Raw genomic sequence first — 115,343 nt, forward strand, 5'->3', positions numbered from 1 at the left:
TCAATCACAAACTGACATCAACAATAAATTCAATACATGGTTAGGGAATGCAGGTTTTACAGGAGGATGCAATGGTGTATTAACAAATAATGCCGGTGCTGCCCCAGATCATTGTGGTGGAACAGCAAGTGTAACCTTTACAGTTACATCAGATTGCGAAGCACCGAAAACCTGTGTAGCAACATTTACAGTAACGAATGCACCAGCAGTGGTGTTGACATGTCCAAGCAATGTAACCGAAGCAGCTTGTCAATCGCAAGCAACAATTAATACCAAGTTTACAAATTGGTTAGCCACAGCTATGCATAGTGGTGGTTGCAATAGTGTGCGCACCAATAACAATACAGGTGCTCCACCAGCTTGTGGAGGAACAGCAAGTGTAACATTTACCGTAACATCAGATTGCGAAGCACCAAAAACATGTGTAGCAACATTTACAGTAAGCAATGCACCAGCAGTAGTTTTAACCTGTCCGACCAATGCAACAGAGAATGCATGTCAATCACAAACTGACATCAACAATAAATTCAATACATGGCTAGGGAATGCAGGTTTTACTGGCGGATGCAATGGTGTATTAACCAATAATGCCGGTGCTGCTCCCGATCATTGTGGAGGAAGTGCAAGTGTAACATTCACCGTAACCTCAGATTGTGAAGCACCTAAAACATGCGTAGCGACATTTACTGTAACGAATGCACCTCCAGTGGTGCTGACCTGTCCAAGCAATGTAACAGAAGCTGCTTGTCAAACACAAACACAAATCAATACCAAGTTTACGAATTGGTTGGCCACAGCTACAAATAGTGGTGGATGTAATAGTGTACGTACCAATAACAATACAGGTGCTCCCCCAGCCTGCGGTGGAACAGCGAGTGTAACATTTACAGTTACCTCAGATTGTGAAGCACCGGTAACTTGTGTTGCAACATTTACCGTACAGAGTTCACCGGTTATATTGACCTGTGCAAACAACGTAACAGAAAATGCTTGCCAATCACAAGCTGATATCAATACTAAATTCAATAATTGGTTAGCAACTGCAAGCTTCAGTGGTGGTTGTAACGGTGTGTTGACTAATAGCGGAGGGGCTGCACCAGATCATTGTGGTGGAACAACGAATGTAACATTTACCGTTACTTCAGATTGTGAGGCTCCAAAAACTTGTGTTGCAAGTTTTTCAGTCACAGCAGCACCAGGTGTAACGATTACTTGTCCTAATAACGTAACAGAAGCAGCCTGTCAAACTCAGGCTCAAATTGATAATAAATTTACAACATGGTTAACTACTGCAACTTTTGGTGGTGGTTGTAATGGTGTCTTAACAAATAGCGGAGGTGCTGCACCCGATCATTGTGGTGGAACTGCAAGTGTAACATTTACAGTAACCTCAGATTGTGAAGCACCAAAAACATGTGTAGCAACATTTACAGTAATCGATGATACTCCAATTGTATTAAATTGTCCAACGAATGCTACTGAAGTCGCTTGCCAAACACAAACTCAAATCAATAATAAATTTAATGCTTGGTTAGCAACGGCTAGTTTCAGTGGTGGGTGTAATGGAGTATTGACTAATAGCGGAGGTACTGCACCTGATCATTGTGGTGGATCAACTAGTGTAACATTTACAGTTACATCTGATTGTGAAACACCTAAAACATGTGTAGCGACATTTACCGTAATAGATGACGTACCAATTGTATTAACCTGCCCTACTAACGTTACTGAAGCAGACTGTCAAACTCAAAGTCAAATTAATTCTAAGTTTAATGCATGGTTAGCTTCAGCTACTTTTACAGGGGGTTGCAATGGGGTATTGACAAATAATGCAGGAACTGCTCCGGATCACTGTGGTGGTAGCGCAAGCGTCACATTTACTGTAACATCAGATTGTGAAGCACCTAAAACTTGTGTTGCCAGCTTCACTGTTACTGCAGCAACTCCAATTACTTTAACTTGTCCTAACAATGTTACAGAAGCAGCATGTCAAACTCAAGCTGATATCAACACGAAATTTAATAATTGGATTAACTCAGTTACAACAACAGGAGGTTGTAATCCTGTATTAACGAATAATAATATTGGTGCTCCTAACCATTGTGGTGGAGGAACAACAGTTACGTTTACAGTCACTTCAGATTGCGATGCTCCTAAAACTTGTAGTGCTTCTTTTGTTGTTAATGATGCTCCGGTTGTAGTATTGACATGTCCAAATAGTGTAACGGAAGGTCCATGCCAAACCCAAGGACAGATTGATACTAAATTTAATAATTGGTTAAACACAGTTAGTTTTTCAGGAGGTTGCAATGCAAGTATCAATAATAATAATACTGGTGCGCCATTAGCTTGTGGTGGTTCGGCCTCAGTTACTTTTACAGTAACATCAGATTGTGAACCTCAGAAAACGTGTGTAGCTACATTTACTGTAACTGCTGCGCCACCTGTAGTTTTAACTTGCCCAAACAATGTAACAGAAGCAGCTTGTCAATCTCAAACTACAATAAATAGCAAGTTCAATACTTGGATTTCAACTGCAACTGCTACCGGAGGTTGTAATAGCGTGTTTACAAATAACAACAATGGCGCACCTCCTGCATGTGGTGGATCAACTAGTGTAACATTTACTGTAACTTCTGATTGCGAAACGACTAGAACCTGTGTGGCAACATTTACAGTAAGCAGTTCGCCTGTAGTATTAACCTGTGCAAACAATGTAACTGAAACCGCTTGTCAATCACAGGCAGATATCAATACGAAATTTAATACCTGGCTTAACAGCACTACATTTACAGGAGGCTGTAACGGAGTGTTGACTAATAGTGGCGGTTCAGCACCTGATCATTGCGGCGGATCAACCAGCGTGACTTTTACAGTTACCTCAGATTGCGAAGCCCCGAAAACTTGTGTTGCAACATTTGCTGTGACTGCAGCGCCAGGAGTTTCTATTACTTGTCCAAGTAATGTAACAGAAGCTGCATGTCAAACTCAAGCTCAGATTGATACTAAATTTTCTAACTGGTTAACTACTGCAACTTTCGGCGGTGGTTGTAATGGAGTATTGACCAATAGTGGTGGATCAGCTCCAAACCATTGTGGTGGTACAACGAATGTAACCTTTACGGTTACTTCAGATTGTGAAGCTCCTAAAACTTGTGTTGCTACATTTACCGTTTCAAATGCAACTGCAGTGGTTATAAATTGTCCTACCAATGTTACAGAAGCAGCTTGCCAAACACAGAGTGCCATTAATACGAAATTTAATAATTGGTTAGCAACTGCAACTTTTAGCGGTGGTTGTAACGGTGTATTGACAAATAGTGGAGGAACAGCTCCAGATCATTGTGGTGGTTCGACATCAGTTACATTTACCGTTACATCAGATTGCGAGGCACCTAAAACTTGTGTAGCTACATTTACTGTAAGCAATGCATCAGCAGTTGTGCTTACGTGCCCAAGCAATGTAACAGAAAATGCATGTCAAACACAAAGTCAAATTAATTCCAAATTCAATGCATGGCTAGCTACCGTCTCGACAAGTGGCGGTTGCAATCCAATGTTTACTAATAATAATACAGGTGCACCGAATGCTTGTGGTGGTTCAACTACAGTAACATTTACAGTGACCTCTGACTGTGAAGCACCAAAGACGTGTGCAGCAAGCTTTACAGTTACCGCAGCCCCTCCTGTAGTGTTGACTTGTCCAAACAATGTTACTGAAGGTCCATGTCAGACCCAATCACAGATTAATTCCAAATTCAATGCATGGTTGGCTACTGTGTCAACAAGCGGTGGTTGCAATCCTGTATTTACTAATAACAATACCGGTGCACCGAATGCATGTGGTGGTTCTACAACGGTGACTTTTACAGTTACATCAGATTGTGAAGCTCCTAAAACATGTACTGCTTCATTTGCTGTAACTTCTGCACCAGCAGTGATATTGACTTGTCCAAATAATGTGACTGAAGCTCCTTGTCAAACTCAGGCTCAAATAGATTCTAAATTTACAAGCTGGCTAGCTACCGTTTCATTTAGTGGTGGTTGCAATGCAAGTATTGCTAATAATAATAGCGGAGCACCATTGGCCTGTGGAGGATCGAAGACTGTGACATTTACAGTTACTTCTGATTGTGAAGCACCTAAGACTTGTACTGCAACATTTACTGTTACAGCAGCACCTCCGGTTGTTTTAACTTGTCCTAACAATGTTACCGAACCGGCATGTCAAACTCAAAGTCAAATCAATACAAGCTTTACAAATTGGTTGGCTACCGTGAGTTTCAGTGGTGGTTGCAATGCAACTATCTCTAATAATAATGTAGGTGCACCACCTGCATGTGGTGGAGTTGCAACTGTTGTATTTACTGTTACTTCAGATTGTGAAGCACCAAAATCCTGTACGGCAACGTTTACAGTTACTGCTGCAACTGCAGTTGTGTTGACCTGTGCAAACAATGTAACTGAAAATGCATGTCAAACACAAGCTCAAATTGATTCGAAGTTTACAGCTTGGTTAAATACAACAAACTTTACGGGTGGATGTAATGGCGTTTTGAATAATAATAATGCAGGCGCTCCAAATGCATGTGGTGGATCTACCACTGTTACCTTTACAGTGACATCGGATTGTGAAGCTTCTAAAACATGCACTGCATCATTTACTGTTCAGAGTTCACCGGTTGTTTTAACCTGTCCTAATAATGTAACTGAAAATGCATGTCAAACCCAAAGTCAAATTGATTCAAAGTTTGCAGCATGGTTGGGAACTGTAAGTACTTCTGGCGGTTGCAATTCTTTGTTGACAAATAATAACAATGGAGCACCAAATCATTGCGGAGGAACAGCTAGTGTAACTTTTACAGTAACATCAGATTGTGAATCTCCAAAAACCTGTGTTGCTACATTTACTGTATCGAATGCTACTGCTGTTGTTTTAAATTGTCCTTCTAATGTTACAGAAGCAGCTTGTCAAACGCAGAGTGCCATCAATACGAAATTTACTAATTGGTTAGCAACTGCAACTTTTAGCGGTGGTTGTAATGGGGTATTGACAAACAGTGGAGGAACAGCTCCAGATCATTGTGGAGGATCAACTTCAGTTACATTTACCGTTACTTCTGATTGTGAATCACCAAGAACCTGCGTAGCCACATTTACTGTGAGTAATGCAACATCTGTTACACTAACATGTCCGGCAAATGTTACTGAAAATGAATGTCAGACACAAGCTCAAATCAATTCTAAATTTAATGCTTGGTTAGCGACGGTTGCTACAAGTGGAGGTTGTAATCCTATATTAACAAATAATAATACAGGAGCACCTCAAGCCTGTGGTGGATCAACAACGGTAACATTTACGGTAACATCAGATTGTGAAGCACCAAAAACATGTAGTGCTTCATTTACCGTAACTGCTGCGTCTCCAGTAGTGTTGACTTGTCCAAATAACGTAACAGAAGGTTCTTGTCAAACCCAATCACAAATTAATTCCAAATTCAATGCTTGGTTGGCAACGGTGTCAACAAGTGGTGGATGTAATCCTGTATTTACTAATAACAATACAGGGGCACCAAGCGCATGTGGTGGCTCTACAACAGTTACATTTACTGTTACTTCAGATTGTGAAGCACCAAAATCATGTACTGCTTCATTTGCTGTAACTTCAGCACCAGCAGTAGTCTTGACGTGTCCAAATAATGTGACTGAAGCAGCTTGTCAAACACAAGCTCAAATTGATTCTAAATTTACAAGCTGGCTAGCTACCGTTTCATTTAGTGGTGGTTGCAATGCTAGCATTGCAAATAATAATACCGGAGCGCCATTGGCATGTGGTGGATCAAAGACTGTGACATTTACGGTAACTTCTGATTGTGAAGCTCCTAAAACTTGTACTGCAACGTTTGCAGTTACTGCAGCTCCCGTAGTTGTATTAACTTGTCCAAATAATGTAACTGAAGCTGCTTGTCAGTCACAAAGTCAGATAGATACTAAATTCACAAATTGGTTAGCAACTGTTAGTTTCAGTGGTGGTTGTAATGCCAGTATTTCAAACAATAATACTGGTGCACCTCTTGCATGTGGTGGCTCTAAAACAGTCACGTTTACAGTTACCTCAGATTGTGAAGCTCCGAAAACTTGTACTGCAACGTTTACGGTAAATGCTTCGACATCTGTGGTATTGACTTGTGCAAATAATGTAACGGAAAATGCATGTCAAACACAAGCTCAAATTGATTCGAAGTTTACAACTTGGTTAAATACAACAAACTTTACGGGTGGATGTAATGGTGTTTTAACAAATACCAATACAGGTGCTCCAAATGCATGTGGTGGTTCAACCACTGTTACTTTCACAGTGACTTCAGATTGCGAAGCTCCTAAAACTTGCACGGCATCGTTTACTGTTCAGAGTTCACCGGTTGTATTAACTTGTCCAAATAATGTAACTGAAAATGCATGTCAAACACAAAGTCAAATTGATTCGAAGTTTAATGCATGGTTGTCAACTGTTACAACTTCTGGTGGATGTAATTCAGTTTTAACTAACAACAATACCGGTGCTCCGAATAAATGTGGAGGAACTGCTACGGTCACCTTTACGGTTACTTCATCTTGCGAAGCACCTAAAACATGTACAGCAACATTCACCGTATCCAATGCACCAGCAGTTGTATTGAATTGTCCAAATAACGTGACAGAAGCTGCTTGCCAGACTCAATCACAAATAAATACGAAATTCAATAATTGGCTGGCAACTGTAACCACTTCAGGTGGTTGCAATCCTGTATTAACTAATAATAATACGGGTGCTCCTCTTGCATGCGGGGGTACAACTTCCGTTACGTTTTCCGTAACTTCTGATTGTGAAACAACTAAAACATGTGTTGCAAGCTTTACTGTAACTGCAGCTCCTTCGGTTGTTTTGACTTGTCCTAACAATGTTACAGAAGCATCTTGCCAGACTCAAGCTCAAATCGATACCAAATTCAATAATTGGTTAGCGACCGTTTCTACTTCTGGAGGTTGCAATCCTGTTTTCACCAATAACAACACAGGTGCTCCAAATCATTGTGGTGGATCTACAACGGTGACTTTTACAGTTACATCAGATTGTGAAGCTCCTAAAACTTGTACGGCTTCATTTACCGTATCGACTGCTCCAACAGTAATTTTGACTTGTCCATCAAATGTCACCGAAACAAATTGTCAAACTCAGGCTACTATTAATTCAAAGTTCAACGCATGGTTGGCAACCGTTTCAACAAGTGGTGGATGTAATCCTGTATTTTCAAATAACAATACAGGTGCACCGAATGCATGTGGTGGATCTACAACGGTAACTTTTACTGTTACCTCAGATTGTGAAGCTCCAAAAACTTGTACTGCAAGCTTTACTGTGACAGCAGCTCCAACAGTTGTTTTAACTTGTCCAAATAATTTAACCGAAGCAGCCTGTCAAACACAGGCACAGATAGATGGTAAGTTTGCAAATTGGTTAAACACTGTTTCATTTAGTGGCGGATGCAATGCAAGTATTTCTAACAATAATAATGGAGCGCCTCCTGCTTGTGGTGGAAGTAAAACGGTAACTTTTACAGTGACCTCTGATTGTGAAGCACCAAAAACTTGTACGGCAACATTTACTGTTACAGCTGCACCTGCGGTTGTTTTAACTTGCCCTAACAATGTTACCGAACCGGCTTGTCAAACTCAAAGTCAAATCAATACAAGTTTTACAAATTGGTTGGCTACCGTAAGTTTTAGTGGCGGATGTAATGCCAGCATTGCAAATAACAATACAGGTGCACCGAATGCATGTGGTGGTTCAACCACTGTAACATTTACTGTAACTTCAGATTGTGAGGCTCCAAAAACTTGTAGCGCCACTTTTACAGTTACAAATGCTTCTGCTGTTGTGTTAAATTGTGCTTCTAATGCTACTGAAGCTGCATGTCAAACACAAGCACAAATAGATTCTAAATTTAATGCATGGTTGGCAACTGCATCAAGTTCAGGTGGATGCAATAGATCGCTTTCTAATAACAGTACCGGAGCGCCTAATGCTTGCGGTGGATCAACAACAGTAACCTTTACAGTTACTTCAGATTGTGAAGCTCCGAAATCTTGTACTGCGAGTTTCACGGTATTAAGTTCACCTGTTGTGCTGAATTGTCCTAGCAATGTAACAGAAGCTGCTTGTCAAACACAAGCAAGTATCAATACTAAATTTAATAACTGGTTGAATACAGTGAATTTCAGTGGTGGATGCAATGCAAGTATTTCAAACAATAATGTGGGTGCGCCTCAGGCATGCGGAGGTAGTACTACTGTGACTTTTACAGTAACTTCAACATGCGAAAATCCTAAATCATGCACTGCAACATTTACTGTAACTGCGGCACCGGCAGTAGTCTTAACTTGCCCAAATAATGTTACTGAAGCTGCTTGTCAGACCCAATCACAGATCAATACTAAATTTAGTAATTGGTTAGCAACGGTATCAACTTCAGGTGGATGCAATCCTGTTTTGACAAACAACAATACAGGTGCTCCACAAGCATGCGGAGGATCTACAACTGTAACATTTACAGTAACGTCAGATTGCGAATCTGCTAAAACATGTTCTGCTGTTTTTACAGTAACCAATGCCCCTCAGGTTATATTAACCTGTCCTGACAATCAAACTGAAGCCGCTTGTCAAACTACTGCCCAAATAAATCAAAAGTTTGCTGCATGGTTGGCAACAGCATCTGTAGCAGGTGGTTGCAATAGTGTGCTTTCAAACAATAATAATGGGGCACCAAATGCTTGTGGTGGTTCAGTTACCGTAACATTTACCGTCACCTCTGATTGCCAAACTACCGTGACATGCTCTTCCGTATTTGCAGTTACAACCGCACCGGCAGTTTCCATGAGTTGTCCTGTCAATGTAACAGAAGCAGCTTGTCAAACACAAGCCAGCATCAATCAGAAGTTTTCAGATTGGCTAGCCACTTTAAATGTTACAGGAGGTTGCAATACCGTTGTTACAAATAATAATAATGGAGCTCCTGCGGCATGTGGTGGTTCCAAAACTGTTATTTTTACTGCCACCAGCTCATGTGAAAATCCAGTGACTTGCAGCGCCACATTTACTGTCACGGCGCCAGCTCCTTTAACAGTAACTTGTCCAATTGATTTAAACTTAAATGGTTGCAGAACACAATTTGATGTAGATACTGCTTTTGTAAATTGGCTTAACAGCATTAAAACTACTGGAGGTTGCAATGTAACTGTTGCAAATAATAACAGCGGTGCACCAAATGTTTGTGGTGGAACCAAAACAGTTCAATTCACAGTGACAAGTAGTTGTGAATCTCCAAAAACTTGTTCTGCCACATTTGCAGTAATTCCGTTAGCTCAACCTCAGATTACCTGTCCAAATAATATTACTATCAATTGTGATGAATCTACGCTACCAGCAAGAACCGGTAATGCAACCGGTATCGATGGTTGCGGCGATAATGGTACTATAACTTATCAGGATCAAGTCGTGCCAGGAAATTGTTCAGGCAATTACGTAATCAATAGAACCTGGACTATAACGGATCGTTGTGGAGGTACTGATGATTGTGTTCAAACCATTACCCTGATCGATAACAAAGCGCCGACATTTACGATGCCTAATGATATTATAATTTATAACAAGCGTACCAATGCCGGTACTGCAACCTTGGTTAATTATGATTTCAATTTTGGAAATTCTTATATTTCTTTAGCACCAAAACTGTATAGTGGAATTACTTCAATCATGTCAAATTCAGTAAATCCATTTATGCGTACGAATGGTACTCCTTCTGCCGGCTTGGCTTTTGCAAATAATCCAGTTGCTGGAAAAGCATTAACTGTTGCAAATTCCTTCTCATCAGGAGGTAATTGGCAGTTCAATATTTCAGGACGTAATCTTGCGGCCTTTACTAATTTCAAAGTTTATGTTCAGGCATTCCGCAAAGGAACAGGCAGCGCAACCAATTTAATCATGGAAGTGAGTACCGATGCAACAAATTGGACCACCTTCAGCAACACCGCATTGACTACAGGTACCTGGGTTGAATGCACGGCTTCTGTACCTGGAATTTCATATCCGACTCAATTCTATATCAGGATTAGATATTCCGGTGGTTCAAATACAGATCCAAAAGATCTTCATATTGACAATTTCCAAATTCAGGGATATCGCGATGCGAAGCTTTGTGATTTTGATGATGTACCAGATATAACGGGTTATCCTACTAATATCAGCGATGCGTGTGATCAAAATCCTACTGCTACTTACAGTGATTCTGCAGCTATTGCCGATTGTGTTTCGAAAGTTTATAGAACCTGGACCGTTACTGATGAATGTGGCAATGCTAAGGTTGGAAGCACTAAACAGGTTATTACAATTAAAGACACCTTGGGTCCTGTAATTACTTGTCCATCTGGAAGTTCTTTGTCTAGAAAAGCAGATACCACTAAATGTCATTACACGGTTATAAATAATGAATTGGATGCAACAGCAACCGATGACTGTTTTGATCCTTCAACTGTTAGAAATAATTGGAACAACAATAGTACATTATCAGGTGTGCAACTTCCTGTTGGAGTACATACTATTATTTGGACAGCTACAGATAATTGTGGCAATACATCAACTTGTTCATTTGCAATTACAATTTTTGAAATTGAACCTCCAGTGGCACGATGCAAAGGCGATTCGATCCTATTGGATTCCACCGGTAATTACACTATAACCGTTAATAACATCAATGCCGGTTCAACTGATAACTGCGGAATTAAATCGATGAAATTAAATCGCTACGTGTATGGGTGCGATGACATTCCTTCAAGAAAGGTCATTTTAACTGTTACGGATTCTACAGGATTATCTGATACTTGCGAAGCAGATTTAAAAATACGGGATGGTTTAGCACCTAAATTGACTTGTAAAAACATTAGCATTGTATTACCTCCAAGTGGTACCAAAACAATTACAGCAGATAGTGTCCTTTCTTTTGCAAAGGATAATTGTGGTATTACCAAGAAAACTGTAACTCCAAATACTTTCACATGCTCAAGCAGCAAAGTAACCACAGTGACGGTTGAAGCAAGAGATGTTACAGGAAATACGAGTACCTGTACTGCGACTGTAACGATATCCAATACTCAGGATTCTGATTGTGATGGGGTTTGGGATGTATGCGATATCTGTCCAGGAGGTGATGATAAAGTAGACAACGACGGGGATGGAAAGCCCGACTGTAAATTCCCACCGATCTTCCCTAAAGTCAAGAGTACCTGGAAATGCGGTACCAATCCAAATCGCGTGTACATAGCTAAAATTGGCACAAATGGAAAATGTACCACGACCTGTGTAAACTATTTAACCTGGGTTAATAATCCGGGGCCGAATGAATACCTCGGTCCTTGTAAATCGTGTCCGGAAGGATTGCTAGGATATCCGGATGTATTTAAAGGACTTCTTGGTGATACTTCGGATGATTCGGAACGCAATGCAAATGATCCAGAAAACGGCTTGCCTTTCCGCATCGTTCCAAATCCAAATTTTGGTGTATTTGATTTGGTTTTTGATGCCATCGTAGAAGATGGAACGTTGGAAATCTACAATTTAATGGGTGAAAAAGTTTGGATGCAACGGATTACTGGAAATACTGAACGATTATCCATGAACTCCAATGAATTTAAGAATGGAGCCGCGGGTGTTTACCGAATTGTATTGAAGAATAATGCAGGAAAGTCAGTTCAGACTTTATTGATAATGAAATAATGTTCGGAATCAAACCTTGGTTTTTAAAAGGCTGAGGTTTGATTCTTATTGTTAATATGAATACAGGAATTCTTTACTTATTTAAGCAATTTATACTTGTAAGTTTATTATTTACAATAGGTACATTAATATCAAATATTATTTTTTATTCTGTAATTGAAGTTGATCTGCATCGCTGGATTTTTACTGCATCTGGTTTGACAATTTTTTTATTTAGCTTTAAATTTCTTAATTATCGTTCGCATGGATTGGCGTTTGATAATTCTGATTTAAAATTATCATTGATTCCAGAATATCAAAAAATTACTATTAGTAAATTAAAACTTTCTGATTTGATTAATCGTATTAAATATGATTACAAATTTTCTGAAAGTACGGTTTCAATTCAGGAAAATATAATTGATATTGATTTAAAGGAAGATTTTTGGAAGAGTGAACATATTGAAATTAAACAGTTAGATACAACTGATAAGCATGTTACTTATTTAATAAAATCTACTTCAAGACATTGGTGGTTAGCCGGAGGCTTGTTTCTCGGCGACTTTGGTGAAAATAAATGCAATGTAAATTACTTAGAAAAATTAATTATTGCTTAGTGGATTGTGGTATTTTAGGCTTTATATTTAATCGCAAAGCCTGATCGTAAATTATATAATTCCAAAGCCAGTTTATAAACACAATCAGTTTATTTCGTACGCCTATCAGGTAGTAAATATGGACAAAAAGCCAGCCAATCCACGCAATGAATCCACTTAGAAACAAGCTCTTGTATTGTAGTACTGCTTTTGAACGTCCAATGGTAGCCATACTTCCTTTATCCCAATAATTAAAAGCTAGCCGATTTTTTAAATTAGATTTATTTAGTCGTTTGGCCAAATAACTGGCTTGTTGCAATGCAACTGGTGCCAATCCTGGAAGCCCTGAAGGGTATTTAGCCGTTTCCATATAGGCAATATCACCAAGCGCATATACATCCTTCCATATTGGAACTTCACAATATTGATTTACTGATATTTTTCTACCGGGAGCATTGTGAGCAACTTCAAGTCCTTTGATGGCAGTTCCGACAACACCGGCAGCCCAAATAATTTTTTGACTTTTTAAGAACAAGCCATTTGAAAGTTCCAGTTGATCCTCTTTAATATCTGTAACCTTTGTATTCAAATGAATGCATACACCCATTTTAGTTAATTCTTCATAAGCTTTTAGGGATGCTTTTTCAGTCATTGTATCAAGTAATCTGGAACTTGCCTGGATTAAATGGATCTGCATTTTAGAAGCGTCAAGATCCGGGTAATCCTTTGGCAAGATATGTTTTTTCATTTCAGAAAGTGCCCCAGCCAGTTCCACCCCGGTTGGACCTCCCCCAATAATTATGATATTCATCAATCGTTCTTGAGCACTGGCATCATTGCTTAAAACAGCTTGCTCTAAATCATTTAAAATGCAATTTCTCAGATACAGAGCTTCTGATACTGATTTTAAAGGAATTGTATACTTTTCAAAATTCAGATTTCCGTAATAGTTAGTTTGAGAACCCGTTGCTATTATTAATACATCATATACCAGGGATCCAGTATCAGTATAAATAACTTTATGAATCGGATCAATTTCAGCAATATCAAGCGTACGAATGAATATGTCCTTTTTATTTCTGAAATTTTTTCTCAATGGAAAACAGATTGAGCTTGGCTCAATTCCAGACATTGCAACCTGATAAAAAAGGGGTTGAAATTGGAAATAATTATTTTTATCAATGAGCACAATTTGATAAATTTTACTATCAATTCGATTAGCAAATTTAAATCCAGCAAAACCGCCTCCAATTATCACAATTCTAGGTTTATTAGAATTTGGAATGTTAAAGGGCATTGTTAAAGTTTGATTATTTTTACACCTTAATATCAGTTTCACTTAAAATAACAATTAATCCGCATTTATGTTTTTTACTGAATTCGTGGACACCGCTAAACGTTTTATCAGATATGCAATGATTGATACACAATCAGATCCTGCTTCATTGGAGTATCCATCAACCAAAAAGCAATTTGATTTATTGAAACTTCTTTATAATGAACTTAAAGAAGCTGGAATTGAGCAGGTTGAGCTAGATGATTACGGATATGTTTTTGCCACGATTCCTTCAAATAGTGATAAAAACCTACCTACCATTTGCTTTTGTGCCCATGTTGACACTGCACCTGATTGTAGTGGAAGCAATGTAAAACCCTTGCTGCATAAAAACTATTCCGGGCAAAACATAGTTCTTCCAGATGATCCTTCAATTGTAATTACTCCAAATGACTACCCTCTTTTAAATTCAAAGACAGGTGAAAACATAATTACTGCCAGTGGACTCACCTTATTGGGATCAGATGATAAAGCAGGCGTTACCGCCATTATGGAAGCAGCCTTGTATCTAAAAAATCATCCTGAGATCAAACACGGACCGATAAGAATACTTTTTACACCTGATGAAGAAATTGGAAAAGGTGTAGCTTACCTCGACATGAAAAAATTAAATGCAGATTATGGCTATACTTTAGATGGAGGCCCGCTCGGGGATTTAGAAGACGAAACATTTTCTGCTGATGCAGTCCATATAACGATTGAAGGGGTTTCTACTCATCCCGGTTATGCTAAAGGCAAAATGGAAAATGCAATTAAAATTGCATCTGAAATTATTTCATCCCTGCCCAAAGAATATTTAGCTCCGGAGGTTACAGAAGGTAGGCAAGGTTTTGTCCACCCGGTTAAATTAGAAGCCGAATTGGAAAAAGCTAAAATCTATTTGATTATTAGAGATTTTGATACAAAGAAACTTAAAGAACATGAAGATGTCTTGGAGCAAATTGTAAAGCAGGTTTTATTAACATACCCTGGTAGTAATTATACTTTTTCAGTTTCAGAACAATACAGAAACATGAAAGAGATATTAATTGACCACCCTCAGGTTACTCAATATGCTGAATTGGCAATGATTGAAGCTGGAATTAAACCCAACAAAGGCTTGATTCGAGGCGGGACCGATGGTAGTAAATTAAGTTTTATGGGACTTCCTTGTCCAAATTTATTTGCGGGCGAACAAGCGATCCACTCAAAAAAAGAATGGGTTAGTGAACAAGACATGCAAAAAGCAGCGGAAGTAATAGTAAGAATTTGTCAAATTTGGGAACGCAATGGATAAAGTTCTTAAAATTCCAGTATTTCCACTTCCTGTAGTGGTCTTTCCAGATGAAGAAATCAGACTTCATATTTTCGAACAACGTTATAAGCAATTAATACAAGATTGCTCTGATACAGGTCTTGTTTTTGCTATCCTTCCAATAGTTGATGATAGAATTCAGGAATACGGGACACTGGTTAGACTAAAAGAAATTGTAAAAACCTATGAGGATGGACGATTTGATATACGTCTGGAAGCCATTGGTCAAGTTAAAAATGTTGCATTGCACAATCGTTGGTCAGGAAAACTATATGGAGCCATAGATGCCCAGGCAATAGATGATATCAGTATAGGTGACCAAGAATTATTAGATAAAATTAAACAGCAATTTGGGGTTCTATGTGAAATCAATCAAGCACAACCCTATCATTCCATTCTTTGGGAACAATTTAGAAGTTATAAATTAGGCCATTATGTTGGTTTTACTTTAAAGGAGGAATATCAATTTAGTACTCTTAAAACTGAAAATGAACGACTTCAAAAATTACTAAATCAATTGGAACTCATGATTGCTCAAAGCACAACACGAAAAGAATGGTTAAAAAACATGAATATGAATGGCGAGTTTCGCAATTTTGGAAAAGAATCTATAAAGGGAATCAGCTGAAATTTCTAAAATAGAATTAATAAGATTCCAACTCAAATAAATAGAGCATTAAATACTCAAATCTAAAAATCAAGATTTAGTGAAAAAAAATGTGAATACAATCCAATACCTGCATTGCCAATATTAGTCATTGCGTAATCAATTGTAATTTTTGCAACTTTAATGCCTAATCCGGCTGTAGGATAAAATGATAATTCTTTTGAGCCACTTCCGTCAACCGCCAACGTTCGTTGAAAATTTCCTGCTCCAAGTCTTAAAAACATTCGCTTATTGTAATCCAACTCAATTCCAATTTTGGGGTCTACATTAAAATGATTGGATGAAATTAAAGAGGCTTCAGTTCCATTTGTTGACCATTCTAAATCAACAGCAGTCAACAATCCGATTTTATCAATCAACTTAAAATTATATGCAATGCCACTTACGATTTTAGGTAAGGTATATTCAACAGAATTAGAGGGTATAGAATTATTGGTTTGCTGAAGCACTGCTTTTTCCTCTGTACTAAAAGAAAATGAATACGCATTGAAGCTGGTTGTTATATCTCTTCCCATTAAAGCAAGGCTCCATTTATTTTTCCTATACTGAACGCCTGCATCAAATCCAAATCCCCAGGATTTTGCAAACGAGCCAAATCCTCTATGGATTATTTTAGTATTTATCCCGACAGACCATGGACTGTTATTCAATTTTCTTCCATAAGAAACCAATAGTGCATAATCAGCTACACTAAATTCTTCAATCCGACTATAATCAATACTTCCGTCTGGTCCTCGCAATCGAAGTGTATTTGGAATTTGATCGATAGACATTCTGATTAAACTTATACTGCCATAACTTAAAGACTGATCGTCTAAGGTTTTTCCAAAACCAACGTAATCATAATTTCCTATACCCGAAAACCATTCAGCATGCTGGGCACTAACTTGAAATTTTGAACTGATATTAATTAATCCCGCTGGATTCCAATAGGCTGCTTGTACTGAATTTAAAGATGCTGAAACGGCTCCTGACAATGCCATTCCACGGGCTCCTACCCCAATATTCAGAAAATCATTGCTAAATTTAGGGGCTTGGGCACAAAGTGAAAGCGGGAACAAAATCAGCCAAATGACACTTTTTAAAGTCATAGTATGGATTTCAAATGCAAATATATAACAAATATTTATAATATATTAATAGCTACAATATAAACGCTCAAATCGCCTACAAATTGTTTGCTTTTACCTCTTATGGCAGTTAATCGTAACGGTTGCTGACTCACCGGCATCGTCCATTATGTAAATCTGGTGTTTTCCGATTTTCGGGTTTATAGCCCACTCATGTTGGTTTGCTTCAGTAGAGCCCAAATAAACACCATCAATAAACCAGTGAATATGTGCTTGATGCTCTTTATGAGTTGCTTTTAAAACAATTTTTTGTGTATTGTCTGTTAAATCAACTGGAATAAAAACTTCGGTTCCTTTATCCGGATATACAAACTCCATTTTATTGATGGGTTGATCCTGAAATGATTTGCAATCATTTCTAACAGGCGGAATGGAGACATATCCCGGGTTATTTATTTTATAATATAATTCCATAACCGGAGGAAGTACAAAATAATTTTTCAAATGACCCTTCAAATCACAATCATTAAAAATTCTGAATTTCTCAGATTCATCAACATAATACGAATGATGATAAGGACAAACATCCAATTCATTAATTTCAACCGGATTCCATATAGTATCTATTTCTACACATGCTGGAGAAGGAAGATACCCACTGGTTTTACAAACCGCAATAGGATGCATTTCACCATAAGGTATGGGCCAGGACGATGAACAATTAAGTTGTCCAAATAATTCAAATAAAAGCGGCGCGGCTGTATGCAGCCCAATTAATCCGGGCCTTCCCAATCCACTTGAATTACCTACCCAAACCACCACGGTGTATTCAGGACATAATCCAACACACCAGGCGTCCTTAAATCCAAAAGAGGTGCCTGTCTTCCAAGCAATTTTATTGCTTTTAGAATTATAATAATTTGAATTTTGCTCATTTGACATCTCCGTCCCCATCATGGTCTGAATCATCAATGAAATTGCACCCAGAGAAAGCACTGAAGGGGAAGATTTAGAAATTGAACTATTAGCAATTTCCGATTTCACTGATTCTGAATCCTGCAACAATAAATGCATGTTCCAATTACGAGCTGATAAATCATTTGATTTTTGAAAAACCATCAACTGATTTGCTAAATTTCCATAGGCATTTGCTAAATCCCAAAGCTTTATTTCTGCCCCACCGAGAACCAATGCTAAACCATAGTCGCTGGCAGGTCTAAACAGACTTGTAAATCCTAATGCTTTTAATTTATCATAAAATAAAGGAACTCCATATTGCTGAAGCAATCGGACAGCAGGAACGTTTAAGGATTGTTGAATGCATTGGTCGGCAGGTACGCAACCCTGAAACATCCGTGAGTAATTTTCTGGTCTAAAGCCTGAAATCAAAGTGGGAATATCTGCTAGAAGCTGCTTCGTGCTAATGATTCCTCTATCTAATGCAGCGGCAAACAATAAAGGTTTCAATACACTGCCTGAACTCCTTAAGGAATGAATATTATTAACTTTGTTATTACGAAGTGATTTTGAAGTATCCGAACTATTGGCCAAATAACTCAATACCTCTCCCGTTTGATTAGAAATTAATAAAATGGCCAGATTATGAATTTCATTTTGCTTAAATGCTTTCGTATACTTTATGCTTATTTCTGAAAACTTAGTTTGAATTGATGCATCAATCGTAGAATTGAATTGATGTTTTTGAGGGTATTTTGAAATTAAATACGACAATAACAAATTTGAAACCTGAGGCATATTAAATATTTTATCAGGGATCTCTTCTAATATGGATAATTCATAGAGTGATTTGTCAAGGAATCCTTTAGAAAAAAGTACGGAGAGCAAACGGTTGCGTTTTAAATATAATAATTTTCTATTTTTTTCCAGGTGTATGTAAGATGGCTGATTAGGCAACACACTTAATAAAGCTGCCTCAGCCCAACTCAATTCGACCTCATCTCTTTGAAAATATCGCCAAAGCGCAGCCTTTAATCCCACTACATTACCTCCGTAAGGTGCTAATGAAGTATACCAATTCAATATTTCACTTTTGTTGAAATTAAATTCAATGCCAATAGCAAGCAACGACTCTTTAATCTTATTGAAAATACTTCTTTTTGGATTCCCTAAAAGCAGACGAGCCAATTGCATGGTAATAGTTGAACCACCTGATTTTATTTCACCGGTTTTAAAATTTTGATAAAGTGCACGCAAGACTGAAATAGGGTCAATGCCAATATGAGTATAAAATCGCTTATCCTCATAATTCACTATGCATTGAGCATAGTTTTCAGGAATTGATTGGGTAGCTGGAAACCTCCATTGACCATCCTTACTGATTTGGGCACCAAGTAATTTATGCTCCCGACTGTATAAAACTTTTGAAAATTCCAAATCCCTAAAAAAATAAGGAGCAGCAATAACAATAGCTATAAACAATCCAAATAGAACCGTCAATACACCATAAATAATTCTCAATACAAATTATTTTCGAGGAACAATAGTATAATTCCCAGCTCTGAATTTTGAATAAATTGAAGGATCATACATGGCTTCGCAATAGAATGAAGGTGCAATGTATTTTCCAGGATATGCTGCAGTTAAATAAAAACGCAACTCAATGCTTTGATTAGAATTCAGATCAAAATAACTCAAAACCCTGTCGTCACGGATATCCTGATAGTCCACTTGACTTTTCGTGTCATTCAATCCTGCAACCCTTCTGTTTTCAATTTCAAAACCTGAAGGAAACACCGTTGTTAAGGCAATATTTGAAATGCGGCCAATAACAGAACTGTTGGTTATGCTTACTATTACTTCCAATTCGTCACCAATTTGTAAAACATTGCCTTTGGCAGGCATTACAACATTCATTTTTATGCCTTTAGAGCTATTTTGGTCAGTTACTACAACATCTTTACCATACTGAATGATTTTAACCGCTACAGGACGAGGTGAATTGTTTTTAAATGAAAATACTTGCTTTGAAGCTGGTTCAAATATAACATCATATAGCTCTTTTTCAGATTGAATCTGAGCTTTGGCAGCATTCCAACTGTATTCAAAATCCATTTTACCCAACTTGCTTTTACCGCTTAATGTAGCAATTGCTATTAACATCATGGATTGCTCCTGGGTCGAGTAATAATCACTTTTTGTACGTTTAATTAACTTATTTAGAAGCATTAATGCTTCTTGGTTTTTATCTAAGATAGCTAACACTTGTGCAATCATCGCCTCATCCCGAATATCGGAACCGTAATTGTAATAATCGTCCCGATATGTTTTAAGTTCATAGGATCCCTGATTCAATAAGGTCTCTGCAATGTCTCTTTTACCTGAAATGGCATAAGCACCAGCAAGTAATATTTTTGAAAAATAATTGTCCGTCTTGGCTGTATATAGCTGATTCATGCCGCTCCAATCAGGTTTACCTAATAAAGCCATTGTGTATAAACGATATGCAAAATTAGTAGGATACCAATACTCCGTATTTTTTTGAATTTTTAAAGATTGATTTGATTTTGATTTTTGAAATTTATACCAATTTTGTAATAGATCTTCGGGCACCCTGAAACCAGCTTTTTTAGCTTCTATCATAAAATGACCTGTATATGAAGTACCCCAATCTGAGTAATTTGGTGAGCCTGGCCAATAGCTAAACGATCCATCTGCAAGTTGAAACAATCTCAATTTTTCAATCGCTTTTTGCACATTGTAATTTGCTTCTTCTTTTTGCTTGGGATTTAAATCAAATAAATTATTAAGTAGAATTTGAGGAAACGCTGCAGAAATGGTTTGCTCAATGCACCCATGTGGATAGTTTAACAATTTATCAATCATATTTCTTATAGACAATCCAGGAATTCCGGATACTTCCATTTTTACATCCCGGGTTCCATTCATTCCAAATGGAGGAATCTGCTCCTGAATACTCTTTCCGGCCTCAACCCAGAATTCTTTTACTTCATGGCTTACAGGATTTGGATTGTCAACATATAGTGAAACCTGTGATTTAGAACTATATTTACCTGCGCTTGCAGTTGCAGTAATCGTGGCATTTCCTATTTCGCCAATTCCTTTGATTGTAAAATAAACTGTCTGGTCTCCCGTAGTTTTAAACTGCATTGATTTTATAGCTGGTGACTTCAATGCTGCCTTACCATTTATTTCAAATTTAAGATTAACATCCTTAATTGCTGCATCCCGAGCAAATACAGTCACTGGAATTTCTAGCTCATCATTAAATGCAAACACTCTGGGTGCTGTTAATTGAACCATCAACTCATTTTTGACCTGGACAGATTTATCAGTTGAACCAAAAGCAGTATTTGAATTACAAAGTACCATAACTCGAACTGCACCAAAATAGTTGGTTATTGTAAATGTATGCTTTTGCTTTTCCCCTTTTGCCAAATAACTTGGAGCACTTCGCAATATGATTGGTTTAAATCGTTTGTTTTTATCTTCTTCTGGAACTTTTTGCAAGGCTTCATCTCCACCAACACTAAATATTTTCAATAATTCACCATCCATTGCGCCAATTACTTCGTTAAAATTATCCCATGTCAAAATAGACAATGCTTCTTTTGACATAATATCATTATATGGATTCGGTGTTTTAAAACGAGTCAGATTCAATAAGCCTTCATCAACTATAAACAATTGATAAGCCATATCTTTATTGTTTTGTTCAGATACTTCAATCGTAAATGGTTCATCAGTACGAAGCGATTCATTCATTTTAATTACAGGGCTCAATTTCTTACCTGAATCCTCAATTTTTACCGGTATCACGCCATACATCCTTAAAGGCAAATCATTCTTTTTGGAAGTTCTTCCTTGAACATAACTAATGTCCACATAAATATTCGGAGCCATTTCACTGGTAATGTCAAAGCTATAGTTGGTTTTGACTTTTGTAGCATTTACCGATTTGCAGCTTAGAATTTTGGAACCTCTTAATAAACTTATAATATAATATCCCTGATTTGCACCGGGTAACTCCACGTTTACTTTCTCCCCAGTTTGATATTGTTCTTTATCCGTTTTAAAAGAAAGGATATTTACAAATTCTTTCTGATCTGCATTATAACCATAACCCGTATAAAAATAATCACCGGTTAAATATCCGCTAGCCATGTTTTTTGCACGGATATAATAGCGATCGTAATCATCCAATTTCAATTTCAAGCTAGCCTGTCCGTTATTGTCAGTTGTTACGGTAGATTGCAAAACACGTTCTTTAAAGTTGCAATTTTGATATTCACCAGTACTTCCATTTCTTAATTCATACCACCATTGATATTCAACTTTAAATAATTCAATACTAATCTTTCGATTGGCAATTGGTTTTCCTTCTGAATCCACTGCTACCAATCGAACTTCTTGCTCTGTGCCGATTTCTAAATGTTTAAACTGCCCATCTGAAGGGAGTTTAATTCCAACTAATTCTTTAAATGGAGAAACATTGGTCTCGTAATAATCTGTACTGATTTCGCCGGTGTTATCACTAATTTTAGAAATCAAATTAATTTTAAGTTTTCCGGTGTTACTACTAAATTTCCAATTCGGTATTTTTATTTCAGCTAAACCGCTTTCATTTAAGTTTGAATTGAAAAGCTCCAATTCGCCCGAAATACGTGCAGATACCGGATCTATAAATTCGTATTCTTTAAATTTTGAAAAGGCAGGAGCGACTAATTGATACTTCCACTTAATATTAGCTAAAGCCCTATTGGCAGGTGCTCCATGCAGCCAGGAGGCACGAATAGTTGTTTTATCTGTTAAATTTTCAAGACCTTTTGATTCAATTCCAGGCCATTCCACTTTATATCGGTTGGGCTTAATTGTTTCAATTAATAAGTTTTTTTCAAATATTGAAGGACCTGCCTTTACAGTAGCTGCATACAAGCCTGTTATCGCATTAGATTGAATGGGAATAACAAATGCATAAAGTCCGAGTAAATGATTTGATTTGGTCTCAGAATATACTTTTTGACCATTTGGATTTCTGATGGTAAGTTCTATAGGAAATTGTTCTGGTAATCCCATTTGGATATTATGCAGCACTGCATTCAAATACACTGTATCCCCAGGCCTCCATACTCCTCTTTCTGTATAAAGGGATGCTTTTAATCCTTCCTGAACACTGGTGCCACTTATATCAAATTCACTTTGAGATAAGGATCTGCTTTCACTAATTTTTAAATACGCATAGTGATCTTTGTATTTAGCCATTACAAATGATGGCAAACTCGCAATAGCAGAGATTGCTAAACCATTTCCATCTGTAATCGTATGGCTAACTTCCTGTAGTTGTGCGTCAAAATATTGTATTTCAGCCCCTTTAACAGGAGTTCCGTCAATTACATCAAAAACGAAAGCTGAAGTCTGTCCGGGATCATTTCCAGCCTTAACTGAAAGCGCAATATTAGATGCAAAAAATGAAGCACTTGCAAAGTGTTCTTTGCTATAATATTCAATATTGCATGGGTTGTCTACATCATAAGCATTTTCATCTTCATCGGCATTATAGTGCCAATACGGATAGTCCCGCCATAAGGATTTAATATTGGGATCACCGGTTTCAGTCTGGTAAAAATCCTCAGGAATTTCAGGCTTTTCTTTTTCACAGGTATAGTTACTATAAGACGGTTTAAATGTGATGCGAACTTGATAATAGGCCCCAGGTTCACTTTCAATTAATTCACTCAAATCCAAACCATATCGCTTCCAGTCTTTTTCATTGCTTCCTGGTGCCAGATTAGCAAGATTAAACACTTTTTGTTTAATTACTTTGCCTAGTCTTACCAGGTTATCCGAACTATACTCATTATCAATCCCAAGGTGAAAACTGTACAATACATTATTTGTAAATGTTTTAAATACTTCAACTTCTATAGTATGTAAATTGATAGCTTCAAATGGCAAAATAATATTTTTTGTGTAGGGTAAAATACTTCCCTTTGAAACAAATCGGACCTGCGGTGCATTTGGTTTTACCAAAAAATGAAATTCAAAGTCTGCTTTTAATTCTTTATTATTATCAGATTTAACTGCTCGATTAACAACTAATACGCCTTCCGTTTTTTGCCAATAATCTGGAAAACGAATTTGAATAAAATCTTTTTCTTTGTTTATTTCTAAGTTGGTAGAATCGTCTTTAAAACGAAGCAAACCTCGAACATCTTGACTTGCATTTAAAATATTAGAAAAATAGATTGTCAATAAATTATCATCAACTAATGCTTCATCAACTCCTGTAACTTCAAAATCGTCAATACCTGGAATTCTAATTTTAGTGCTGGTAATGGATGAATTTTCTTGACCAAATGATTCATCCCACTCTAAATTCAATTCAGTTGATTGGGTCGATTTAGGAATATGACGAATGATAATGTCGTATTTAAATGGATTGGATGGGTTGGTAGAAATTTCTGGTTTCAACTCCAGGTGATCAGGTCCAACATGGGCTTTGACAGCTTCTATAAGCTTTGAAGGATCAATATGATCATTGGTTTCTATAGTGCCGGACAGATACATCGCATTATTTTCTACGGGTTCAGGTCTTGGAAATAACCAGGAATAGTTTAGACTTATTGGCACATAACTAAATCCAATTGATATATTTTTAATCGATTTGTCAATCTCCGGAAACAAATAACTTAAATCCAAATTAAATTCATAATCCCGATTAGCTTTAAGGTCTGTTTTGTCAGGAATAAACTCTAATGAATTTATGGAAGTCCAATTACAGCTTCCCTTTAATGCTGGGGTAATATTAAACCACGAAGGGTCGACCGCTTGATTTACTTTATCAATTGCAATTACAGGTTTTGAAAATTCAATTCTAAACTGTTCATTTCGCTTAAGCAATCCAGATGAATAAGCCAAAATGTAATTTTTATATGCCTCAGGATTATTCTGAATGGAAAGTGATGATTTCTTTGCACATTGTGAAGTCAATAAAAATGTTAAAATTAGTAGACTCCATTTTATATTAAATCTCATCATAAATTAATTAAGTTGGTTAAAGTTTAATGCAATTTCAATATACAAATCTTTTTCTGTTGTAGATTGATTGTATAATCCCTTTGATTTTAAATCATATTCATTTAAAAAATCGATAACCTCTTCTATTTGAGTTAACGAATACTTTGAAGCTGCTTCTCTATAATCTTTCACAAAATTCTTAAATGGAAGTTTTAACAATTTGCTTAATTCATCATCAGATTTATTAAAATTCAATTTAGTTAGCCAAATTCGATTGAAATGATTAAAAAGAGATGCAATAGTTGCGATAATTGGATTTGACTTTGAATGAATAGCCAAATTATGAAAAATTCGAAAACTTTTAGCATGATCTTTAGCGTTTAATGATTTCTGTAATTCAAATACGTTAAATTCTTTACTAACCCCAATATACTTTTCGATCTCTAATTTGCCAATAGTTGTTCCTTTTACAACATTCAATTTTAATTTTTCCAATTCATTTGCCAGGGTCGATAAATCATTTCCAACATATTCCAGTAAAAGTGCCAATGCCTGCTCCTCAAATTTTAATTGCATTTCCTTGGACAACTCAATTAAAAAAGCAGGCAGCTGGTAATCAGATAAAGATTTCCATTCATGCCAATAGCCTGTTTCTTTTGCGAATTTTACCCAGGACGCTCTCCCATCTGGTTTCTTAGTAAATAATGCAAAGAGTATTGTAGATGGATTGGGCTTCTTTAAGTACGCAGTTAACAAATCCCAATCCTTTATGTCCTGAGCATCTCTTACTAAAATGATTTTGCGATCACCTAAAAAAGGAAACTCCCTGGCTAGGTCTAATACATTTTTAATGTTTGTTTCCTTCCCATACAAGGAGGACAAGTTAAAATCAAGTTGTTCCTTGGGCAACAAATTATTTGTGACCAAATGGATTAGTTTATCCATAAAATAGAGCTCATCGGAACTGATCAAATAAACTGGTTTTAATTGATTTCCAGCTATTTCCTTTAATACTTCTTTGAATTCCATTCCTATAATTCTATCTGTAAAGTTAATGGACGGCAGCATTAAATTTACCTTATAGGGTGTAATTTTCTAAATTCTGAAATGCTTTAAAATCGCTTCTTATCTTTAAGCCCGATTCGCATGTTATGAAAGCTAAAAAATTGATCCTAGTAACCAATGATGATGGTATTTTTGCTCCTGGCTTGATATCGCTTGCCAAATCTGCTTCCAAATTCGGTGATGTTGTTATCGTGGCTCCCAACAGTCCTCAATCCGGGATGGGACATGCAATTACTATAAATCAACCAATCCGTTTGAATAAAATTCATACCTTTCAAGACATGGATGCTTACGAATGTTCAGGAACACCTGTGGATTGTGTTAAATTGGCTAAGAATGTAATTCTCAAGGACAGGCCTATATCTATTTGTCTTTCAGGAATAAATCATGGATCAAATGCTTCTATTAATATTATTTATTCAGGAACTATGTCCGCAGCAATGGAAGCATCATTAGAAAACATACCTTCTATCGGATTTTCATTATTGGATTATTCATTTGAAGCAGATTTTGAGGCCTCTTCCGAATATGTATGTGCTATCATAGAACGAGCGTTAACAGAGGGAATTCAAAATTGTAATTTGTTGAATGTAAATATCCCCAAATTAAAAAGGGACGAAATCAAAGGAATCAAGGTTTGTAAACAAGCAGAAGGCAGATGGGATGAAGAATTTAAGGAAGCCAAAGATCCCAGAAATGAGCCCTATTATTGGTTAACAGGTAAATTTGTATCTTCGGATTTAGGAACAGATTCTGATATCTGGGCTTTAGAAAATGGCTACATCAGCATGGTACCTTCAGGACATGATTTGACCGTTTATAAAGCAATTGAAGCAAATAAATCTTTTGAAAACCTCTAATTAACTTACAATATTAAATTTGAAATCGAATTATATACAATAACTATGACAATTAATAGAAATTACAATAAGGTAATCTTTGGAATTATCATCGGACTGTGTGTTCCATTTGCATCTTATGGGATCTTATTAGTAATTTATGATCAATTAGATCATTGGGGAATTTTTAATCCCTTGGGAATGAGTTCTAATTTCCGGGAACGCACTATTGCATTGATCGCTATAATTTGCAATGTAATTCCACTTCAGCTATTTAATCGCAATCTATTTCTTGAAGCCATGCGGGGAATTGTCTTCCCTACTCTTATTTATGTAATATTATGGATGTACTTCTATGGTTTTGATTTGTTGCAATGAGTCGAGATTTTAAAATTTATATTATAGCAGGAGAAGCATCCGGAGATTTACATGGAGCTGAATTGGTTAAAAGATTTAAAGAAGTAAATCCTGGTATTTCAGTTAGAGGTTGGGGAGGAGACCGATTGGTTGATGCGGGTGCACACATAGATATACGATATGAAAAAACCAATTTTATGGGATTTTCAGAAGTATTTAAAAATATATTCAAAATTCTTGGCTTTTTCAGGACTACTAAAAAAATTATACATGATTGGAAACCGGATTGCCTTCTTTTAATCGATTATCCAGGATTTAATTTAAGAATGGCCGCTTGGGCGTTTGATCATAACATTCCTGTATATTATTACATTGCTCCGCAAGTATGGGCCTGGAAAGAAAGTCGGGTTAAGAAATTAAAAAAATATTTAAGGAATCTCTACGTAATCCTTCCTTTTGAAAAAGAATATTTTAAAAAACATGGAATGGTTGTGCATTATTATGGCCATCCTTTAGTTGAAAGAATAAGGAATTTTAAATTTAACCCTGACTTCAGACGAATAAACAACTTAAGCAATCAATCCATTATTGCTTTGTTGCCCGGAAGCAGAAAACAAGAAATCAATTCAATGTTACCTGTATTTCTTGAATCGCTAAAAGATGAATCCGGTTTTCAAATCGTGGTAGCAGGTCTTAAACAACATAAATTAGTGTATGAATCTCATTTAAGAAAATCTGAAGTTAAAGCCACAGTAGTTTATGATGATGCATACAATTTATTGTACCAAAGTCATCATGCTCTCGTAACATCAGGTACCGCAACACTGGAAACTGCCCTATTTAATGTACCTGAAATTGTCTGCTATAAAGGCAATCAATTATCATATTGTCTTGCGAAGAAACTCATTAAAGTGAATTACATCAGCTTGGTTAACCTTATCGTGAATCGAAAGATAGTCCCCGAAATGATTCAGCAAAATTGCAACGCACAAAGCATTAGAAAGGAACTCAATTATTTAAAAGATCCCAAAGTGAGGCTTGGAATGAAAACTGATTTAATGCAACTTGCCTCACTATTAGATGGAAAAGGATGTTATAACCAAGTGGCTGAGCATATTATAGATGACCTGGAACAATTTAAGCATGAGAATTATAAATAAATTATTTGGTAATGAAAAAGAACGGAGTGCTGCTTTTCAAGTGCTTGCAAATCAATTAAATTTAAAGTACGAGTCTCAAAATGACTTCGGATTAATCAAACAGTTAAGTGATTTTGGACTCTTTAAATATGGAAGTTCGCAGAAAATTTCAAACCTACTAACAGAAAAGGCCTTTGATTCTGAAAATTATTTATTTGATTATCAATATGTAGTTTCTACAGGAAAATCTGCAGTGCGGTTTGAGCAAACAGTTTTTTTCGTAAATTCAAAGCAGCTTTCTTTGCCCCAATTTGTACAAAAACCTGAATCTTTTTTTACGAATTTAATGGCTTTTCTAGGTTTTGATGATATTGATTTCGCAAAATTTCCAGAATATTCTGATAAATTTCATTTGAAAGGAGAATACGAAGAAGTCATTCGGTTTTATTTTTCTGAAGAACTATTACAGTTGCTTTTGGATCAAAACTCTTTTAATATGGAGGCTATGAATTATTATTTTATATTATACCATCAAAATAAATTGATTCATACATCTGAATTAAAAGCATTTAGAAATTTAGGAATGATGTTATTTAATTTATTTCTTATTCAAAGTAAAAAAAGTGATAATTTTCTTCAACCCTAATCACTGAATTCACTTGATTTAATGAATTCCCAAAAAATGCCATACTACAATTCCAGCCGCCACACTTACATTTAAACTATGTTTTGTTCCAAATTGTGGAATTTCAATACATGTATCTACTAAATTTAAAATAGTTTGACTAATTCCATTTACTTCATTTCCAAATATCAAAACATACTTAGCATTTAAATCTATTTTGAATTTTTCAAGCGATTGGCTTTGATCAGTTTGTTCGATTCCGATTAATTGATAGCCTTTACTTTGTAAATCTTTAAGACAAATTATAGAATCAGTTACAGCTTCCCAAGCAACACTATTTGTGCTTCCTATAGCAGACTTTTCAATTTCAGGGTGCGGTGGTTTGACGCAATATTCACTTAAATAAATAGAATCCAATAAAAAAGAATCTGCAATTCGAAATAGCGAACCAATGTTATGACCCGATCGTATTTGGTCTGCAAAGAGAATGATAGGACGTTTTGGAATTGCACGAAAGTCCTCTAACTCCAATCTGTTTAGGTCGAGCAGCGATTTTTTCTTCAAAACATTAATTACGTCCAGTTTTATAAAGGATGCACGCTTTTATAAACCCAACAAATAATGGGTGCGGCAACTCTACTCTGCTTTTTAATTCGGGATGAAATTGAACACCAACAAACCATGGGTGTTCTTTTAGCTCAATTATTTCAGTCAATTGATTGTCTGGATTAATTCCTGTAGCGATCATGCCATTTTTTTGCAAAATATCCAGGTATTTATTGTTAAATTCATACCGATGCCTGTGGCGCTCTGAAATAAAATCCGATTTATAGCATTTCCGGGCTAATGATTTCTCTTTTAGCATGCAAGGATATGCTCCTAATCGCATGGTTCCACCTTTCGTTTTAATTTTTCGTTGATCTTCCATCAAATCAATTACTGGATTTTTTGTACCCGGGTTTACTTCAGTAGAAGATGCATCCTTTATTTTTAATACATTTCTACAAAACTCAACTACAGCGCACTGCATACCAAGACAGATGCCAAAAAATGGCAATTTTTTAGTGCGTGCAAATTCAATAGCGCGTATCTTTCCATCAATGCCCCGTTCACCAAAGCCAGGAGCAACCAAAATCCCATCCAGATCTTTCAATAATTTACGGATATCTGTTTCTTCTTCAATATCTTCAGCATGAATTGGAACAACTTCCACATCGCATTCATTTGCTGCACCCGCATGAACAAATGCTTCATGGATAGATTTATATGCATCCGGCAATTCATTGTATTTACCAATTAAACCTATTCGGACAGATTCACTTGGATTTTTAAGGTGGCCTAAAAACTTCTTCCAGTTCTTTAAGTCAGGTTCCATTTTAGTATGAATCCCCAATTTTTCAAGTACCCGAACGTCCAAACGCTCTTTAAGCATTAATAGAGGCACATCGTAAATTGTATCTGCATCCAATGCTTCTATAACATTTTCTGCTTTTAAGTTACAAAACAAGGCCAATTTGGCTTTAATTTCATCTGTAACAGGCCTTTCCGTGCGACAAACAAGAATGTCTGGCTGAATACCGGCTTCCAATAATTCCTTTACTGAATGCTGTGTGGGTTTGGTTTTGAGCTCCTTTGCGGCCGACAAATAAGGCAATAAGGTTAAGTGTATGGTTACCACGTTTTCTGGCCCAATGTCCATCCTAAATTGACGTAAAGCTTCCAGGTAAGGCAAAGATTCAATATCACCAACTGTCCCACCTAATTCTGTGATAATCATATCAAAACCTAAATCCCCAAGCAATGAAATTCGTCGCTTGATTTCATCAGTAATGTGTGGAATTACCTGGACTGTTTTACCTAAATAATCACCGGCCCGTTCTTTATTAATAACTGTTTGGTATATTTTTCCGGTAGTAATATTATTAGCCTGAGAAGTGGGCTTATTCAAAAATCGTTCGTAATGCCCAAGGTCTAAATCTGTTTCCGCGCCATCATCCGTTACATAGCACTCACCATGCTCATAAGGATTCAAGGTGCCGGGATCCACATTGATGTAAGGGTCAAATTTTTGAATGGTAGCATTAAATCCACGCGCCTGAAGCAATTTAGCCAATGAGGCAGAAATAATTCCCTTTCCTAAGGATGATGTTACACCTCCCGTAACAAAAATGTATTTTGCCATAAGATTGTATTTAGTTTACTTTGTTACGGGTCGTAAAATTAGGCTATTTTTTGAATTTATGGCAGAATACTTCTCTGATCTATTATACATATATCCAGTTAAATCAATTGCAGGAATTCCGGTTAAAGCTTTAAAACTAAATGATCGAGGTCTTGAATTTGATAGATTTTGGATGTTGGTGAATGAAAACTATCAAATGCTAAGCCAAAGAGATTTTCCAAAACTTAATTTGTTAAAGATATTTGAAGAAGAAAATTCCTTTAAAATCCTGGACCCCTCTATACCCGAAAGTTATGTTAAAATTTCAAAAAAAATAAATACAATCAAACAGGTTGAAGCCTCAATATGGAATCAAAACGTGCAGGCAGCTCTGGTGGATTTTGAAGCTTCTGACTGGTTTTCGGAGTTTTTAAATTTTAAAGTATTTCTAATAGCCAATGCCCGTAGATTAAAATTCAAACAATTAAATGAAAAAAATCACGAGCTCCAGCTAAACTTTCAGGATGGTTATCCTGTACATTTAATCAATTTAAAATCGGTTTCAGATCTAAGTCAGAGGTGTAATTTATATATTGAACCCGAACGGTTCAGAGCTAATATTTACATAGATTTGCCTGAGCCTTATTATGAGGATCAATTGAAATACATACGAATTAATGGCATTGAATTTGAATTTTTAAAACCATGTGAACGGTGCATCATGATCAACTTAAAATCAAAAAGTGCTTCATTTACACCAGAACCTTTAAAAACCCTTTCAACCTACCGCATGTATTCAAATAAAATTCATTTTGGAAGTTATATTAAACCAATCTAATTGCTCAATTCTTAACGAGTTTCGAATAAAACAATTTCCCTTTTGAATTTATACATTTAAGTACATAACTACCGGAACTCAAGCCATTAGCTTGCAATTCATTCCATTCAGGACGCAAGCTACCCTCATCTACAACGACGCCCACAGTATTTACAAGCATATAATGTAATTCCCCATAAGTTGGGTCAACATAAACTTTAAATGACTTTTGAAATGGATTAGGCGCAACAAATAATGTTGCGATTGGCTCATCTTTCGCTTTTACTGCTTCTTTGAAAATTTTTATGTTATCAAGTATAACAAGGTCAGAGCTCGTATCAATCTGTGAACTTAAACTGTCAATAACTCCATTTAATGTAATGCATGTTACTTCAATAGTAATTGCCTCTCCATTTATTGGGATATCCTGCTCATAGTATTGATTTAAAGCTTCTCTCGAAGCCGATTGAATATAATTTGGCATACCAATCAATCCACCTGTTTCATTTCTAAATTGTACTCTGATACCTGCCGCAAAACTCTTGCTGTTTAAAATAGAATCATACGAAAAAGATCCTAATTTTTGAATATAATCAAATGATAATTTTGCTTTGCTTAAATCCTTCGTGTCAACACACAAATAAAGTGTACTCGTATATTTTGGATTACTAGAAATAAAATCTGCTAAATTCGAACCATTTGTAGGAATAAATTTATTAGCATTAAAGATCTTGCCCCCGGTAAAAACGATTGATTCTGAATTAATAAAATCAGATTGAATTTTAACATTTTGAAATGAATCAATCTTTAATCCTAATAAAGTGGAATCAAATTGATTGCCGGAAAATGATTCTAAATAACCGAATCCCACATTATTGATGTAAACTGCATTAAAATATGCTGCATTATTGGTATCCACAGTATCTTTTGCATAATCCAATTCACCTAATATTTTTTTATACCCGCTAAATACCCGGTCCAAATTAAAAAACGGAGATTGATATTGATTACCGGGAAAAATAGTAGTTGTTGTATTAAATGTCCTGGTAATTACCTGATTGTCATACTTTAAATTTAACTGCAATTCTGTGCCTTTTGGAACAGGTGAACAACCTGTGTAATTTGAAGTAACCCGTGCCCGCAAAAATCCATTCTCACACGAAGACCCATTTATTTGTATTTGTACAGATCTAAAATCATGATCACTATTTGCATTTTTTGTGATTGCCATCGTAATTCGATTATTTGAAGTATCTGCATCATTTGCAATAGATGCTTCCACAGTGATACTTATATTTCGGTCTATTCTTGCAGGATTGATAAACGCATACACAAACGAACCACCTGGCAAGATATCCTCTGTAGTGGTATAATTTTCAATAATCTTATTTTTTTGTGGAACGCTGATAGTAAACACCATATCGGTCCCTTTCGGAATACTGTTGTTGCAACTTAAATTTACAATTCTGATTTCTACCGGAAAAAGTCCTTCTTTACAGGCAATTTGAGGTATTTTATTATTTACAAGCTGCAAGTCGTTTTCATTAAGGCCCTTTCCAACTCCAACAGCTTTCCAGGCTTCAGCAATGTTTAAGTATTCTTTAGAGCATTTGCCATAATTCTTTTCTGCTATTAAAAGAGTTGCTTCACGAACATCAAAATAATAACTTGTAGATGTAAGATAATTATCCATTGCATCATACAAAATATTAAGAGTAGGAATCATTCCAAGTTTTTCTACAACATAGGTTTGACCAGCCTCATTTGTGCCTGATTCTCCAACGGATAAAATATAAAACCAATAATTAATTACACCGCTGTTTGTATGTACACCTCCATTATCTGAAGAATTATTGATCCAATATTTGCCTTTATATAATTTTGGATTTCGATAATGATTGGGATCTGCCATGTTTCTAAAAGCAGTATCTTTTTTTACAAATGGTTTACTTCCCAATAACCAATTAAATCCGGCTGGATCGTATTCTTGTTCAATAGTTTTTCCAAAAATATCGCTTAAGCCCTCATTAATTGCACCGGATTCGTATAAGTATTCCAATCCGCATGTAAATTGAGTTACACCATGGGTTAATTCATGTCCAACAATATCAATTGAGGTTATTGGCCCCGTGTTTATGGAATCACCTATTCCAAACAAAGTACCGGTGCTATTCCAGTATGCATTCACTAAATAGACACTATCCCGAAGCTTGTTTATTAATTTAAGATTTTTACCATCTATTCCATCCCTATCAAAATACTTTTTGTAAAAGTCGATAGTCTTTTGGGATCCGAATTGAATGTCCAGGGCGCCTCTTCGTTGCGCAAAAGATCCTTTTTCCCAATAATTATCCTGGTCTTTATAAGTTCTACCAGATTCTGATATAGTTTGAATCCCATTTCCTCTTGAATTGTCTGTAAGTTGAAATTCAGAATCAATTAATTCTAAATCCATTTCCTGATCCCCATGATACAATGTTTGTGCAATTCCCTTTCCTCCAACGCAACTTTGGATTAAATCATAGCTCAATATCATTTCACCGGAAACTGCGTCTATATAAAATCTTCTATTTACAAATAAATCATGGTTATCATAATCCAATTTAAAAGCTAGTTTAAATTCTCCGGACCTATTTGGATACTGTGCATCCATAATTAATAATTCTGCATTTGTAAAATGTTGCACAGGATTGGGATCCTGAGTAAAAAATTGCGGATATTTTTGCAAACAAATCAAAGGCAATTCTGAAACTTCAATGTCTGGAATTGTATTTAAATCTCTTATATCTTCTCTGCGACCATTTAAACTCTCAACCTGTCCATTATATTCATGTACTAAAAAGCTTGCACCAAGAACTTTTACGCCATTATAATATTGCTGAAACTTAGTATGAATCCACTGATCTTTAGCAATTTTACTTGACAACACCTGAAATGAATTGCTTTCTGACAAATTTAAGTAACTATTGAAATTACTTGTAAGCTGATCTATATTTAACTTGCTTTCAGAAATTGCTGGAATATACCAATTTTGATTTGCTCCATGCCTTGGCAATTCAATTGCACCAACTGACTTTACTTGAGAATAAATATTAATACAGAACAGAAAAGCAGCAATTGCTGCAATTACTTTATACATAGAGTTTAGATTAGATTTTAATAAAGCGAATTATATCGAAAAATGAATTTCCAAGTAGCTTAATATAAATTACTCCAGATGGAAAATCCTTAATGTTTAAATCAAAATTCTGAGAAGAATTCAGACTGCCTTTTCCCAATAAATTACCATTTGAATCAAAAAGTAAATAATTAATATCCTTGGGAAGCTGCCTTTTAAAATAAATGGTCACCCGATCATTGGCAGGATTTGGAACTAAAAGAAGTCCATTAAAATTATCTACACCATTGGTTGAAACTGGCAGGCAATCAATTTCTCCAGATTTTGTAATACTGCATCCAAATGAATCCACCATTTGAACTGAATATGAATCCAGATGTCGCAAAGTGTCTCCATCCCGATTTCCTAGGATTTTTATACCCCCTGCATAGCTTGTAGAGTTCACATGCAATATTGCATGACCACTTCGATTTCCATTGGAATCAACTACACACTCATAGTTAACAAGTAAGTTAGGTCTCGCATAGGCACATGAATCAAAATTGCATTTGATTTCACCTTCTACTTTGACACTACATCCAGCTTCATCTTCCGCTTGTACTGAATATTTTTCTCCCTGGCTCAATTGGTCACCTGTACGATTGCCAGTCAAACTTAAAGTACCTAAATTACCAGAGGCAGAAATGGTTAATATCGCTTTTAATAAGGTGTCAACACAGGTATAATCAGCTGTAATACTTAATTTAGACTGCGAACAATCAAAAGGCGGACAATTAATTCGTCCTTCTTCAATTACATAACAACTATCACTATCAATTATAATAATTTGGTAGGTATCTCCATGGCTCAGTTTACTGCCATTTGGAGTCCCATATAAGTAATATGCACCGGAGCCACCTTTTCCATTTATGTGCAAAATTACTTCGCCAGTTTGTCTGCCTATTTGGTCTACTAAACATTCGGAAACGATTTCCAGATCGAGGGTTGAATTTTTACAGCGCGCGGGAGCTTGACAATCAACAGAAGTTTTAACAAAATCCCGACATCCGGATTCATCTTCAACAAACGCTTCTATCTGGGTTCCCGGATACAAAATTTCATTTGCTCCAGGACCCGTATAGGTATGATTGCCTTTCCCTCCACTAACAGTATAACTTACTTGGCCTAACACACCATGCAAACAATCAATTTGCAAATTTAAATCAATAGGTATAAAAGGAGTGGCTTTGCTGAGTTCATCAATTCGCACACAAATGTCACCTTCAATAGCTTTCAAAGGATTGACTGCTGCCAAAATTTGCAAATAATACGTTTTTCCAGCTTCCAAACCATTGATAACAATCGGGCCTGCGCAGGGATCTGGTGTTTTGCCACAAGCGATCTCAGTTAAATTAGTACAATTTCCAGAATAAATTCCATAATGAAAAAGAAAACCTGCCTGGATATCCAAAGAAATACTTTTTTCTACAGGAGCAACGAAACTATACCAAACATCAGGAGCATTATAAACAACACAACTTGGCTTAATAGTACTTTTCAAACTATTGATTGTGGTACTAGTTTGACATGCTGTATTTAATAGTATGGCTTTTGAAGTTATACAATCTTCATTTGTGGGCTTATTTGTTGAATGATCCTTTACTTCCATGCACAAATGACCTTCAATACTTGAAAAATATCCTGAAACTTGAATAAAGTAATCCGTATTTATTGTCGGGCTTTCTAATAATAATTTACCACCTAAATCTTCACATTTAACCTCTACAAGTTGTGTACATGTACCTTTGAACACTGTTAAAACATCTGCAAAATCTGCATGTGAAATAATTTCTAAATCTTTAGTTGAACTTGTTCTAAAATAATACCAAACATCAGCTCTTGATTTATCATTTAAACTGGGAACAGGATTATCAAATCCAGCAGCGATATTTGTTTCAGAAATACAATTTGAATTTATTGTAATTAACTTTTTTGAATCACACAAATCATGAGGCGGATAAACAGGATCCTGTTTCTTAATTCCTACACATAGATCTCCAATGTCTTCTCTTCCATAATAACCAATTTGCTTAGCTACCCGAATAAAGTATGATTTTCCTGCTTCAACATCCAAATAATTGGTTTCACCCTCAAAACCATATTCATCTTTATTGAAACATTTAAGATCTTTTAGATTCATGCAGGAACCTTCAAAAACACTCACAGCATCGTTGTAGCTTGCCTTTGTTTCAATCTTTAATTTTCCAGAAAATGTGCTTTGATATTTATACCAAAGACCTTGGGTATAATTACCGGCACATTGTGCAGTTGGACCCGTTATAAATGCACCAGTACTATTGCCTCCTAAACAATTCTTATCTAATTCGATAGATACAGCTCTGGCACAATCATCATTATCAGGTCCGGCTAAACTTAAATTATCAATAATAACCAGAGAGTTAAAATCTATACCTGATGTCTGGTATTCAAAAATAAATTTTGCTTTTTTACTTGAATTTGTTGAATTAAAACTTACCGACTGATTCACGACAACCAAACCATTTTGAATTATATCTTTTGTATATGTCTGTACAACTTGTTGATTTCCATCAATTACTGCATAAACAGTTAATTTATTATTTGTATTTGTATTGACAAACCTCAATCCAAAGTTTAAAACATATTGATCATATGCATATAAATCAAACTCTTTTGTTGTAATTGAAAATTTTTTATCACCTCCATTAGTTGATGATGTTTGGTTGTAAACAATACTGCAGGTGGCATCCGAAGAAGGAAATAAATTGCTTTTAACAATAGAAAAACCACTCGTACCTTTTTCAATTAATAGGTTCCAATTAGTTGGAAGACTGCATGCGCTAAATTGCTCATAAGCAATTTGATTTTGAGCACTGATAAATTGTATACTTACAAATACGAAAAATATAATTTTTTTCATAGCCTTCCTATTTTAAAAAATATTAAATCTTCTTGACAAAGTCTTACCAGCACTATCGAGTTGATAAATATACTCGCCTGGCGGAATTTTATATTTTACTGGGTCAAATGGAATTGCATAAGATCCTTTGGTTGTAAACCCTTCATGCAATACAGCAAGTGTTTTTCCATTTATTGATTTGATCTGCAATTTAACTTCATTGGATTGCAATTGCGAAAATTTTACTTCAATGATTTTACTATTTAATTCATTTGGATTGTGTCCTAAAAGCAAGGTATTGAAATTAGAGCCGTAGCTTTTTCCATTGCAAGGATTATCAAACAGATTTAAACGAGGATACGATTTTCCTAAAGTGTAATTGACCAGTTCGGTGTCAAGGCATAAATGTTGTTCCATCACACTGGAATACATGGATCTAAAATCAATGCAACTTTGATTTTCGAAATAAACCCTTGTGTCTCCTGCTTTTAGTGTTGCATCATTTAAATTCATTGGATTGCCTGTAAATCCGCCCTTTACGGCATCTCCAAACAACATCATCGGAGACATGTTACCATGATCGGTACCGGCAGAACCATTTTCGCGAATTGTTCTTCCAAATTCAGAAAAACTCATCAAACACACATTCTTATCAAAATTGTCTGCTTGCAAATCTGCAAAAAAAGCAGATACTGAATCAGCTATATGTCCAAGTAATTTTGCATGGTAGGTTTTTTGATCAGCATGCGTATCAAAACCATCCATATAAACCATAAAAATTCGAGTACCTAATTTTCCTTTAATAAGTCTGGATACAATTTTTAATTGTTCAGCCAGTCTGGATGTAGTATTTGCAGGATAGCTAACTTTATTTAATGTTGAATTGTATGCTTGGGTAACAGATTGAGAATAGCGCAATGAGTTATTGGTCAATTGTCTTAAAAACTCAATTTCCTGACCTTGGGGACAATCACTTAATCCATCAGTAGGATATAATTTTCCATATTGGGCCAATCTGTAGAATTCATTCGGATCGTTAAAGACCAATTCATATTGTTGATTATTAGCAGACTTAAATACTAAGTCAGCACTATAGCCTATTCTCAAAGCAGGAGGAACCGTGGGAGGGGTTTCACTAAACGAAGGAAAATCCTGCTCCAGAAATCGACCCATATACCCTGAATTGTATCGTTTATCATAAACGTTATCAGCAGCACTGGACCAATTATCAATCGATGAAAAATGCGAATAATCCTGATTTGGATAACCCACATTATGAATAATATTCATTTTTCCCGATTGCCACATCGGCATTAAGGACTGCATCGTTGATGGCAACGCAAAATCTGAACCTCCAAATCCAGATAAAACCGTATTGTCGTTATAATCTGTACCAAATTTATGGCTCAAACCAGGTCTTAAATTAATATATTCAGCTTTCCCTGCATTGTCTGAATGAGGAAATACCATATTCAGTCCATCATTTCCTCCAAACAATTTGAGTAAAACAAGTATTGAATCGCCGCCAGCTGCAAGTGGTGTTGCAAAAGCATTTGATAAAATAGGATTTACTGGAATCCCACTCAATAACATGGTACCTAATCCTGCAATCCCTCCGGTCATTAAAAATTGCCTCCGATTCCAGGTTAAGTGATCTTCATTGTGTTTTTCTCCAAGATCTGAGCGAAACAGGTTTTTGTCAAAATTTTGATCGTTGCACATATAATAGATTTTGGAGTTTACAATAATTGATATTCAGGTAATGTTACCAGATAGTTCATCAGGTTAATCAATTGATTAGGAACTGTAACATAATCAAGACTCCATGTTCCATCCAGATAATAATTAGAAGGTACAGAAGCTTTAAAAATTCCAATGGCTGTTTGAATGTATTGTTCATCCAAATCAACTGTCATAAAATAATTAATTACATTTCTAACAATTAAATCCGGATCCTTGGAATTATTACTAATATCCTTTAAAAAATTTCGATATTTAGTTTTCGTTGAATCATATTGCAAATAATAACTCATTTGATCCCGGTTATATTTCCATCGGTTAACCAGTGTAAATTCATTCAACCAGGATCTATAACCCGGCCACCCTGCAACGTTTATCGGATTAAATAAAGTTTGACCGAGATTATTGTTTGCATTATAAAGAAAACTTAAAGTATCTCTATTCAAAGTATTAGGAAAATTAACAGGGTCTGTGACTTCAGCCTGAAACGAATTATTTATCCATTTGTATTTAAAATAATCCTTTCCAGGTTCTAGATCCAAACTTCTGCAATAATGAATTTGATTGTCTATATGACTCTTTATTATCAGTCCCATTGCTTCATCCTCATAAAAATGTTCGCTTTTAAATAAGGTCTTTAAAACGGAAGCTATGTTAAAATTGCTATTAATAAAAACAGTTGCTAATCCATCAACAATATCCTGAGGAGGATCATTGTATAGATAATATTTATATAATTTCTTACAAATGAATTTTGCAACTTCGTTTTTCTTGGCTTTAAATATTACCTCATCGTGTAATTTATCATACTCATTTTTTGCTTTTGTCAACGCTTCTGCGTCAGTAGACGGCACCACCCCACCATTGTTCCCAACCTGTTGACCAAAAATCACTTTCCCTTTCCAATCGTGATTATATCTGTAAAAAACAAATTCATTCTCTTTGAGTGGACCAATATAGTACTGTCCACTCCCTGCAGGCGATTCATAATATCTAATATTCCAACCTGTTAATGCACGTGCTACTTCTGCTACATCTTTTTGCGTATAATTTCCAACACCCATTGTGAATAATTCCAATAACTCCCGGGCATAATTTTCATTTGGTCGGCCGTTTACATTAGCATTTCCATTTAAATACAAGATCATTGCCGGAGTTAATCCGATGGCTTTTACAAATTCCCGAAAATCACCTAAAGCATACTTATGAAGTAAATAATAATATTGAAAAACCCAGGTAGGTCTATTTCCGGTGACATCTGCTGTGGCGACAAAATGGTTTGACCAAAAAAGCACCAATTTGTGTCTCACCCCTTCTGTAATCATCCCATTAAACCACATATGGACCAACTCGAGGTATTTGTAATATGCATTTGGATCCTCAGCTATGGATTGCTCTTTCCAGGCATAGGTATAGTCATAGGTTTTAACACCCACTTTCTTTTCTCCCGGAAGAGGATGTGCAATGGCTGTGCTGATGAGATAATCAACCAGAACAGAGGGTTTATTGGCTTTTGCAGCTTGGATCAGGTATAAAGGAGCGCCATTACTGATTTTATTGTACAAATGATGAATGCGCTTTTCATTCCAAGGTTTGGACGGGCTGGGTACATATTCCTGCAGACCTCCCGTAAAGCATTTATTATCGGGCATAATTTGAAATTTAACCGTTGTAAAATTACATGTTTACACGTTTAATCCAAATTTAAAGCTCGATTTTAATTAGATGACAAAATAATTTTCATTAATACCAGCCGGTAATAACCCTGAATTCATTTCGATCTGGATTAGTGAAATAATAAAAAAGCCTGAACTTTTTGAGTTCAGGCTTTTAACTACAATTTTAGTCTAATTAATTTTTATTGACTTCCTCAAATTCTACGTCCGTAACTTTTTCATCTGCTTTCTGAGAATTTGATGAGCCAGACTCTGAAGCATTAGCTTGTTGAGCATTCTGACTGGCCTGGTAAATATCCTGACTTGCTGCTTGCCATGCCGTGTTAAGCAATTCAAGTTGCTTGGTAATCTGCTCTAAATCTTGTGCTTTATGCGCATTTTTAAGATTTTCTAAGGCAGATTCAATGGCTTGCTTTTTATCAGATGGGAGTTTATCTCCATATTCTTTTAATTGCTTTTCAGTTTGAAAGATGACCCCATCAGCCTCATTGATTTTATCAACTCGTTCCCGGGTAAGCCGATCTGCATCTGCATTCACAGCAGCTTCATTTTTCATTTTTTCGATTTCCTCTTTTGATAAACCGGTCGATGCTTCAATTCGAATGTTTTGCTTTTTACCAGTTCCTTTATCTTGAGCACTGACACTTAATATTCCATTTGCGTCTATATCAAAGGAAACTTCAACTTGTGGTATTCCTCTGGGCGCTGGTGGAATTCCATCTAAAATAAAACGTCCTACCGAACGGTTATCTTTTGCCATAGGCCGTTCTCCCTGTAGGATATGAATTTCAACGGAAGGTTGATTATCTGCTGCGGTTGAATAAACTTTGGATTTTTTTGTTGGAATCGTTGAATTGGCTTCAATTACAACATCGTAAACTCCACCTAAAGTTTCAATTCCAAATGATAAAGGTGTTACATCCAACAACAGCACATCTTTTACTTCTCCTGTTAATACACCTCCCTGAATGGAAGCTCCAATAGCAACTACCTCATCCGGATTTACCCCTTTGTTTGGCTTTTTTCCAAAAAACTCTTCTACAACTTGTTGAATTCTTGGGATTCTTGTTGATCCTCCAACTAAAATGATTTCATCAATATCCTGATTGGTCATTCCCGCATCTTTAAGTGCATCTGCACAGGGTTTTAAGGTGCGTTGCACCAAATTATCAGCTAATTGCTCAAATTTTGACCGACTCAGCTTTAAAACCAAATGCTTAGGCACACCATCCATAGCAGTGATGTACGGCAAGTTAATTTCAGTTTCAGACGAACTGGATAATTCAATTTTAGCCTTTTCAGATGCTTCTTTCAAGCGTTGCAAAGCCATAGGATCTTTTCTAAGATCAATATTTTCCTGGCTTTTAAATTGATCAGCTAAATAATCAATGATTACCTGATCAAAATCATCACCGCCTAAGTGCGTATCTCCATTGGTTGATTTAACCTCAAAAACTCCATCACCCAATTCCAGAATGGAAATATCAAATGTCCCACCCCCTAAGTCATAAACCGCGATGGTCATGTCTTTGGTTTTCTTATCTAATCCATATGCCAAAGCTGCTGCTGTTGGCTCATTGATGATCCTTTTTACAGTCAAACCTGCAATTTCTCCTGCTTCCTTGGTTGCTTGTCTTTGCGAATCATTAAAATAAGCAGGAACTGTAATGACAGCTTCTGTAACTTCATGTCCCAGAAAATCCTCAGCAGTTTTCTTCATCTTTTGAAGAATCATGGCTGAAATTTCCTGAGGTGAATAAAGCCTTCCATCAATGTCTACTCGACAAGTGTTGTTATCACCTTTTTGAACTTTATACGGCATTCTGCCAGTTTCAAGGTTCATTTCATCATATCGACCACCCATGAATCGTTTAATAGACGATATGGTTTTCTTAGGGTTTGTTATGGCTTGCCTTTTCGCTGGATCTCCGACTTTACGTTCTCCGTTATCTAAAAAAGCAACTACGGACGGGGTTGTTCTACGGCCTTCGTCATTGGCAATGACTACAGGTTCATTCCCCTCCATAACGGCAACGCACGAATTTGTGGTTCCTAAATCTATACCTATTATTTTTCCCATTATGCTGTTTTTAAGAATTGTAGTCAATCCTTATGCCATCCTGAAATATAGGTAAAATTGGCAGAAATCAAATGGATTTACTCCTATTTTGACATAATAAAGCTTAGTAATATGTCAAAGAGTCAGAAAAATTTATTTGAAGTTTAAATCTTTAGTCAGTGCATTTGATTGCAGGGAATCCAGAGTCGGGGGCTCTAATGTGATTGATTTTTTAATGGAAACAGTCGAACTAAAAACACCAAACCCTTCAGACAGATTTGTATATCTTGGGATTTCCTGAGAAGCAGTAATGCCTGTATTTGCATTCAAAATACTCAAGTAGCCCTGAATTTCAGGCCCGCCTCCAGTTAAAATAAAATCGATCTTATTGATATATCGTTCTACATTGGTATTAACTACCAATTTATCATGTAAAAAATTGTAAAATTCACTACCATTAACTTTTGCTGAGGAAATATTATCTATTCGATCAATTTTACCTGGTTGACTTTTCGCAAACGGGATTTCAATAATTTTTGATATCGATTTTTGAGACACTACATCAAATTCATCAATATAAACAAGGGCTTTCAAATCAAATACAGTCGTATTGCTTTTATTCTTCCATTTAAAATCATACGAACTTCTATAGGCAAAAAACAACTGCCGGGTACCATCATCGGGAAATACAAAACTAAGATCACTCACTAAAATGATTTTTGAACTTACCAATGCACTGCCATCTCCACGATCGATCTGTAACTTCAGCTCCTCGCCTCCTTTAAGATTTAATGAGTTGGTACGAATTTTATACATATAATTTGGTAAAGTCGCAAATGGTCCGGCTTCCCGGGGATATCCTTCTAACGCGGCATCCACCCGAATTAAGGTATGACTGGTATTTGTTGCTGTCTGAATAAGGTTTACGGTAGCGTTTTGGTAGTACAATGAATCTGCAATTTTAGAAATTTGACTCGCTGGGATGTTTTCATCAACAAAAGCCTTTTCCAATCGGATGTATTGGGCTGTATCCGTACGCTTAATTAATCCATATACCACTGGAATGTCTTTATAGGGTTCCGTTAATTGAAAATCTTCTGAACATTGAACTGCTAAAAAACTCAGTATACCAAAAAACAAAAATTGATACCATTTCATACAACGAAGGTAAAGAAAAGACTTGTGGTAGTACTCAGACAATAGTTAAATTTTTAGGCTCTTTTGAACTGTGGATTTCTCATTTTAAGCCTGAACAGCCCTAATTCAGAGGATCATTTAACCCACAATCCTGAATGGAGTAAATTTATTTACTATTAAGAATCGAAGAGTTGCCTAACTAAATAATAGCTTATTATTTGGAAAAGCCAATTTCCTCTAACTTTACACCATGTCAATTCATAAAGAGCAAAAGCGAATTACGACCAATACCATCCTGGAAATGAAGCAAAATGGTGAGAAAATCGCCATGTTGACCGCATATGATTATTCCATGGCAAAAATGTTGGATGAAGCAGGTGTCGATGTTTTATTGGTTGGAGATTCTGCATCGAATGTTATGGCAGGTCACGAAACCACCTTGCCGATTACCCTTGACCAAATGATCTATCATGCACAGTCCGTAGTACGTGCAGCAAAACGATCACTAGTAGTAGTAGATCTTCCTTTTGGGTCCTATCAAGGAAACACCAAAAGGGCACTCGATTCTTCGATTCGAATCATGAAAGAAAGTGGAGCCCACGCGGTTAAATTAGAAGGAGGTTCAGAAGTTACGGATTCTATCCGTCGAATTCTTACTGCTGGAATACCTGTTATGGGGCATTTAGGACTCACTCCTCAGTCCATCTATAAGTTTGGCACTTATGCCGTTCGGGCTAAAGAAGAAGCCGAAGCAATAAAATTGCGTTCTGATGCAATTTTATTGGAAAAGGCAGGCTGTTTTAGCCTGGTTTTAGAAAAAATTCCAGCCATTCTGGCAGAAGAAGTTAGCAAGAGCCTTCACATTCCAACAATTGGTATTGGAGCGGGCAAAGGAACCGACGGCCAGGTTCTTGTAAGTCATGATATGCTCGGTATTAATCATGAATTTAATCCACGGTTTTTGCGTAGGTATGCTAATTTGCATGAAATCATTCAGGAAGCAGTTCAACATTATACCCGTGATGTAAAAGAAAATAAATTCCCATCTGATACCGAACAATATTGATGCGAATTTCTAAATCCCTCTTCCTTAAAGTAAGTGTTGCGCTACTCCTAGTGGCCGTATTTTGCCTGGCAATTTATTTGAACGCTTTCAAGCCAAATGTTAAAAACAATAAAGACCAGGAGCTCTACATTGATACTGCCTATCCTGTTTCTAGCATTGGAATGATTCTGGACAGCATCGTTCAAGATACCTTTTTAATCACGAGGTTAGCGAAATGGATGCAACTTAAACAACTGAAACCAGGACATTATATAATCAAAGCTGGAAGCAATAATCTAAAACTGGTTAACAAATTGAGAAAGGGAGTTCAAGACCCTGTTACAGTAGTTTTAAATTCAATTAGAGATGTATATCAACTCTCCGGCAAATTAGGCAATTCATTATTGCCTGATTCCTTAGAATTCTTAACCATGTTGCAGGATTCTATTTTATTGAATAAAAACAATTATACAAAAGATAATATTTTAACTGCATTTATTGCAAATACGTATCAGTTGTATTGGACATCTACTCCGGAGCGAGTTTTGCAGCGCATGATTCAAGAGAATCAAACTTTTTGGAACAAAGAAAACAGAACCCAAAAATTAGTTGAAAGAGGTTTATCAAAAACGGATGCATACATCATTGCTTCAATTGTTGAAAAAGAAACAAACATTGATAATGAGAAATCTGATATTGCCGGCGTTTATATAAATAGACTTAAAACCGGAATGAAACTTCAAGCAGATCCCACAGTCGTTTTTGCTTTAGGTTTATTTGGAATTCAACGCGTTTTACTGGAGCACCTAAAAGCTGAATCACCCTATAACACCTATTTTGTAGAAGGTTTACCTCCGGGACCCATTTGCATGCCTTCGGTAACAAGTTTGGATGCCGTTATTAATGCCACACCCCATGATTATTTGTTTTTTTGCGCTCGTCCTGGCTATGATGGAAGTCATGCATTTGCAAAAACATTATCCGGGCACTATGAAAATGCAAAATTGTATCGAAATTGGCTTAATGCCCAACGAATTCGATAAAACGGACTATGGCTTTTAAAACTATTCCTTTACAGGCACTGAATCCCTTCTGGATAATTTAATTTGCCAGGGATTGTTTCCATATTTTGATGTCCCTATTAATATCATATGTGCCGGATCCACCTTCACCTTCCATTCTGAAGAAGTTCCAATAGTTGAACGAAGTTCTAGCAAACCTGTTTTTTCATCATAAATGTACTTACCAGATTCTGTGGTTTCAGCATATAGTCCTTTTTTATAATCTCCTTTGGTCAATAAATCCAACCATTGACCTTTATAAATATTTTCCTTTGGGGCTTCTTCCTTGATTGATAATGCATACGTATAATGCCAAATCATATTCACCAAATCTGGTGCATCTTTTTGCTTTTCTGCCAGTTGGATAAACTTTTCATCAATTTTACCCATAACCGGTGGGGGAATTTTCATCTCTTCAACTTTATTATTTGTTGGTGCCGGAGATGAACCCGCAATCGAGGCATTCTCCTTATTTTTGCATTGACTGAATAGCAGTATTAGTGTTAGTACTCGTAATATTTGCATTTTGTTGCTGTTTTATGATAGATAATCCACGCAAAGTTATTCAAAACCAGGAAATGTTTTCTAAAAACGACCTGCTTCTTGTAGCGGTAAGTGGAGGATTAGACAGCATGGTTCTGTGTGATGTTTTATACAAGCTTCAATATAATTTTTCAATTGCTCATTGTAATTATCAGTTGAGGATTCCTGATGCCAACGAAGATCAGGAAATGATTCGAATTTGGTCAAACGATCGAAAGATTCCATTTTATTGCAAGGAGTGTGTTTTACCAATCACTAGCAATATTCAAGATCAAGCCCGGAAAGCCCGGTATGCATTTTTTGATGAACTGATAAAAAAGCATCATTTTAAATATTTATTAACAGCACACCACGCAGATGATCAAGTTGAGTTGTTGTTTTTACAATTAAGCCGGGGAAGTGGAATTAATGGTCTCAAAGGCATGGTCCTGCAATCTGATAGACACATTAGGCCATTTTTAACGCTTTCAAAATCTGATCTAAGCAGCTATGCAACCAAACACAAAATATCATTTCGCGAAGACAGCAGTAATCAAACCAGTTATTACTTAAGAAATTTTTTCAGAAATGATGTATTGCCATTAATTGAATCCAGACTCCCGGCTTTTAAGCAAATGACCCTAAGAAGCATGGAGCATCTTCAGGAGTTAATCCCTTTACTTCATAATTTATACGAATCCTGGAAAAACCAACATGTTAAAATTACTGAATCCGAAATCAGTATTTCCACTACAGAGCCATCCTGTTTTTTAAGTTGGTTTCTTTCAGATCTGGATTTTCATCCAGAAACAATCCAACAAATTAAAATCAACCAAGACAAAAGTGGGAAACTATTCTATGGTCGATCAAATTACGAACTTGCGATTCATCCGGAAGGAATTAAATTAAGAAAAATACCTAATTCAGATTTTAAAAAAGCAGAACACCTTATTTATACCAGTTCAGGAATTTTGGAATTGGAGCACGGCATTTTAGAATGGACAATTTGTAAACCTGGATCAGAACGTTATTATTCAGATGCCAGCTTTAGTTATTTTGATAATGAGCAACTTAAATATCCGCTTAGGGTAAGAAAATGGGAAGCCGGGGATCGCATTCAGGTTTTTGGTATGCAAGGAAAACACAAAAAAATACAGGATGTATTCACAGATCTCAAACTTGGAATCTACGAGAAAGAGAAAATGTATCTTTTAACATCTGAAGAAAACATTTTGTGGATTTGTGGGCTTCAACGATCTGAGCTTGCAAAAATTGATTTGAACACCAGAGATATCGTCAGCTTTAAATTTACAAAAAAAATAGTTTAACGCAAATCATTTTTGTTTAGCTACTTTTTCTTGCCAAAAATATCTTTACCATCACTGTTTAGTACAGGTTTTTCTCTCGGTGGAGTTTGCAAAATTTCACCTTTTTGATAAGGGATGTAATTCCAATAATCACTTTTAAATTCGAGCGCTTCAAATGTCCCATCGGGTGCTCGTACAACATCCCCGGATTTTACATCTGTAAATGTTTCTACATGATCAAAATAGATTATTTGAGATGTTTCATCGTATTTAACCACTACATTGGCCGAAGGGGAATAGTTTATCACATGTCTATAATACCAGTCTTCATCTCCTTTTTCATTCAAATGTTTAAATTTTGGGGCCCCAATAATTAATTCATCGTTTTTAATTTCTAACATATCGATAATTCGATATTTAGAACCATCCTTTCCAAAACGATAGCCTAAAATGGTATAGGCATTATTAATTTTTAAAGGTATTACATGATAATAAAGTGCACCATACCAATTCTTAGAATTAAAAGCTTCGTAGTTAATACGAGAAATATTTCGATCGACATCTTTTAAAAAAATGGGTTTAGATTCTGGTCTAAACAATACCCCCGCATAATGAAAATCTTTTGGTTTGCGTTCCACCTGCCAACTAATGATGCATATTGATTTATCAGGTGATTCACACTTGACAAAATTGGGTAGAAAACTTAGTTTCGCGCTGTCTTCATAGTTAACAACCAATTCTTTAAGAAGTCTGTTAAAACCTTGCTCTGCTTCAATTCTGAATTCAGCTTGATTTAGAAAAAACATGGCATCCGCATAAAAACGAAAACTATCTTGTTTCGTTCTTAATGACTGACTGTCACAGTGGTAAGTATAAAATAAAACGGTGAGGCAGCTTATCCAAATCTTCATGATACAACTACGATTAGGGAGTGTGTTTTATTGTGCTTGTGGACAAGCCATTAATTTTAAGTAATCTGGTTTATCTGAAGGAAATTTGTGTCGAAACTCATTCGTGATTTGACCATTTTGGATAATAAAAACTCCGGGCATTTGAAATCCATCGCCTAATTGGGTGCCAAAACCATGGCCTTTAATCAAGCCGGCTTCAATTCCTCTTAACCAGGACCGAAATCCAAATAATTGATTAAACGTGCCTTTTAATAGACCAAATTCCTTATAGAAGAAGCAAGCAGGATCTGAAACACGAGGAACAGAACTCAAGCCATATCGCTCAAAATACTTACAAGCTATGTCTTCAGTTGACATATGCACCAGAATTAAACAATTCTTGTCAAATTTATGTCCGTTGAATAAATCATGCAATTCCTCAAGTGCTTCCCGGCAAAATGTACATCCAAAATGCCTCAAAAACACAAGAATTACATCTTGTTTAAGTGATTTTTGATAAACGGTTTCACCATCCGTTGTATGCATGCTACGAATTGCCTCATTGATGGAAGCCATGTTGTCAAAACAAGGCTTTGTGTTAAAAGTTTAAGAAACTACCGGAGGTAAATTGTCATATACATCCATAGTAGACTTGACTTCTAATGCGGATTGATGTAATAAAGCGGTTTCTTCCGGACTTAATTTTAGCTCTATTATTTGCTCTACCCCATTTTTGCCCAATTTTACAGGAACCCCCACAAAAACATCTTTTAATCCATATTGGCCATTTAGCTTAACACAACATGGAAAAATGCGTTTTTCATCTTTTGCGATTGCCTCAACCATTTGGGCTGCTGCAGCACCTGGCGCATACCAGGCTGAAGTCCCCATTAATTTTACCAATTCTCCTCCTCCCTGCTTTGTCCGATCAACAATAGCCTGAAGTTTATCCATAGCCAATAATTCTGTCACAGGAATGCCCGAAACCGTAGTTAATCTGGGTAAAGGCACCATAGAATCTCCATGACCACCCATTAAAATTGCCTGAATGTCTTTTGGACTTACATCCAAAGCTTCTGCTAAAAAGGCACGATAGCGGGCTGTATCCAAAATGCCTGCCATTCCAATCACTTTGTTTTCATGCAATCCGGCTACTTTATAAGCTGCATAGGTCATGACATCCAAAGGATTAGAAACTACTATGATAATCGGATTTTTTGAATACTTTAATACGGATGTCGTTACTGAATTAACAATTGCGGCGTTTGTACTAATCAAATCATCCCGACTCATTCCGGGTTTACGAGGTAAACCGGCAGTTATGACGACAATATCAGAATCTGCGGTTAATTGATAATCCTGAGTTCCTATTAACCTACTGGAATAATAATCAACAGGTGCCTGCTGCCAGGTATCCAGGGCTTTTCCAATCGCCATTTCAGCTTTTATATCCACCAATACAATTTCCCGGATAAAATCCTTGTGTGCCAAAACATTGGCAACAGTTGCACCAACATTTCCGGCTCCGATAACGGTAACTTTATTCATTTTTATACGTTATTAAATAATAGGGCAAAACTATTAACTAAGTATTAATTTTGTGCCCTTAATTGCACATATTTTAAATTTTTATAATGAATAGAATTTTATTTGTCTTTTTGATAGGATTTTTGATCCCAATCAGCGATTTCGCCCAGGAATTGGGAAAATGTGGCACCGGTTTGCATGAAAACATCAGCATTCGCGACCGGATGTTTGCAAATAGAGAAACATTTAAAGATCAGATAATCCAAAGAAGTGGGGCTCCTTATTACATTCCGGTTACTTATTGGATGGTTGCCAAAGCAGATGGAAGCGGCCGAATCACAATTAAAAATGTAATTGAAAACCTGTGTGCAATCAATAAAATTTATGAATCGCTGAATATGGTTTTCTATTTAAAAGCTGCCAATTCAATTAATAATTCATTTATTTACGATGATCCCAGCAGCACATTGGGTAAGGCATATATCAATCAATATATGTTGTCTAATAAAAATGCAGTTAATATTTTCGTCGGAAACATAGCAAATGCCAGTTCACCCGGGGTTTTGGCTTTTTATACTGGCGATGGAGATTATATTGTGTGTGGTAAATTGCACGTTGGACCCAACGGGACGACGCTAGCCCATGAAATTGGCCATTTCTTTTCCTTGCCACATACTTTTATAGGTTGGGAAGAAACTGATTATCTTACTGTGTCTAATAATTGTACCACCCCACCTCCCATTTCCATTTTTTATAGAGGCAATGAAGTTAAAACAGAATATGTGGATCGTGCGAAACCGGGCACCAACGGAAAATTACATTGCAATCAATCAGCTGATGGATTTTGTGATACCCCAGCAGATTACAATCTCGGCTTTGGATTTCAAGGACCTGGCTGTGTCTATACAGGTTGTGCAAAAGATCCGGATAATGTTAAATTGGATCCGAATGAAGCTAATTTAATGAGTTACTTTTTGGATTGTATTAAAGACTTTTCAGAAGAACAAAAAGCAGCTATTACAAAAGATTATTTATCTACTGGTAGAAGCTACCTTAAAAGCCCTGTTTATTCACCTAAGCCTGATGTTACAGATGCTGTCAATTATATAACACCAACCGGCAGCATTCCCCCATTGGGTTATGATACCGTTAGATTTGATTGGGATGATGTACCGAATGCAGATAAATATATATTTGAAATTGCCGAAAACATTGGATTTAATATCAACAATAAATTGTTTTTATTGTCTCATTCTGATACCGTTTTGTATAACCTAAAAAAGAATGCAAATCATTATTGGCGCGTTACTCCTTATAATTCAAACAGTTTTTGTGTCGTATCTAAAATTTCCAATTTCAGAACACCATCCTGGACTGTGGCAAATGAAAATATTGAACTTTCAGGATTAACTGTTTATTTCAGACAATATGAAGAAAATAAAATTTCTTTAATCATTCATTCGGAAAATAACCAATCACTGCAAATGCAGTTATTTTCAACCGATGGACAAGGAATTAGCAATACTAACTTTAAAGTACAAACGGGTACAAATTATTTTGAATTAGATAATTTACAAGCTGGTATTTATTTCTATAGAATTTCCGATCTTACTGGAAAATTTAATTCTGGTAAATTCATAAAATTATAATCAGTACATACATGAGGTTTTATATACTTCTTGCATTTTGCTTATTAAATGTGAGCACAAATGCTCAATCTTCTTATTGTGGCACGGGGAAAAATGATCAGCAGCATCTAATGACGCTTCGTGAAAATTTGCCGCACTTTGAAAAAGTTGACAACGGACTTATTTATATACCCTTACAAATTCACAACGTAGCCAATGATAATGCTGTTGGATTCTTTTCGAATTTAATCATATTCGAGGCATTGTGCACATTAAATCAGGATTTTTTACCCAGCGGAATTCAATTTTACCTTGAAAATGATATCAACTACATTCGCAATACTTCCTGGAATGATCATGCAGAATACGATAAAGGAGAAGAGATGATGTTGAAAAATAATTATCCTAATATTGTTAACTGTTATTTAGTCGCAAATCCAGCAGGTAACTGTGGTTATTATACATACAGAGGAGATGCAGTTGCTTTAAGTAAAAACTGCGTCGGCAAAAACAGCCATACCTGGGCACATGAACTTGGACATTATTTTTCATTGCCTCATACATTTTACGGTTGGGAAGGAATTAGGTACTCAAATGGAAAACAAACAGAAGATTATCAAAGTCAGGTATCTACTTCTATTGAAAATGTAGAACGTAAAAATTGTAAATCTCAAGCCGATAACTTTTGTGACACAGATCCAGATTATATAAGCAACCGTTGGACTTGTTCAGGTGATGGATTTAGTGGTTCAATATTACGCGACACTAAAGATTCTACTTTTCGTGTTGATGGAACCTTGTTTATGTCTTATTCTAATGATGACTGCATGAAAAGGTTTTCAGGAGATCAAATGAAAGCCATGTTGAATTTTTATAATGGCCCAAGAGCAAATCTCAAACGTGCAAATGTCAATCCAAAAACACTGGATCAAAATCCAATTGCATTGAATTTTCCAATAGACAGCGTTGTGATTCCATCGTCTAAAATACTATTATCATGGCAAGCTGTTCCAAATGCTACCTATTACAGCATTCAAGTTTCAAGAACTGAAAATTTTACAGTAATTGTTAAAAACCTCATGGTTACTACCCCCTATGTTGAGTTGGATTCATTAATTTCGAATAAAAACTATTGGTGGAAAGTCCGAGCTTTTTCTGATTTTGATTTTTGTGGAACCAGTTCAGAAGTTGCATTATTTAGAACGGATCAACTGGTTTCGACTGAAAATAAGTTGGATAACAATAATAAATCAATCCTAATACCAAATCCGGTATCAGGTACGCAAAGTTTTATTCTAAAAGATGGTAAACAGTTTATGTCTGAATCATTTAGGCTAAGCTCCATTTTTGGTCATCAAATTGAATTGAATGACAAAAGGGAATTAAACGATCATCTATTGTTTTCTATTAAGGATATACCCGATGGTATCTACATCCTTTCAACTAAAAATATTTCTGCAATTAAGCCAACAAAACTTGTTATAAAAACCAAATAAATGAATTTACACGAATATCAGGGAAAAGAATTATTGAATCGCTTTAACATTCGAACACAAAAAGGATATGTCGCATCAAACCCTGAAGAAGCTTTAGAAAATTATAACAGAATTGTTTTAGAAAGTAATGCAAATTTTGCTGTTGTTAAAGCACAAATCCATGCAGGGGGTCGCGGTAAAGGCGGAGGAGTTAAATTGGCGAAATCAAAAGAAGAGTTAATCCAATATTCATCCGACATTTTGGGAATGCATTTGAAAACACCTCAAACGCCCGGAGGAATGACCGGTCCAGGTAAATTAGTCACCAAGATATTGATCACTGAAGACTCCTATGTTCCTAAATTTGATCAATGTAAAGAATACTATTTTTCTATTCTTACAGATCGTAATTCGCAACAGAATGTAATTATTTATTCTCCAATGGGAGGAATGGATATTGAAAAAGTTGCGGAGGAAACTCCAGAGCTTGTATTTAAAGAGTTTGTTGATGCATGTTTAGGTTTACAAGATTTTCAATGTCGAAAAATAGCTTTTAATCTTGGTTTAAGCGGCAAAGCTTTTAAAGAGATGTTAGGTTTTACAAAGTCACTTTACCAAGCCTTTGTGAATTTAGATTGCAGTTTAATTGAAATTAACCCAACTCTTAAAAATGGCCATGATGAAATTGTTGCGGTTGATTGCAAATTGGTGATGGATGATAATGCACTTTACAGACATGCCGATATTGAAGCCATGAGAGATGAATCTGAAGAAGATCCTACAGAAATTGAAGCCAAAGCTTTTAATCTGAATTATGTTAAATTAGATGGCAATGTGGGTTGTATGGTCAATGGAGCCGGCTTAGCCATGGCTACGATGGATATCATTAAATTATCTGGTGGCAATCCTGCAAATTTTCTTGATGTTGGTGGAACTGCCGATGCAAGTCGGGTCGAACAAGCTTTTAGAATCATATTAAAAGATCCGGCGGTTAAAGCTATACTGGTTAATATTTTTGGAGGCATCGTCCGTTGCGATCGAGTAGCGCAAGGTATTGTTGATGCGTATAAAAATATGAAAGACATAAATATTCCTATTATTGTTCGACTGCAAGGAACCAATGCTGAAATTGCAAAGAAAATCATTGACGATTCAGGATTAGAAGTTCATTCAGCTATTCAATTGCAAGAAGCAGCTGATTTAATAAAAAATGTATTGAAACTTTAATTGGAGCAATTTAGTTTAAGCAAGCTTAATCTTTATATACGGCGAGTTATTGCTGTAAATTTCCAGGATCCGGTTTGGATTAATTGTGAATTACTAAATGTTAAGCAAAAATCAGGACATATATACCTTGAATTAATTGAAAAAGATGATAACAATCAAATCATCGCCCAATCTTCTGCTGTAATTTGGAAGACTGCCGTTGCCTCAATTCAAAAGAATAATCCGTTTGATTTATTTCAAATCTTAGTTGAAGGCAATCAGGTATTGCTGAATGTTACCATCGATTACAACGCACGTTACGGTTTAAAACTGATTGTTCAGGATCTGGATGGAACTTACACATTAGGCAAAATAATTCAAGGTAAAATTAAAATAATCGAGCGGTTAAAATCCGAACTTCTTTGGCAAAAAAATAAAAACAGCACATTGCCTTGTGCAATTAAAAATATTTCTCTAATCACAAGCTCAGACAGTGCTGGGTGCAAAGACTTTTTAAATCATTTAATTCAGAATCACTTTGGCTTTACTTTTAAAATAAAAAAATACGAAGCGGCCATGCAAGGGGCCCATACAGTCAATCAAATTTGTAATGCATTTGAGTTAATCAAGAAAGAAAATAAATTTAAATCAGATCTTGTAGTAATAATTCGTGGAGGTGGCTCAAAACACGATTTATTGGAATTTGATGATTATCTTATCTCAAAAGCTATTTCTGAGTGCCCCTACCCTGTTTTTACAGGCATTGGTCATTTTATTGATGAATCATTAGCAGATCTTTCTGCTTTTTCAGCCTTAAAAACTCCAACAGCCGTTGCTGATGAAATTCTTCACATCAATCAACAGTTTGAAATGGGTCTTATTTCAACTTATCAGGAAATTTGCAATTATGCTCTTGCGAAAAAGAATAATTATAAAACATCACTGGCCTCCATTGAGACCAATTTAATTAGCACGACTCGCAGAATTCTATTTGACCAGCAAAGCAAAGGGAATGAACTCCGCCACAATATTGAAATGTGTAAAAACAAATTACTTAATAAATATCACATGCTCTTTATTGAAATTCAGGGATGTTTGGATTTAAATGATCCTGATAAAATATTAAGCAAAGGGTATAGTCTGGTTTATAGAAATGGAAAGTTAGTTCAAACAATAGAAAACTTAAACGCCGGGGATTTGGTTGATACTAAATTAATTAATGGTACTTTTAAAAGTAGAATCACAGATATATGGCCACAAAAAAGTTAAATTACAACGATGCCATGGAGCAATTGCAGGTTCTCTATACCCAACTTAAGGAAGATAAAATTCCACTTGAAAACTTACCTGAGGAAATACGCAAGGCAAGAGGGCTTCTCCAATACTGCCAGGAACTGCTAAGGTCAATAGAACAGGAAATCGAGCCTAAAGAATAATTTTTTTATTGCACTGATAACCTTTTCTGAAATGTGCAATCCTTTCATGTAATTTATTATTCACCCTAAAATTAATTAACATGAAAACGATTTCATTTATTGGCTTATTGCTTTTGGCAGTTTCTTGTCAAAAAGAGGCTCTTCAAATCCCGGATACTTTAAAAGTAGTTACCGAAGCGATCCCTGAAAATTTGAAACAAGCAGTTGGTCCTTGCAATTCTAAATTTGATTGCGCAGAATTAATTGCCGTTAAATTAAGCGAACTTCAGAAAGAAGCAGACAGAATATGTAGTTCTGTTACCGGAGAAGTGTATTGCTGTTCCAGAGGAATTAAAATTGGATATTCCCTCTTTGTAAGCCCAAAATCAAGTGCTTGTTTTGAAGAAAACATACTTGAAGCGGATGGTCCAAAACTTGTGGACAAACGATTGAACTTTAATATCAAAATTCAAAAGTATGGTTGTTTTGCAGGTGGTATCACCTTGATTCCGATCGTTTTGGATGAAGATTTGAAAGGTCAAAAAACCGGCTACGTATTTAGATGGAATTTAGATGACCAACCATTAATTGATGGTCAGAGAGTCGAATGTTCTTATAATATGAGGTATACCTTATATGTAACCAGAATCTCAGATTTAAAAACCCTGGCATTTCAAGGATTTGTAATTAATCCGATTGATAAATAAAACAAATTACCTGACTTTTACAAGGCCATTGGTTGATCCGATGGCCTTTTTTATTTTATTGTGTTTTGGAGCTCCAGAGAAGCTTGGTTAAACGACGACTAAAAAGCTTAATATCATCCCAGGCATTGCGATCACGCATTGCTGACCAGGTAATAAAAATTCCTGGAATCGTGAGAATAATGCAAGGCAACCATGCCGCCCATACAGTTGGGATTTTTAAACCTTCGGTTAATCGTTTACAAAACGTATTAAGAAGAATATAAGCAGCAAAAACCAGTATACAAATAATAAAAGGATAGCCATAGCCGCCTTTTCTGACAATAGCGCCTAAAGGCGCACCTACAAATATGAATAAAAGACACACTACTGCCAGCGAGTACTTAATAAAAAGTTCATATTCAAATTTTGCTTTTTGTACTTTAATTTGACGAGTCTCCTTAACAAACGTATTTCTGCGTTCAAGATTGATTTCAACATTTTGAATAATTTTTGTTGACAAAGGCTTAAATAGATCTGTTCCTTTGGTTTCATAATCACAGATCAAGCTATCAAGCAAGGCAAGATTTTGCTTAGAGTAAAAATGTGTAAACGGACTCGATTTAGTAATGGTATCTTTTTTATTATTTAGAATTCGGTCAAGGGACAAGGTGGTAAGCAAATCATGGTTTTTTCGATTGAGTGTACGACCAATACTGTCAATTTCTTGTCTTAACTGCTGACTATTCTTCATTCGTTTATCATTCTTAAACAAATCTTCATCCGTTCGATCTAATTGGAATTCACTCAAATCAAAAACCTTTGTCAATTCATTAAATGAAGTTCGAATGTAGGGAAGTTCCGATCCTGAAGAATTCCGCCTGCCAGGATCCTGGTAAACGGTCCCGTGCTGTAAAACCATAACCATATATTTTTCCTCATCCGTAACATACATCTTTCCAGATGCTGCAGATATTGTAGTTTTTTCACCGGAATTTTCAAATTTACTGTGATCGTAAATCAAAATATCTGAAATATCATTACCATTAGAACTCTTGTGCCCGATTCGAATGGTATAACCATAAAAGTCATCATTAAACACAGCTTCATCCAATCCCAAGGTGGGTTTTTGGCGTTTAAGATCATGCAAACGGCTTAGGTATTTAAGATTTGATCTTGGGATTATATAATCAGAACAAATCCATGAAAAAAGGGCTACAAATAGTGCTAAAAGCATTACAGGCAGCATAATGCGAAACAATGAGATTCCAGCTGACTTCATACTGGACAGTTCATATTGCTCCCCTAAATTCCCAAATAAAAAAACCCCTGCCATTAACACACCAATAGGCAAAGCCAATGGGGTCAATGAAAAACTCAGGTAAAATAGAAATTCTAAAATAACAAAAATACCGGCTCCTTTGCCTAAGATATCATCAATGTAAAGCCAAAAAACCTGCATAACCAAAACGAATAAGGCCATGAAGAATGATATGAAAAAAGGCGGTATAAAGCCTTTTATCAACATAAGATCTATTTTCTTAATGGCTATCATGGTAAATCAAGAAGCATCAATGGCTATAAACACTTAATAAAGTAAGGCAGTTTTAAACGTATAAGCTCGTCAGTCATTAAGATATGGCTTGTGTCACCAACATTAAACGTATCAACAACGACAGAATAATATTCAGATTGTGGAAAATTATACTTGAATGCTTTCTTAAATCCTTTATTTTTTATGATTTTAAGCTGATTTTCAGCATTTTGTGGAATCAGAAAACTACCCGCAATGATAAAACAACGATTTGAATCTGCGTAAAAGGATGCCTTTATTAACTTAGGCTCTGTATCTAATACTGGTCTAACATAAGCATGCCCAAATCGACTAAATTGAAATTGCAATAACAAAACAGTTCCTAATCCAAAACAAATGAGACGATTCATGAATGCAAATCTATTTCAATATGGGGATTTCGGGTTTATTTTGCAGTGAAAAGGATTCATATGCGCGTACTATTTATGGGAACACCAGAGTTTGCAATTCCATCATTAGATGCGATTCATCGCGAACATACAATAGTCGCTGTCATTACATCACCCGACAAACCTGCTGGCAGAGGCCATCAATTGCAGGTATCCGCTGTAAAATCCTACTGCCTAAATCATGAGATACCTCTTTTACAGCCAAAAAACCTTAAATCTGAGAAATTTCTAAATCAGGTCAAAAGACTTAATCCAGATATCAACGTCATCGTTGCATTTCGAATGTTGCCACTTTCACTCATTCACTTACCAAAATTTGGATCTGTAAACTTGCATGCTTCCCTTCTTCCTCAATATAGGGGAGCTGCACCAATTCAACGGGCGATCATGGCCGGAGAAACAAAAACGGGTTTAACCGTTTTTAGGTTAGCGCATGAAATTGATACCGGGGATCTAGTTAATTCGCTGGAATTGCCAATCGGTTCCGATGAGACAGGTGGCGAATTGCATGATAGAATGGCCCAGGCAGGTGCCCCCCTTTTGATAAAAAGTTTAAAAGAAATAGAATCCAATACTGCTAATTATAAAACACAGAATGATGAACAAGCCAGCGCGGCTCCAAAAATATTCAAAGAAGATTGTCAAATTGACTGGACAAAATCGACCGCAGTTATTTACAATTTAATTCGGGCACTTATACCCTATCCTTGCGCATGGTTTAATGAAAAGGGAAAGATGTATAAAATTCACAAAGCATCAAAAATAAATCAGTCCCATACCTTAGTTCCCGGAGAATGGCTTATAGAAACTGATTCATTAAAAATAGCATGTACAGATGGATTTATACAAATATTTGAAATTCAAGCAGAAGGTAAACGCAAAGTCACAGCCAAAGAATTTATAAACGGATTGCAAAATCGAGACATTAAAAAACTGGAATAGCATCAATTAATTCCCTGGTATATTCATGTTTTGGGTGGTTAATTACTTGCTCACAATTGCCGTATTCAACAATTTTGCCGGAATTCATAACAGCAATCCGATCGGCTATAAATCTAACAACAGCCATATCATGTGTAATAAACAACATGGATAATTTAAATTCATCGCGTAAATCTTTTAATAGATTTAGAATTTGCGCCTGAACTGAAACATCTAATGCTGACACGGGTTCATCGCACACCAGAAATTTAGGCTCAAGTGCTAAAGCTCTCGCTATACAGATCCGCTGTCTTTGACCCCCGGAAAACTGATGTGGATACCTGTTATATTGGTCTTCCTGCAAACCTACTTTTACTAAAAGTTCATAAACACGTTGGATAGCCATTCGCCTGTTTGGAAAAAGATTGTGAACTAAAATTGGCTCGAGTATAGCATCACCTATCGTTTGCTTTGGGTCTAATGCAGAATATGGATCCTGAAATATTAATTGCATATCCTTACGCAGCAATTTCCATTCTTGCTTGTTTAAATTATTTATTTGACTGCTTCGATATTTAATGATTCCCTCTGAAACAGGGGCTAAATTTAAAATTGCTTTCCCAACAGATGATTTCCCACTTCCTGATTCGCCAACTAAACCCAATACTTCACCTTCATATATTGTAAAATTCACATCATTTACAGCATGAAATTCCTGCTTATTATATCCAAAAAAGCCAGATTTTAATGGGTACTTAACATGTACATGCTCTAATTGAATCAACTTATCATGTTGAAATAGTTTTGTTAAATCATTTTCAATCTGTTCTACAGAAATTGATGAAAAAAGTGAATCTTGATCATCTGGTAATTTATTTTCGCTAATAGATTCTTTGGTCAACAATCTATTTAGTCTTTTATTTAATGGAGGTCTGGCTTTAATTAAAGCTTTTGTATAGTCTTGTTGTGGATGACTAAAAACAACATCTACGGGACCCCGCTCAATAATTTGGCCCTTATACATTACCAAAACATCATTACACAATTTCTTGATTACATTCAAATCATGACTTATAAATAAAATGGATATATTTAGTTCGGTGTTTAGTTTTTTTAACAGATCGATAATATGCTTTTGCAAGCTTACGTCCAGTGCCGTGGTTGGCTCGTCCGCAATGATTAATTTTGGACTGCAACTAATGGCGAGTGCAATTAAAACTCTTTGGAGTTGTCCGCCGGATAATTGAAAAGGATAAGATTTGTATATCCGATCCAGATCTTTTAAACCGACTAAGTCAAAACAATGCATTACCCGATCTCTAATTTCTGCTGCATTTCCCATTTTGTGAGCCCTAAGACCTTCAGAAACCTGAAACCCGCAACTTAATAAGGGATTTAGAGACGACATGGGTTCTTGGAAAACCATGCCAATTTTACGCCCTCTGAATGACCTGATTTCCTTTTCGTTTAACTTAGCTAAATCAGTGATTTGTCCATTTTCTTGAAATAAAATCTCACCGCTACTAAATTGGGCAGAAGGATCCAGTAATTGTAAAATGGAGAGTGCTGTCAATGTCTTGCCGGATCCAGATTCCCCTACAATACCTAATATGGAGTTCTCTGGAATTTCAAAGTTAACAGAATCAAGGGTTTTGGAATAACCGCTTGCATTATTAAAACCCAGAGTTACATTTTTTACATCTAACAAATTCACTTCACAAATAAAGCAATAAAGTCGAACTATTTGTTTACATTGTAGATACTAATTTTGCATAAATTAGGTTGATACATAAAACATACACATTCTATGAGAAAATTATTAAAAGTAGGCCTTTTTATCATTTTAGGCCTTTTGGCATTAGCATTTATAATACCCATATTTTATAAATCCACAGTTATGGAGGCTATTAAAACTCAAGCAAGTAGCTCCATTAACGGCAAATTTGAATTCGAGGATGCCAGCATTTCCTTGTTTCGGGACTTCCCTAATTTAGCTATTTCAATTGAAAAACCGCAATGTTTGGCATACGTAAACCAGGATACCTCCTTGCTATTCAGTGGGGAAGAAATATTTATCAGCCTAAGCCTTTGGAAATTAATTAGGGATCGTAAAAATACCGTAATTAACTCATTCGGTTTAATTAAACCAATCATTAATTTCATACAATTTGACAGCTTACACAATAATGCTCAAATCTTAAAAACAGACTCAAGCACAGAACCAGTCAGTTCGAAGACAACTCTTGAAATTAGTCACTATTTCATAGAGGAAGGTGAACTAAATTATATTGATAATTTTAGCAATACTTCTAGCAAGATCAGTAATTTAAATCATTCTGGAAACATTGTTCAAATGAATGATATTCTGAATCTTGTTTCAAACACACAAATTCAATCAATAAATTATTACTCAAATGGAATTCCCGTGATTGAAAATTTAACATTAGATTCTAAATTAAATTTAGCTTATTCCGAACAAAATTCAAAATATGTAATCAAGGAATCTGAATTCAATTTAAATAATTTAAAACTACTATGCAAAGGAGATATTCAATTACTAAAAGATTCAACCATAATGAATCTTGCGATTGAATCTCCGGGAAATGAGTTTAAAGATTTGTTTTCCATTTTGCCAAATGCATTTACAAAAGATTACAAATCTGTTGAATCAAGCGGGACTTTCATGTTTAAAATTGAATTAAATGGAATTTATTCTACTTTAAACAAATTTTATCCCAATTGGAACATCCAATGTTCAATTGATAATGGTTCACTTAAATACCCACAAAAGCAATTAAAAATTCAAGATGTGGCTTTGGAAATCAAATCAGGCAACTCAGATATTTCAGGTAAAGATGCGTATTTGAACATCAATTCATTTAAAATGAATCTAAATAATCAATTATTGAATGGTTCACTACAGCTTACAGATATTTTTCAAAATACCACAGTGGCAGGTACAATCAAAGGCATTCTCAATCTTTCAGATTTAAGCGCGTTCTATCCAATGGCTCCTGGTACTGAGTTGTCCGGAGCAATTAAACCTGATCTTGAATTTAATTTTAATCAAAAAACCATAGAAAACAATCAATATTCCGATGTAAAATTACAGGGAAGCGTTTTATGTGATTTAATTAAATACAAGACAAAAGATTTGCCTGAAATCAAAATCGATCAGGCAGTTATTAAAATTTCTCCTGAACTTATCGTAATAAATGAGCTAAATAGTTCATTTGGAAAAAGCGATTTGAAGGCCAATCTTTCATGGCAAGAGCCTTTAAAATATTTTACACCTGCTTCAAGCGTCAAACTAAAAATTGTAAGCAATAGTAATCTGGTGGACTTAACAGAGTGGATAACAGAACCCTCACCATCACAAAGCAAATCAAATGACGCTTCATTGAATTCAAATGCTTTGGAAGGATTACAAGTATCCTTTGAATCAAATATTTCCAAATTAGTTTACCCAGAATATAAAATCAATGCAGTAAACGGTTCGGGCGAATTAATTGGCGATCAATTGATACTTCATAATTTCTCGGCTGAAATTAATAATAACCAAATTCAAGGCAAGGGGACCTTTACTAATTTAGCTGGGTATATGTTTCAAGACAAGGTATTGAATGGAAAAATGCAGTTGAGTGCTACTGTCTTTGATGCCGATCAATTTCTTAAATCAGACACAAGCGTCCAATCAAACTTACCCGTATCAACAGAAGCATTTCAAATCCCCCCTGAATTTAATTTTGATATTGCATTTAATGCTAAACAATTTATTTACCGACCTCTTATTATGAATGCTTTACAAGGTCAAATGCAAATTGTAAATTCTGAAATACTATTTCAGAACATTAATTCAAATGCGATGGGAGGAAAAATGTTTTTAAACGGATTATACAGTACAAAAGAACCCAGTAACCCTACTTTTAACTTTAAATATGACATGTCAAAAGTTCAGTTTTCCAATGCATTCAATTCTATATTAAGCATAAAGAAACTTGCTCCTATTATGCAGTACATTCAAGGATTTTTTAATAGCAATATCATTTTCCAGGGAAGCTTGGATAAATCGCTAAATCCAATATATGAAAGTATCAATATTGAAGGATTTGTTGAAACATTGGAAGGATCAATAAAAGGATTTAAACCATTAGATCAACTAGCATCTAAATTAAATATTTCATCATTGAAGAATTTAGATTTAAAAAATACCAAGAATTGGCTTACCGTTAAAAATGGATTCGTCACTTTAAAGGATTTTAATAAAAAAATTGATGATATTGGTATTACAATAGGCGGCAATCATAAAATCAGTGGAGAAATGGATTATAACTTTCTCTTTAACATTCCGAAGAATAAAGTTGATGGCATAACAAAAGCAATAAACCTTGATAAAAGTTTGGAAAAACTGTCTGGCACGCTTGCTAAATATGGAGTAAATGGTTTAAATAGTAAATCCTTAAACATTGCAGTAGCCATGAAAGGAAGTTTAACTAATCCACAATTTAATCTAAAATGGGTCAATGAAAAAGGGGAAGAGCAAAATGAATCTACTATTGGCAATGATTTGAAAAATTCAATTAAAGACAGTTTAACAAATCGGGCTGAACAAGAAGTTGATAAATTAAAAGACAAAGCGGCTTCAGAACTGAATAAATATGAGGATAGTCTCAGAAAAAAAGCTAATGAAAAAGCTGATTCTTATAAAGACGAAATCTTGGAAAAGGCAGGTAAACAAGCAACAAAATCTATTGATTCCAATATTCTTAATAAAGCTAAAGATATATTAAAAAACCCCCTGGATAGCATTAAAAAGCCAGGTGATAAAGTAAATGTAGATGATATTAAAAATAAAATGAAAGAATGGAATCCATTCAAAAAAGAAAAGAAGTAACTCATTACTAAGTTACTTCCTTTCTTTTAGTTAAAATTTTAAATTTTTGTATCCCGGCTTGAAGAGTAATTCTTAAGTTATTTATTGAATTCGCTGATGATTTAAATTTTTAATACCAGATACTTAATATTGCAATTTAAGATTGAGTACATTTTGAGATAGATCAAAACCCATTTGAAAACCAATGTCAATACTCGTTCTGAAATAGGCCGCAGATAATAAATCAACATAAGCTGCTTCTTTTGCCATAATATTAAAAGACTCGAAATAGCGTTTACTCTCACGTAAATTTGACCTGGATGATTGAGTGTAATCCATAAAAGAAGTTCTGTAACCAAAGTAACTTCCTAATAATTCTGAACAAGCACTGTAAACAAGTGCATTCTCAGAAACAAAATCAGGTGCAGGGTTGCATGAATAATCTGGTATAAAATATCTGTTTATATTTTGTTTAATATAGCTAGAAGGTCTTAATAAATTATAGGTATACTTAGTTTTCCAACTTAATATATATCCATCATAAATCGTTATTGCCATTCTTACATAGAGTTCCAAAGTTTGGTCTAAGCGCAAGTCTTTATCTTCACATAGCTGCAACATTAATAACAAATTATGATTTAACGCGGTAGCTTCATGATCTTTAGCTTGATTCCAATACTCATAATTTTCTCTTTGTGCAGCAGATAAATTGTTGGTCATATTATATACCTCCACCGCTTCAGAAAACATGATTGAAGTTTGAGACGTATTGTATAATAATAAGCGAGAAGGTAAAATACCTAATACGTTCTCCATTAAAGCAGGTGTAGTAGCACCCCAATATGGCAATAATAATTTAGCTGAATAATCAGGAGGAGTAGGAATCCAACAACCTTCCTTGGAAGGCAATGAAAACACTGGATAATTATTTAAGTGAGCATCCGAACGCCCATCTAAAAGTGAATAATCCCGAATTTTCCAACCTATTTCATTCCCAAGCTCTTTGGAGTTACGAATAATTTCTTCGTCTAACTCATTAGACGCAATTTGAACATATTTATCCCTTAATTGAGTAATTCGATCTAAATTCTGGGTACCAGAGGCTTTAAATAACTCAGTTGCAACAATTGCAAGTGCATGATTTGAAACAATCATCCAATTATAGTTCTTTGATTGATCTGCAACCGGCAAAGTAGTTTGAAAATTTGCCAATCGAACTTGTAAAGTTTGATAATTTTTCAATCCGGGCAATAAAGCTTCATACATGGTTAATGCCATATAATAATGAGCTCTGCTTGAAATCAAGTCATTAAATCCATTACATGCATTGCTAAGATCAATTGACAAATTTGTCCAATCCTGGACTAAAGTCGGATCTGCATTGTTAATAAAAGGATTATTGGTAATCTGAGTGGATTCTTTTTGACACGAAGTCATAAAGAAAAAGGCGATTAAATAAATCATGCCTTTCAGCGAGGTTCTTATAAAGGTCATACTCAATGGTTTTACAAAATACATGATAACAACGTTATCAGTCACAAATATATTATAATTTTTTATAATATATAAATGACAGCAATAAATTTTAAACCATTTGTACCAATCTAAGTGCTTTTTTTATTCGTTCTCTTTGATAGTCAACAACTTATCCATTATTTCACTAAGTTGTTCTGCCCCAATTTTTTTTGTCAATATCTTCTTGTTTTTATCAAGAATGTAAATTTGGGGGGTGGTTTTTAGGTCGTAAATAACTTTAAATCTAGACAAATGTAAGGGATCTGTGGCATTTATCCAACTTCCCATATTCATACTTTCTACACCTTCCCAACAAGTTTTCTCATCCTGGCCAGTTTTAGTACATACAGCCAAAAGTTCTACTCCCTTGGTTTTGAACTTGTTATAAAAATCCACGATGTAATGCATAGATTTTTTACAATGTCCGCAATCTGGTGCCCAAAATAATAACACCAGATAGGGCGATTTTATTTCATGCATTCGGATTGGACTTGAATCTTTCGTAAATACTCTTATATCCGGAGCAATACGATCTATTAATAATGGTTTTAAAGATTTGGCATCATTAACCATTTTAGCCAGGTTTTCTTTATCCATCCAACTGGCCTTTCCATTTGCATAAAAATTTTCAACCAGATAAACATAAACACCGTCCATGCCTACATACTTGGAATTTGCGTAGGAGTTTAAGTAATGAGATAATAAAAATTTCAAATTTTCTGAATTTGCAACACAGTTATTTAATATATAGTCTAATGCTGCACTAATTGAATCTGGGTGTTGAACCGTTAATTTCTCAATATAACGGTCAATTTTTTGGAAATATAAAGGAATCCTGACCCCTCGGTCATCCTTAAAGTCAAATTGATCAAAATAGTGGGATTTGTAATAATTAAATATAGCTATATCCCTTTTTTCGGCAGGGAGCTTACTAAAATCAGGTATTTCAACATCTAAACTCGAACGAATAATTAAACTCAATAAACTTGTCGGTTGTTTTGTGAGTACATCCTGCTGGTAAGATTTGACTTCCAAATCAAATTGATTTAACTTGGCTTCCAACTGCTTTATTTTCAAAGAATCTTTCTCAAGCTTAAGTTGTTTTGAAAAAGAATCCGCCAGGATTCGTCGGCTAGAAATAAAATCAACATATTTTTCAAAATCTTCATTTAATTTTGATGACTTAAATTCTAAATGCTCTGTAAGGTTATTCAATTGAGTATGAATACTAAACGATTGCTTATTGCCATCAATTAAAAACTGGAAGAAATCATGGGTTGGCAAGACTACAATTAAATACATTCCCGCCTCCAGAACCGTATCTCCTTTAAATACAAACCCTTCTTTGGTCCGGAATGCTGTGTCTCTGATATACTGTTTGTCGCCATAATGATACCCAAGCAAAAGTGTATCATTGGTATAACCTGAAATATCTACTTTAATTTTATAGCCTTCAGCCGAAGCTCCAGTCAGTGTAACAACCCAAGCGATCCAAGCAATTATGCAACGAAAATTAAACATCATTTTCAAATTTTAAAACAAAATTAATGCAGGCTAAAGTACTTCAAACTATAATAACAATATTTTAACCACAATGACTCAAGGATTCATAGCATTTCATGATCTTTTCTCCTATTGCTCGGTCACTAAATTTAGAAATAGCATCCATCGAAATATTTATTGACGAATAATTGTGTCTGTTTAAGTAAAAATCCTCAAGTGCCTTTTTTAATTTAACTTTGTCATTAACAGGGATTAAAATACCATTTGCGGAAGAAATAACTTCTCCAGTCCCACCTACCTCTGTACTGATTACTGGAGTTCCGCAGCATAATGACTCCGCAATGACACAAGGCATATTTTCCTTGTTACTAAATAAAATGAATACATCCGCTTCCTGATAACACCGAGCTAAATCAATTGGATCCATTTTTCCAAGTAAACGGACTTGACTTTCCAATTTGTTTTGAGTTATAAAATCTTGAATCAATTGCTCGTCCTGCCCATAACCCACCAAATCCAGTAAAATTGGAAAAGCTTCATGTTTAAACAATATCATTACCTCAAGAATTCCGGTTATATTTTTATGCTCATTTTTAAATTCTGAAACATGAAGACATTTTAATTCTTGAATTGGGCTTTTGGGCTTTTCATAATAAACCAATGTATCTACATTATTGTAAACAACTAAATAATTGGAATTAATTAAGCCGTACCGTAACATTCCAATTCTTAAATTATCAGAAACGACAATAATAGCTGCTGCCTTTTTAACAACCAACTTCCTGATAAGATTCTTGAAATCATTTTTTAACCTTGAGTGGGAATCTGTAAATTGTGTGCTATGCTCTGTTACTAAATATGGAACTGAATAAACAATCTTATAATAAAGTGCTACTAAAGCTGACCTCAGTAAAACATGCACATGAATTGCATAGGGCTTACCAAATTTCTTAAAAAGTTTACTACAAAATTTAAATAATAAATAATAGTAAACAAACAGCTTAATAATTTTATCAATACTATTAATTCCTAAGTAACTTTTTCTATAATATATCAGGTGGATTTCATTTGAACCTTGCACTTTAAAATCAGAATAATAAAATGAATCAGGAATTACTCTGGAAGTACTTTTAAGATAAATTATCTTTGCGCTATGTTTATATGAAGAACATTGAATGTGGCGGAGAACAAACACACCTTCCAGATTATCATCCTCATTTGGAAACCATTTTGGTAAATGTAAGATATAGGAAGCCATTATTAGAAGCGAATCAACTGGAGATTCTGTGTCCGGCTAAATGATAAAGTACCGCCATTCGGATAGCTACTCCATTTTCTACTTGATCTAGAATTATTGAATATTCTGAATCCGCCGCATCAGAATTTAATTCGACACCTCGGTTTATTGGCCCTGGGTGCATTAGTACAATTTTTTTTGATAAAAGATCCAACTCTTTCTTAGAAACTCCAAAAAATTGGCTGTATTCTCTTGCAGAAGGAAAATATTGTAACTCCATGCGTTCTGTTTGAATCCTTAAAACATTTGCAACATCACACCAATTTAAAATCTTCTGAAGATTAAACTCAACTTCTACCCCTAAAGACTCTATATATTTTGGTATCAAAGTAGGAGGTCCACAAACTTTAACTTTTGCTCCTAATTTTTTTAAACAAAGAATATTAGACAAGGCAACCCGACTGTGAAGAATATCTCCTATTAATGCAACCTTTACATTATTTATAGTACCCAAAGCTTCTTGAATCGAAAATGCATCAAGCAATGCTTGAGTTGGGTGCTCGTGTGTGCCGTCTCCAGCATTTACTATTGTCGCTGGAACTTTTTCCGATAAAAATTTTGCCGCACCGACCGCAGCATGACGCAATACGATAATATCCACTTTCATTGCAAGGATATTCTGAACCGTATCCAATAAACTCTCCCCTTTTGAAACCGAAGAGCCGCTTGCTGAAAAATTAATCACATCCGCCGAAAGTCTTTTCTCTGCTAATTCAAAAGACATTCTGGTTCTGGTTGAATTTTCAAAAAATAAATTAGCGATCGTAATATCCCTTAAGGAAGGCACCTTCTTAATCGGTCTTTGTAAGACTTCTTTAAATTGCTTTCCAGTTTCTAATAACAATTTGATATCAGAAACAGAAAGATCTCTGATTCCAATTAGATGCCTGGTACTTATTTTTTGATCAGTCATTTATAAAAAATTATTCACGTTCTTCTTCATAAAACAAAACGCGATCGGTGCCTTTCTCTTCAGCCCAATCAACTTTTACATATGAATTATCCAATGCATCAACCCGGATTCCAAAATAATCTGCCTGGATTGGAACTTGCCTGTTAAAATGTCTGTCGACCAATACTAACAATTCTGTTTTATTGGGTCGTCCATAATTTTGAATTTCTTGCAATGCGGCCTGAATGGTTCTACCCGTATATAAAACATCATCTACTAATATTACACGCTTAGATTCGACCAAAAAATTAATTTCAGTAGGATATGAAGGTTGCAATTTGAAATTTGTCTTGAAATCATCACGCGAAAATGTAATATCAATTTTACCAAATTCCAATGAATTTAATGGATTGAGTGCTTTCAATTTATTATAAAGCCGAGCAGCCAATAATGCTCCTTTGTGCTGAATACCAATTAAACAGCTGTTTGAGAAGCCATCATGTTGTTCTATTAATTGATAACAAAGCCTGTCAAGAGCAATATTCATTGCTTCTTCTGAAAGTATAACTTTGGCTCTTTTGCTCATATTAAAATCTATTTATCCTGTGATTTCTGCCAGGAATCCTTTAAATTGACTGTACGATTAAATACTAACTGCTCAGGATTTGAAGTGATGTCAGGTGTAAAATATGCCTTTCGAATAAATTGAAAATAATCGCCCACTTTAGATGATTTCAAAAATGGCTCTACCTTAACATTAGTCAATTTAACCAAAGAATCTTGATTAATAAATGTTTTAAAATCTTCTTCATGATCATCTGGATCAGCCACTGTAAATAAACGATCGTATAATCTTAATTCTGCACCGATCGCATGGGAATCTTCCACCCAATGAATCGTTGATTTAGGCTTTAAACCAGATTGATCCTGACCACTTTTACTATTTTGAAAATACGTACAATGCAATTCAATAATATTTCCATTTGCATCCTTTAAAATATCTTCACATTTAATTATATAAGCTCCTTTTAGTCGAACCATCCCGTTCTTTGTTAGACGAAAATACTTGTCAACAGGATTTTCCATAAAATCTTCCTGTTCAATATACAGTACTTTACCAAATGGAACTTGTCTTTTTCCAGAGCTTGGGTCTTCAGGATTATTCTCAATTTCCAAAAATTCTACCTGCTCATCGTAATTTGTCAGGACTACCCGCAATGGTTCAAAGATAGCCATAACCCGCGTCGCTCTTTTATTTAAATCTTCTCGTACAGCAAATTCCAATAATGCCAAATCAATTACATTATCCCTCCTTGCGATTCCAACTAAATTTGTGAAATGGCGAATCGATTCAGGGGTATAGCCTCGTCTTCTCATTCCACTCAGTGTAGGCATCCTGGGATCATCCCACCCATCTACATAATTATCCTTAACTAATTGAAGCAATTTGCGTTTACTCATTACCGTATAACTCAAATTCAATCTTGCAAACTCAATTTGCTGAGAAGGAAAAATACCCAAATTTTCAATAAACCAATTATACAATGGTCTATGATTTTCAAATTCAAGTGTACAAATGGAATGTGTTATCCCTTCAATTGAATCGGATTGGCCGTGGGCAAAATCATACATAGGATAAATGCACCAATCTGATCCCGTTCGGTGGTGAGGCTTGTAAAGAATTCGATACAATATGGGATCCCGCAAATGCATATTTGAAGAACTCATATCAATTTTTGCTCGAAGCACCTTCTCCCCTTCCAGAAATTTACCGTCGCGCATTTGAGTAAATAATTCCAGATTGTCTTCAATCGTGCGATTTCTAAATGGACTATCTATACCAACTTCCGTTGGACCTTTTTTATATTTTGCAATGTCATCGGCACTTAAATCGTCCACATAAGCCTTCCCTTTTTTAATTAATTGAATTGCAAATTGATATAATTGCTCGAAATAATCACTTGCATAAAATTCCCGGTCTTCCCAACTAAATCCGAGCCATTGAATGTCTTGCTTAATTGATTCGACATATTCCGTATCTTCTGTTACAGGATTCGTATCGTCGAATCTTAAATTAGTTTTCCCTTTGTATTTCAATGCCAATCCAAAATTAAGACAGATGGATTTTGCATGACCAATATGCAGATAGCCATTTGGCTCTGGAGGAAATCTAGTATGAACCCTTCCTCCATGTTTACCATTTCGGATATCTTCCTCAATTAACTCCTCTATAAAATTCAATGACTTATTTACGCCTTCATCCATAATTTCAATTTACATTCTTTCTGGAAGACTGATTCCAAGACAATTCATCCCGTGCAAAATAATCTTTGACACATTCTCACTAATCATCAGCCTAAAATTTTTTAATTCTGTAGTTTCTGCATTTAAAATCCTATAATCATGATAATATTTATGAAAATCTTTAGCCAATTGATATAAATAATTTGAAAGATGCGCGGGATCAAAAGTTTCTGCAGATTCAAATAATATTTTGTTATAACTGCCCATTGAACGTATTAAGTTCCTCTCCGCACGTTCAATTTTAATTGGCCTTGGTGTATCATCATCGCACATTGACTTTCGCAAAATAGATTTGATTCTAACATATGCGTTTACAATGTATGGCCCCGTATGACCTTGCATGTCAACCGATTCTTTAGGATCAAAAATCATACGTTTTTTATATGAAACTTTTAAAATAAAATATTTTAAAGCCGCTAATGCAATATCGGTACAAATTTTATTTCGTTGTTCCGGCAGCAGGGATGCAATTTCACCTCGCTCTTCAGCCATAGTTGTAGCCTCCTGAATAACTTCTTCAATTAAATCATCGGCATCAACAACAGTACCTTCCCTGGACTTCATTTTACCGGTAGGCAAATCAACCATGCCATATGAACAATGGTACAAACTACCTGCATAGGGTTCTTTCAACTTATTAACAGTTTCAAAAAGCACCTTAAAATGATAGTCTTGCTCATCCGCTACAATGTAAATATACTTATCTGAATGATGTCTTTCATAACGTTGTCGGATTGTTCCAAGATCCTGGGTAATATATACTGAAGTTCCATCGCTTCTAAGAACAAGTTTATTATCCAATCCAACATCTTCTAAATTCACCCAAACAGATTGATCTGGCAATTGATAAAAAACACCTTGGCTCAATCCATACTCAACGATATCCTTTCCCAGCAGATAGGTATCAGATTCATAATATATATAATCAAATGAAACATTCAACTTATTAAATGTTTCATTAAATCCTTTATAAACCCAATCATTCATTTTTTTCCAAAGCGAACGTGTTTCTTCATCATGATGCTCCCACTTCAAAAGCATGTCTCTAACTTCCTTACCCAACTCACTGAAATTGTTAAAGTAGTCATTCTTATATCTTTTAAAAAAATCGACTTGAGATTCTTCCTTTTTTAAATTTGATGAGTAAATAGCTTGTGCCTCATTGGATGTTTGCCAATTCAAATATTCTTCATTTAACTTTCTGTCAAACAAAACGTAATAATCACCTACAAAATGATCCGGTTTAATTCCTGTAGAATCCGGTGTAGCATTGTTGGAATATTTTTTCCAAGCAAGCATACTTTTACATATTGCAACACCACGATCATTCACTACTTGGGTAGTCTCAACCTGATGCCCTATCGCTTTTAAAATGTTTGTCAAAGACCATCCCAGTAATATATTTCTAATATGACCTAAGTGAAGAGGCTTGTTTGTATTAGGAGAGCAATATTCTACCAAATATTTTTGAGGCGAAGGAGTTTTATTGATCAATTCTCCTTGATTCAACCGATAGAGCCGGGTATTTTCAGCTATCCAGAATGAATCGTCCAAAGAAAAATTGAAAAAACCCTTTACAATTGAAAAAGATGAAATTGATTGATTTTCTAATAAATAATTCCCAACTTTAAAGCCAACTTCATCAGGCTTCATGCCTAGTTTCTTTGCCCATGGAAATAATACAAAAGTAAAATCTGCATCAAACTCTGAGGAACAATTTAAAATAGCGAATTCAGACTTATCTCCACTATAATTAAGAACAGTAGTAAATGCATGTTGAAAAAGGGCCGAAAGCATATCCATTCAAACCCCAAATTTACATATTAAAAGCGAAAAAAGCTGAAAAATGTTTGCCCATAATTACGAACTTGCCAAAAATGGGAATGTTTTGTAAAATCATGTTGTGGATTATGTTCTAAAACGAATAACCCATCAGGCATCACAATATTGAATTCCACAATTAAATCAGGTATTTTGGACAATGCAGGCAATGGGTATGGTGGCCCAGCAAATACATAATTAAATTGCTTATTACAAGATTTAATAAATTGCAAATAATCAGCATTTACAAATTCTATAAATTGAATAATTTGGAATGAAGCCGCAGTCTTTCTGACAAATTCCAAACAAGGCTTATGCAAATCAACATAACATGCACTGGTGCATCCTCTCGAAATCATTTCATAGGTATGCGCACCTGTACCCCCAAATAAGTCCAACATCCTGGTATCCTCAAAATCTAATAGATTTGTTAAAATATTAAACAAAGCCTCACGAGATATATCTGTAGTTGGTCGCGTTGGCCAATTTTTTGCAGGAGGATTAAACACTCTTCCCTTAAGAAAACCACCGGAAATCCGCATATAAATTACGAATTAGAAAAAGTAAATCCACGTATCAATTTTACATTGCTAAAATAAATCCGCAATAATCTACTTATTTGTGATTCTTCTGTGACATTACCAAATAATTGAATGTTTTGGTTTTCATTTTCAAGCCCAATTGATTGAATTATTTGGACTATGTGATACAACAAATCTTCGGGGGTATCGAACTTTATAATATTTATAAATACTGGATCAGCAATTTGCATTATATAAATTAATGAAACATTATTCCATATAAAAATATTAATACCATTGTGACTGTGAAATTGATTAACGAATTCAGAAATATGGCTCAGTTTCAAATTCTGATTGTTAATATTCATTACAATTTTCTCAGGAACACAAAACTGGCACGTCAAATAATTGGCAACATCTGTATGACTTACAACCGTTTCGATTGGATATACTGGAAACAGAGATTCAATTTTTAAATTTAAATGTTCAGATGTAATATGAAATTTAGAAGTCATTGAAATGGCTCGATCTGAGTCAATAAAATAAGGATAATTTGAGTTCATATTAAAGAATTCTTTAAAGAATAAACCAATGAATTAAAATTTCTAATGCAAGGATATTAATTTTACCTGACTTTTTAATGTTATTAACAAACAATGTCAAAAATCATAATTCTAGCAATAGAATCCTCCTGTGATGATACTTCGGTGGCTGTTATTATTGATGGAGAAATAAAATCAAACTTAATTAGTTCTCAATGGATCCATGCGCAATATGGCGGTGTTGTACCAGAAGCCGCTTCTCGTCAACATGTTGAAACCATTGTTTCCTTATGCGATCAGGCTTTAAAAGAGGCAGCTATATCGTTACAACACCTCAGTGCAATCGCCATTACCCGGGGTCCAGGTTTGATGGGGTCGCTTTTAGTCGGAATTAGTTTTGCCAAATCTTTAAGTCTTTGCCTTAATATTCCTTTAATTGAAGTAAATCATTTACATGCCCACGTTTTGTCATTATTTATTGACCAAAAACCTACACTTCCACTGGTTTGCTTGACCGTTTCAGGTGGACATACCCAATTACTTTTAGTTTCTGAAAAGTTCAAAATTGAGCTACTGGGCCAAACTTTGGATGATGCGGCTGGCGAAGCAATAGATAAAACTGGTAAATTATTAGGCTTGGGATATCCAGCTGGCCCTGAAATGGATAAATTGGCTAAATCGGGTGTGCCAAAGTATAAATTCCCAATTGCAAAAGTAAATGACTTGAATTTTAGTTTTAGCGGATTAAAAACGAGTGTCTTGTATTTTTTAAGAGATCAATTGGATTCAAATAAAGAATTCATAAATGAAAATCTACCTGATTTATGTGCTTCCATCCAAGATAATATTGTAAAAAGTCTATTAAATAAATTAGAATCAGCTGCAATTGCACATAATGCAATCTCAATAGGAATTGCTGGAGGAGTTTCCGCCAATTCTCAATTGAGAAAGGAAATTTCGCAATTGTGCACAAAATACAATTGGAATTGTTACATTCCGAAACTGAGCTATTGCACGGACAATGCTGCGATGATAGCAATCGCAGGATACCATAAATATCTGAATGCAGAATTTAGCGATGATCATTTTTTACCCTTAGCTCGATATCCCATTATTTAAATACAACGATGGTAACTCCTGCGCCTCCGCTCTCCTCTTCCGGATGGTAAAACGAGTCGATAAATTTCAATTTTTTTAATTGTTTATGAATAGCGGATTTTAATATCCCTGATCCTTTTCCATGAAGAATTTTAGCATCTTTTAAACTTGATAATAATGCTTGATCCAAATAGTTTTCTAGTGCTTGTATAGCATGCTCTACTTTCTGGCCTCTTAAATCTATGGTACCTGGCAAACTTGCATTCTTGTCAATTAACTGATAGTTTACCTTGGGTTTATTATCTGCAAGAATGCTTTGCTTTTCTAAAATCAACTCCTCTTTATTCAGTTCAATTGTAAAGAAATCTGTCAAAACTTTAGCTTTCTTCTCAGATATTTCCTGAACCACTCCAGAAAGCCCTTGCTTTAACAAAAATACTTTGTCTCCAGGCTTAATTTCCGCACCCACAAGGCTTGACTTAATCATTTGAAAATAATCGTGCTCTGCCTGATTCAATTCAACAGCTAATTTTTTTTCTTTATTTTTAGTTAATTCAAGCTGATTTTTTGCTTCAACATAATCCATCTTTTCCCTTATCTCATTTAAAATGGTATGATGTTCTTTCTTTAAATCTATATTTTGCTGGTATTCAATCTGTTTACTGTCCATTTTTAACTTCAAGCGCTTTAACTCATGTTGCTTCTGCATAGCTTCATACGCTTTAATTAATTTATTCAATGTGTCTATTTTCGCTTTATAATCTGTAACTGTTTTTTTAAGATGAATCTTTTCCATTTCCATTTTAGACAAAAGATCTTCCATTTTTACTAAATCAGAACCAGCTATCTCCTTTGCATAATTTATAATTTTCTTAGGAAATTGCATTTTTCTGGCAATATCCAAAGCATATGAACTTCCAGGCTTTCCAATTTGCAATTTATATAATGGAATCATTTTACTTTCATCATAAAGCATCGAACCGTTCTGGATGCCCTTATTTGTATGAGCAAATGATTTTAAATTCGAATAGTGCGTCGTGATTACTCCAAATACTTTCAAATTTATTAACTCTTTTAAGACAGACTCTGCAATTGCACCACCAATTTTAGGTTCAGTCCCGCTTCCCAATTCATCCATTAATACTAGTGACGAATGATCTGCTTCCAAAACCAATTTCTTCATATATCGTAATTTAGCAGAATAGGTGCTTAAGCCTTCATCCAATGATTGCCAATCACCAATATCTACCCATATTTTATCAAATAAGCAAAAGCTTGACTTTTTTGAAACGGGAATTAGAAACCCTTTTTGCAACATGAGTTGTAATAATCCAATCGTTTTTAAAACGATTGTCTTCCCACCGGCATTTGGACCTGAAATCAAAAGGATTTTATGTTGCTCATCCAACAAAATATCCATTGGAATTGGCTTGGACTCTTGTTGCTTAAATTTGTGAAGCAATAAAGGATGAAAACCAGAAATTATATGAAGAATTTTATTGCTATTTATAGTTGGCTTAATGGCATTGATGCTGTTGGCATAACAGGCTTTAGCCAGTAAAATATCCATTGCCAAAACCTTTTCATAAGCAATTTCAAAAAATTCAAGAAAAGGTCTAATGGCATCACAAAGCAGGGACAATATCTTACTAATTTCACGTTGTTCTTTAAAACTAAGATCAATTAATATATTGTTTAACTCAAAACAAATTTGTGGTTCAATAAAAACGGTCTTTCCACTTTCAGATTCTCCCAATACCAATCCATTTATTTTTCGTTTATGTTCAGCAAGAACCCTTAATACAAATCTTCCATCCCGAATGGATTCTTCTCCTTCTGCTAAATATGACTTGGTTCTATATATTTCAAGTTCTTTTTTAAAAGCAGAATAAATAGAACGATTTAACTTGAGACGTTCCTGTCTGATTGACTGCAATTCTTCAGATGCATCATCACGTATTTGAAAATTTTCATCAAAAATGCGTTTTATTGAAACAAGGGGCTTCGTCAATTCAGGAAATTCTCCTATAAAAGAAATTAAGTTTTTATAAATCAAAAATGTTGGAGCCAATGCTTTCTGCTTTACCTCTTGATTATTTAAAATTACCTTAACCAATCGAAGTATTGAATCAACAGAAATCTCCATGCCGGGAATTTTCAATCTAGTTAAATCATCTTGAATGGATTGAAAATTTACCAAATTAAAAGCATGTATTTTAATTGCTTGAGCCAATTCATCCAAGATTTCCAACTCCAGATGAATTTTATCTGAAAAAGGTTCGTAAATCAAATCTTGTAAGGCAGCCTTAGCTTGATCAGAGACAGCATAATCTGCGGTCAATTGGATAACTTTGTCAAACTCCAGTAAAAATTGAGATTTAACAAAAACAGAACTGGATAAATATCTTTTATTCAATGCTATTCTTATTTCTGGTTTTTGCTTTCGAATTTAATTCCTTTTTAAAATCAAAAAATGAATCGAATTCCTTTCTATAGCTAATCCCTGTTCCTATTTTATGCTTCAAACCTTCAATTGATTCATCTCCCCGATAATAAATGCGCAATTTTAATCCAGGCACCGGAGTATTCCATTCAATAATGCTCTCTGGATTAAAATAAGAATTACCATATATTGAAGAACTAGAGGATTTATAATTACCTCCAAGTGTAACAATCCATTGATCATTCCAAAGTCTATGCTTTAAACTAAATACGACTTCTCCTTCATTAAATTTAGAGCTTCCTGGTATGGTATTATCAAAGTCATAACCAATGTTAAAATCAACTCCAGAAATAAAATTAACATCGTCAAATGCATTACTCAATAAACTTGTTACAAAAAGTGAAAATTGGTTGGATAGCATTTCACTCATTGTGTTAATAGTAGTTGTACTCAAATTTGATCCAATTTCAGTTGGATCAAATGAATTCAAAAACGTACGAAGGACCAATAAGCCAAAAACCTGTTGGTTCAGTTGATCCTGATTTGTCCTTAAATATCGAATCTTATTATCGGCAAAATTCTTTAATTGTCCTGTCAAGTCAGGCATATCAATATCAAATCGTATGTCAGGTTGCAACAAAGAACCGGTTAGCATCATCTTCAATTTGACCTCTGTTCTCCGCTTTGCCTCTTCAATCAACCTTTGATCAGCAGCTAAATACTCTTGAATCAAAATATAGGGCGATGTTGAAAGGCCTTCATATACTGCTTCAAGCTGAATATTTGCATTTAAAGGATCTCCAGTCCAATTTATAGTACCACCCCTTGCAATTGCAAAAGGTTTATTAACAAAATTATAAAGGGTAAACAAATACTCTCCCTGTTCTACTTCATATAGACCATTAACAGTAAACTGTCCTGTTCTAAGACTTTTAATGGATAAATTCCCCCGTCCAGTTCCTTTTAAAATATCACCAGCCAATTCATCAAAAATAATTGAAATGTCAGCATCTTCTGTAATGGTTAATTGCATATTCATATTTAACCCAATGATTGAAGGCACAATAGGCTTGATTACCGAATCAACTTGTACGGTTCTTGAAGAAAATTTTACAAACTTTGATTCAGTTGCTACTTGATCGTAGGTAACCGGAATATTAAACTTAGTACCTTTAAGACTGGTGACCTTTACATCCATATCCATAGCGCTAAAAGGTCCAAAAAAACTGACATCAATCTGCCCGATTCCATAGCCATAATAAAATGGATTATCCTCTTTTTTAGTATCTAATATCAATGCTTTAGAGGAGACCAACTTAACATTTGCTGCAAAAGTTTTAAAATAATTATGTGTAAGTTTTCCATCGAGTTTGATTGGATTTCTAAACTTATCCATAATCTCAAGGTTTTCAAATAAAATTTCGTTTTCCTTGAAAACAATAGGTTGATTCTCAAACAACGCCGGAACGCCTAAATAATTAATATACGTACTACCCTTAACGGCTTTCAAGTTACCAACTAAAGATAAATTTCCACTGACTCCATAAAATTTAAGCTTTCCATCAGCCCCACCCGTAGTTTTTGAAATCGAACTAATAAAATTTTCAAGAAACTTAAATGGAAAAGCCTTAACATTCAAGTCGATGCTAAAATCAAAAGGCTTGTATTGATAATTAGTTTTAACAATGGGTATATTTATGGTTCCTTCTCCTCTAATTACATGCTCCTGAAATACATTTTCAACTTGAATATCCCATGGTTTCATAATATCATATGCTCTGAAACTCAAATTAAATGGACCAAAATTATCTTTATTAAAATGAAGTTGAAAAAAATTGAATCTACCTGTAATTTCTTTAATATTCTTAATATCAGGAATTTCAATGTTAGCAGAAAACAAGCCAGAAAAAGAAATCGTTTTATTTCTTATAAATTGATTGACAAATGAAATATCAAATCCATCTGACTTTAACGTAAGCCCTTTTAAATCAATATCCCGTATACTTAAATAATGCAATGAGTCGCTTAATTCAAAATTATTAACTAACAGACCTTTCTTTGATTTTTGAATAATATTGGCTTCATCAATCATCCATCGGGAATTATTAAAAAAAAGATCTTTATTTATTACTTGTACTGCAAAGAGATCCTGATTATATTTAATATTTGAATTAATATTTGCCAATATTTTTGTGTTGAGTGTATCAAAAAGTAAAAATGAAATTCTACCTGTTGAATCAAATAGATTTCCCACACATTTAAAATTACCAGTCCTTTTTATTCCATTAATATAAATATAATCTGAAGTAAATACGGTGCTTAAATTTTTTTGCGAACCAATTACCAAACTAAACTTATCGAATTTAAATGATTTGTATTTGAGGTCAAAGCGGTTTGAATGCAGTTCAAAATCATTTGTATTGCTGTTTACTGAAAAATCGAAATCAGAGAAATCCATTTCCAGAGGCAAATTAAGAATTTTCGCCAAACTCCTTGAATCCTTAATGTATAGACTCCCAGCACCAACCAAGGATGGGTACTGTGATCTTCCTTTCCTATCTAGCAAACTATCTAAAATTGGATATTTAGATACGATTAAACTTTTTAAATCCCCAATAACATTTTTTAGTTGAAATTTACCCTCAAATTGAAAATCGGCATAATCTGAAAATAACTCAATTCTATTTTTACCAGCTTTCTTTGTCGAATTAAAAGTAAAATCCTTCAAATACAACTTGTCGCCATTTATATTTATATTAGAATTTGAAACAGATAAATTACCAGATAAATTTTCATTCTTTACAAGTTTAATATTCATCTTCACTTTACCTGAATAGGATGCTTCATCACGTCGTAAATTCAACGCTTGGAGATTGAGCTTTTTAATGTCACCTTCTAAGCTTATATCATCAGTATCACCAAATCTCGCAAAACTTCCTGTCAGATCCACATCAGCATTTTCATCTTTAATTTTTATTGATCCCTGCAACATAGATTTTTTAAATAATCCAGCTATAGAAATCCCTGAATAATGATAATCTCTATAAACAAAATCATTAAGTTTACCATCAAGGTTTGCAGACAAATTATTAGCCGCCAATCCTTTGCCATCTATAATTTTTATTTCCGAATTTAATATACCAAACTCCTTTCTTTGCAACAAAGCACCTAAATCAAGATTTGAAGTACTGATTCCTCCACTATATATAGCTTCATGATTTTGGTTTGATGAGAAATTTACTTTAATATCTGATCGAATTAAACCAAGATCAGTATTAAAAGAACCGTAAGCTACAAAATCATTTAAATAGCCGTCAAATTGACCATTCATTTTTATGCGTCCAAATCGATCATAAGATGCCGGTATATTATAACGCTCAAATAATTGCCTCAAAAAGGAAGCCGTTGTTAGTAATTGATCAATTTTTAAATTTAGAACTAATTTGTCTCTAATAAATAAATTACGGGAGCCTACATTGCCAGTAAAATTAAACTGATTGGAATAATTAAAGATAATATTTGATCCTTTTAGATTATTGAGTTTGCCAAATAGCTTTCCAGTCAAATTAAATGAAGATCCATTTTTTAAATTAAATTTCTGTAACAAATGATATTTAGGAAACAATTTATCAAAATCCAAAAGATCAAATTTTCCTTCTAATAAATTCATTTGAATAAATGTGTTTTTCAAATCAAGTTTATTTACTAAATTTGAATAAGCTAAAGAACTATTCAATTGAAACCTTAATGAACTTAACAATGTTTCAAGTAAAAAATCCTCAATCAAAACTTGATCATCTTTTAAATTGAAGTTTCTGATTGCAGCATTTTTTATGGCAAAATCATCTGAACTTTTTAGATTCAAATTCAAGAACTCTATATGATCCAATTGATCACCGTGAAAAATGTTTTTAGATGTTAGATTTATATTTGAAAACATCAAGCCTTTCTCACTGGTAAATAATGAATCTTTAAAATTTAAGACACCATTATTTATATTCAAAAATCTCAAATAAACACTTGGACTTATTTTACAGCTATCAAATGCATCGATTTGACTGATATTATGCTCAGCATGTTCAGAACGTATTTTATCATAAATAACAACAGGGTTATCCAGTAATAATTTCCTAATACTAAAATACTGTATATTATAATTAAGCGAATCTACAAGTAAGTCCAATTTATTAAAAGCTAAATTAAGCGACTGCTTTGAATCCAAATAACTGGCTTTGGTGTTTTTTAAAATTAAATGGTTTAAATTAAATTGAAATGGGTCTTTATTCTTTGATTCTGAATTCCTGAACTTGGAAATAAAATAATTTAAATTTGAACCAGACTCTCCTTCGTATACTTTTATTTTCATTACGACCGAATCGCACTCGATATCATCTACATATAACTTTCTCGACAATACAGAGCGTAAACTTTTTAACAATCCTATATGAACATCCCTAGCATAAAACAAAGTGTCTTTATGATGATCCCTAATAAGAAATGCTCCTTTAAATCCATTAAAAGGATCTAAATAAAATGAATTAATTTCCAGATCCTGGTCATAAGATTTCTTAAGAAAATCAACCAACCAATTGCGCGACCAATCTTGAACAAATTCCGCTCTCAGCACAATAATGAACATGAAAATAAAAACCAAAACAATTCCTAAAAATTTTAAGAGATATTCCAGTGCCTTTACTGATATGTTTTGTAATGCTTTACTATGTGCAACTGGTGTACTCATTAAAAATTCAGAGCTTATGATTGTTGATTATCAAAATAATGAGGATTTTGAATTGCATAAAATACCTTGAGCATTTGAGCAGTCTCCCTGACGTCATGAACCCTAATAATCGTACAAGAATTTAAAAGAGCATAAAAAGCAGCCACAATACTCCCAATTAATGCATCAGAAGCAGCAGAATTGGTAATCTTCCAAATCATACTTTTCCGAGAAACGCCAATTAATAAAGGCTTTTCTAATATTTTAAACAAATAAATAGTTCGCAAGAGTTCATAATTATCCTTAAGTTTTTTTGAAAATCCGAAACCTGGATCTATGATTACTTTATGAAGTCCCATCGTTTTAAAGAAACAAATTTTTTGTTGGAAATATTTCAATACTTCATCAACGACATTTAGGTAAGTCGTGTTATCCTCATGTTGCATATTTTCCGGAATACCTTTCATATGCATAGCAATATAAATTGCAGGAGATTTAGACATCACCAAGGGTAAGTCCGGGTCAAAATTACCACCACTTATGTCATTGATCAGGTCCGCCCCTAAATCTAAACATCTTTGCGCCACTGAAGCCCTCATCGTATCAATTGAAATCGGCAGCTCAGGAAAAGCTGCTCTGATTTTCTGTAAAACGGGTATAATTAATTGATTTTCAGCCTCTTCTTGAGGTATTTTCGCTCCGGGCCGACTTGAGAAAGCTCCTAAATCTAAAATGTCCATCCCTTCCTTCATTTTAGATTCTACCAATTTTAAAGCCTGCAAATCAGAATGGGCAATACTAGCCGGATAAAAGCTTTCAGGATCCAAATTAACGATCCCCATAACCAAAGGCTTAGCATTTGTTGTGAAAATCTGATTTAAATCCTTTCTATGAGTCATACAGGCCCTAATCCTATGAAAACGAACGAAGAAATAAAGGTAAAGTGAAAATAATTATTTGTATGAATTTGTTTATCAATCGTTTATAAAATTTTAAAGTTTCATTAATTTGTTTAATTTTGCAATCTATTTCAATATTTATTCAAGCTTACACATGAAAATCCAGAAGGCTTTCTTTGCCCTCGCTCAAATAATAACTCTTGTATTGCTATTAGTTGCAAATAGCTTTATTTTGGATTTTATAATGAATATTGAAAATGGGCAAGAAAAATCTGTCAATCATTTTGATCTAAAAGAATGCCAAACTAGCCCATCTGGTTTAATTTTTGGGTTTGATCCTAAACATTTTTCAATAGAAACGCGAAAAATGCCGTTTGGCAAATCCTTATCCGAGTTATTTAGGAACAACGACATCAGTGGTCCTAAATCCGAAAAACTCATTAAAAACATTTCAGAGCTTATCGATTTACGCAATCTTAGATCTGGAAATACCTATGGATTCATTGCCTCAAATCCATGCATCGAACCTGATTATTTCATTTACGAAATTGATGCTTCGAAGTATTTAACATGTGAATTGAAAGGTGATCATTGCGTTAACCTCCAATACCGTAACTCCGAATTAAAACGAGAACACGCTTCTGGGATCATTGAATCTTCCCTTTGGAATGCATTAGAAGGTCAAAATCTATCATTAGATCTAATTGATCAAATGGAAGACGCTTTGTCATCGTCAGTTGACTTTCACCATGTACAAAAAGGAAATACCTTTAAATTAATATACAATCGCCTTTTTATCGAAGGAAAACCAACACAATCCGGTGAATTGTTGGCAGCTTATTTTGAAACAGACTATGGAGAGCATTTTTCAATTTCCTTTAAACCAAACAACAAAAAGGGTTTTTACAATCTAAAAGGAAGCCCCATGGTAAGTCGATTTTTACAAGCACCCGTTCGATTTTCCAGAATTAGTTCAGGCTTTAATATGCGCCGTTTTCATCCTGTGTTAAAGTATTCAAGACCGCATTTAGGCACTGATTATGCAGCACCCCATGGAACTCCAATATTATCTGTTGGCGCAGGAGTAGTTGAAGCCGCATCATATACTTCAGGCAATGGAAATTTTGTAAAAATAAGACACGATAATACGTATCAGACTCAGTATTTGCATATGTCAAAATTCGCAAAAGGCATTCGCAAAGGAACTCCCGTTAGTCAAGGTCAGGTTATTGGCTATGTTGGATCTACTGGATTAGCAAGTGGCCCCCATGTATGTTTTAGGTTTTGGAAAAACGGTGTTCAAGTCAATCATAGAAACCTACACTTTCCATCACCTGATCCTCTACCAAAAAATCAGCTCGAAGAATACTTCAAACATCGTGATAACTTAGTCCAGGAATTAAATTCAATACAATTTAGTACTGCTATTAATACGAATAAAAATTCCTAGAAAGAGGTTATTTAATTCTTTTTAAGGTAAATCCAAAAGTAGTTCCGAATCCTTCCTTACTTCTTACATGTAGTTTTTGTCCATGGGCTTCAACAATATGCTTTACAATAGATAATCCTAATCCACTGCCGCCTTGTTCTCTGGATCTACTCTTATCTACTCTATAAAATCGGTCGAAAACATGTTTTATATGCTCTTCCGGGATGCCAATGCCATTATCACTGACTTCTATTAAAATTTCATGGTCAAGATCATACAAGCTTAACTTTGTAAATCCACCTTCTTTCCCATATTTAATGGAGTTGTTGATTAAATTTGTCAAAACGATATGCAGGTATTCTTTGGCAGCTTCTACATGATAATCCAGCTCAGTTCCTTTTTTAAATTTTAACTTAATGTTTTTAGCTGCTGCCAATGAGGCATTCTCTTCAAATACTTCATCAATTAATTCACGAATGTTTACTGCATCTAATTCAAGAGTCTCCTGTCCTGATTCTAATTTATAAACAATATTTAAATCATCTATAATTGATTGAAGACGTTGTGAATTTTTATATGCCTTTTCAAGAAAATTTCTATTCACATTTGGATCTTCCAATCCCCCATCCAATAAGGTCTGAAGGTAACCTTGAATATTAAACACAGGCGTTTTAAGTTCATGAGAAACATTGCCTATATACTCTTTTCTATATTTTTCAAGATGTGTCTGCTGGTCTAATTCAAGATTCTTTTTTAAAATCCAAGATTCGACATCTTGCTCAATTTGAGCAAACATAGAGGAATCAGAGCCATTGGGCACTTGCTTAAATTCACCACCCAACTTGGAATCACTAATTAGTTTATACAGTAACTTAAGTCTTTTCGAAACGAGTGCAGTGATAAATAATTTTAGTGTAATATAAGATATCCCAAATAGGATCCAGAGATAAATAAATATGTAAACTGCCTGGCCTGAGATGACATTTAAGCCGATTAAAATCAAATAAAACAGTATAAAAACTATAGAAATAATGAAACTAACTATTGCCGAAAATTTTCGAACAGAAATGTTTTTTAAAAAGTCATATTTCAAATTTATACCCAACACCCTTAATTGTTTTAATAAAGGAATCTTCTAACTTCTCCCTTAATTTGCGAACATGTACATCAATGGTTCGATCGCCAACGATAACTTCTTTACCCCAAATACGTTCTAATATCTCATCTCTTTTAAATACTTTGCCAGGATAAGAAGCCAACAAATATAGAAGTAAAAATTCCTTTTTTGCAAACTCCAATCGAATTCCTTTAAATAACACTTCCATTTTTAATGGATTTATGCTCAAATTGTCAAAACTGATTATTTGATCTTCTTCAATGGTCAGTGGATTTAATTTTCGTCTTATGATGGCCTTAATCCGACTAAATAATACTTTGGTTTTAACTGGTTTTTGTATAAAATCATCCCCACCCTGATCCAAAGCTTCAATTTGGGTTTCATCGTCCGTTCGTGCAGTTAAAAAAATAATTGATATGCTGGCCCAATCAGAATGTTTTCTGATTTCCTCGCATGTACGTATTCCATCCATTGCTGGCATCATAATATCCAATAATATTAAATCCGGAACCTGCCTTTTTATTGATTCAAGAGCCAGCATCCCATTGGCAGCAGTTTGAACTTCGTACCCTTCCTTTATCAAATTATACGAAAGAAACTCAAGGATGTCCGGTTCGTCATCAACTAATAAAATTTTATACTTAATCATGCTATTAAAACACTCAAAATGCAAGGATGGATCTAAGTCAATATTAAGAAATTATTAATTATTTTTTGCAGAATCCCTTACCAGCTGGATAATTTGCTTTTCAAGTAGTTCCTGTTCACTAATATTCTTCTTATAAAATTGTTGAATTTGACTAAAAGCTTCTATACTTAAGTTCTTAGAACGCAGGATATCCTTAACTTTTAAAACCATTATACTATCCTTTATCGGCCCAGGAAGTTCACTAAACTGGGCATCCAACAGATAAATTTCAGCCATTAAACTTGCAAATTCAGTTTTATTGAATTTCAACTCCGATTCCGGAGATTTTTCAGAACAAGCGATTAAAATACAAAATACAAATACACTATATTTCTTAATACAAATCATGAATTCAAAATTAATTTCGGAATTAATATGTCTTTAATTTCAAAATCCTTGTAAGCTATGGAATTACTAAGTGGTTGATTTATTTCTGTACGAAGTACACAGCAAGTAGGCACCAAACCTGTATATGGGTTATTAAAATGGCTTGCCAATTCCTCCAATGTAGGGTTGTGACCAAAAATCAAAACTGAGTTCATGTTGGCTGGAACTTTATTCAAACAATTTATGTAATCTATTGCCGAACCAAAATACAGCCTTTCATTTTGCACAATTGCTGAATCTTCCAGCCCGATTGCATTTGCAAAATATGAAGCTGTTGCAAGTGCTCTTTCTGCCGGACTAGAAATCAACATTACCCTCCCTAAATTTACAGTTTTTACAAGATAAGCTGCCATTTTGGGAGCTGTATCCAATCCACGGGCATTGAGAGGCCTTTCAATGTCTGAAAGATTGGCATTATTCCAGGAAGATTTAGCATGCCGTATAAAATAAACATTCATACCAAAGTAACTCTAATATTGACCCAAATCTACTAACTTTGCTGGTTAAGTACTAATTCATCGTGCACTCAAGCCGTCATCCATTAAATTTTGAACACATTGACTACGAAATTCGAGAGAAGGACTTAGTTTATTTTAAAAACAGCATCGATCAAGGATGCATTAGAAAAGCAAATCAAACCGGCAAATCACGCTGGAATTACTTAATTAAATTTGAATCCAATCTGGTAGAATTAGAAATTTACTATAATTCTAAAAATATTCGCTCTTTCCAATGCGGATGTGGCGCCAAGTCTCCTGGAAAATATTGTAAACATGCATTAATTGCTTCAATTTGGCATTTTCAGAATATTCATATAAATGTCACACCCACCTCAGTTAATTTTAAAAATAAATCGCAATCTTTCAGTTCATTCAGCAAAGAAGATCTCAATTATGTATTAACTGCTCTATGCCGAAATAACAATAACAACAAACAATGGGTTCACTTCATTCTTACAGGACGAAGCATTACGGAAAAACCCTATTTAAAATACACCCAACTTTTATTGGAAATCAACCACTTTCTAGAGGCGTCCAGCAAAAATCCTGCAACCAGGATGAAAAATAAATTGGAAATTCTTGAAGAACTATATCAAATTTCATTTTATCATTACAATCATTCAAATATTGAAGAAGCAACAGAATCACTTTTAGCAGGTATTCATTTTATACATAGTACGGCAGATTATACTATTTTTAAAAACTTCACGAAACTTATACAAATGAATGATAAGTTTCATACTGCCTTTATACAATTTTGTCAATTAATTGTTGCACCCATTGCTTTAAGTAAAATACATAAACTGACTTATGAATGTGCAACTTCTAAAGATTATCTGATTTTAACCAGAAATTCAAATCTCTTTGAACGATTGTTGCTAAAGAAAACCTTTCAACAGCAATTTATCAAAGAAGGATTTGAACAATTATTGCAAAAAATTTATTATAACATTCCCGATGAATTTAAATACAATGTCTTAGATTATTTATATCAAGTTAATCCTGAACAATTAATTCATTATTTGCTAAAGCATGAAATTCAATCAAATTTTTATACCAGTTTAAATTGGTTAAATTCAAGAAAGGCTGGTTTGCCCTCAATTTATTTGATCAACTATTATAAAAATATTTATGCGATTGCTGCCCCTGATTTGAAAAAATATATTGGACAACTTTACTTAAATACATTAAGCACGAATACTCAACATGCACTTGATGATTTACTTTTATTATTTTATCAAGACAGTAAAGATCCTTCCTTTCTTAAATTATACTTCAATGGAAATCACTCTTTAGAAACTTATATTAAAGCAAAAGAGTTTTTACAAAAATCACAAGGAACAAATTTGTTGACTGAAAAAACACTATTGGATTTAAGTTATTTTAGTCAGCAATACACAATATTTTTTAATGAACTTCGCCATACAAATGATCTAAGTTTATTAGAAAAATATGATCTAGATTTACCTGATGAATTAGCTGTGGAATACATAAAAATATACATCTCATTTTATGAGAAATATTTAAATGAGCATGCCGGATATCAAGCCAATCAAAAACTTGAATCCAGCCTAAGAAGAATAAGAAATAATTTTAGCAAATTAAATTACCAAGAGTTTTATAACACAATTAAGAAATTATTTCCAGACAGAAAATTAATTAAGCAACTATTAAATTAAAATGAAATACCTTACTTTATTATTGGGATTTCTTTATGTATCCTGTGAACAATCAAATCCGCTTCCAACGATACCTGAATGGACTAAAAATAGCACCATTTATGAAATCATGCCACGGCAATATTCAGAAACCAAAAATCTTAAAGGGATCACGCTTGAATTAGACAGAATTAAAAGTTTTTTCTTTAATACAATTGTTATTTTACCCCTGTTTGAACGTGACGAAGCGGGAAATGCATTCAACCCAGTAAGTCCATTTGCATTAAAATCATTTAATCAAATCGACCCAAATCTTGGAAAAGACAAAGATTTGGAAGAACTTATAGATTCCGTTCATTCAAAAGGATTGAAAATTCTCATGGAATGGAATCTTTCTGTAACGGGTCCAAATCATCCCTGGAGAATAGAAAACCCAGAATACTACAAATCTGATACGAAAATTATTGACAAAAGATACAATCAAGACTACATTAAATTAAATCTAGAGAACAAATCACTACAATCAAAATTATACAAATCTTATAAGGATTTTTTTATGAAATTTAAATTTGATGGCGTTGTCTTATATGATTGCAATTTATATCCTTCTGATTTTTTAAATAAAATCCAAACTGCGGTGAATCGAAAAGATGGGTTTGCCCTCATGGAACATAGCTCCACTATTACTAATGGATTTCATTATCACAGCAATTCAGGTTTATACCAAAGATTTCAAAAAATTGACTCAGAAGGTTCTAATATAGATGAATTAAACATTATTGTTGACAGTTGCAGTAATATTCCCTTACTTAATTATGTGCAAGACAATTTAATAAACGAACGCCATGGTTCAGATGTAAATGCCTTTTACAATACCTACAAGTATTTCCATACACTTACATTCTTTCTTCCCGGCATACAATGGATACTAAATGGGCAAGAAGGCCCTCAATTTGAACGAATCAGTATTTTTTCAAGTCATCCATTTTCCAGACAATATAAATTCAACAATGATTTTTATAGAAGCATGGCCATGCAAAAATTTAAGAATCCAGCACTTTGGAATCTTGATACAACAAATTTACCAGTTCGAATTTCCAATTCAAAAGAGGTTTTAGCGCTTGAAAGAAAATCAGGAAATTATAGCATAGTGATGCTATTTAATTTAACAAATAAAGTTGTTCAATTTCAAATTGATAAAGATTATTCAAATTATTACGAAATCTTTAATAAAGTTCCTGTAAATTTTATAAAAAACACGGATTTACAATTAGGACCGTTTCAATCCTTACTGTTTTCAAACGTTTTATAGATGGAACTAGAAATTTGGTGGATTGGAAAAACAGCTGAAAGCTATCTACATCAAGGAATTTCCGTTTACCTAAAAAAGATTAATCACTTTGCAAATGCAAACATAAGAGAGTTTAAGGAAGCTAAAGGCTTAAAAAACATCAAATCAATTAAACAATTTGAAACGCCGGCATTACTTAAAGCGATTCAAGTGCCCGGAATTATACCAATTTTGTTAGATGAAAACGGACAAAATTTTTCATCATTAGAATTTGCCGACTGGTTATCAAAAAATACACAAACATCTAACAGGAAATTATGTTTTATAATTGGAGGCGCCTATGGTTTTTCAGATGAGATTAAAAATCATGTTCCTACTAAAATTGCGCTTTCCGAAATGACATTCACACATCAAATGATTCGATTAATATTTTTAGAGCAATTATATAGAGCGTTCACAATAATAAATAAAATCCCATACCATAATGAATAGCCTCCCCCCTTTAATGACCTATGGATTGATATTGTCAATTCTTGTGATATCAAGTATAGGCTTTTCTAAATCAAATATCATTCAAGACTATAGCCATTTTCCTTATTTGGAAAAAAGATATCGGCAATTTTATCGTTGGTTGAGTTGTGGATTTCTTCATGCAAATTGGTTGCATCTAGGCTTAAATTTATTTGTACTTTATCAATTTGGCAGTACAATTGAGCAGGTTTACAAATCACAATTTGGGTTTTACATCGGTGGATTCCTGTTTATTACAATATATTTTATAATTTTGGTAGCAGGATGCATTCCAACCTATTTTCATCATTTAAACAATACACGTTATTCAAGCATTGGGGCTTCGGGGGCCATTTCAGGAATTCTCTTTATTTATGTACTTTATTATCCTTTTCAATTGTTGTATTTATTTGGAATGGTGCCTATCCCAGCAATTTTATTTGCCCCCTTGTACTTAATTTATTCTTGGTGGGCATCTAAAAATCCCAACGATCACATAGATCATTATGCGCACTTTTATGGCTCAATAATAGGCTTATTCTTAGGACTCCTGGTAAAATATATTTTGTAGAATAATTAATATCCAACATTATTTAATTTAAGCTTCTTCCATAAATGGATATTCAAATTGTACAGGAGGAATAAAATTTTCCTTTATCGTACGGGGTGAAACCCAACGCAATAGATTTAAATGCGAACCCGCCTTATCATTTGTTCCCGAACCTCTTGCTCCACCAAAAGGTTGCTGACCCACAACGGCTCCAGTTGGTTTATCATTAATATAAAAATTTCCAGCTGAATTTCTTAATGCATGTGCAGCTTGGATCGTAACATATCGATCATTACAAAATAAAGCCCCAGTTAACGCGTAGGGCGATGTACCATCAACAGTCTTTAATATTTCATCAAATTTTGAATCCTCGTATACATAAACAGTTAAGACGGGTCCAAAAAGTTCTTCACACATGGTGCTATATTGTGGATTAGTCGTCTTTATTATTGTGGGCTGAATAAAATATCCTTTGGACTTGTCCGAATGACCACCAAAAATAATTTCAGCTTCAGGATCTTTTTTTGCAGCCACTAGATAGGAGGTAATTTTGTCAAATGCTTTTTCATCAATAACCGCATTAATAAAATTAGTAAAATCAGAAGGGTCTCCCATTTTGATTGATTTCAACATGGTTAAACAATGATTACAAACCTCTTGCCATAAGCTATTTGGAATATAAGCACGAGAGGCCGCACTGCATTTTTGACCTTGAAACTCAAATGCTCCCCGAATCATTGCCACCGCAAGTTGCTGAGGGTCTGCTGATGGATGAGCAAGAATAAAGTCTTTGCCACCAGTCTCTCCTACTAAACGAGGAAATGAATGATACTTATCTAAATTCTGTGCAACTTTATTCCAAATTGTTTTAAAAACTTGGGTTGACCCTGTAAAATGAATTCCTGCAAAGTCCCGGTGATTAAAAATTACTTCCCCTGCAACTGAACCTTCAACAAAAACTAAATTGATAACACCCGCCGGCAAACCAGCTTCCATCAAAATATCCATTATCAGTGAAGCGGAATATATCTGTGTTTCCGCTGGTTTCCAAACAACTACATTGCCCATAAGTGCCGGAGCACAAGGCAAATTACCAGCGATGGAGGTAAAATTAAATGGGGTTAATGCAAATACAAACCCTTCCAAAGCGCGGTACTGCATCTGATTCCAAATGCCTGGAGCAGATTCAGGTTGCTGAGTATATATCTCAGTCATAAAACGGACATTAAATCGCAAAAAGTCACAAAACTCACATACGGCATCAATTTCTGCTTGAAATATATTTTTGGATTGTCCCAACATCGTCATGGCATTCATCCGAGCCCTGTATTTCCCAGAAATTAAATCGGCAGCTTTTAAAAAAATGGATGCCCGATCAGCCCAAGGCATACTTTCCCAATTTTCTTTCGCATTTAAAGCGGCTGCAATTGCTTGTTGCACATGACTGGCATTGCCTTTGTGATATTGAGCGATTTTATGACTAATGTTATGAGGCTGAACAATATCTTTTTGAACTTCACTGGTAACTTTTTTACCATTAATGGTCATCCCTATATCCAAAACTTTAGATTTTAATTCATCAAGGGCACATTTTACTTCCAATTTTTCTTTAGAACCTGACCGATAATTTAAAACAGGTTCATTTGAAACCACTGGAATATTTACTATTAAATTTGACATTTACTGGGTTTTAAAAGTTAATACATTTATTATATCCGGAACAAAAGCTTTTACATCCGCTTTTCCTAAAATTAATTCTCTTACGATCGTACTGCTCACATGAGATAATTCTGGTTTCGCAATAAAAAAAACTGTTTCAATTTTATTGACTAAGGTGTGATTAATTTGAGAAATGGTTTTTTCATAATCAAAATCCGATGCATTCCGTATCCCTCTGATAAGATAGTTTGCATTGATTGCTTCACAAAATAAGGCGGTCAGGCCATTATAACTGGTTACAGATACTTTTGATTCATTTTCAAATAACAATTCAATCCAGTGCAACCGTTGCTCTAATGAAAACAAGGTTTTCTTTTGGGAGTTTTCACCGATTGCAATTACAATTTTATCAAACAAAGGCAAGGCACGAAGAACGACATCCTGATGTCCTTTTGTAATTGGATCAAAAGATCCGGGGAATACCGCAATTTTGTTCATCCTGTCTTGATTTTGTGCAAAGATAGGATGCCTTTATCCAGATATTGAAGCTTCGGAATCGAATTCCATTCAAGATTCAAGCTTTTAATCAATATTTCCTAAATAAGCTATTAAAACCTGTTACATATCAATTAATTACAATAATAATCAATAATTTCGCCCTAAATTAATAGATGTATGAAGTTTGACATTATCGTAATTGGTTCCGGTCCAGGAGGCTATGTTGCAGCCATCAGAGCAGCTCAGCTTGGCAAACAGGTAGCAATTGTTGAACGTGAATCCTTAGGGGGAATTTGCTTAAATTGGGGTTGCATTCCTACAAAAGCCTTATTAAAAAGTGCCCAAGTATTTGAATATATAAAACATGCCTCAGATTATGGAATTCAGGTAAATGAAGCCAAACCTGATTTCGGTACTATTGTTAAAAGGAGCAGAAATGTTGCAGATGGCATGAGTAAAGGCATCCAATTTTTAATGAAAAAAAATAAAATCCAAGTATTAATGGGTACTGCCAAACTTCTAAAAGATAAAAAAATAGAAGTTACAGATGGCTCAGGAAAGAAAGATATTGTCTCAGCAGATCACATCATCATTGCAACAGGTGGTCGCGCAAAAGCATTGCCTAATTTACCAATTGATGGAAAACACATAATCGATTATAGAAAAGCAATGACTTTAGAGGCTCTACCCAAGAAAATGGTTGTTGTTGGTGCCGGTGCGATTGGTGTTGAATTTGCCTATTTTTATAATGCGCTAGGCACTCAAGTAACTATTGTGGAATTTATGGAACAAGGTTTGGTTCCAAGGGAAGATGCTGATATTTCAAAAGAATTAACCAAAATTTTCAAAAAAGCAGGCATTCAAACCTTAGCTAATACCAGTGTAGAAAAAGTTGAAAAAACTAAGGAAGGCTTGATCGTAATTACGAAAGACCGAAAAGATTCAAAGGAAACTAGAATTGAATGCGATATCGTTTTGTCTGCTGCCGGTGTGACTGCAAATATTGAAAATCTAGGCTTGGAAGACCTTGGTGTCATCATTGAAAAAGGGCTTATTAAAGTGGATGCTCAATACAAAACAAATATTTCAGGCATCTATGCTATAGGGGATGTAACACCAGGTCAGGCTTTGGCTCATGTGGCCAGTGCAGAAGGGATTATTTGTGTCGAGGCAATTGCTGGTCATCATCCAGAAGCCATTGACTATAACAATATACCTGGTTGTACCTATTGCAGTCCAGAAATAGCTTCTGTAGGTTATACCGAACAAACTGCAAAAGAGGCCGGATTTGAAATTCTGGTTGGAAAATTCCCGTTTTCTGCATCCGGAAAAGCCAGTGCCGCAGGAGCAAAAGAGGGTTTTGTAAAAGTTATTTTTGATAAAAAATATGGAGAATTTTTAGGAGCACATATGATTGGCATGAATGTTACTGAAATGATCGCTGAGGTTGTTGTTGCCAGAAAACTTGAGACCACCGGTCATGAAATCATTAAATCGATACATCCTCACCCAACAATGTCAGAAGCTATTATGGAAGCAGCTGCAGCAGCCTATGGTGAGGTAATTCATTTATAAAGCACGCTCTGACAAAAAGAAATTAAAACGATTTTTTTTAAAAAAATCGAAACCGAACTTTGCTTATTTAATATGGTATTCCCAGTTTTTTATAAATAAAATGCAATAACCAGGCAGGACCAATAAGTAAAAATTGCAAATCCTTTAAAAATGAAGGCTTCTTGCCTTCTATTTTATGTCCAATAAATTGACCAATCCAGGCTAAGGTAAAAATTATCAATAAGGTCCATAAAGAACTGCATGCATTAAGCTGACAATAGGCAATGAGCTTCCAATTTAAATAAAGCAAAATTATACTAATTACCAGAAAGCCTGCAAACATACCTACTGAAAGCCTGACATAATAAATTAAGCTCAATAACAGGATAAGCCCAGCCCAATTTAAATAAAAATTTGATGGAATAAATGGTGGAGTTGGAATATGCATTAATAAGCCGACTAAACTAAAAAGTATTGCAGGAATACAAATCCAATGAATTTGTTTATTGAGCTTATTTTGGTGACTTTCTCCGTAAGTATTTAGCAGTTGATCAAATGTTTGCATGGTATAAAAATTAAACAGGTATAATTCAACTTAAATTTTTTAGCATATGGCGATGTAGAATATTGACCTCAATAAAGGGATCTCCTACCGTTTCGTAATGTAGCTTTGAATAAAAAGGAACTGCAACATCTCTTGCATGTAAAATAATTTTAGTAAATCCTTTTGACTTTGCCCAATTTTCAGCTTCTTTAACTATAAACTGACCAATTCCACTATTTTGGAGAGCTGTTTCTACTGCTACTTGTCGCATCTGCAAACAATTTGCGGAATCTACTTTAAATGATAAACATGCCAATAAATTACCATCCACAGAAAAGGCTCCAAAATGAAATTCTTCTGATTCTGATTCCAATTGCTCCTCAGTAAATTCTAGATTTAACGGAATCCTTAATACAGCAGTACGAAGAGCAATCGCAGCATCATATTCTGGGCTCATGTACAATATTGGCAAAAAATGCATTTCTAATAGATTAATGATACGTATCAAATATTTTCTTTGCGGTAATCATAGCTCCTGAAAAATGATCTAAATTTATATGATTGATTAGGCCGCGGCTTTTAAAATATGAAATCAAATGTTCCGTTGGCATGTTCCCAGTTAAATCATCTTTAGCCATTGGGCATCCACCGTATCCATAAATGGCTCCATCAAAACGATAGCAACCAGATTCGAATGCTGCTATTAATTTTTCTTCCCACAATTCAGGCACTGTATGAAAATGTGCCCCAAATTCAATTTGAGAATAAACTGGTATTAAATGACTAAACAAATAGCGGATCGATTCTGGTTCGGCTACGCCTATTGTATCTGACAATGCAAATGTTTTAATTCCTAATTTATATAAAGCATCGACCCAATGCAAAACGATTTCAGCATTCCAGGGATCTCCATACGGATTCCCGAAAGCCATTGAAATATATATGAGCATTTCTTTTCCACTTTTTGAACACAATTCATGAATTTGTTTAATTCGTTCAACAGAATCAGGTATGCTCGAATTTGTGTTTCGAATTTGGAATGTTTCTGAAACAGAAAATGGATAACCCACATAACTAATTTGAGGGTATAAGATAGCTTCTTCAGCGCCTCGCTTATTGGCAACTATTGCTATGAGCTTTGTATTTGAATGTTTTAAATTTAATTGTTCAACAACTTGGTGAGTATCCTGCATCTGAGGTATCGCTTTAACCGAAACAAAACTTCCAAAATCTAAAGCATCAAACCCGGTATCAATTAATTGTTGGAGGTAGTTAATTTTAAGCTCAGTTGGCACAAAATCATGTAAACCTTGCATTGCATCCCGTGGACATTCAATTAATTTTATAGAGTGACTCATTTGCCTGTATCTTTACAGTTCAACCCGAATGCTGTAATCAACAGCCCAAAAATACTATGGAAATCAGAAAAAGAAGCTTACTCCTTGTTTTAGGATTCTTGTTATTTGTTATTGGGATGCTTTCCTTAATCCTAAGCATGGTCGGTGTTAGCCTTAGTTTTATGCTTCCTATTGATAATTTAGGCATTCTATGGGCGACCAGTATTAAAGTAAGTATGGTGGTATTTGGCTTAGTACTTTTCTACATTTTAATAACAAATAGGTAAAATTGTAATATTTTAACCTAACATTAGTACTAAATTAGTTGAATTTTACGTCCTTTACATACTAATTTGTCAAGATGAGCCAAATTTATTATTACGACGCCCATAAAATAGAATCTGGTCACAGAAGAACCGGAATATTAATTTCCGCCATAATTCACGCCCTGTTATTATTAATTTTCTTTTTAAGAATTTTAGATTTCTCAAAAGAGCCAGAGCAAGAAATTGGCGTAGAAATCCTTTTACCCAGCCAAATTGTAATGGAAGAACCTCCAATCGCAACAGGAGGTGGATCTAGCCCCGGGCCGGAATCAGAGGAAGCCCAGCAAGGCGGGTCACCAGGGAGTGAAGCAAAACCTGCCTTAGAAGAGATGGAAAAGCAGATCGACCGGGCTGAACCACAAAAAACAATCCCGGTTCCAGCGACTCCGGCTCCTAAACCTGTATTGGTAGAAGCAGAGCCACAAGTCGTAAAGGTGGATCCTCCAAAAGTTGAAACACATACCCCTACAACACGCCCAAGTCCAGAAGTTATAAAACCTCCTGTTGAAACCAAACCAGCGCCTTCAACAGGTGGCGCTCATGGAACATCCGGTAACGCCTCAACAGGTGACGATGATAATCCAGGGAGCGGAGGTACCGGAACAGGAACCGGCACGGGAACTGGTGCTGGACCTGCAAATTCAGGCTCAGGAGCAGGCGGTGGCGGTGGCACCGGATCTGGAACCGGCACAGGATCCGGAGATGGCGTAGGTGTTGATTTTGATGAAACGGGGCCGCTTAAACGAAAACCAATTTGGAGACCCGATTTAAAAGATCTTGCGAGAGTCAATGCCCAAATTGTTGTGTTTAATATGTGTATAAATCGGGAAGGTTTAGTTACCTATATAAAATACAATCCAAAGCTGTCAAAAACAAAAGATATGAAGTTTATTTTGGAAGCTCAACGAAAAATGCAACAATATAAATTTCAGGTAGATCAAAAAGCACCGAAAAAAGAATGCGGTACTTATACTTTTAATGCAGCCGGGATGATACAACGATTAAATTAAAAGTCTTCGTACAAAAGGTATTTCTTTCTTTTGTCCATAAACTTTTTAATAGCCGGCTGCCAGGTTTTTCTAATTTCTGCTTCGGTGTTGCCTGCTATTAAATTTTTCCGTAAGCTAGTAGTACCCGCAAGTTTGTCAAAAAATAAATTCTTTAAAAAGAAACTGTCCTTATTGGGCATTTTTTGAAATGCATCAATGAGATACTTTAACTGAATTTTCTTCGATTTTCTCAAATCCATTAAATTAACTGTACGCAAATCATTTCCAAAGCACATTTGATTTTTCCATGGAGGATTAATTGCCTCTGTGCGGGATAATGGAGTAAAACTAAATGGATATTTATTAAAAAACAGAGGATGACCATAAATAAGAAAAGGCCAATCAGTGCCTCTACCTAAACTTACACTTGTTCCCTCGAAAAAACATAGCGAAGGATACAACAATACAGCTAACTGATTCTTTAAATTGGGAGAAGGATTGATTGGTAATTCGTAATATGACTTATGAGAATAATTACTACAAGGAATAATTTTTAATTGAAGTTTGTCTCCAGATTTTATCCATGCTTCCCCTTTAATCATTTTTGCAAGTTCACCTATCGTCATGCCATACACAATTGGAATGGGGTCAACTCCTATAAAACTTTTACAGCAACTATCTAAAACAGGGCCGTCAACATAAAAACCATTTGGATTGGGTCTATCCAAAACTATCAGGGGCACTCCGTTTTCAGCACATGCTTCCATTACATAATGCAAGGTGCTTATGTAAGTAAAAAATCGAACCCCAACATCCTGGATATCGAATAGTAAGCAATCCACATCCTTAAGATCCTCAGAACTTGGTTTAGATTTCTTACCATAAATAGACACGATTGGCAATCCCGTTTTAAGGTCAAATTGATTTTCAATGGCTCCACCTGCCTCTACATCTCCGCGAAAACCATGCTCCGGGGCAAATATTTTAACAATTTGAATCTTTTTAGCTAATAAGGTATCTACTAAATGTACTTGACCTAACTTCGAACTTTGATTGACTACTAAACCAACCCGCTTTCCATCCAATAAATTCAAATAGGAATCCATTCGATAAGCTCCGGGTAAAATTATTTTTGGCTTTGAATACACCAGTTCTGTAAAAGCAATTAATTTTGATTGTGTTAAATAACTTAAAACTAAAATCAAGAGAACAAATTTGACAAGTCCTCGTTTTGCAATTATAGATATAGAAACTACTGGTGGCATAGCTAAACGTGACAAAATTACAGAAATTGCTATTATCGTATACCAGGATGATAAAATAATTGATCGATATGAAAGTCTCATCAATCCTGAACGATCCATTCCCTTTGAAATTACACGAATTACAGGAATTACAAATGAAATGGTTGAAAACGCTCCAAAATTTTACGAAATCGCGAAAGAAATATTAATTAAAACAGAAGATTGCATCTTTGTTGCACATAATGTATTTTTTGATTACAATTTTATTAAAGAAGAATTTCATCAGTTAGGCTATACATTTTCCAGAAAAAAACTATGCACAGTCCAGCTAAGTAGAAGATATTTTAAAGGCTTACGCTCTTATAGCCTTGGATCTTTGATTACTCACTTTAAAATTGAAGTCAAAAACAGACATCGTGCAATGGATGACACATTAGCAACCCTGGATGTGTTTTGCAGGATATTGAAATGCAGCAAAAATCTTGATTCTACTTACAATCCAATAGCATCTTTATTAAGTGAAACAAAAATACCAGCTAGTATAAATAGAAATGATATTGATAATCTTCCAGAATTACCGGGTGTGTATAGAATGAAAAACATACAATTTGAAGCAATCTATATTGGAAAAAGCAAAAATATTAAAGAACGAATTTATCAGCATTTTAATGACACTAGTGCTAAAACATTAAAAATGTTAACTGGTGTCCATTCAATTGATTTCACTTTGACTGGGAGTGAACTCTTAGCATCATTACTTGAAATTAAAGAAATTAAAGAATTACAACCCGAAATCAATAGAGCGCTCAGGAAAAAATCGCATGCATATCTCATGACAGCAAGAAGAACTCCTGACAAATTTCCTGTTTTTACAATCAAGGAATCGGAATGGCTTGATCAGCAGGATGAAGTAATTTATCATTATCCCAGTAAATTGTCTGCAAAACAACATCTCGATTTAATTCTGTTTAACCACCAACTTTGCACAAAAATAAATTCACAGAATGCTGAAGGCAAGCCATGCAACGGATTTCAAATTGGACAGTGCCATGGTGCTTGTGTAGGAAAGGAAAACCTACAAGATTACATTGACCGTTTTAATAAGGCGTACGAAGAAGTAAATAAAATTTTTAAACATGATTTTATTTTACTCACAGATGGACCCAACTATGATGAATTTGGTGTGGTGCTTGTTGAAAATGGATTCTGCAGCTTTACTGGTTACCTTGATAAAAACGAAGGTTATAGCGATATTAAATTATTAAAAGAATCCCTTACGCCCTATCCTGGAAATATTGAATCCAACCGAATTATTGAACATTATCTTACAAAAGACAAGTGTATTAAAAAAATCCTGCTGTCACAAAATCAGGACTCAATAAAATAAGTGTAGGAATCCCTTTGAAAATTTGCTGCTGAAGCCAAAACTTCTGTTTTAAAATCTAAATTTTCATTTGGATAGCAAATTTTTCGAGAAATTGTAACCAACAAGCCACCTTTAGTATTTCGCCCAGCTTTTATAGTATCTTTTAACACACCTCCTTGCTCTCCTACTCCAGGTACCAGCAAGAAATGGTCAGGACAAATTTTACGAATTCTATTAAACTCCTTTGGATGGGTTGCACCACAGACAAACATTATATTTTTAGAGGCCTCAAGTTGCACAAATTTTTCAATAACTCTTTCAAATAACAATTTACCTTTTGAATCTTCCATAAATTCAAAATCAGCACTTCCTGGATTTGAAGTTAAAGCGAGGATAATGCTGTATTTATCTTTATAATCAAGAAAAGGTTGTAATGAATCCAAACCCATATATGGATGTAAAGTCAAAGCATCTACATTTATTTTATTAAAATAATAATTCGCATATTGCTTTGAAGTATTTCCTATATCTGCCCTTTTTGAATCCGCAATTATTAAACAATCCGGTGGGATTATTTGAATTAGCTTCTCAAACTGTAACCAACCTTCAACTCCCAATGCTTCAAAAAAAGCAATATTTATTTTAAATGCGATTGCATTTGTATGAGTCAGCTCTACGATGTCCTTACAAAAATTATAATAAGGTTCATCTAACTTCTTATAAACAGCTGGTAATTTTGATATATCCGGATCCAAGCCTACACATAAAAGACTTCTCTTGAGTTGGATTTGTTCAAACAGAAATTCAGAAGATTTAAACATGATATGTGTTAATTTGCCTGTACTATCTGACTTGGAGCATAAATTAAATTCCGAATATCTATTTTTTCTTTCAATTTCAAAATGATCGTTTTAAACAATTCCGAATAATAGGAATCCAATTGAAATGCTTGTCCTTTGTCAAACGATTGTCGCATTCCTTCTTTTATTGGAATTTGTCCTAAAAGACTTGAATGTGTTTTTTCTGCAAGCCTTTGGCCAGCCCCTTCTCCAAATATAAAATACCTTTTGCCTGGCATGTCATCAGGTTCAAACCAAGACATGTTTTCTATGACTCCTAAAATCGGAACTTTTATTTGATCCAAAGTAAACATATTTGCTGCTTTAACAGCATCGATGTATGCTATTTCCTGAGGAGTGGTCACCATTACAACACCTGTAAGCGGAATTGTTTGGACAAGTGTAAGTTGTACATCTCCTGTACCGGGTGGTAAATCAATTATTAAATAATCCAATTCTGGCCATTGGGTATCAAAGAAAAATTGTTTAATAATTGCTGCTAACCTTGGCCCTCTTAATACTACAGCCTGTTCAGGATCAATAATATTCCCAAGAGATATAATAGAAATTCCATTTACATCAATAGGTTGCATCTTATGTTTACCATCGGATTCCAGGACTTTTGGCTTGAGATCACGGATTCCAAACATGGTTGGAATGGAAGGCCCATATAAATCGGCATCCAATAAACCGACCTTATAGCCGGCCGTTTTAAGTGCAATTGCCAAAAATGCTGAAATACTGGATTTTCCTACACCTCCTTTTCCAGACCCTACTGCAATAAAATTAGAAATATTAGGAAAATTGGTATTTGGTGCCTCCGTCATTGGCAACTGATTAACAAAATGAGCATGAAGTTCAAGATCCGGAAAAGAATTACCTAAAACCTCATGAATTTCAGCATATAGGCTGTCTTTATGTTTATAACTGGCAGATGGAAGATAAATCTTAAAATGAAATTGGCCATTTTCCAATCGAATATCTCTAATCATCCGAAGCTGCACAATACTTCTGCCGGAATCTGGCTCGATAACTATTTGTAATTTTTCAACAATATCCTGAACTAACTGATTCATATTTAGCACAAAAATAATTCGAATTATACCGGAATGGTCTATTAAAATTAATAAATTTGCAAATCTGTTTTTTATGCGCATCATTTATTATGGGCAAGACCCTTTACCTGCATTCAAAAATCCTGTTTTAACAGTTGGCACCTTTGATGGCCTGCATTTAGCGCATAAAAAAATAATATCACAACTTTGTCAATCTGCATCTATATTAAATGGGGAAAGCATCCTGATTTCATTTTATCCGCACCCTAGAACCGTATTAGATCCAGGAGATCAACCCGTCGCCTTGTTAAACACATTGGAAGAGAAAATTCAACTTCTTAATAGCACGGCTTTGGATTATTTGATACTCGTAGATTTTGATTATTCGTTTGCACAAATGTTGCCCGAAGATTATATAGAAAATTTTCTTTTAAAACATTTTACACCTAAAAAGATTATTGCGGGTTACGATCATCGATTTGGAAAAGACGGGAAAGGTGATTGCCAACTTTTACGCACTTATGCTGCTAATCAATATTTTGAATTTGAGGAAATAAAAGCACAATATGTTCAGGAATCGAAAGTAAGTTCTACAAAAATTCGAAAATTAATTCATGATAAGAAAATTCATCAGGCCAATTTGTACCTAGGTTACCCCTATCAATTAGAAGGTAAAGTGATTTCCGGAGATAAATTAGGCCGAAAACTCGGTTATCCAACAGCTAATTTGGAATTTACAGATTCATCTAAATTAATTCCGCCAAATGGAATTTATGCAGCCAAAGTACAGGTTGATGGGCAACTTTATGATGGAATGCTCTATATCGGCAAAAGTGAAACACTTAAAGAATCTGCTAATGCCACTGTTGAAGTTCATTTATTTGAATTTAACAAAGAAATTTATGGTAACTCGATCTGTGTTAAACTGATTGATTTTATTAGAAATGATCAAAAATTTGAAAATTTTGATCAATTAAAACTTCAAATTCAGTCAGATGAACTTGCCACGAAAAAAGCACTGCTTAGAAATGAATTGCATACAGTTCCTTACAGAAATCCAATATATGCAATTGTAATTCTGAATTTTAATGGTTACAATTTTTTAAAGGAATATTTACCATCCGTAGTAAAACACAATACCAGAAACGTCTCTATATATATTATCGACAATAATTCAACAGACGCGAGTTGTGTATTTTTAGAACACCATTTTCCGGAAATAAAAATAATTAAACTTAAAAAGAATTATGGCTTTGCTTCAGGATACAATAAAGGTCTGGCACAAATTGATGCAGATTACTTTATTCTCCTGAATTCTGATGTTATAGTTAAAGATGATTGGATCAGTCCATTAATTTCTGAGATGGAAAAAGATTCAAGCATTCTGATTGCACAGCCAAAAATTTTATCTTTGAAAGAGCCTGAAAAATTTGAATATGCCGGAGCTGCGGGGGGCTATATTGATTTTCTAGGTTATCCATTTTGCAAAGGAAGAATTATTGATTTTCTTGAATCTGACACCAATCAATACCAGGAGATTTCTGAAATATTCTGGGCCAGTGGAGCTGCGATGGTCATTAAAGCAGTTGCATTTAAAGCCATGGGAGGCTTTGATGGTGATTATTTTGCTCATCAGGAAGAAATCGACTTGTGTTGGCGAGTTAAACGTTTAGGTGGAAAAATAATTTATGTGCCAAACGCTGTAGTCTACCATTTAGGTGGAGGAACGCTTGATTACGACAATCCCAGAAAAACCTATTTGAATTTTAGAAATAATTTATTCACTATTTTCAAAAACTCGGATTACCTTCAATTACTATATATTCTTCCCATTCGATTTGTGCTGGATATGCTTATCGCGATCAGTTATTTACTAAAAGGTAAGTTTAAAATTTTTTACAAAATCATACAGGCATACATTGTTGTTATTATTAATACCTTGTATTTAATTCAAAAGAAACAATTTTTAGACAAGCAAATTAGAAATCTAGCGTATGATAAATTTAATCAAAAAGGTATTTTGAAAGCAAGTGTTTTTGTTCAATTCTATTTTTCTGGGAATAAAGAATTTTCAATTATCCCAAAACATTACTTTAAAAATTGATGGCATCCACACTTTGTGAAATTCTATTTGAAAATGAACATTTGTTGGTTGTCAATAAGCCTTCAGGTTTATTAACCATTCCGGATCGATATGATCCGAATAAGCCCAATTTGTTGAACTTATTAAATACCAGCCACGAAGAAATTTTTATTGTCCATCGAATTGATAAAGAAACAAGCGGATTGGTTTTGTTTGCAAAAAATTCAGAAAGTCATCGCTTATTATCTATACTTTTTGAAAATCATGAAATTCAAAAACGCTATGTCAGCTTTACCGAAAATTGCCCTAATCCTGAATCCGGAATCATCAATTTACCCATTGCTCATTCCGTTTTTGAAACCGGTAAAATGACGATTCATAAAAATGGGAAACCTTCAATAACATATTATAAAATCCTTGAGTCTTTTAGAAATTTTTGTATGCTTGAGTTGGAGCCTAAAACAGGCAGAACACACCAAATAAGGGTTCATCTTGCTGCCATATCTTGCCCGATTCTATGTGACCCCCTTTACAGCCAAAGAAGTGAACTTTTTATAAAAGACATAAAAAATCGAGCTAAAATTACCGATTTTGAACAAGAAAGGCCCCTTTTAAGCAGGACTGCACTTCATGCTAATTCATTGGAATTCAGTCTATACGGTCAATTATATCATTTTGAATGTCCTTTGCCAAAAGATTTAAAAGCCTTATTAAATCAATTAAGAAAATGGCAATCTACTCGGAAATTGTAAAAATCTTAAGTAGCTTTGTTTTCCATTTTCAATCATTCCCTCTATTTTTAATCAAAAAATTACAATGCACAAAGTTGCCATTGCAGATGACCATGCCATGTTTGTGGATGGCATTGAATCTATATTGAGAGACGAAGAAACCATTAAAGTTGTCGACAGATGCTTTGATGGCAAATCCGTATTTCCTATGTTATCGAAACAACGAATTGATGTCCTTTTACTGGATATTAACCTTCCGGATATGAGTGGCATTGAAGTTGCGAAGAAAATTAATACTGATTTTCCCGATGTTAAAATTATTGCTGTTTCGATGTACAATGAAGAGAGCATCGTCTCTGAGATGTTAAATAACGGTGCTCAAGGTTATATTCTTAAAAACACAGGTCGGGCTGAACTAGTCCAGGCTATAGAAACTGTCGCAGCCGGGCAAACCTATTTTAGCAAAGATGTTACAGAAACTATTATGGGCGCCTTGTTAAAAAAACCGACCCATAAGAAAACCAGCACATTTCTGATACCTGAAATTTCAAAGCGCGAACTTGAAGTATTAGCCTTAATTGTAAAGGAATATACCACTCCTGAAATCGCTGAAAAATTATTTATAAGCTTGAAAACGGTTGAATCTCACAGAAGCAGCCTGGTTTCTAAATTAAATGTTAGAAATTCAGCTGGATTGGTTCGGGCTGCTATAGAGTTAAAGTTGGTAGAAAAATAAAATACATTTTGAAAAACATTTTACTGATCCTACATTTATTGGCTCTGAGTTCAATAGAAATCACAGCCCAGGACAGTATAAGCCTACAACAAGATTCTTTTCAAATTTCATTACTTGAACCTGACAATCTCGAAACTGAAATTGAATCAGATATATCTGGTCACAGATATCAGGAAGCAGTTAGCAGTATTTTAAATGCAATTGAATATTATAAACAGGAAAACAATCTTGAGAAAGTTTACTATTATCGGTTTTTGCTGGCTCGTATTTACCAAATACTGGGATTCTTTCAAAAAGCGATTAATAGCCTCGAATACTGCCATGTTTATTTTAAACAAGAAGGTCGTGACCTCGATGTGGTGCGGAGTCAACATGCGCTTGCATACGCTTATAAAAAAATGGGCAATACTGATATGGCTTTTTATTTTTTAGGCCAATGCGAAAACAAAAAGGCGGATAGCTACAATGAATTTTGCAAAAACGAACATGAATTGGTAGATGCCTATTTGTTTTTAAACCGATTGGGCTCCACTGCTTCACTCAACAATGTATTCAAATATGCTAAATCGATTGGGAACATAGATTTGCAAATTAAATCCTTAGAGGTTTTAGGTGAATATTTTTATATCCATGCCAACTATAAAAAAGCTGAAATTATTTTTAAAAAAGCTTTAGCGCTTGTCAAACCAATCAAATATTTTGATTATTGCAAAGAATTTTCTTTTCGACTTTATGAATGCAATCACAATGCAGGCGATTTTAAACAATCCTCTGAATACTTGCTAAGCTTTGTAAAATATAATGACACGCTGAATGAGATTAAAAACTCGGAATCCCTGTCAAAACTGATTGGAAAGTACGAACAAAAAGAATTTCAATCAGAAAAAATAGACCTTGAAAAAAGCAAACGGTTATTTGAATTAAAAAGTCGTCGCTCGAATTTCACTTTATATAGTTTATTATTTAGCATTGCTGCAATTTTATTAGCTGGTTTTTTTGTGATCCTATTTTATCAACAAAAACTAGAAACCAGCAACATCATTCATGATCAAAGTGCTCAAATTAACAATCAAAAAATTAAAGAACTGGAAAATAACATGCAACTCCAGTCAATGCAATCTATGATCGATGGGCAGGAATCAGAACGGGAGCGCATCGCACAGGATTTACATGACAGTTTAGGTGGTTTGCTCTCCACCATAAAACTGCGTTTTGATAAATTGGTCCATGAGCAAAAAATTACTGGCCAGGAATCCTATACAAAGCTGTACGATTTAATTGATACGGCCTGTGATGAGGTACGAAATATCAGTAATGACCTTAAACCGGGCTCCCTTGAGAAACTTGGATTAATTGAAGCCATCCGGGATTTATTAAATCGATATATCCACGAACACGGTCCCAATATCATATTTCAATATTTTGGGTTTGAAAAACCAGGAACAATCGATTCCAATATCGCATTAAATATTTACCGGGTTATACAGGAATTAGTCAATAATTCGATCAAACATGCCAATTGTAAAGAGATCTTTGTCCAGTTATCAAAATCCTCCTATGAAATGACTATTTCCGTAGAAGACGATGGAAAAGGGTTTGATGCAGAAACCGTAAAACGGGGAATGGGTCTGGAAAATATCCGAAGTCGTATAAATTACCTAAAGGGCGAGTTTAACATAGAATCCTCTGATAATCAAGGAACTCTGTTTTTGGTTCAAATTCCAATTTAAAAATCAAGATTAGCTGAATCAGGGTAAACCCTGACTCCAATCAGGGTTTACCCTGATTTTTAAAAATCAGGGTTTACCCTGATGTGCAGCTATTATAATTACTAGACCTTTGTATCATCCAGTTCATTAAAACGTTAATGACTACGGAAGCTTGATTTGAATATTGAAAAATGGAATCCAGTTGAGCAGGACTACCGATCTTACAAATCTTAGGTTTGGTTATATTTGTAAACATGGGACTTTCAGGGATGGTTTAACAAAATCCTTTCTTCGCGCTTCGAACTAATTTCTAAATAATACTTTGAAATTAAAAATATGTAGCGGTGGTCCTCCTCTGGATTATTTACAGTGTCTCTTTTAATTGTTAAGTAATATAGTTTTGATTTAGAAGTATCTGACTAGTACACCAAAGGCTTTAAGGCATAGGCTTTAAGGCCTTTTTTTATTTTATCCCAATAAACTGGATACGTTTTCCCAGGCATCCATGCACTCCTTTAATTTTAGCTTTTCTCGATCATACTCCTCCATAAGCTTGGCAGCTCCAGCCGATTGATAAAATTCAGGATCTTCCATTTTCTTTTGCATTTCCAATAAATTAGCTTCAAATTTTTCGATATCGCGCTCTAAATTTTGGATTTTTCTTTGTGCTTTCTTTCGTTCATTGTAATCCAGCTCCACTGCAGCATTCGATTTATTTTCTCCTTGCTTTACCGGCAAATCATAAACTGTATTCTCTTCTGTTTTCTCTAAATAATAATCAATATCCCCCTCAAATACTGTAATTCCTTTATTTTCAAAGAGAATCGTTTTATCTGCTAACTCTTTTAAAAAATCACGGTCGTGGGAAACGATCAATACCGTACCATCATAATTTTTTAAAGCATCCTTTAACTTTTCTTTGGAAGCCAAATCTAAATGGTGGGTTGGCTCATCAAGAATTAATAAATTGTGTTCATTCACAATGAGCTTAGCCAAACGAATTCTGGCTTTTTCCCCTCCTGATAAAACAGCAATTTTTTTCTCAGCTTCGTCTCCTGCAAACCCTAAACCTCCTAAAATTTTTCTAACCTGGGTACGCATTTCAGGAATTGAATAGTTTTCAACTGTTTCAAGTGCAGTATCCATTCTGTTTAAGGTGTCCTCTGATTCTTGTGCATAGTATCCTATCTTCACATTGTGACCAAACTCAATGGCTCCTCCTGAAGATTCAAGATCACCGACAATCATTTTTACTAAAGTAGTTTTCCCATTTCCATTGGCTCCAATTAAACTGATTTTATGTCCTCGTTCAAGAAAATAATTAATATGTTTTAAAACTTCTTTGTCTCCGTATGATTTACTAAGATCTTTTACTTCCAAAACCTTATTTCCACTTTTTTGTGAACTTTTAAACCGCAATTTGATACTTCCTAATTCTTCTTCAGGAAGTTCCTTCTTGTCCATTCTGTTTAATTCGGTTATCAGCGACTGTGCAAATGAAGCTTTGCTCGCTTTGTACCTGAATTTTTCAATCAACATCTCTTTCTGTTGAATTATTTTCTGCTGAGCTTTGTATTCATTTAATTCAATTTGTTTTCGCTCAGCACGATATAATTTATAACTTGAATAATTGCCTTTATAATCATAAATTTTACCTCTATCAATTTCAATGATCCGATTGGCGAGACGATCCATAAAACTTAAATCATGCGAAATGATAATTACAGTCCCTTCATATTCTTTTAAGTATTTTTCCAGCCATCTGATGGAAACAATATCCAGGTGATTGTTAGGCTCATCCAGCAATAATAAATCAGGTTTTGACAGAAGCAATTTTGCCAATTCTATACGCATACGCCAACCTCCGCTAAACATGCTGATTTTACGTTCAAAATCAGCAGCAGTAAAACCAAGTCCTAATAATACTTTTTCAATTTTACCATCCAGTTTATCAATGTCCAAATGCTCTAATCGTACACGAATTTCTTCCATCCGGTGAATCATGTCCATTAAATCATCTGTATCAGAATGGGCATGGCTTATTTTATATTCTAATTGATTGTATTCGTCTTTGAGTGTGGAGATATCAGCAAATGAGCTTTTCACTTCATCAAACAATGCCAATCCTCTGTCGGGCGGAAGTTCTTGTTTCAGAATGCCTATACTTACGTTTCCAATATATTCTATGGTACCGCCGTCAGGCATCAATTCCTTCAACATTAATTTAAACAAAGTTGATTTACCAGTACCATTCCGTCCGCAAACGGCTAGTTTCTCACCAGCGGAAAGGGTAAAAGAAATTTGATCAAATAAAACTCTCTCCCCAAAAAATAAACTTACATTTTGAAATCGGACCACTTGTTACGTTTAATTCATTAATTCATCACCTTCCAACCGACCAATGGCGCTATAATGATAGCCCATTTGATCCAATATTTCCTTCCAGAGTTGTTCTGGATTTGATTTATACAAATAATTTGGGTCCATATCTGACACAATCCATGCTGGGTCTTTCATTTCTTCTTCCAATTGTCCAGCTGACCACCCACTATATCCAATATAAAATCGAATGCTTGCTGATGTGATTAATTTGCATTCAATTAAAATTTTTAATTTATCATAATCGCCACTCCAATAAATACCAGGACATATTTCCAGTGAATTGTCGAGAATATTTCCTGCTGTATGGATAAAATACATACTGTTATTATCTACAGGTCCGCCATAAAAAACGTCTGCTTCAAATTCTCCAAAATCTTCAGTTAGTTCATTTAATTTTAAACCTGTTTTTCGATTGAGTATGAAACCTACTGTTCCCTCTTCTTTATCATGATCAGCTATTAAAACTACAGATCGTTTGAAATGAGGATCCAACATAAAAGGTTCTGCAATTAACAGCTTACCAGTCTCAACAGACCGGGATTCATTTCGATGTTTCATTACAAACTGCTGATAGGTAATTCCCGATTGATTCGTTTTAAAAAGCCACTCAACACCGTGCCATTGCCACCAACTTCATAAAAATTTTGGATCCCGTCGGCAATCATGTGATTCATGGTTTGAGTCCAACGAACCGGTGAGGTTAATTGAAGAATTAGATTTTTCTTAATTTTATCAGATTCCAGGTACGGAAGTGCATCGACATTTTGGTAAATTGGTACGTGCGCGTCATTAAAATGCAATTTTTCAATCGCCTCAGCCAACTCAATACGAGCCGGTTCCATTAACGGGCTGTGAAAAGCACCACCAACTGCTAACAAAATAAAGCGCTTTGCTCCAGCTTCAATCATATTTTTTTCAATAGCATTAATGCCTGCTATACTTCCTGAAATAACCAATTGGCCCGGACAATTATAATTTGCCGCAACGACAATGTGCTCAGACATAGCTTTACAAATTTCTTCTATTTTAGTATCCTCTACACCAACAATAGCAGCCATGGTTCCTGGATTGGATTCACATGCTTTCTGCATCGCAAATGCACGCAACTGCACCAACTCCAAAGCTGTTTTAAAATCAATCACTTTAGCGGCTACTAAGGCTGAAAATTCTCCTAAGGAATGCCCAGCAACAGCTTTGAATGGAATGTGCTCTCCCAGAACGATGGCCTTAATTACAGAATGCAAAAAAACAGAAGGCTGCGTAATTTTTGTCTCTTTAAGCTCTTCTTCTGTTCCTTCAAACATAACATCAGTAATTTTATATCCCAGAATGCTGTTTGCTTCATCAAATAATTTCCGTGCTGCTTTATGTGCCTCATAAAGATCTTTTCCCATGCCTTGAAACTGACTGGCTTGTCCAGGAAAAATAAATGCCGTTTTTGTTTCTAAACTCATAAAGATTTTGAATGGATCAAGTTTAAAAATTCACTTCGCGTTTCAACATTTCTAAAGATACCTGTAAACGCTGAAGTGGTTGTAATGGAATTCTGTTTTTGAACTCCACGCATCATCATACACATGTGACGAGCCTCAATTACAATTGCCGCACCAATAGGTTTCATGGTTTTTTGAATACAGTCTAAAATCTCATGTGTAAGTCGTTCCTGAACTTGCAATCTTCGGGAAAAAATATCTACCACTCTGGGTAATTTACTCAATCCAACGATGCAATCCCCGGGAATATAGGCAATGTGGGCTTTCCCAAAAAAAGGCAACAAATGGTGTTCACACAAACTATACAGTTCAATGTCTTTAACCAGGACCATTTCACTGTAGTTTTCTTTAAATAAGGCTGATTTCAATGCAGCTTCAGCATCCTGGCCATACCCCTGGGTAAAGAATTCCATTGCTTTAGCAGCCCGCTCAGGCGTTTTAGCAATGCCTTCCCGATTTACATCTTCACCAATTGATTCTAAAATTGCTTTGTAATGGTCTTTTAAACTATGATTCTTTAACTCTCTCACGATTCAATAAATAATAATTCCTAAACGGAAATAATTCCTATAAGTTTTGATAAATCCGATTTAAACACCGTTTTATCCCTTATTCTTTACTTAAAATCGAAAAATATCAATTCAATTTCTAAATACAGCTACTTTTAGCTTGATTTTTATGAATTTTTACTCAAAAATCTATCAGGAATCCGGTTTTTCAAAATACTGGACCCAAACCATCTTTTGGTTGGTGTTTTACGCCTTAAATTTCTATTTCAGTCCGGATGAAATCTCCCTTTCAAAAGCTTTGTTGTGGTCTGGTGGAAATACCTTGATCTTTATAATCGCAGTAACGATCAACCTGAAAGTCTTGCTACCAAAATTTATGCTCAGGCAATCAATTTTTAGCTATTTGGCATTACTAATTGGTATCTCCTTGCTTTTAACACCATTCATCACCCTTTTTAATGTCTGGATTCGAAATGATTATGCCACTCACAATCATAACCCATTGGTTCAAGCGCATTTTCATTTTATAAATCTTGTGATTGTAACTGCTTTATCTTCATTAGTGCGAATTCCCCTGGAATGGCTTAAAATTCAAAGTGAAAAAAACGAGCTCATCGCCAAAAATATGGAAACGGAATTGCAATCACTTAAGAATCAAATCAATCCGCATTTCTTATTTAATACCTTAAATAATTTATACGCGCTAACACTTAAAAAATCTGATTTAGCACCTCAGATCGTATTAAAACTCTCAGACATGATGCGCTACATGTTGTATGAATGCAATGAATCTGAAGTCTACCTGGAAAAGGAATTTCAATACATTGAAAATTACATCGAAATTGAAAAATTAAGACATGCTTCTGAAAGTCAAATTACTTTACATTTTGATCCAACACTTTATACAAAAAAACTGGCTCCTCTCCTATTGATCCCTTTTGTTGAAAATAGTTTTAAGCATGGTTTACAAGCTAGTTTGGAAAAATCGTATATTGATATCCAAGCAAATTGTATCAATGGGTTTCTTGAATTTGAGGTTACCAATTCTAAACCGCCCAGCATGCCTGGAATTGGACTGGCACCAAAGACAGGTGGCGTTGGATTGGATAATGTTAAAAAGCGTTTAAATCTGATCTATCCCGACCAGTTCAAATTGGTAATCAATGATCAACCGGATTATTTTTCAGTAAGTTTAAAAATAAAATTAAAAGATTCTCCAAATGATTAAAACTTTGATCGTAGATGATGAGCCCCTGGCAGTCGAAATATTAGAAACCTATGTCAATCAAATTCCTCAACTGGAACTTATTGGCACCTGTTATAATGCTTTGGATGCAAATCAAATATTAAATCAGCAAACCATCGATTTACTATTGGTGGATGTGCAAATGCCTCAAATGAATGGCATTGAACTTATTAAAAGCTTATTGCATCCACCCAAATTTATATTTACAACCGCCTATCCGGAGTTTGCGGTAGAAGGATTTGAACTCAATGCAGTAGATTATTTACTAAAGCCCATCGACTTTAATCGTTTTCTGAAGGCCATTAATAAGATTCCACAATTCAATAATCTGGAGGAAAAACCGGATTCACGATCATACGATAAACAAGATTTCATATTTGTAAAATCTGATAAAAAACTGATAAAACTCAATTACGACGACATCCT

83 protein-coding genes (2 of these 83 cut by a window edge) are annotated in these 115,343 nt (G+C 34.8%); 35 read left to right on the forward strand and 48 right to left on the reverse strand.

Annotated features, from left to right (window positions below; translation table 11 throughout):
* Nucleotides 1-11,809, forward strand: partial view of an HYR domain-containing protein gene (locus IPJ80_13350; protein MBK7914470.1) — the 3' end only. 18,467 nt of this gene lie to the left of the window's left edge; the window shows 11,809 of its 30,276 coding nt (coding positions 18,468-30,276); its start codon lies beyond the left edge, outside the window; the stop codon is at nt 11,807-11,809.
* A 56-nt stretch (nt 11,810-11,865) separates the two neighbouring features.
* Nucleotides 11,866-12,405: a hypothetical protein gene (locus IPJ80_13355; protein MBK7914471.1), complete on the forward strand. Its 540-nt coding sequence runs from the start codon at nt 11,866-11,868 to the stop codon at nt 12,403-12,405.
* Here the strand turns inward: IPJ80_13355 and IPJ80_13360 are convergent.
* Nucleotides 12,395-13,681 carry an NAD(P)/FAD-dependent oxidoreductase gene (locus IPJ80_13360; protein ID MBK7914472.1) on the reverse strand — a complete coding sequence of 429 codons (1,287 nt, stop codon included), beginning with the start codon at nt 13,679-13,681 and terminating at the stop codon, nt 12,395-12,397. The genes IPJ80_13355 and IPJ80_13360 overlap by 11 nt on opposite strands.
* A 67-nt stretch (nt 13,682-13,748) precedes the next feature.
* Here IPJ80_13360 and pepT point away from each other — a divergent pair, with 67 nt between their 5' ends.
* Nucleotides 13,749-14,996: a peptidase T gene (pepT, locus tag IPJ80_13365; GenBank protein MBK7914473.1), complete on the forward strand. Its 1,248-nt coding sequence runs from the start codon at nt 13,749-13,751 to the stop codon at nt 14,994-14,996.
* Nucleotides 14,989-15,642, forward strand: coding sequence for an LON peptidase substrate-binding domain-containing protein (locus IPJ80_13370; GenBank protein MBK7914474.1), 654 nt, complete (start codon nt 14,989-14,991; stop codon nt 15,640-15,642). The genes pepT and IPJ80_13370 overlap by 8 nt, the downstream gene beginning before the upstream one ends.
* A gap of 62 nt (nt 15,643-15,704) precedes the next feature.
* Here the strand turns inward: IPJ80_13370 and IPJ80_13375 are convergent, their stop codons facing one another.
* From IPJ80_13375 to holA, 4 genes are all read right to left on the reverse strand, one after another.
* Entirely contained in the window at nt 15,705-16,772 is a 1,068-nt protein-coding gene (locus IPJ80_13375) for a PorV/PorQ family protein (GenBank protein ID MBK7914475.1), read from the reverse strand.
* Between the two features lie 93 nt (nt 16,773-16,865).
* Nucleotides 16,866-19,229 (reverse strand): penicillin-binding protein 1C, encoded by a 2,364-nt coding sequence (pbpC, locus tag IPJ80_13380; GenBank protein ID MBK7914476.1) that lies wholly within the window; start codon nt 19,227-19,229, stop codon nt 16,866-16,868.
* 6 nt (nt 19,230-19,235) lie between these two features.
* Entirely contained in the window at nt 19,236-24,767 is a 5,532-nt protein-coding gene (locus tag IPJ80_13385; GenBank protein ID MBK7914477.1) for a hypothetical protein, read from the reverse strand.
* Nucleotides 24,768-24,770: 3 nt separating this feature from the next.
* A complete protein-coding gene (gene holA / locus IPJ80_13390) occupies nt 24,771-25,775 on the reverse strand; it encodes a DNA polymerase III subunit delta (GenBank protein MBK7914478.1) in 1,005 nt (334 codons plus the stop codon).
* 122 nt (nt 25,776-25,897) lie between these two features.
* On the opposite strand from holA, the gene surE reads away from it, so the two are divergent.
* Genes surE through IPJ80_13410 form a run of 4 tightly spaced genes read left to right on the forward strand, consistent with a single transcriptional unit; the run spans nt 25,898 to nt 28,792 of the window.
* Nucleotides 25,898-26,671, forward strand: coding sequence for a 5'/3'-nucleotidase SurE (gene surE / locus IPJ80_13395; GenBank protein MBK7914479.1), 774 nt, complete (start codon nt 25,898-25,900; stop codon nt 26,669-26,671).
* A gap of 45 nt (nt 26,672-26,716) precedes the next feature.
* Nucleotides 26,717-27,028, forward strand: coding sequence for a hypothetical protein (locus tag IPJ80_13400; GenBank protein MBK7914480.1), 312 nt, complete (start codon nt 26,717-26,719; stop codon nt 27,026-27,028).
* Nucleotides 27,025-28,167, forward strand: coding sequence for a lipid-A-disaccharide synthase (lpxB, locus tag IPJ80_13405; protein ID MBK7914481.1), 1,143 nt, complete (start codon nt 27,025-27,027; stop codon nt 28,165-28,167). The genes IPJ80_13400 and lpxB overlap by 4 nt, the downstream gene beginning before the upstream one ends.
* Complete coding sequence (locus tag IPJ80_13410; GenBank protein MBK7914482.1) at nt 28,151-28,792, forward strand: hypothetical protein; 642 nt, start codon at nt 28,151-28,153, stop codon at nt 28,790-28,792. The genes lpxB and IPJ80_13410 overlap by 17 nt, the downstream gene beginning before the upstream one ends.
* Nucleotides 28,793-28,810: 18 nt before the next feature.
* Here the strand turns inward: IPJ80_13410 and IPJ80_13415 are convergent, their stop codons facing one another.
* Nucleotides 28,811-29,335, reverse strand: coding sequence for a TrmH family RNA methyltransferase (locus IPJ80_13415; protein ID MBK7914483.1), 525 nt, complete (start codon nt 29,333-29,335; stop codon nt 28,811-28,813).
* 4 nt (nt 29,336-29,339) lie between these two features.
* Nucleotides 29,340-30,953, reverse strand: a complete 1,614-nt coding sequence (locus tag IPJ80_13420) for a CTP synthase (GenBank protein MBK7914484.1) — start codon at nt 30,951-30,953, stop codon at nt 29,340-29,342.
* Here IPJ80_13420 and IPJ80_13425 point away from each other — a divergent pair.
* A complete protein-coding gene (locus IPJ80_13425) occupies nt 30,940-31,770 on the forward strand; it encodes an MOSC domain-containing protein (GenBank protein MBK7914485.1) in 831 nt (276 codons plus the stop codon). The genes IPJ80_13420 and IPJ80_13425 overlap by 14 nt on opposite strands.
* 4 nt (nt 31,771-31,774) lie before the next feature.
* Here the strand turns inward: IPJ80_13425 and IPJ80_13430 are convergent, their stop codons facing one another.
* From IPJ80_13430 to IPJ80_13455, 6 genes are all read right to left on the reverse strand, one after another.
* Entirely contained in the window at nt 31,775-34,888 is a 3,114-nt protein-coding gene (locus tag IPJ80_13430; GenBank protein ID MBK7914486.1) for a M4 family metallopeptidase, read from the reverse strand.
* Between the two features lie 10 nt (nt 34,889-34,898).
* Nucleotides 34,899-37,805, reverse strand: a complete 2,907-nt coding sequence (locus IPJ80_13435) for a T9SS type A sorting domain-containing protein (GenBank protein ID MBK7914487.1) — start codon at nt 37,803-37,805, stop codon at nt 34,899-34,901.
* 12 nt (nt 37,806-37,817) lie between these two features.
* A complete protein-coding gene (locus IPJ80_13440; protein MBK7914488.1) occupies nt 37,818-39,506 on the reverse strand; it encodes a DUF1501 domain-containing protein in 1,689 nt (562 codons plus the stop codon).
* A 17-nt stretch (nt 39,507-39,523) separates the two neighbouring features.
* Nucleotides 39,524-41,176: a DUF1800 domain-containing protein gene (locus IPJ80_13445; GenBank protein MBK7914489.1), complete on the reverse strand. Its 1,653-nt coding sequence runs from the start codon at nt 41,174-41,176 to the stop codon at nt 39,524-39,526.
* 199 nt (nt 41,177-41,375) lie between these two features.
* Entirely contained in the window at nt 41,376-43,280 is a 1,905-nt protein-coding gene (gene dnaK / locus IPJ80_13450) for a molecular chaperone DnaK (protein MBK7914490.1), read from the reverse strand.
* 132 nt (nt 43,281-43,412) lie between these two features.
* Nucleotides 43,413-44,417 carry a hypothetical protein gene (locus IPJ80_13455; GenBank protein MBK7914491.1) on the reverse strand — a complete coding sequence of 335 codons (1,005 nt, stop codon included), beginning with the start codon at nt 44,415-44,417 and terminating at the stop codon, nt 43,413-43,415.
* Between the two features lie 229 nt (nt 44,418-44,646).
* On the opposite strand from IPJ80_13455, the gene panB reads away from it, so the two are divergent.
* Together panB and mltG are read left to right on the forward strand one after the other, a co-directional pair.
* The gene (panB, locus tag IPJ80_13460) at nt 44,647-45,462 is read left to right on the forward strand and encodes a 3-methyl-2-oxobutanoate hydroxymethyltransferase (GenBank protein MBK7914492.1); all 816 of its coding nucleotides are present in this window, start codon (nt 44,647-44,649) and stop codon (nt 45,460-45,462) included.
* Complete coding sequence (mltG, locus tag IPJ80_13465) at nt 45,462-46,484, forward strand: endolytic transglycosylase MltG (protein MBK7914493.1); 1,023 nt, start codon at nt 45,462-45,464, stop codon at nt 46,482-46,484. Before panB ends, mltG begins: the two co-directional genes overlap by 1 nt.
* Before the next feature lie 21 nt (nt 46,485-46,505).
* Here the strand turns inward: mltG and IPJ80_13470 are convergent, their stop codons facing one another.
* Nucleotides 46,506-47,027 (reverse strand): hypothetical protein, encoded by a 522-nt coding sequence (locus tag IPJ80_13470; GenBank protein ID MBK7914494.1) that lies wholly within the window; start codon nt 47,025-47,027, stop codon nt 46,506-46,508.
* Nucleotides 47,028-47,080: 53 nt separating this feature from the next.
* Between IPJ80_13470 and tilS the strand changes: the two genes are divergently transcribed.
* Entirely contained in the window at nt 47,081-48,352 is a 1,272-nt protein-coding gene (gene tilS, locus IPJ80_13475; protein MBK7914495.1) for a tRNA lysidine(34) synthetase TilS, read from the forward strand.
* Nucleotides 48,353-48,372: 20 nt separating this feature from the next.
* Here tilS and IPJ80_13480 read toward each other — a convergent pair whose 3' ends face one another.
* Genes IPJ80_13480 through mdh form a run of 3 tightly spaced genes read right to left on the reverse strand, consistent with a single transcriptional unit; the run spans nt 48,373 to nt 50,769 of the window.
* A complete protein-coding gene (locus IPJ80_13480; GenBank protein ID MBK7914496.1) occupies nt 48,373-49,242 on the reverse strand; it encodes a hypothetical protein in 870 nt (289 codons plus the stop codon).
* Nucleotides 49,243-49,269: 27 nt separating this feature from the next.
* Nucleotides 49,270-49,797 (reverse strand): redoxin domain-containing protein, encoded by a 528-nt coding sequence (locus IPJ80_13485; protein ID MBK7914497.1) that lies wholly within the window; start codon nt 49,795-49,797, stop codon nt 49,270-49,272.
* 30 nt (nt 49,798-49,827) lie between these two features.
* Nucleotides 49,828-50,769 carry a malate dehydrogenase gene (gene mdh / locus IPJ80_13490; protein ID MBK7914498.1) on the reverse strand — a complete coding sequence of 314 codons (942 nt, stop codon included), beginning with the start codon at nt 50,767-50,769 and terminating at the stop codon, nt 49,828-49,830.
* An 86-nt stretch (nt 50,770-50,855) separates the two neighbouring features.
* Here mdh and IPJ80_13495 point away from each other — a divergent pair, with 86 nt between their 5' ends.
* The 6 genes from IPJ80_13495 (at nt 50,856) to IPJ80_13520 (ending at nt 57,179) form a co-directional block, all read left to right on the forward strand.
* Entirely contained in the window at nt 50,856-52,397 is a 1,542-nt protein-coding gene (locus IPJ80_13495; protein ID MBK7914499.1) for a T9SS type A sorting domain-containing protein, read from the forward strand.
* An 11-nt stretch (nt 52,398-52,408) separates the two neighbouring features.
* Entirely contained in the window at nt 52,409-53,872 is a 1,464-nt protein-coding gene (locus IPJ80_13500) for a hypothetical protein (protein ID MBK7914500.1), read from the forward strand.
* Nucleotides 53,873-55,078, forward strand: coding sequence for an ADP-forming succinate--CoA ligase subunit beta (sucC, locus tag IPJ80_13505; protein ID MBK7914501.1), 1,206 nt, complete (start codon nt 53,873-53,875; stop codon nt 55,076-55,078).
* Entirely contained in the window at nt 55,079-56,326 is a 1,248-nt protein-coding gene (xseA, locus tag IPJ80_13510; GenBank protein ID MBK7914502.1) for an exodeoxyribonuclease VII large subunit, read from the forward strand.
* Nucleotides 56,308-56,493, forward strand: coding sequence for an exodeoxyribonuclease VII small subunit (gene xseB / locus IPJ80_13515; GenBank protein ID MBK7914503.1), 186 nt, complete (start codon nt 56,308-56,310; stop codon nt 56,491-56,493). The genes xseA and xseB overlap by 19 nt, the downstream gene beginning before the upstream one ends.
* An 80-nt stretch (nt 56,494-56,573) precedes the next feature.
* Nucleotides 56,574-57,179 carry a hypothetical protein gene (locus IPJ80_13520; GenBank protein ID MBK7914504.1) on the forward strand — a complete coding sequence of 202 codons (606 nt, stop codon included), beginning with the start codon at nt 56,574-56,576 and terminating at the stop codon, nt 57,177-57,179.
* 55 nt (nt 57,180-57,234) lie between these two features.
* Here the strand turns inward: IPJ80_13520 and IPJ80_13525 are convergent, their stop codons facing one another.
* Together IPJ80_13525 and IPJ80_13530 are read right to left on the reverse strand one after the other, a co-directional pair.
* Nucleotides 57,235-58,683: an LptF/LptG family permease gene (locus tag IPJ80_13525; protein MBK7914505.1), complete on the reverse strand. Its 1,449-nt coding sequence runs from the start codon at nt 58,681-58,683 to the stop codon at nt 57,235-57,237.
* A gap of 50 nt (nt 58,684-58,733) precedes the next feature.
* Nucleotides 58,734-59,099, reverse strand: coding sequence for a hypothetical protein (locus tag IPJ80_13530; GenBank protein MBK7914506.1), 366 nt, complete (start codon nt 59,097-59,099; stop codon nt 58,734-58,736).
* Nucleotides 59,100-59,159: 60 nt separating this feature from the next.
* Between IPJ80_13530 and IPJ80_13535 the strand changes: the two genes are divergently transcribed.
* A complete protein-coding gene (locus IPJ80_13535) occupies nt 59,160-60,080 on the forward strand; it encodes a methionyl-tRNA formyltransferase (GenBank protein MBK7914507.1) in 921 nt (306 codons plus the stop codon).
* On the opposite strand, the gene IPJ80_13540 is transcribed toward IPJ80_13535, so the two are convergent.
* Entirely contained in the window at nt 60,064-61,773 is a 1,710-nt protein-coding gene (locus IPJ80_13540) for an ABC transporter ATP-binding protein (GenBank protein ID MBK7914508.1), read from the reverse strand. The two genes, IPJ80_13535 and IPJ80_13540, sit on opposite strands and share 17 nt — an antisense overlap.
* A 93-nt stretch (nt 61,774-61,866) precedes the next feature.
* Here IPJ80_13540 and IPJ80_13545 point away from each other — a divergent pair, with 93 nt between their 5' ends.
* Entirely contained in the window at nt 61,867-64,953 is a 3,087-nt protein-coding gene (locus IPJ80_13545; protein MBK7914509.1) for a hypothetical protein, read from the forward strand.
* 123 nt (nt 64,954-65,076) lie between these two features.
* Here IPJ80_13545 and IPJ80_13550 read toward each other — a convergent pair whose 3' ends face one another.
* From IPJ80_13550 to IPJ80_13590, 9 genes are all read right to left on the reverse strand, one after another.
* On the reverse strand, nt 65,077-66,426 hold the full coding sequence (locus tag IPJ80_13550; GenBank protein ID MBK7914510.1) for a hypothetical protein: 1,350 nt from the start codon (nt 66,424-66,426) through the stop codon (nt 65,077-65,079).
* 123 nt (nt 66,427-66,549) lie between these two features.
* The gene (locus tag IPJ80_13555; protein MBK7914511.1) at nt 66,550-67,971 is read right to left on the reverse strand and encodes a DUF5106 domain-containing protein; all 1,422 of its coding nucleotides are present in this window, start codon (nt 67,969-67,971) and stop codon (nt 66,550-66,552) included.
* A gap of 61 nt (nt 67,972-68,032) precedes the next feature.
* Nucleotides 68,033-69,208, reverse strand: a complete 1,176-nt coding sequence (locus IPJ80_13560; GenBank protein MBK7914512.1) for a glycosyltransferase — start codon at nt 69,206-69,208, stop codon at nt 68,033-68,035.
* 13 nt (nt 69,209-69,221) lie between these two features.
* Entirely contained in the window at nt 69,222-70,160 is a 939-nt protein-coding gene (locus IPJ80_13565) for an aspartate carbamoyltransferase catalytic subunit (GenBank protein MBK7914513.1), read from the reverse strand.
* A 10-nt stretch (nt 70,161-70,170) separates the two neighbouring features.
* A complete protein-coding gene (gene pyrR / locus IPJ80_13570) occupies nt 70,171-70,725 on the reverse strand; it encodes a bifunctional pyr operon transcriptional regulator/uracil phosphoribosyltransferase PyrR (protein ID MBK7914514.1) in 555 nt (184 codons plus the stop codon).
* A gap of 8 nt (nt 70,726-70,733) precedes the next feature.
* A complete protein-coding gene (locus IPJ80_13575) occupies nt 70,734-72,404 on the reverse strand; it encodes a glutamine--tRNA ligase/YqeY domain fusion protein (protein MBK7914515.1) in 1,671 nt (556 codons plus the stop codon).
* Between the two features lie 9 nt (nt 72,405-72,413).
* A complete protein-coding gene (locus IPJ80_13580) occupies nt 72,414-74,246 on the reverse strand; it encodes an arginine--tRNA ligase (protein ID MBK7914516.1) in 1,833 nt (610 codons plus the stop codon).
* 20 nt (nt 74,247-74,266) lie between these two features.
* Nucleotides 74,267-74,806: an RsmD family RNA methyltransferase gene (locus IPJ80_13585; GenBank protein ID MBK7914517.1), complete on the reverse strand. Its 540-nt coding sequence runs from the start codon at nt 74,804-74,806 to the stop codon at nt 74,267-74,269.
* 5 nt (nt 74,807-74,811) lie between these two features.
* Nucleotides 74,812-75,348, reverse strand: coding sequence for a DUF3822 family protein (locus IPJ80_13590; protein ID MBK7914518.1), 537 nt, complete (start codon nt 75,346-75,348; stop codon nt 74,812-74,814).
* Nucleotides 75,349-75,441: 93 nt separating this feature from the next.
* Between IPJ80_13590 and tsaD the strand changes: the two genes are divergently transcribed.
* Complete coding sequence (gene tsaD / locus IPJ80_13595) at nt 75,442-76,446, forward strand: tRNA (adenosine(37)-N6)-threonylcarbamoyltransferase complex transferase subunit TsaD (protein ID MBK7914519.1); 1,005 nt, start codon at nt 75,442-75,444, stop codon at nt 76,444-76,446.
* On the opposite strand, the gene IPJ80_13600 is transcribed toward tsaD, so the two are convergent.
* Genes IPJ80_13600 through folP form a run of 3 tightly spaced genes read right to left on the reverse strand, consistent with a single transcriptional unit; the run spans nt 76,439 to nt 84,487 of the window.
* Nucleotides 76,439-78,841: a Smr/MutS family protein gene (locus IPJ80_13600; protein MBK7914520.1), complete on the reverse strand. Its 2,403-nt coding sequence runs from the start codon at nt 78,839-78,841 to the stop codon at nt 76,439-76,441. The genes tsaD and IPJ80_13600 overlap by 8 nt on opposite strands.
* On the reverse strand, nt 78,834-83,609 hold the full coding sequence (locus IPJ80_13605; GenBank protein MBK7914521.1) for a translocation/assembly module TamB domain-containing protein: 4,776 nt from the start codon (nt 83,607-83,609) through the stop codon (nt 78,834-78,836). The genes IPJ80_13600 and IPJ80_13605 overlap by 8 nt, the downstream gene beginning before the upstream one ends.
* Before the next feature lie 14 nt (nt 83,610-83,623).
* Nucleotides 83,624-84,487, reverse strand: a complete 864-nt coding sequence (gene folP, locus IPJ80_13610) for a dihydropteroate synthase (GenBank protein MBK7914522.1) — start codon at nt 84,485-84,487, stop codon at nt 83,624-83,626.
* A gap of 244 nt (nt 84,488-84,731) precedes the next feature.
* Between folP and IPJ80_13615 the strand changes: the two genes are divergently transcribed.
* Nucleotides 84,732-85,937, forward strand: coding sequence for a peptidoglycan DD-metalloendopeptidase family protein (locus IPJ80_13615; GenBank protein ID MBK7914523.1), 1,206 nt, complete (start codon nt 84,732-84,734; stop codon nt 85,935-85,937).
* Between the two features lie 7 nt (nt 85,938-85,944).
* Here IPJ80_13615 and IPJ80_13620 read toward each other — a convergent pair whose 3' ends face one another.
* From IPJ80_13620 to IPJ80_13635, 4 genes are all read right to left on the reverse strand, one after another.
* Complete coding sequence (locus IPJ80_13620) at nt 85,945-86,919, reverse strand: sensor histidine kinase (protein ID MBK7914524.1); 975 nt, start codon at nt 86,917-86,919, stop codon at nt 85,945-85,947.
* A 79-nt stretch (nt 86,920-86,998) separates the two neighbouring features.
* Nucleotides 86,999-87,682 carry a response regulator transcription factor gene (locus tag IPJ80_13625; GenBank protein MBK7914525.1) on the reverse strand — a complete coding sequence of 228 codons (684 nt, stop codon included), beginning with the start codon at nt 87,680-87,682 and terminating at the stop codon, nt 86,999-87,001.
* Nucleotides 87,683-87,736: 54 nt separating this feature from the next.
* The gene (locus tag IPJ80_13630; protein ID MBK7914526.1) at nt 87,737-88,069 is read right to left on the reverse strand and encodes a hypothetical protein; all 333 of its coding nucleotides are present in this window, start codon (nt 88,067-88,069) and stop codon (nt 87,737-87,739) included.
* Nucleotides 88,066-88,566, reverse strand: coding sequence for a histidine phosphatase family protein (locus IPJ80_13635; GenBank protein MBK7914527.1), 501 nt, complete (start codon nt 88,564-88,566; stop codon nt 88,066-88,068). Before IPJ80_13635 ends, IPJ80_13630 begins: the two co-directional genes overlap by 4 nt.
* A 62-nt stretch (nt 88,567-88,628) precedes the next feature.
* Between IPJ80_13635 and IPJ80_13640 the strand changes: the two genes are divergently transcribed.
* The 4 genes from IPJ80_13640 to IPJ80_13655 are packed head-to-tail and all read left to right on the forward strand — an operon-like array spanning nt 88,629 to nt 92,638.
* Complete coding sequence (locus tag IPJ80_13640) at nt 88,629-90,287, forward strand: hypothetical protein (protein MBK7914528.1); 1,659 nt, start codon at nt 88,629-88,631, stop codon at nt 90,285-90,287.
* Nucleotide 90,288: 1 nt separating this feature from the next.
* Nucleotides 90,289-91,578: a hypothetical protein gene (locus IPJ80_13645; GenBank protein ID MBK7914529.1), complete on the forward strand. Its 1,290-nt coding sequence runs from the start codon at nt 90,289-90,291 to the stop codon at nt 91,576-91,578.
* Nucleotides 91,579-92,049, forward strand: a complete 471-nt coding sequence (locus tag IPJ80_13650; protein MBK7914530.1) for a 23S rRNA (pseudouridine(1915)-N(3))-methyltransferase RlmH — start codon at nt 91,579-91,581, stop codon at nt 92,047-92,049.
* On the forward strand, nt 92,042-92,638 hold the full coding sequence (locus tag IPJ80_13655; protein MBK7914531.1) for a rhomboid family intramembrane serine protease: 597 nt from the start codon (nt 92,042-92,044) through the stop codon (nt 92,636-92,638). Before IPJ80_13650 ends, IPJ80_13655 begins: the two co-directional genes overlap by 8 nt.
* A gap of 27 nt (nt 92,639-92,665) precedes the next feature.
* On the opposite strand, the gene pruA is transcribed toward IPJ80_13655, so the two are convergent.
* Together pruA and coaD are read right to left on the reverse strand one after the other, a co-directional pair.
* Nucleotides 92,666-94,297 (reverse strand): L-glutamate gamma-semialdehyde dehydrogenase, encoded by a 1,632-nt coding sequence (gene pruA, locus IPJ80_13660; protein ID MBK7914532.1) that lies wholly within the window; start codon nt 94,295-94,297, stop codon nt 92,666-92,668.
* Complete coding sequence (gene coaD, locus IPJ80_13665; GenBank protein MBK7914533.1) at nt 94,298-94,774, reverse strand: pantetheine-phosphate adenylyltransferase; 477 nt, start codon at nt 94,772-94,774, stop codon at nt 94,298-94,300.
* 177 nt (nt 94,775-94,951) lie between these two features.
* On the opposite strand from coaD, the gene lpdA reads away from it, so the two are divergent.
* The gene (gene lpdA, locus IPJ80_13670; protein MBK7914534.1) at nt 94,952-96,349 is read left to right on the forward strand and encodes a dihydrolipoyl dehydrogenase; all 1,398 of its coding nucleotides are present in this window, start codon (nt 94,952-94,954) and stop codon (nt 96,347-96,349) included.
* 67 nt (nt 96,350-96,416) lie between these two features.
* On the opposite strand, the gene IPJ80_13675 is transcribed toward lpdA, so the two are convergent.
* From IPJ80_13675 to IPJ80_13685, 3 genes are read right to left on the reverse strand one after another with little or no spacing between them, the layout of a single operon-like run.
* Nucleotides 96,417-96,893, reverse strand: a complete 477-nt coding sequence (locus IPJ80_13675) for a DUF962 domain-containing protein (protein ID MBK7914535.1) — start codon at nt 96,891-96,893, stop codon at nt 96,417-96,419.
* Between the two features lie 25 nt (nt 96,894-96,918).
* A complete protein-coding gene (locus tag IPJ80_13680) occupies nt 96,919-97,353 on the reverse strand; it encodes a GNAT family N-acetyltransferase (GenBank protein ID MBK7914536.1) in 435 nt (144 codons plus the stop codon).
* Between the two features lie 10 nt (nt 97,354-97,363).
* A complete protein-coding gene (locus IPJ80_13685; protein ID MBK7914537.1) occupies nt 97,364-98,230 on the reverse strand; it encodes a hydroxymethylglutaryl-CoA lyase in 867 nt (288 codons plus the stop codon).
* A 340-nt stretch (nt 98,231-98,570) separates the two neighbouring features.
* On the opposite strand from IPJ80_13685, the gene IPJ80_13690 reads away from it, so the two are divergent.
* On the forward strand, nt 98,571-99,545 hold the full coding sequence (locus IPJ80_13690; protein MBK7914538.1) for a hypothetical protein: 975 nt from the start codon (nt 98,571-98,573) through the stop codon (nt 99,543-99,545).
* Here the strand turns inward: IPJ80_13690 and IPJ80_13695 are convergent.
* Nucleotides 99,542-100,789 (reverse strand): DUF1343 domain-containing protein, encoded by a 1,248-nt coding sequence (locus IPJ80_13695; protein MBK7914539.1) that lies wholly within the window; start codon nt 100,787-100,789, stop codon nt 99,542-99,544. The two genes, IPJ80_13690 and IPJ80_13695, sit on opposite strands and share 4 nt — an antisense overlap.
* On the opposite strand from IPJ80_13695, the gene IPJ80_13700 reads away from it, so the two are divergent.
* Nucleotides 100,740-102,155 (forward strand): GIY-YIG nuclease family protein, encoded by a 1,416-nt coding sequence (locus IPJ80_13700; protein MBK7914540.1) that lies wholly within the window; start codon nt 100,740-100,742, stop codon nt 102,153-102,155. The two genes, IPJ80_13695 and IPJ80_13700, sit on opposite strands and share 50 nt — an antisense overlap.
* On the opposite strand, the gene pyrF is transcribed toward IPJ80_13700, so the two are convergent.
* Nucleotides 102,137-102,955: an orotidine-5'-phosphate decarboxylase gene (gene pyrF / locus IPJ80_13705; GenBank protein ID MBK7914541.1), complete on the reverse strand. Its 819-nt coding sequence runs from the start codon at nt 102,953-102,955 to the stop codon at nt 102,137-102,139. The genes IPJ80_13700 and pyrF overlap by 19 nt on opposite strands.
* An 8-nt stretch (nt 102,956-102,963) precedes the next feature.
* Nucleotides 102,964-104,049: an Mrp/NBP35 family ATP-binding protein gene (locus IPJ80_13710; protein ID MBK7914542.1), complete on the reverse strand. Its 1,086-nt coding sequence runs from the start codon at nt 104,047-104,049 to the stop codon at nt 102,964-102,966.
* A 73-nt stretch (nt 104,050-104,122) separates the two neighbouring features.
* On the opposite strand from IPJ80_13710, the gene IPJ80_13715 reads away from it, so the two are divergent.
* The 4 genes from IPJ80_13715 (at nt 104,123) to IPJ80_13730 (ending at nt 109,308) form a co-directional block, all read left to right on the forward strand.
* Complete coding sequence (locus IPJ80_13715; GenBank protein ID MBK7914543.1) at nt 104,123-106,132, forward strand: bifunctional riboflavin kinase/FAD synthetase; 2,010 nt, start codon at nt 104,123-104,125, stop codon at nt 106,130-106,132.
* Nucleotides 106,132-106,863: an RluA family pseudouridine synthase gene (locus tag IPJ80_13720; GenBank protein MBK7914544.1), complete on the forward strand. Its 732-nt coding sequence runs from the start codon at nt 106,132-106,134 to the stop codon at nt 106,861-106,863. The genes IPJ80_13715 and IPJ80_13720 overlap by 1 nt, the downstream gene beginning before the upstream one ends.
* A 64-nt stretch (nt 106,864-106,927) precedes the next feature.
* Nucleotides 106,928-107,578, forward strand: a complete 651-nt coding sequence (locus tag IPJ80_13725) for a response regulator transcription factor (GenBank protein MBK7914545.1) — start codon at nt 106,928-106,930, stop codon at nt 107,576-107,578.
* An 8-nt stretch (nt 107,579-107,586) separates the two neighbouring features.
* Complete coding sequence (locus IPJ80_13730) at nt 107,587-109,308, forward strand: ATP-binding protein (protein MBK7914546.1); 1,722 nt, start codon at nt 107,587-107,589, stop codon at nt 109,306-109,308.
* A gap of 447 nt (nt 109,309-109,755) precedes the next feature.
* Here the strand turns inward: IPJ80_13730 and IPJ80_13735 are convergent, their stop codons facing one another.
* From IPJ80_13735 to folE, 4 genes are read right to left on the reverse strand one after another with little or no spacing between them, the layout of a single operon-like run.
* On the reverse strand, nt 109,756-111,645 hold the full coding sequence (locus IPJ80_13735) for an ABC-F family ATP-binding cassette domain-containing protein (protein ID MBK7914547.1): 1,890 nt from the start codon (nt 111,643-111,645) through the stop codon (nt 109,756-109,758).
* Nucleotides 111,646-111,654: 9 nt separating this feature from the next.
* Entirely contained in the window at nt 111,655-112,227 is a 573-nt protein-coding gene (locus tag IPJ80_13740) for a YqgE/AlgH family protein (protein MBK7914548.1), read from the reverse strand.
* Nucleotides 112,227-113,123 carry an ACP S-malonyltransferase gene (fabD, locus tag IPJ80_13745; GenBank protein ID MBK7914549.1) on the reverse strand — a complete coding sequence of 299 codons (897 nt, stop codon included), beginning with the start codon at nt 113,121-113,123 and terminating at the stop codon, nt 112,227-112,229. The genes IPJ80_13740 and fabD overlap by 1 nt, the downstream gene beginning before the upstream one ends.
* A complete protein-coding gene (gene folE, locus IPJ80_13750) occupies nt 113,120-113,695 on the reverse strand; it encodes a GTP cyclohydrolase I FolE (protein ID MBK7914550.1) in 576 nt (191 codons plus the stop codon). Before folE ends, fabD begins: the two co-directional genes overlap by 4 nt.
* A gap of 145 nt (nt 113,696-113,840) precedes the next feature.
* Here folE and IPJ80_13755 point away from each other — a divergent pair, with 145 nt between their 5' ends.
* A complete protein-coding gene (locus IPJ80_13755; protein MBK7914551.1) occupies nt 113,841-114,899 on the forward strand; it encodes a histidine kinase in 1,059 nt (352 codons plus the stop codon).
* A protein-coding gene (locus IPJ80_13760) for a response regulator transcription factor (protein MBK7914552.1) crosses the window boundary here: on the forward strand, nt 114,892-115,343 show its 5' portion. 268 nt of this gene lie beyond the right edge of the window; the window shows 452 of its 720 coding nt (coding positions 1-452); its start codon is at nt 114,892-114,894; its stop codon lies beyond the right edge, outside the window. Before IPJ80_13755 ends, IPJ80_13760 begins: the two co-directional genes overlap by 8 nt.

The organism is Saprospiraceae bacterium (genome assembly GCA_016714025.1).
Classification (GTDB): Bacteria; Bacteroidota; Bacteroidia; order Chitinophagales; family Saprospiraceae; genus Vicinibacter.

What these genes read in the sequence shown, in the direction of transcription:
- IPJ80_13355 (MBK7914471.1), top strand. Translation starts at nt 11,866, where the DNA reads ATGAATACAGGAATTCTTTACTTATTTAAGCAATTTATACTTGTAAGT.
- IPJ80_13360 (MBK7914472.1), bottom strand. Translation starts at nt 13,681, where the DNA reads ATGCCCTTTAACATTCCAAATTCTAATAAACCTAGAATTGTGATAATT.
- pepT (MBK7914473.1), top strand. Translation starts at nt 13,749, where the DNA reads ATGTTTTTTACTGAATTCGTGGACACCGCTAAACGTTTTATCAGATAT.
- IPJ80_13370 (MBK7914474.1), top strand. Translation starts at nt 14,989, where the DNA reads ATGGATAAAGTTCTTAAAATTCCAGTATTTCCACTTCCTGTAGTGGTC.
- IPJ80_13375 (MBK7914475.1), bottom strand. Translation starts at nt 16,772, where the DNA reads ATGACTTTAAAAAGTGTCATTTGGCTGATTTTGTTCCCGCTTTCACTT.
- IPJ80_13385 (MBK7914477.1), bottom strand. Translation starts at nt 24,767, where the DNA reads ATGATGAGATTTAATATAAAATGGAGTCTACTAATTTTAACATTTTTA.
- holA (MBK7914478.1), bottom strand. Translation starts at nt 25,775, where the DNA reads ATGGAATTCAAAGAAGTATTAAAGGAAATAGCTGGAAATCAATTAAAA.
- surE (MBK7914479.1), top strand. Translation starts at nt 25,898, where the DNA reads ATGAAAGCTAAAAAATTGATCCTAGTAACCAATGATGATGGTATTTTT.
- IPJ80_13400 (MBK7914480.1), top strand. Translation starts at nt 26,717, where the DNA reads ATGACAATTAATAGAAATTACAATAAGGTAATCTTTGGAATTATCATC.
- lpxB (MBK7914481.1), top strand. Translation starts at nt 27,025, where the DNA reads ATGAGTCGAGATTTTAAAATTTATATTATAGCAGGAGAAGCATCCGGA.
- IPJ80_13410 (MBK7914482.1), top strand. Translation starts at nt 28,151, where the DNA reads ATGAGAATTATAAATAAATTATTTGGTAATGAAAAAGAACGGAGTGCT.
- IPJ80_13425 (MBK7914485.1), top strand. Translation starts at nt 30,940, where the DNA reads ATGTATTTTGCCATAAGATTGTATTTAGTTTACTTTGTTACGGGTCGT.
- IPJ80_13420 (MBK7914484.1), bottom strand. Translation starts at nt 30,953, where the DNA reads ATGGCAAAATACATTTTTGTTACGGGAGGTGTAACATCATCCTTAGGA.
- IPJ80_13430 (MBK7914486.1), bottom strand. Translation starts at nt 34,888, where the DNA reads ATGTATAAAGTAATTGCAGCAATTGCTGCTTTTCTGTTCTGTATTAAT.
- IPJ80_13435 (MBK7914487.1), bottom strand. Translation starts at nt 37,805, where the DNA reads ATGAAAAAAATTATATTTTTCGTATTTGTAAGTATACAATTTATCAGT.
- IPJ80_13440 (MBK7914488.1), bottom strand. Translation starts at nt 39,506, where the DNA reads ATGTGCAACGATCAAAATTTTGACAAAAACCTGTTTCGCTCAGATCTT.
- IPJ80_13445 (MBK7914489.1), bottom strand. Translation starts at nt 41,176, where the DNA reads ATGCCCGATAATAAATGCTTTACGGGAGGTCTGCAGGAATATGTACCC.
- dnaK (MBK7914490.1), bottom strand. Translation starts at nt 43,280, where the DNA reads ATGGGAAAAATAATAGGTATAGATTTAGGAACCACAAATTCGTGCGTT.
- IPJ80_13455 (MBK7914491.1), bottom strand. Translation starts at nt 44,417, where the DNA reads ATGAAATGGTATCAATTTTTGTTTTTTGGTATACTGAGTTTTTTAGCA.
- panB (MBK7914492.1), top strand. Translation starts at nt 44,647, where the DNA reads ATGTCAATTCATAAAGAGCAAAAGCGAATTACGACCAATACCATCCTG.
- mltG (MBK7914493.1), top strand. Translation starts at nt 45,462, where the DNA reads ATGCGAATTTCTAAATCCCTCTTCCTTAAAGTAAGTGTTGCGCTACTC.
- IPJ80_13470 (MBK7914494.1), bottom strand. Translation starts at nt 47,027, where the DNA reads ATGCAAATATTACGAGTACTAACACTAATACTGCTATTCAGTCAATGC.
- tilS (MBK7914495.1), top strand. Translation starts at nt 47,081, where the DNA reads ATGTTTTCTAAAAACGACCTGCTTCTTGTAGCGGTAAGTGGAGGATTA.
- IPJ80_13480 (MBK7914496.1), bottom strand. Translation starts at nt 49,242, where the DNA reads ATGAAGATTTGGATAAGCTGCCTCACCGTTTTATTTTATACTTACCAC.
- IPJ80_13485 (MBK7914497.1), bottom strand. Translation starts at nt 49,797, where the DNA reads ATGGCTTCCATCAATGAGGCAATTCGTAGCATGCATACAACGGATGGT.
- mdh (MBK7914498.1), bottom strand. Translation starts at nt 50,769, where the DNA reads ATGAATAAAGTTACCGTTATCGGAGCCGGAAATGTTGGTGCAACTGTT.
- IPJ80_13495 (MBK7914499.1), top strand. Translation starts at nt 50,856, where the DNA reads ATGAATAGAATTTTATTTGTCTTTTTGATAGGATTTTTGATCCCAATC.
- IPJ80_13500 (MBK7914500.1), top strand. Translation starts at nt 52,409, where the DNA reads ATGAGGTTTTATATACTTCTTGCATTTTGCTTATTAAATGTGAGCACA.
- sucC (MBK7914501.1), top strand. Translation starts at nt 53,873, where the DNA reads ATGAATTTACACGAATATCAGGGAAAAGAATTATTGAATCGCTTTAAC.
- xseB (MBK7914503.1), top strand. Translation starts at nt 56,308, where the DNA reads ATGGCCACAAAAAAGTTAAATTACAACGATGCCATGGAGCAATTGCAG.
- IPJ80_13520 (MBK7914504.1), top strand. Translation starts at nt 56,574, where the DNA reads ATGAAAACGATTTCATTTATTGGCTTATTGCTTTTGGCAGTTTCTTGT.
- IPJ80_13525 (MBK7914505.1), bottom strand. Translation starts at nt 58,683, where the DNA reads ATGTTGATAAAAGGCTTTATACCGCCTTTTTTCATATCATTCTTCATG.
- IPJ80_13530 (MBK7914506.1), bottom strand. Translation starts at nt 59,099, where the DNA reads ATGAATCGTCTCATTTGTTTTGGATTAGGAACTGTTTTGTTATTGCAA.
- IPJ80_13535 (MBK7914507.1), top strand. Translation starts at nt 59,160, where the DNA reads ATGCGCGTACTATTTATGGGAACACCAGAGTTTGCAATTCCATCATTA.
- IPJ80_13545 (MBK7914509.1), top strand. Translation starts at nt 61,867, where the DNA reads ATGAGAAAATTATTAAAAGTAGGCCTTTTTATCATTTTAGGCCTTTTG.
- IPJ80_13550 (MBK7914510.1), bottom strand. Translation starts at nt 66,426, where the DNA reads ATGACCTTTATAAGAACCTCGCTGAAAGGCATGATTTATTTAATCGCC.
- IPJ80_13555 (MBK7914511.1), bottom strand. Translation starts at nt 67,971, where the DNA reads ATGATGTTTAATTTTCGTTGCATAATTGCTTGGATCGCTTGGGTTGTT.
- IPJ80_13560 (MBK7914512.1), bottom strand. Translation starts at nt 69,208, where the DNA reads ATGGCTTCCTATATCTTACATTTACCAAAATGGTTTCCAAATGAGGAT.
- IPJ80_13565 (MBK7914513.1), bottom strand. Translation starts at nt 70,160, where the DNA reads ATGACTGATCAAAAAATAAGTACCAGGCATCTAATTGGAATCAGAGAT.
- pyrR (MBK7914514.1), bottom strand. Translation starts at nt 70,725, where the DNA reads ATGAGCAAAAGAGCCAAAGTTATACTTTCAGAAGAAGCAATGAATATT.
- IPJ80_13575 (MBK7914515.1), bottom strand. Translation starts at nt 72,404, where the DNA reads ATGGATGAAGGCGTAAATAAGTCATTGAATTTTATAGAGGAGTTAATT.
- IPJ80_13580 (MBK7914516.1), bottom strand. Translation starts at nt 74,246, where the DNA reads ATGGATATGCTTTCGGCCCTTTTTCAACATGCATTTACTACTGTTCTT.
- IPJ80_13585 (MBK7914517.1), bottom strand. Translation starts at nt 74,806, where the DNA reads ATGCGGATTTCCGGTGGTTTTCTTAAGGGAAGAGTGTTTAATCCTCCT.
- IPJ80_13590 (MBK7914518.1), bottom strand. Translation starts at nt 75,348, where the DNA reads ATGAACTCAAATTATCCTTATTTTATTGACTCAGATCGAGCCATTTCA.
- tsaD (MBK7914519.1), top strand. Translation starts at nt 75,442, where the DNA reads ATGTCAAAAATCATAATTCTAGCAATAGAATCCTCCTGTGATGATACT.
- IPJ80_13605 (MBK7914521.1), bottom strand. Translation starts at nt 83,609, where the DNA reads ATGAGTACACCAGTTGCACATAGTAAAGCATTACAAAACATATCAGTA.
- folP (MBK7914522.1), bottom strand. Translation starts at nt 84,487, where the DNA reads ATGACTCATAGAAAGGATTTAAATCAGATTTTCACAACAAATGCTAAG.
- IPJ80_13615 (MBK7914523.1), top strand. Translation starts at nt 84,732, where the DNA reads ATGAATATTGAAAATGGGCAAGAAAAATCTGTCAATCATTTTGATCTA.
- IPJ80_13625 (MBK7914525.1), bottom strand. Translation starts at nt 87,682, where the DNA reads ATGATTAAGTATAAAATTTTATTAGTTGATGACGAACCGGACATCCTT.
- IPJ80_13630 (MBK7914526.1), bottom strand. Translation starts at nt 88,069, where the DNA reads ATGATTTGTATTAAGAAATATAGTGTATTTGTATTTTGTATTTTAATC.
- IPJ80_13635 (MBK7914527.1), bottom strand. Translation starts at nt 88,566, where the DNA reads ATGAATGTTTATTTTATACGGCATGCTAAATCTTCCTGGAATAATGCC.
- IPJ80_13645 (MBK7914529.1), top strand. Translation starts at nt 90,289, where the DNA reads ATGAAATACCTTACTTTATTATTGGGATTTCTTTATGTATCCTGTGAA.
- IPJ80_13650 (MBK7914530.1), top strand. Translation starts at nt 91,579, where the DNA reads ATGGAACTAGAAATTTGGTGGATTGGAAAAACAGCTGAAAGCTATCTA.
- IPJ80_13655 (MBK7914531.1), top strand. Translation starts at nt 92,042, where the DNA reads ATGAATAGCCTCCCCCCTTTAATGACCTATGGATTGATATTGTCAATT.
- pruA (MBK7914532.1), bottom strand. Translation starts at nt 94,297, where the DNA reads ATGTCAAATTTAATAGTAAATATTCCAGTGGTTTCAAATGAACCTGTT.
- coaD (MBK7914533.1), bottom strand. Translation starts at nt 94,774, where the DNA reads ATGAACAAAATTGCGGTATTCCCCGGATCTTTTGATCCAATTACAAAA.
- lpdA (MBK7914534.1), top strand. Translation starts at nt 94,952, where the DNA reads ATGAAGTTTGACATTATCGTAATTGGTTCCGGTCCAGGAGGCTATGTT.
- IPJ80_13675 (MBK7914535.1), bottom strand. Translation starts at nt 96,893, where the DNA reads ATGCAAACATTTGATCAACTGCTAAATACTTACGGAGAAAGTCACCAA.
- IPJ80_13680 (MBK7914536.1), bottom strand. Translation starts at nt 97,353, where the DNA reads ATGCATTTTTTGCCAATATTGTACATGAGCCCAGAATATGATGCTGCG.
- IPJ80_13685 (MBK7914537.1), bottom strand. Translation starts at nt 98,230, where the DNA reads ATGAGTCACTCTATAAAATTAATTGAATGTCCACGGGATGCAATGCAA.
- IPJ80_13690 (MBK7914538.1), top strand. Translation starts at nt 98,571, where the DNA reads ATGAGCCAAATTTATTATTACGACGCCCATAAAATAGAATCTGGTCAC.
- IPJ80_13695 (MBK7914539.1), bottom strand. Translation starts at nt 100,789, where the DNA reads ATGCCACCAGTAGTTTCTATATCTATAATTGCAAAACGAGGACTTGTC.
- pyrF (MBK7914541.1), bottom strand. Translation starts at nt 102,955, where the DNA reads ATGTTTAAATCTTCTGAATTTCTGTTTGAACAAATCCAACTCAAGAGA.
- IPJ80_13710 (MBK7914542.1), bottom strand. Translation starts at nt 104,049, where the DNA reads ATGAATCAGTTAGTTCAGGATATTGTTGAAAAATTACAAATAGTTATC.
- IPJ80_13715 (MBK7914543.1), top strand. Translation starts at nt 104,123, where the DNA reads ATGCGCATCATTTATTATGGGCAAGACCCTTTACCTGCATTCAAAAAT.
- IPJ80_13720 (MBK7914544.1), top strand. Translation starts at nt 106,132, where the DNA reads ATGGCATCCACACTTTGTGAAATTCTATTTGAAAATGAACATTTGTTG.
- IPJ80_13725 (MBK7914545.1), top strand. Translation starts at nt 106,928, where the DNA reads ATGCACAAAGTTGCCATTGCAGATGACCATGCCATGTTTGTGGATGGC.
- IPJ80_13740 (MBK7914548.1), bottom strand. Translation starts at nt 112,227, where the DNA reads ATGAAACATCGAAATGAATCCCGGTCTGTTGAGACTGGTAAGCTGTTA.
- fabD (MBK7914549.1), bottom strand. Translation starts at nt 113,123, where the DNA reads ATGAGTTTAGAAACAAAAACGGCATTTATTTTTCCTGGACAAGCCAGT.
- IPJ80_13755 (MBK7914551.1), top strand. Translation starts at nt 113,841, where the DNA reads ATGAATTTTTACTCAAAAATCTATCAGGAATCCGGTTTTTCAAAATAC.